The following is a 115,343-nucleotide window of genomic DNA, read 5'->3' as shown; positions in this document are numbered from 1 at the left end:
GCCCGGACATCTGCCCGACCACCCTCGCGCAACTGCGGCAGATCAAGAGTGAATTGCCGAAAGAGGCTGTGGATAAACTGCAGATCGTACTGGTCAGCGTCGACCCCAACCGCGATACGCCCAAGCAGTTGAAGCAGTACCTGGGCTACTTCGATCCACAGTTCATCGGCCTGACGCCAACGTCGATCGAGGAGCTGCAGAAGGTCGCGAACGCGGTGAGCATTCCGTTCATTCCAGCCGATACCAGCAAGCCGAACTACACCGTGGATCACAGCGGCAATCTGGCCGTGATCGGCCCGGACGGCACGCAGCGCGGGTTTATCCGCGCGCCGTTGAACAATGCCAAGCTGGTTGCGCAATTGCCGACGATGCTTGAGCGCCAGTAGGAACACCACTGAACCATTGTGGGAGCGGGCTTGCTCGCGAATGCGGTGGGTCAGATAAAGACATGTTGGCTGACACACCGCATTCGCGAGCAAGCCCGCTCCTACACGGACGATATTCCAGGCACAAAAAAGGGGACGCTCATGGCGTCCCCTTTTTTCATTGCAGCAACCGGAATCAGAACGCCGGCAACACCGCGCCTTTGTACTTCTCGGTAATGAACTGCTTCACTTGCGGGCTGTGCAGCGCAGCCGCCAGTTTCTTCATCGCGTCGCTGTCCTTGTTGTCCGCGCGGGACACGAGGATGTTCACGTACGGCGAGTCGTTGCCTTCGATCACCAGCGCATCCTTGGACGGATCGAGTTTGGCTTCCAGCGCGTAGTTGGTGTTGATCAGCGCCAGATCGACCTGGGTCAGCACGCGCGGGATGGTCGCGGCTTCCAGTTCACGGAATTTCAGGTCTTTCGGGTTTTGCTCGATGTCTTTGAGGGTCGACAGAATGTTGGTCGGGTCCTTCAGCGTGATCACTCCGGCCTTGGCCAGCAGCAACAGCGCACGACCGCCGTTGGTGGCGTCGTTCGGGATCACCACGTTGGCGCCGCCGGGCAGGTCTTTCAGATCCTTGAGCTTGCTCGAGTAAGCGCCCAGCGGCTCCAGGTGCACGCCGGTCACGGCAACGAGGCTGGTGCCCTTGGCCTTGTTGAACTCATCGAGATACGGCTGGTGCTGGAAAAAGTTGGCGTCGAGGCGCTTTTCCGCAACCTGAACGTTCGGCTGAATGTAGTCAGTGAAGACCTTGACCTTCAGATCAACACCTTCTTTAGCCAGGGCCGGTTTGACGAACTCGAGGATTTCCGCGTGCGGCACCGGAGTGGCGGCGACGGTCAGGGTTTCGGCGTGAGCCGAAAATGCCGCAACGGCAGCGAAAGCAGCGATCAGTTTTTTCATTCAGCTAACTCCTTTTCCGGGCGCCCGCCAGCGTGTGGCCAGCGCCTCTTTTGATGACCAGAACCGATTATTTGCGCGAGAAATGCACGACCAGGCGGTCGCCCACCATTTGCAGCACTTGCACCAGAATCAACAGTAGCACCACGGTGACGATCATCACGTCAGTCTGGAAACGCTGGTAGCCGAAACGGATCGCCAGGTCGCCCAGACCACCGGCGCCGACCACACCGGCCATCGCCGTGTAGGACACCAGTGTAATCGCTGTCACCGTAATCGCTGCGAAGATGCCCGGACGGGCTTCCGGCAGCAAGGCGTTCATGATGATCTGCCGGGTGGTCGCGCCCATCGACTGGGTCGCTTCGATGATGCCGCGATCGACTTCACGCAGCGCAGTTTCCACCAGACGCGCGAAGAACGGCGTAGCACCCACCACCAGCGGCGGGATCGCCCCGGCCACGCCCAGCGAGGTGCCGGTGATCAGCACGGTGAACGGGATCATCACGATCAGCAGAATGATGAACGGCAGCGAACGCAAGATGTTCACCATAACCGACAGGACTGCATAGAGACCCCGGTTCTCCAGCAACTGACGCGGGCTGCAGAGAAACAGCAGCACGCCCAGCGGCAGGCCGAGCAGCACGGTGAACAGCAGCGAACCGCCGAGCATCAGCATGGTGTCGTTGGTGGCGAGGCCGATTTCAAGCCAGTCGATGTTCTGAAAGAACAGTTTGATGGCTTCTATCGCGGCGTCGTATTGCTTGATTGCAGCGTCAAACATTTCCATTAGCGCAACACCTCCATGTGAACGTCAGCGGCGGTGAAGCGGGCAAACGCCGCCTCCATGTCGCCACCGGTGACAGCGAGGGTCAGTTGCCCGTACGGAATGTCTTTGATGCGGTCGATGCGACCGGCGAGGATGCTGTAGTCGACGCCGGTTTCCCGGGCGACGGTGCCGAGCAACGGCGCGTAGGTCGCCTCGCCCTGGAAGGTCAGACGCACGATGCGCCCCGGCACGTGGGCGAAATCGTCACGCTGCTCGCTCTCGTCGATCTGCTCGCTTTCCTGGACGAAACGCTTGGTGGTCGGGTGCTGCGGATGCAGAAACACATCGGCCACCGGACCTTGCTCGACAATTACCCCGGCGTCCATCACCGCGACCTGATCGCAGACGCGACGGATCACATCCATCTCGTGGGTAATCAGGACGATGGTCAGTTTCAGTTCGCGGTTGATTTCCGCCAGCAGTTGCAGGACCGACGCCGTGGTCTGCGGGTCGAGAGCGCTGGTGGCCTCGTCGCACAGCAGAATCTTCGGCTTGGTCGCCAGCGCACGGGCGATGCCGACGCGTTGCTTCTGACCGCCGGACAGTTGCGCCGGGTACTTTTTCGCATGGTCGGACAGACCGACCCGCGCCAGCAACTCGGCCACCCGTTGATTGATTTCGCTGCTCGACAACTCACCGGCCAGGGTCAGCGGCAAGGCCACGTTATCGGCCACGGTCTTGGAGGCGAGCAGGTTGAAGTGCTGGAAGATCATCCCGACCTGCTGGCGGAAACGGCGCAGGCCGTTGGCATCCAGTGCGGTGACTTCTTCGCCGTCGACGATGATCTTGCCGCCACTGGAATCTTCCAGGCGATTGATCAGACGCAGCAGGGTACTTTTGCCCGCACCGGAATGGCCAATCAGGCCGAACACCTGGCCGTTCTCGATGGCGAGACTGGTCGGGTGCAGCGCGGGAATATCCTTACCGGCGACGCGGTAAGTCTTGTGGACGTTTTGAAACTCGATCACGTAGCGAACCTTGTGGGGCGCGTTGGAAAAGGATCAGCGGTTAGCCGGGCGCGCATTTTAGCCTGTCCGTATAGAGGTTCTTAGCATTTATTTCGCAATTAACCTTCGATTTGGCAATAACAAGATCAAAGGTCATAAAAAAGGAACGCTCCGCGCGCCTCATCAGTCACTAGTTAAGCGACTTGAAAACCCTGGGTGCCGTGCCCGGGAATCACTCAAGGGTCTGCGGAAGGCATCCGGGGCCAAACGAGGAGTTTACGTCTGATGAGCATCAAAAAGCCTGCACCTGATAAAAGCGAGATGGCCGGAACCGATACCCCGGATCGCGCCAACACCAATGCCAAGCTCGACAGCCTGGAAGAATTCCGTTCCGACGCCACCGGTCAGGCGCTACGCACCAACCAGGGCGTGAAGATCGCCGACAACCAGAACACCCTCAAAGCCGGGCCGCGCGGGCCTTCGCTGCTGGAAGACTTCATCATGCGTGAAAAGATCACGCATTTTGACCATGAGCGTATTCCAGAGCGCATCGTCCATGCGCGCGGTACCGGCGCGCACGGTTTCTTTCAGACCTACGAGAACCATGCAGCGCTGACCAAGGCCGGTTTCCTACAGGACCCGGGCAAGAAAACCCCGGTCTTCGTGCGCTTTTCCACGGTGCAGGGGCCACGGGGTTCCGGCGATACCGTGCGTGACGTGCGCGGCTTTGCGGTGAAATTTTTCACCGACGAGGGCAACTTCGACCTGGTCGGCAATAACATGCCGGTGTTCTTTATCCAGGACGCGATCAAATTCCCCGATTTCGTGCACGCGGTGAAACCCGAGCCGCACAACGAAATCCCGACCGGTGGCTCGGCTCACGACACGTTCTGGGACTTCGTCTCGCTGGTGCCGGAATCGGCGCACATGGTGATCTGGGCGATGTCCGACCGGGCCATCCCGAAAAGCCTGCGCAGCATGCAGGGCTTCGGCGTGCACACCTTCCGCCTGATCAACGCCGAGGGCAAATCACGCTTCGTCAAATTCCACTGGCGCCCTACCGCCGGCACCTGCTCGCTGGTGTGGGACGAGGCACAGAAGCTCGCCGGTAAGGACACCGACTACCATCGTCGCGACCTGTGGGAAGCGATCGAAATGGGCGACTACCCGGAGTGGGAACTGGGCGTACAGATCGTCGAAGAAGAGAACGAACACGACTTCGACTTCGACATCCTCGATCCGACCAAGATCATCCCCGAAGAGATCGTCCCGATCACACCGCTGGGCAAGATGACCCTCAACCGTAACCCGGACAACTTCTTCGCGGAAACCGAGCAGGTCGCTTTCTGCCCGGGCCACATCGTACCGGGCATCGATTTCTCCAATGACCCGCTGCTGCAAGGTCGGCTGTTTTCCTACACCGACACGCAGATCAGCCGACTCGGCGGGCCGAACTTCCATGAGCTGCCGATCAACCGTCCGGTGGCGCCGTTCCACAACGGCCAGCGCGATGCGCAACACCGCACCACCATCGATAAGGGCCGCGCTTCTTACGAGCCGAACTCGATCGACGGCGGCTGGCCGAAAGAAACCCCGCCGGCGGCACAGGACGGTGGTTTCGAGAGCTATCCGGAGCGCATCGACGCGGCGAAGATCCGTCAGCGCAGCGAGTCGTTCAGCGACCACTTCTCCCAGGCCCGCTTGTTCTTCAACAGCATGAGCGAGCATGAGAAAGAGCACATCATCGCTGCCTACAGCTTCGAGCTGGGCAAGGTCGAGCGTGAGTTCATCCGTGCCCGTGAAGTGAACGAGATCCTCGCCAATATCGACCTGACCCTGGCCAAACGCGTAGCGGAAAACCTCGGTTTGCCGGCACCAGCCAAAGGCACGGTCGAAGTGCGCAAGACCTCGCTGGAGCAATCGCCAGCGCTGAGCCAGGCCAACCTGCTGCCGGGCGATATCAAGACGCGCAAAGTGGCGATTCTCGCGGCCAACGGCGTTGATGCTGCGGCCATCGATGCGATGAAGAAAGCGCTGGGGGCCGAAGGTGCTCACGCGAAACTGCTCGGCCCGACCTCGGCGCCAGTGAAGACCGCTGACGGCAAGGCATTGCCGGTGGATGCGTCGATGGAAGGCATGCCGTCGATCGCTTTCGACGCGGTCTTCGTACCGGGTGGCGCGGCGTCGATTACCGCGTTGAGCGGCGACGGCGTGGCGCTGCATTACCTGCTCGAGGCCTACAAGCACCTGAAGGCGATCGCGCTGCACGGCGAGGCCAAGCAGTTGCAGGACTTGTTGAAGCTGGATGCGGATGCGGGCCTGTTGCAGGGCGCGGATGTGGGTGCGTTGACCAAGCCGTTCTTTGCCGCGATCGGCGAGCATCGGGTCTGGGCGCGGGAGCCTAAGGCCAAGGCTATTCCAGCGTAAAAGCAAAAGATCGCAGCCTTCGGCAGCTCCTACAGGATGTACTCAATCCCATGTAGGAGCTGCCGGAGGCTGCGATCTTTTTAGGGTTTACGCGGGCTTAAAACCATCTGCGCCGGCACCGTGCGCAGGATCTGCTTCTCAAGCTGCAACTCAAAATCAGGATCGAGCTTCTTCACCCGCTTGGTCAGCAAGGTCGCCAGCCACGGATAATCCGCGGTACGTGGGGCCTGGATGCTGACAGCGCACTCATAATTCACCACATCGGCGGCGATCGCATCGAGTTGTCGTTGCAGCTTGTGAATATCACCGATGTTCAACGCAACCGTGGTGCTTTCAGCCGTCGGGTCGATGACCTTGGCTTTCGGCCGGGCTTCTGCAGCCAGCAGCGCCGCTTCAGCCTTTTCCAGCTCGGCCTTGCGCGCTTCGGTGATCGCGCCGTTGACGCCGCCGGTCAACGCGGGCGCTTTGGGCATCAAAGCACGGGCGCGGCTCAGCGCGGTGGCGGCGGCGTTGACATCGCCTTTCTGCAGGACGATCTGGCTGCGGCGCAGATACGCCTCGGCCAGTTGCCGCTGATATTGCTCAAGGGATTGATCGTTGGGGGTGTCGGCCTGTAATGCGGCCAACTGGTCTTCGGCGGTGGCCAGTTCGCTGCTGGCCAGGCTTTGCTCCAGCTGTGCGATGGCCGTAGCCCGCGCATCCGGGACTTCGGCCACCGGCGGCGTGCTTTGGCAGGCGCCCAGCAGCACGGAAAATGCGACAAGGAGCAGATAACGGGAGGCGAACGGCTTCATTCCTGCGACTCTCTAATTGCGCAAAAAGCGGCCAAGTCTACACCCCACGACGGGGCAGAACAAAACTCAACAGAAACAGCGCGGCTGCCGCCACCACGATCGAGGGCCCCGCCGGGGTGTCCTTGAACCACGACAACGCCAGCCCGCCGCACACTGCGAGCATGCCCAACAGGCTCGCGCCCAACGCCATCTGCTCCGGCGAACGGGCGTGACGCTGTGCCGCAGCCGCCGGGATGATCAGCAGTGACGTGATCAGCAATACGCCGACGATTTTCATCGCCACGGCGATCACCACCGCGATCAACAGCATCAGCGCCAGTCGCAGACCGGCCACCGGCAGACCTTCAACCCGGGCCAGTTCTTCATGCACGGTGACCGCCAGCAGTGGCCGCCACAACGTCACCAGCAACACCAGCACCGCCGCGGTGCCGCCGAGAATCCACGCCAGGTCGCTCGGACTGATTGCCAGCAAGTCGCCGAACAGATACGCCATCAGGTCGATCCGCACTTCATGCATGAAGCTTAGTACCACCAGGCCGAGAGAGAGCGTGCTCGGTGCAAGAATTCCCAATAGCGTGTCGGACGCCAGTGGCTGGCGCTGTTGCAGCGTCACCAAAAGCACCGCCAGCAGCAGACAACCGACCGTCACCGCCACCGTCGGGCTGACATCCAGCAAAAAGCCGAGCGCCACGCCGAGCAGCGCGGCGTGGGACAGGGTGTCGCCGAAATAGGCCATGCGCCGCCACACCACAAACGAGCCGAGCGGTCCGGCCACCAACGCCAGGGCCAGACCTGCAAGCAGGGCATACAAGAGAAAATCAGCCATGCTTGCAGCCGTCTCCATGAACATGAGGTTGCCCGCCGAGCGGGCCTTTGACCACCGAACCGTGCAGGTCGTGGGCGTGGTCGTGATGGTGGTGATAGATCGCCAGGCTCGGCGCGTTCTTGCCGAACAGCTCGACGAATGCCGGGTCGCCGCTGACCTGCTCGGGATGCCCGGAGCAGCAGACGTGACGGTTGAGACAGACCACCTGATCGGTGGTGCTCATCACCAGATGCAAATCGTGGGACACCATCAGCACGCCGCAACCGTGGCGGTCGCGCAGACGGGTGATCAGGCTGTACAGCTCGGCCTGCCCGGCCACGTCGACACCCTGCACCGGCTCGTCGAGCACCAGCAACTCTGGCTCACGCAGCAGTGCCCGAGCCAGCAGCACACGCTGCATTTCGCCGCCGGAAACGCTCTGCACCGGGCTGTCGATCACATGTTCGGCACCGACTTCCTTCAACGCGGCCAGCGCACGCGGTCGATCGACGCCGGGCACCAGGCGCAAGAAGCGCAGCACTGACAGCGGCAGCGTCGGATCGACATGCAGTTTCTGTGGCATGTAGCCGACGCGCAGCTTCGGCTTGCGCCAGACGCTGCCGCTGTTCGGCTTCAGCAACCCAAGCACGGCGCGTACCAGCGTGGTCTTGCCGGCGCCGTTGGGGCCGATCAGGGTGACGATCTGCCCCGGCTCGACGCTCAGCTCGATATTGTCCAGCACGGTCTGTCCGGCAAACGTGACGGCGACCTGTTCCAGACGGATCAGCGCGTTGCTCATCAGGCCCCCCTGGCAACCGGCGCACAGGCCGACCACTTCGACCGTCTGCGCTTCGACGATGAAACCGACGTCCTTGGCGCTGTTGATGATCGCGTCGCTGATCACTTTTTGTTCAAGTTCGATGGCGGCGTGGCAATCGCGGCAAATCAGAAACTGGCCCTGATGCGCGTGCTCGGGGTGCACGCAGCCGACGAAGGCGTTGAGCGAGGAGATGCGATGCACTAGGCCGTTTTCCAAAAGAAAATCCAGCGCACGGTATACCGTTGGAGGCGCGGCGCGGCGGCCGTCCTGCTCGCTGAGCACGGCGAGAATGTCGTAGGCACCCAGTGGCTTGTGGCTCTGCCAGACCAGTTCCAGCACGCGGCGGCGCAGGGCGGTCAGACGCAAACCTTTTTGCGCGCACAAGGTATCGGCCTCGGACAAAGCGCTGTGCACGCAATGGGAGTGGTCGTGGGGACGGCTGGCAATCGGAGTAATAGGCATGAGCGGCGACGAGATTTGCTGGAGACGTTATTATGTTACCCGTTCTCGCTTCCTTGAGTGGTCATCGTGTCCCGACTTTTTTCTGTTTTTGTGGCTTTCGTTGCCAGTTTTCTGCTGATCGGTACGGCTCAGGCCGAAGTCAAAGTGCTCACCAGCATCAAACCGTTGCAGTTGATTGCCGCTGCGGTGCAGGACGGCGTGGCGGTTCCCGAGGTGCTGCTGCCGCCGGGTGCCTCGCCGCACAATTACGCCCTGCGCCCATCCGACGTACGGAAGGTGCAGTCGGTCGATCTGCTCTACTGGATCGGCCCGGACATGGAAGGTTTCCTGCCGCGCGTGCTCAGCGGTCGCAGTCAGCCAAGTGTTGCCGTGCAAGATCTGCCGGGCCTGAAGCTGAGGCATTTCGGCGCTGACAATCACTCCCACGCCGAAGAGGCCGACGAGCATGATCACGATCATCGCCCCGGCTCGCTGGATGCACATTTGTGGTTGTCACCGGTCAATGCGCGGGTGATCGCCGACAAAATGGCCGCCGACCTCAGCGCCGCCGACCCGACCAATGCCCAGCGTTATCAGAGCAATGCCAAAGCCTTCGATGAACGTTTGGATGCGCTGGATCAGCGCTTGAAGAAGCGTCTGGCCAATGTCGAAGGCAAGCCGTACTTCGTCTTCCACGAGGCCTTTGATTATTTCGAAGACGCTTACGGCCTCAAGCACGCCGGGGTGTTCGCGGTGGCCGCCGAAGTACAGCCCGGCGCCCAGCATGTCGCGGCGATGCGCAAGCGTTTGCAGGAAGTGGGCAAGACCTGTGTGTTCAGCGAGCCGCCATTGCGTCCGCGTTTGGCCGAAACATTGGTGGCTGGCCTGCCGGTGAAACTGGCTGAGCTGGATGCGTTGGGCGGGTACACCCCGGCGACGGCTCAGGGCTATGAGCAGGTGTTGGAAAAGTTGGGCAATGATTTGGCGGGATGCCTGGAATCGCTGTAACAACACAAACCCTGTGGGAGCGAGCCTGCTCGCGAAAGCGGTGGGTCAGTCAGCAAAAATGCTGAACGGGCCGCCGCCTTCGCGAGCAGGCTCGCTCCCACAGGTTCATGTTTGCTTGGCGAATCTACTCAGAGGGCGAAGGGCAACGGTGTATTGACCTTCTGCCGCTGCGCCAAGCGCTGCTCAAACTCCTTGGGATCGTGAATCAACACGTCCTGCCCGGCAAACTGCTCCGCCGCGATCAACCGTGACAGCCAGAACCGCACACAGGCCACGCGCAACATCGTCGGCCACAACTCAGCCTCCGCCGCCGTGAACGGGCGCAACGCTGCATAAGCGCCAAGGAATGCGCGAGCACGCGGGCCATCGATCACGCCCTCCTCGTCCGAACACCAGTCATTCAAGGCAATCGCCACGTCGTAGAGCATCGGCCCCGAGCAGGCGTTGTAAAAATCGATCAGCCCGGTCAGGTGCGTGCCTTCAAACATCGCGTTGTCGCGAAACAGGTCGGCGTGAATGTTCGCCCGAGGCAGTGCGAGGATCTTGTCCTTGCGCTCAGAGATTTCATCCAGCGCGCTTTGTAGCAGCGCACGCGGCTCATCGCTCAGGTGCGAGAGAAATTCAGTGCCCTCCTCCTGCATCCAGTCCAGACCGCGATCGGTCTTGCGCTTGATCATGCGCTCGCCCTGGGTCGCCAGGTGCAGATGCGCCTGCAGTTCGCCCACTTGCGCGCAATGCTGGGCGTTGGCGACCTTGATGTGCTTGCCCGATAGGCGCGGTTGCAACAATGCCGGTTTGCCTTTGAGTTCACGCAAGGCCACGCCGTCCGTGGTGCGCAGGGCGTAGGGCACCGGCAGATCAGCTTCGTGCAGCACGTCGAGCAGGTCGATGAAAAACGGCATCTCCTGCACCGGGCCGCGTTCGACCAGGGTCAGGACAAACTCGCCCTGCTCCAGGCTGATGAAGAAATTGGTGTTTTCGCTGCCGGCGGCGATCCCCTGGAAATCAAGCAGGCGGCCGAGCCCGTAAGGGGCGAGAAAGGTTTCCAGCTCGGGCCGAGCCAGGGGAGTGAACACAGACATTGAGAACTGCTCAGTTCTGGCGCCGCTATCGCGCGGCGCCTGTTGGAAAAATCAGGAAACTTACTTCCAGGTAAAAATTTCCCACGACGGAATCAGCATATCCGGCTGGTCGGATCTGATGTAATTGGCGTCCGATCCATCGGCGCGCACCAGGAAATACGGTTTGCCCTTCTTGGGCGTGACCTTGATCGCATAGACGAAGCCATTCCGGCTGTACTCCTGAATGGTCTTGTCGCCCTCCGTGCGGATGGTGACCTCGGGGTCGCCGCCCGGCGCATCATCCGCCGCCATCGCGGCCAGTGGTGAGACAGCGATCAACCCGACCAGCAGCAAGCGATTTAACGTACGCATGATAACCTTGTCCCTTTGTCGTCAACGGTCCCGCTATTCTAGCCCCGGACCCGCCGAAAAGGTTGATCCTGCTCATGAGCCAAGCCCCCCTCGTCCTGGTGGACGGTTCGTCTTACCTGTACCGCGCCTTTCATGCCCTGCCACCACTGACCACGTCCAAAGGCCTGCCGACCGGCGCGGTCAAAGGCGTGCTGAACATGCTCAAGAGTCTGCGCAAGCAGTACCCGGACAGCCCCTTCGCCGTGGTCTTCGACGCCAAGGGCGGGACATTTCGCGATGAGATGTACGCCGAATACAAGGCCAATCGCCCGAGCATGCCCGATGACATGCGCGTGCAGATCGAGCCGCTGCACCAGAGCGTGATCGCCCTCGGCTTCCCGCTGCTGTGCGTGGACGGCGTCGAGGCCGACGACGTGATCGGCACCCTCGCCCGCAGCAGCGCGGCGGCAGATCGCCCGGTGATCATCTCCACCGGTGACAAGGACATGGCGCAACTGGTCGATGGCCACATTACCTTGGTCAACACCATGTCAGGTAGTTCGATGGATGTGGAGGGCGTTAAGGAGAAATTTGGCGTCGCACCGGAGCAGATCATCGATTATCTGGCGCTGATGGGCGATTCCTCCGACAACATCCCGGGCGTGCCGGGCATCGGCCCGAAGACCGCGTCCGGCCTGCTGGTCGGCGTCAACGGCGGTCTGACCGAGCTGTACGCCAACCTCGACATCGTGCCGACCCTGCCGATTCGCGGGGCGAAAACCCTGGTGGCCAAGCTTGAAGAGCACAAGGAAATGGCTTTCCTGTCCTATCAACTGGCGACCATCAAGATCGACGTGCCACTGGATATCGGCCTCGATGATCTGCAGATGGGCGCGGAAGATCCGGCCAAACTCTATGAGCTGTACACCCTGCTGGAATTCAAGAGCTGGCTCAATGATCTGGATCGCGATGCCAAGCGCCTGGAACTGAGCGCGGCGGCCGAGCCGGCGCCGGCGGGCGATCTGTTCAGCGCCCCGCAAGCCGAGGCAGCCGCCGCCCCTGCCGAAGCCGCCTACGAAACCATCCTCGATCAGGCTCGCTTCGACGTCTGGCTGGAAAAACTGCGCAACGCCAAGCTGATCGCCTTCGACACCGAAACCACCGGCATCGACGCGCAGCAGGCGCAACTGGTCGGTCTGTCGTTCGCCGTGCAGGCCAACGAAGCCGCGTACATTCCGCTGACCCATTCCTACATCGGCGTGCCGGAGCAGCTGGATCGCGACACCGTGCTGCGCGCACTCAAGCCGATTCTGGAAGACCCGAACAAACTCAAGGTCGGCCAGCACGCCAAGTTCGACATGAACATCCTGGCCAACTGCGCCATCGGCGGCGATCAGAGTGAAGGCATCAGCGTGCGCGGCATCGCCTTCGACACCATGCTTGAGTCCTACGTGCTCAACTCCACCGCGACCCGCCACGACATGGACAGCCTCGCGCAGAAGTACCTCGACCACACCACGGTGAGCTTCCAGGACATCGCCGGCAAAGGCGCCAAGCAACTGACCTTCGACCAGATCGCCCTGGAACAGGCCGGGCCCTACGCCGCCGAAGACGCCGACATCACCCTGCGCCTGCACCAGACTCTGTTCGACAAGCTCAGCGCGATTCCGAGCCTGGCCAGCGTGCTGACTGACATCGAAATCCCGCTGGTACCGGTATTGGCGCGCATCGAGCGCCAAGGCGCGTTCGTCGATGCCGAACTGCTCGGCATCCAGAGCATCGAACTGGGCAACAAAATGGTCGCGCTGGAGCGTGAGGCCTTCGAAATCGCCGGGGAGGAATTCAATCTCGGCTCGCCGAAGCAGTTGGGCGTGATTCTTTATGAAAAGCTCGGCCTGCCGGTGCTGAAGAAAACCGCCAAGGGCCAGCCGTCCACCGCTGAAGAAGTGCTGGCGAAACTTGCCGAAGACGATCACCGCTTGCCGAAGGTGCTGATGGAGCACCGTTCGATGAGCAAGCTGAAAAGCACTTACACTGATCGCCTGCCGGAGCAGATCAACCCGCGCACCGGGCGCATCCACACTTCGTATCATCAGGCCGTCGCTTCGACCGGTCGCTTGTCTTCGAGTGATCCGAACCTGCAGAACATCCCGGTGCGCACCGCCGAAGGCCGGCGCATTCGTCAGGCGTTCGTCGCGCCAAAAGGTTACAAACTGCTGGCGGCGGACTACTCGCAAATCGAATTGCGGATCATGGCGCACCTGTCCCGCGACGAAGGCCTGATGAACGCCTTCCGCAACAACCTCGACGTGCACACCGCAACCGCTGCCGAAGTATTCAAAGTCGAGCTTGATCAAGTGAGCTCGGACCAGCGCCGCAGCGCCAAGGCGATCAACTTCGGTCTGATCTACGGCATGGGCGCGCAGAAGCTCGGCAAGGACATCGGCGTCGACACCAAGACCGCCAAAGCCTACATCGATACTTACTTCGCTCGTTATCCTGGCGTTCGCGAATACATGGAGCGTACCCGCGCGCAGGCAGCCGATCAGGGTTATGTCGAAACTTTCTTCGGTCGTCGCCTGTACCTGCCGGAGATCAACTCGAACAAGCCACAGGAGCGCGCCGCCGCCGAACGCACGGCAATCAACGCGCCGATGCAGGGCACGGCAGCGGATATCATCAAGAAAGCCATGGTCGCAGTGGACAACTGGCTGGCGACGTCGGGGCTGGATGCGCGGGTCATCCTGCAGGTGCACGATGAACTGGTGCTGGAGGTTCGCGAGGATCTGGTCGAGCAGGTCAGTGCCGAGATTCGCCTGCACATGAGCGAAGCGGCGAAGCTCGATGTGCCGCTATTGGTCGAAGTCGGGGTCGGCAACAATTGGGATGAGGCGCACTGAGTATTGCGCTGCGTTGCCGCGACTCGCTGTCGCGGCAAGCCCGGGAAACGGGCTTAGAACGATAAATGCCTGAGGCTATTCCAAAGCTTTTTGAAAAAAATCTGAACTAATCTGTTGATCGAACACTCAGAGGTACTGAATGGCTGGTGAAGCCCTTCGATGCTCCTATGTTGTGTTAAGTGTTGGCAGATATCTGAACCCCGCCCTAGCGGTTCGGAACTTGAACCCCGGAATTTCTCCCTCCCCAATGAAATCCGGGGCTTTTTTTGCCAAAAAATCGGCTGTAGCGCGGCCATGCTGCGTTAAAAGCATCGCTAAAAATGCTCATTTAGGTCCCCTAAAGTCGAGCGCGACCCCGGCCGTTTTAGCGCTGCTTTTGCCTTGCCTGGCCACACTACAACCAATTTTTCCCCATTCCGAATTTACTCGGCGGCGGCCTCGGTGTTTTTGTCTGCCAGTTCCATCCAGTCGGCCAGCACAGTGTAGGCCTCTTCCAGACCCATGCGTTTTGGTGCGGAGAACAACTGGATGGTGATCGAGTCGCCCCAGCCTTTGCGGATTTCCGACTGCACTTTCAGCAGGGTGTTCTTGGCTGCCCCGTAGGTGAGCTTGTCGGCTTTGGTCAGCAGGATGTGCATCGGCATGCCGGCGGCGACGGCCCAGTCGAGCATCAGCAGGTCGAAGTCGGTCATCGGATGGCGGATGTCCATCATCAGAATCAGACCTTTCAAACTCTCCCGACCACCGAGGTAAGCCTCGAGGTGGCGCTGCCAGTGTTGCTTGAGCGGGATCGGTACTTTTGCATAACCGTAGCCCGGCAGGTCGACCAGACGGCGATCTTCGTCTAGCTTGAAGAAGTTCAACAGCTGTGTGCGACCCGGAGTTTTCGAGGTGCGCGCCAGGCTGGCGTGGGTCAGGGTGTTCAGCGCGCTGGATTTGCCGGCGTTGGAACGACCGGCAAACGCCACTTCGAAGCCTTCGTCGTCTGGGCATTGATCGACTTTGGCGGCACTGAGCATGAACGTGGACTGTTGGCACAGGCCGAGGATGGGATTCTTGAGTTGCATGGGATTTCCGATGTGGGCGGCGCCGGGATTGGGCGCGGAACGCGGTGTCGCTTCCGTTTCAGTGACGCCAGTATATAATGCCGCAGATTTTGTGTGTGCTTTGTCCCAGCGAAGGATGAAGTTCACGAGAGCGACAGACTTTGATTGCGCATTAGAACGCAGAACGCTCTCAACCCTGAAAAGGTCGTTTTATGACGAAATGGCTGCTGGCTGCCGGAGTCTTGATGCCGCTTTACAGCGCACAGGCTACACAGGATCCGGAAGCTGTGTACAACCGTGTTTGTGGTGCCTGTCATTCCGGCCAACTACCCATGGCGCCCGCAAGAGGCGATCAGGAAGCTTGGACGCCGAGGTTGGCGAAAGGTATGGGGACGCTGGTGCAACACGTGACCCAGGGTTTCAAGGCGATGCCGCCGCGTGGTTTGTGCATGGACTGCAGTGCCGAGGATTACCAGGCCATCATCCTGTGGATGAGCGAGAGTAAGCCCGGTCCATAACTTAACCCTTAGCCGTAGTTGGATTAGCTGATGAACAAATTGATCGTGAGTCTGCTGTTGACCGTGGGAATTTCAGGTCTCGCCCATGCTGCCGGCGATGCCGCAGCAGGCCAGGCCAAAGCTGCCGTTTGCGGAGCCTGCCATGGCCCGGACGGCAACAGCATGGCGCCAAACTTTCCGAAACTGGCCGGTCAAGGTGAACGCTACCTCGACAAGCAATTGCACGACATCAAATCGGGCAAGCGCGTGGTGCTGGAAATGACCGGGCTGCTGACCAACCTGAATGATCAGGATCTGGCCGACATCGCCGCGTACTTCGCCAGCCAGAAAGGCAGCGTCGGCGCCGCCGATCCGAAGATCGTCGCTCGCGGTGAAGCGCTGTTCCGGGGCGGCAACCTGGAAAAAGGCCTGCCAGCCTGCACCGGCTGCCACTCGCCGAACGGCGCCGGCAATGCTGCAGCAGGCTTCCCGCACCTGGGTGGACAGCATGCGCAATACATCGCCAAGCAACTGACCGATTTCCGCAAGGAAGAAGGCGGTCGCGCCAACGACGGCGACGCGATGACCATGCGCACCATCGCGCGCAAGCTGAGCGACGAAGACATCGCCGCTGTTTCCAGCTACATCCAGGGCCTGCATTGAGACCCTGCTTCGAGGGTTGAACGAGGCGCTTGACGCCTGCCACGTTAACGCTCGATTAATCCTTCGCAGCAAGTATAAAAAGGGTGGCTTTGGCCGCCCTTTTTTGTGGCCGCTGCCGTTACACTACAGCACTCATGCCCGCCAGGATCTGTGTCGCAACAGGTCGAGCGAGGCGACCCAAATTGTTCAGGAGTAAAGCATGCGTAATCTGATCATCAGCGCCGCCCTCGTCGCTGCCAGCCTGTTCGGCGTCACCGCCCAGGCCGCTGAAGCCCCTGCCGCCCCTTACGTTGAACTGGCCAACCCGGTGCCGGTGGCAAAGCCTGGCAAGATCGAAGTGGTCGAGCTGTTCTGGTACGGCTGCCCGCATTGCTACGCTTTTGAGCCGGTGATCAATCCATGGGTTGAAAAACTGCCGTCCGACGTCAACTTCGTGCGCATTCCCGCCATGTTCGGCGGCCCATGGGACGCTCACGGCCAGATGTTCCTGACCCTCGAAGCCATGGGTGTCGAGCACCAGGTGCACAACGCCGTGTTCAACGCAATCCAGAAAGAACACAAGAAGCTCACCGACAAGAACGACATGGCTGACTTCCTCGCCACTCAAGGCGTGGACAAGGACAAGTTCCTCGCCACCTTCGACTCGTTCGCCATCAAAGGCCAGATCATCAAGGCCCGAGAGCTGGCCAAGAAGTACGAAATCACTGGCGTGCCAACCATGATCGTCAATGGTAAATACCGCTTCGACATCGGCTCTGCCGGTGGTGCCGAGCAAGCGTTGAAACTGGCTGACGATCTGGTCGCCAAAGAGCGAGCGGCCAACAAGGCGGCTGCCAACTAAGCGCGGCATTCGCCATGCGCCGCTGGAAGTCCGAACGCATCGTTGGCCTGCATGATCCGCAGGTCAACGAGCATCACCTGGCGTCTACGGGCCTGCCTGCAGACCAGCGTCTGCGCTTGCTCAGCTTCAACATTCAGGTCGGCATCAGCACCGAGCGCTATCGGCATTACCTGACCCGCAGCTGGCAGCATCTGCTGCCCCACACCGGACGTTCCGGCAATCTGCAGAAGATCGGCGACCTGCTCGGCGACTTCGATCTGGTCGCCCTGCAGGAAGCCGATGGCGGCAGCCTGCGCTCAGGCTACGTCAATCAGGTCGAACATCTGGCCCACCTCGGCGCCTTTCCCTACTGGTATCAACAACTCAATCGCAACCTCGGTCGACTGGCCCAGCACAGCAATGGCGTGCTCAGTCGCCTGAAGCCGTGGGCGATCGAGGACCACCCCCTGCCCGGCCCGAAAGGTCGCGGCGCGATCCTGCTGCGCTTCGGCGAAGGTCCGGAAGCGCTGGTAGTAGTGATGATGCACCTGGCCCTCGGCGCGCGGACGCGCAGCCTGCAACTGGCCTACATTCGCGATTTGATCAGCGGCTACAAGCATCAGGTGCTGATGGGCGACATGAATACCCATGCCAGCGACCTGCTCGAACACTCGCCGTTACGCGATCTCGGCCTGCTGGCCCCGCAGGTGGAAGCGACCTTCCCCAGCTGGCGCCCACAGCGTTGCCTTGATCATATTCTGCTCAGCCCGACCCTGACTCTGGAAAAGGTCGAGGTGCTGGCCCAGCCCATTTCCGATCACCTGCCGGTCGCGGTGGAAATTCGTCTGCCGGGTTCGCTCACGGCCGACGCATTGCCCGCGTTGAGCCCTGCCCCTCGCGGAACCTGTGAATGAGCGACGACGCCCAGCGCTGGAAAGAGAAGTACCTCAAGAGCATCGAACAGCAGGACAAGCTTGAGCGCCGTTGGGCCGCGCGACTCGATCTGCTGCGACGCGGTCTGGTGCGCAGCACGCTGGCGGCCGAGGGCACCGACAAGGTCGTCGATCAATGCATGAAAGAAATGCGCGAAGTCGTACGTACCGATGACATGGACGCCGGCCTCGCCGCCCTGCTGCCGCGCCTGGAAAAAGCTGTGCTCGATTCCGAGCAGCGCCGTGAAACGCGCATCGATCAGGTCAGCACCGCGCTGACGGCGCTGGTCACCCAGTTGCAGGCCCTGCCATTGCCGCGCGAAGTGGCGCAACCACTGAAGAAATTCGCCAAGCAACTGGACAGCCGCGTCGGTCAGGCACGGGAAATGCCGCTGCTGCTGAGTGAACTCAGTGGCTTGCAAGGCAAGGCCTTGAGTCAGTTGGAGACGCCGGCCGAGCCGGGCCGGCCGGGGCTGTTGCAGCGTCTGTTTGGCAGCCGTGACGGCGAGGAAGCCGCTGCACCGGCTGCAGACATACCAGCAACACCAGTGCCGCAGCCGGTCGAAGCCCGGCCACCTGAACCGGAGCCTGTGCAATCAGCACCGGTGGCCAACGCTGAGCCAGCGATGGCAGCACCCGAGACCATCATCGAGATACCTGCCCAGACGCCGCCTGATGAGTCGGAAGTCGTGGCGTTCGCTGCGCCTTTGGTCGTCGTTGAAGCCGCGCCAGCGCAGGTTGAACCAGCCGCTGACGCCGAGATAACCGTCGCTGCGCATGCAACCGAGGCATTCAACCCCGATGAACTGAGCCACCCCGGCGCTCCGTCGCCGCTGATTCTCGATAGCCTGCCGCTCCCGGAGCCGATCGCTCAAGCCTTGGCCGCTGTCGACCCGGAGCAGTCGGAACACGACATCCTCTTCGCTCTGCCGGATTCTCCGGAGCCGTCCTACAGTTCCGTGGCCCGACATATCGAAGACACGCTGATCGGCCTGCTCGACGACCTGACCCTGCCCGAGCGTCACCGGCCGCAAGCCGAAGCCATGCGCGAACGACTCAAACACGGGCTGAACTGGTACGAGCTGCTGCCGATCCTCGACGATCTCGCGACCTTGATGCTGGCGATTACCGACAGCGGTCAGCACGAATTCGAAGCTTATCTGCAACAGCTCAACGAACGCCTCGAAGCGTTTCAGAGCAACCTGCAAGCGGCCAGCGAAGGGCATGCCGACAACAGCTCGGCGGCGCGGGCCATGGACACTCAAATCCGTGAACAGGTCGACGGCTTGCAGAGCAGCGTCCAGCAAGCAGCCGACCTCGATGACCTCAAGCATGTGCTGGAGAATCACCTGGAAGGCTTACTCGGAACGATGGACCAGCACCAGAAGCAGCGCGACGCCCGCGAGCAGGAAGTCGCCGGCAGGTTGAAGAGCCTGTCGGAGCGCGTGGCGCATATGGAACAGGAAGCCTTGGGTTTCCGTGAACACCTTGAAGAACAGCGGCAGAAAGCCCTGATCGATCCGCTGACCGGTCTGCCCAACCGCGCGGCGTGGAGCGAACGCCTCGAGCATGAAATCCAGCAATGGCAGCAGCACGGCAACACCCTCAGCCTGGCCATGCTCGACCTCGATCATTTCAAGCGGATCAACGACAGCTACGGCCATTTGGCCGGCGATAAAGTGTTGAAAATCATCGCGACGGTCTTGCGCAAGCGTCTGCGCGGCACGGATTTCATCGCCCGCTTCGGCGGCGAAGAGTTTGTGCTGTTGCTACCGGCAACGCCGCCTGCGGTTGGCGCGAAGCTGCTGGAAACCCTGCGCGCGGCGATCGAAGCCTGCCCTTTTCACTTCAAGGGCGAGCGCGTGACCATCACGATTTCCATGGGACTCGCATCATTCAGGACAGGAGAACACAGCGATCTGGTGCTGAAAAGAGCCGATCAGGCGTTGTACCGGGCAAAAAACGCCGGACGCAATCGAGTCGAGCTGGGCTGAGGCAATTGTTCCAATTTGTTTAAATCCGCCCGCTGGCGGACTCTGAGCAAATCCGTACGTTACACTGTTGCATTATCATCTTCAGCGTATCGTCCTCTGCCATGAAATTCCTTGCCCTTGTTGCTTCGTTGCTCGTTCTCGCCGGTTGCGCCAGCGGCCCGAGTTACGACACCAGCCACCCTTCGGCCAATTACGACAGCCGCATCCAATTCGTCGTGGTGCACTACACCTCGGCATCGCTGGAGCGTTCGCTGCAACTGCTGACCCACGGCGACGTCAGCAGCCACTACCTGATCGGCGATGATAAAAGCGCCACCATCTACAAGTTGATGGACGAAAACCAGCGCGCCTGGCATGCCGGCGAAAGTCAGTGGCAGGGCCGTACCTGGCTGAATTCCAGTTCCATCGGTATCGAAATCGTCAATCCCGGCTACAAGGACACCCCAACCGGGCGCCTTTGGTATCCGTACAGCGAAGCGCAGATCCAGTCGCTGATCACCCTGCTCAAGGACATCAGCCAACGCAACGGCATCAGCCCGCGACACATCATCGGTCACAGCGACATCGCCCCGCTGCGCAAGCTCGATCCGGGGCCATTGTTCCCGTGGAAACGTCTCGCTGATGAAGGCCTCGGCCTGTGGCCGAACGAGCAAGCGGTGGCGCGTCAGCAGGCGGTTTTCAACACCAACCCGTTGCCGGAGGTCGGCTGGTTCCAGGCGCAACTCGCGCGCCTGGGTTACGACACGCCGCAGACCGGCGAGCTGGACGTCGCCACGCGCCATGTCCTCGCCGCGTTCCAGATGCATTACCGCCCTGCCCGGTTTGACGGCACGCCGGATGCACAAACCGCAGCACTTCTGCTGGTCCTCAATCAGACAAAATAATGACGCCCGCCCGACGGTCAGGGCGAAATCGCAATCAGCAGCTATAACTCATGGTAATTCTTCGGAAAATCCCTGATGGCTGCGACCCGAGAGACGCTGCGTAGCTGGTTTTATCGCCCTGTTTTTTTGGCGATGATCGCGGCTGTCCTCAGCGCCAGTCTGCTGATCGCCGGCGGTATGTTCGCGGCGATGCGCCAGATGGAAATGCGCGAGAGCCAGGAAATGAACGCCCAGGGCGAGCGTTTCCTCGCGCGCCTCGAACAATTGTTCGGCCAGTTGCGCGAAAGCCTCGACGACCTGGAAGCCCAGCCCTTGCGCGGCTGCGACGAGGAAATGATTGCGACGTTGCAGCAAGTCACCTTCAACTACCGCTTCGTCTATGAAGCCGCCTACATGGACGCGTCGCGGTTCTGCTCCAACCGTCCGCGCCAGGAAGGTCTGTCCCTGGTGCGTGCGCCGGACATTCAGGGCCCGACCTACAGCTATTGGCTGAACACCACCACCGAACCCGATGAAAACCGCGCGGCACTGATGCTCGGCCGCGGCAACTTTCGGGTCGCCACCTCGCGCGGACATTTGACCGACATGGTCGATCTGTCGCCCGGCAGCAGCCTGCTGGTAGTGCTCGATCACGGCAGCCGGGCGATCCCGGTGCTCGGTACCGCACAGACCTGGCCACCGACCGAACCCTGGCCACCGAAGAGCCTTGATGCGCTGCAAGTCACGCAAACGCGATTGATCTACCGCATGCCCACCAATAACCCGGAATATCAGTTGGTACTGATCACGCCGCGCACGGGCATGCACGTCCCGGCGGTGTGGTGGTGGCTGTTGCCGGTGTGCCTGATCGCCGGGGCTGTTGTCGGCTTTCTGACGTTGCTGCTGGTGCGTCAGCGCCAGTCACTGGATGCCGAGCTGCACGGGGCGATTCGTCGGGGTGAGTTGCAGGTGCTGTATCAGCCGATCTTCGATCTCGACAGCCGCAACTGCGTCGGCGCCGAAGCCCTGCTGCGCTGGCGGCGTCCCGACGGCACACTGACCAGTCCCGACCTGTTCATTCCGATGGCGGAGAACACCGGACAGATCCGGCAGATGACCGACTTCGTCTTGCAGCGTCTGCTCGAACAGCTGGGTCAGTTACTGCGCGCCAACCCGCAACTGTACATCTCGGTGAACCTCGCAGCCTGCGATGTCATGGTGCCGCGCATCGGCCAGGTCATGGCGCGCCTGCTGGCGTTGCACCGTGTCGCCGCGCGACAGATTGCCTTCGAAGTCACCGAACGCGGCCTGATCGATGTGGTGGTGGCGCGGGAGAACCTGCAAGCCTTGCGCGACGTTGGCCATCAGGTACTGATCGATGATTTCGGCACCGGCTATTGCAGCCTCGCCTATCTGCAGACCTTGCCGGTGGACTGTTTGAAAATCGACAAGGCGTTTATCGATGCGCTGGGCCATGACGCGGCGAGCAGCGGCGTCGCTCCGCACATCATCCACATGGCGCAGGCGCTGGATCTGAAAGTGATTGCCGAAGGCATCGAGCTGGAATCCCAGGCAGCGCTGCTCAGCAGTGAGGGGGTCAAGTTCGGTCAGGGCTGGCTGTTCGCCCACGCACTGAGCGCCGTGCAGTTCATCGAACTGATCACCCGTGGACGACGCCTGGCCGGACGGCGTATGGATGATGAAGCCTAAACCGCCAGCGCCATGTAGAACTGGGTGCCCTGCCCCGGCCGCGAATAAACGCCCATGCGCCCGCCGTGCAGCTGGACGATTTCCTTGCACAGCGCCAGGCCAAGGCCGGCGCCGCCCTTCTTGCGCCCGACCTGCACGAACGGCTCGAAAATCCGCCCCTGCTGGCCATAGGCAATGCCTTCGCCATTGTCTTCGACGCTGATGATGACCCGCTCGCCATGGCGGCGCGCCTGCAGACGGATCTGCCCGTCGCGGGCGGTGTGGCGCAAAGCGTTGTCGATCAGATTGTCGAGGACTCGATCGAGTTGTGCCTGATCAGCCTGCAACCTAGGCAGCGGGCCTTGAATCTCGACGTTCAGCGCAACACCTTTGGCCGCAGCCACGTCGGCAAAGCGCAGTTGCGCCTGCTCCAGCAGGTCCTCGATGGAACATGGCGCCAGGGTGAGTTTCTGCAGACCGTTCTGGTAGCGCGAGAAATTCAGCAAGTCGTTGATCAACTGCATCAGACGCTGCATTTCTTCGTTGACGGTATCCAGCAGGTCAGCTTCACGCGACTCCGCCGGGAATTTCGCCCGCTCGCGAAACAGCCCAAAGGCCATGTGCATGCCCGTCACCGGCGTGCGCAGTTCATGGGAAGCGCGCAAGACAAACTCGCTACGAACCCGCTCAAACGCCCGTTGCTCGGTAACGTCGTGCAGGACCATGACCGCACCGAGAATATGCCCCTGGGTATGGCTGACCGGCGTCAGGCTATAAGTCAGCAGGCGCGATTCGCCATCGACTTCGATGCTCAGATCTTCCGGAGCCCGCTCCAGCGTGCCGCCGCGCAGCACCAGTTGCAGTTGTGCATCCAGCTCCGGGCGGCCGAGTGCGGTGCCCAGGCCTTGGCCGAGTCGATCGTCTTCCCAGCCCAATTGGCGCTGAGCCACCGGGTTGAGGTGTTCGAGCTGGCCTTGGCGATCAATCATCAACAAACCGTCGTCGATACTGTCGAGCACCGCTTGCAAACGCTGCTGACCGGCCAACAGTTCGTCGACATTCATCGCCTGGTGTTCACGCAACGCCTCGGCCATCAAGCCGAAGCGGCGCGACAGCAGATTGACTTCCATCGCCGTGGAAATCGGCAGGGTCACGTCATAATTGCCCTGGCCGATGTTGTCGGCGGCCTTGGCCAGCGCTTCGATCGGCGCGCCGAAGCGTCGGGCAATGCCCTGGGCGGTGACGAAGCCGATGATCAGCACCGCCAGCCCGACCAGGCCAAGCAGCCCGGCAATCAGCAAGGCACGCTCGCGAGCGGCGTGTTGCACCTCATTGATACTGTCCAGCGCGTGTTTGTGCTCAGCGATCAAACCGTTACGGAGGATATTGAAGCGCTCGCGGAAATCCGCGCTGGTGCTGGCGTTCTTCGCCGCTTCGGCGGTCACGTCGAATGAAGCGAGGAAGTTCAGGTAGTCGGCCTTGGCCTGGCGGAAACCGTAAGGCTGGTCATCGCCCTCCGGCTGCTGGGCGATGCCTTGGTCGAGCAACTCGAAGTAGTGTTGCTTGGACGCTTCGAACGCAACGGGATCAGGCTTTTCGGCGAGCATGATGATCAATTGATCACCGAGGGTCTGGCGCAGCTTGAGCCCCAGATCCAAGGTGACGAAGTTGCTGCGCACCAGCGCTTCCTGCGACCCGGCCATCTGCATCACGCTGACCAGCCCGAGCAAGAGCCCGAGCAAGGCCACAGTGATCAACGCAGAAATGCTCAGGAACAGGCGCGTGCGCAGCTTGATCGCCAGTTTCATCGCGCAGTGCTCACAGGTTGTACTGCTTGCGTTTGCGATACAGGGTCGAGGCATCGATGCCGAGGGTTTTCGCCGCTTGGTCCAGGGTGCCGGCGGTGGCCAGAACCGCGCCGATGTGCGCTTTCTCCAGCTCGTCGAGGCTCAGCGCCGCGCCGACCCGTGGCGCATTGTTAGCCGGTTGTTCGGCCATGCCCAGGTGGCTGATTTCCACGCGTTCCTGCGGGCAGATGATGCTGGCCCGCTCGACCACGTTGCGCAGCTCGCGAATGTTGCCCGGCCAGCGATAACCGAGCAGCGCCTCCCGCGCTTCATCGCTGAAGCCGCGCGCTGGGCGTGCGTACTCTTTGACGAAACGTGCAAGGAAACGATCGGCGAGGGTCAGGATGTCTTCGGCGCGCTCGCGCAGGGGCGGCAGATGCAGGGTAATGACGTTGAGGCGATAGAGCAGATCTTCGCGGAAGCGGCCGTCGCGGACCATGTCTTCGAGGTTGAGGTTGGTCGCGGCGAGAATGCGCACATCGGCGCGGCGAGTGACCGGATCGCCGACCCGCTCGTATTCCTTGTCCTGAATGAAGCGCAGCAACTTTGGCTGCAACGTCAGGGGAAAGTCGCCGATCTCGTCGAGAAACAGCGTACCGCCGTCCGCCTGGTTGACCCGACCCAAAGTACTCTCGCTGGCGCCGGTGAACGCGCCACGGCTATGGCCGAACAGCTCGCTTTCCATCAGCTCGGCAGTCAGCGACGGGCAGTTGATGGTCACGCAGGACTTCTTCTCGCGCTTGCTCCATCCGTGGATCGCACGGGCCAGCTCACCTTTACCCGTGCCGGACTCGCCAAGGATAAGAATGTTGGCGTCGGTGCTTGCGACCTGACGGGCCGTCTCCAGCACGACTTTCATCGCCGGGCTGTGGGAATCAAGGCCGTCTTTCGGTTTGCGGATCTCGCCTTCCAGCGCTTCAAGGCGCGCGGAGAGCTGGCGCACTTCCAGTTGCTTGGCGGTGGCCAGACGCAGTTGATCAGGGCTGCACGGCTTGACCAGGTAATCGGCGGCGCCGGCCTGAATTGCGTCAACGGCGGTGTCGACCGCCGAATGGGCGGTGACAATGACCACGCGCATCCACGGCGCCTGAATGCGCATCTGCGCAAGGACATCGAGACCGTTGTCCTCGCCCAGACGCAAATCGAGGAAGCACAGGTCGAAAACCTGGCGTTGCAGCAATGCCTCGGCCTGAGTTGCACTGTTGGCCGTGGCTACCGTATAGCCCTCGTCTTCGAGGCAATAACGAAACGTACGCAGGATGGCGGATTCATCATCCACCAGCAGAATGCGGCCTTGTTGCTCAGTGGCAGATTCCATTTTTCCTACGCTCCATAGTGATTAGTCTTGGGTTAGTCCCGGAAAAATCGGGCAAGTTGCATGGTTGATTGTGAACGATACCAGCCATAGGAGGGTAGCTCTCTACTGCCATAACGGCCAATTCATTGATTTCGTTAAGTTTTAAGACATTCTGCATTTTGCAGGGCAGATCCTGCGTCCTCTTCTGACATCTGCGTACCGGTAGCAATTCCATATCATCGAAATTTCCCACGAAATAATCGTGCATTGCGCACGACTGCAGAAGAGCCATCGTGCAGGATGCGTCGCAGGAAATTTCTCATCCGCATATAAGTCATTGTTTTTATTGATTTTTCTGTACATCAAAAAACTGGCATGCAGGCTGCAATACCTCACTCAGCCCGGGCAGAACAGCACTGCCCCAACCGAACAAGCGTGAGGAACACAGGATGACTCGCCCAACCGCCGCCCAAGTACGTATTTCGCCACTGCAGATCCAGCAAGGTCTGTTCGGTGTACTGGCGTTGTTGATCACCCTGATCGTCTGCCAGCAATACATGAGCTGGGAAAACAGCCGTAAACCCGAGCCACTGATTTCGATGCAGCACAGCACGCAGAAGCACTTCAGTGCCGTGAGCAGCAGCCAGGCCGAAAACGCTTCGATGCACATGATTGATGTCGACCAGGCACAGCCGCTGGACCAACTGCCACGGGAAGAGCGCTGGGTCTTCTAAGTCGTTGAATACATTCGGACGCCTGAGCGTCGGAAACCGGAAACCCCCCTAAATAGAGAAGTAAGGAGAATCACCATGTTGAGCTGGGCAATTACATTCTTGATCATTGCCATCATCGCCGCCGTTCTGGGCTTCGGTGGTATCGCGGGCACCGCCACGGGTATCGCCAAGATTCTCTTTGTCGTGTTCCTGGTGATGTTCATCGCTTCCTTCTTCTTTGGCCGTCGCGGCCGAGGTTAACGATGATCGGTCTCAAGACATTGGCCGCCGCCCTGCTTCTGGGCGGCAGTGCCATGGCCATGGCGGCCAATGACGGCCAGACCCGGGTCAACGAACTGCTCGCCTCCGACGAGCAGTACCGTGAAACCTGGGAAGGCGTGATCAAAAAGGAAGAGCGCGTACCGGAATGGGTGATCAACCTGTCCGGCACCTCCGAACAACAGATGCATGCCGTTACGGAAGATGGCGACCAGTATCTGGTCGGCCCGCTCTGCGAGAATCAGGACAAGTGCCTGAATCACCGTTTGATCGTCGCCTTCAGCTTCGACAAGGATGACGCCTACGCCATGCTGGTCGATGTGCCGGAAGGTCTGCCGCAGGACAAGTCGCCTACGCGCCACGCGACTTATCGCTTCTTCGGCAAGCCTGATCAGGGCATGCAGGATCTGCTGATGGAAACCCTGAAGAAAGATCCGAAGTGGTACTGATGCAGGACGCACAAGGTTTTCGAACACGAAAGCAGCGCCCCGCTGCTTTCCATTGCGCCGCCCGATGAGGGTCGGTGCATGACCAGGGGGCCGGGACGTTCTGACTGATACAGGGTCGGAGTGACCTACGGGTACAGGGAGTACCTGCGCAAGGGCCGGGTCAGGGTAAAAGCTGCGCCGCAGGTTCGTCGACCCGATGGTCTGACGAATCTGCGCTGGGCTTTGAATGTGCTAAAGCATTGATCCAGTACGCCAATCCCCTTCTATTGATCGTCGACACTGCGCAAGAAAACATTTCGCGGTGTTTCCTCGCGACCGTATATCGACAAAGATCGCGCTCGTTCGGAGTGGCCTCTAGTCTTGCGAATCAGACTTTTTCAGGAAATTTCCGCCGATTTTGCCTGTACAAAATTTAAGCGGCCTACGCTGTAATGGCCGGTTCACGGCACTTATGTCGGCACAAATGTCACAATCGAACCGCTTGGGACGCCAGTTTCAATTGAAAAAGCTCATGCCGATTCGGCATAGGGTAGGCGTTTACGGCATTAGACGGCGCCACCTTGCATCGGAATAGTTGCGCCTTTTTTCGCCTGCCGAAGAGCCGTAAACACGCGCTTCGGGGCACCTTATACGGAGGCAGATGCACAGACTTTTCCGCTGATGAGCGTTCCAGTTCCTGCATGTGCCTGAGTCAAACGCAAGTAAGGGTAAAGATAATGAAGAAGGCAAAAATCAGCCTCGCCTGGCAGATCCTCATCGGTCTGGTTCTGGGGATTGCACTGGGTGCGTTGCTCAACCACTTCAGCGCCGAAAAGGCCTGGTGGATCAGCAACGTCCTGCAACCGGCAGGCGATATCTTTATCCGTCTGATCAAAATGATCGTGATCCCGATCGTCATTTCTTCGCTGATCGTCGGCATCGCTGGCGTCGGCGACGCCAAGAAGCTCGGGCGTATCGGCCTGAAGACCATCATCTATTTCGAGATCGTCACCACCATCGCCATCGTTGTCGGTCTGGTGCTGGCCAACGTGTTCCATCCGGGCACCGGCATCGACATGAGCACCCTGGGCACGGTCGACATTTCGAAGTACCAGGCGACTGCCGCCGAAGTGCAGCATGAACATGCGTTCATCGAGACCATCCTCAACCTGATTCCGTCGAACATCTTCGCGGCCATGGCCCGTGGTGAAATGTTGCCGATCATCTTCTTCTCCGTATTGTTCGGTCTGGGCCTGTCGAGCCTGCAGTCGGACCTGCGCGAGCCGCTGGTGAAGATGTTCCAGGGCGTCTCGGAAAGCATGTTCAAAGTCACCCACATGATCATGAACTACGCCCCGATCGGCGTATTCGCACTGATCGCGGTGACCGTGGCCAACTTCGGCTTCGCCTCGCTGCTGCCGCTGGCGAAACTGGTGATTCTGGTTTACGTCGCCATCGCCTTCTTTGCCTTCGTGGTGCTGGGCCTGATCGCCAAGCTGTTCGGCTTTTCGGTGCTCAAGCTGATGCGCATCTTCAAGGATGAGCTGGTGCTGGCCTACTCCACCGCCTCCTCGGAGACCGTACTGCCACGTGTCATCGAGAAGATGGAAGCCTACGGCGCGCCGAAAGCCATCTGCAGCTTCGTGGTGCCGACCGGTTACTCGTTCAACCTCGATGGCTCGACCCTGTACCAGTCGATCGCGGCGATCTTCATTGCCCAGCTGTACGGCATCGACCTGTCGATCAGCCAGCAACTGCTGCTGGTGTTGACGCTGATGGTCACCTCCAAAGGCATTGCCGGCGTACCGGGTGTGTCCTTCGTAGTGCTGCTGGCGACACTGGGCAGCGTCGGCATTCCGCTGGAAGGTCTGGCGTTCATCGCCGGTGTCGACCGCATCATGGACATGGCGCGTACTGCACTGAACGTCATCGGTAATGCTCTGGCCGTGCTGGTTATCGCGCGCTGGGAAGGCATGTACGACGATGCCAAGGGCGAGCGCTACTGGAACTCCCTGCCGCACTGGCGCAGCAAGGAAAAACTGCCGGCTGGCGAAATCTCCAAGAACTGATTGCTGAACCCTGTGGAGATTGGCTTTTCTGTGGGAGCGAGCCTGCTCGCGAAGGCGGAGGGTCATTAAGCATCGAAGTGACTGGCAGGACGCTTTCGCGAGCAGGCTCGCTCCCACAGGGGATGTGAGCCAAGCCACAAATGAGGCACACACAAACCCCGGAGCAATCCGGGGTTTGTCGTTTCTGGCGACCCCGCTATCATTCGCCGCATTCTTCGGGGGATTTGACTGATGCTTAATGGCCTGTGGCTTGGCTTCTTCATCGTGGCAGCCGTGTCGGCGCTGGCGCAGTGGCTGATCGGCGGCAACGCCGGGATCTTCGCGGCGATGGTGGAAAGCATTTTCGCCATGGCCAAGCTGTCGGTCGAAGTCATGGTGCTGCTGTTCGGCACCCTCACCCTGTGGCTGGGCTTTCTGCGCATCGCCGAGAAAGCCGGGATCGTCGAGTGGCTGGCCAAGGTCCTCGGCCCGCTGTTTCTACGGCTGATGCCGGAAGTCCCGGCCGGCCACCCTGCCCTTGGCCTGATCACGCTGAACTTTGCCGCCAACGGTCTGGGCCTGGACAACGCCGCCACACCCATCGGCCTGAAAGCCATGAAAGCGCTGCAGGAGCTCAACCCCAGCGCCACCATCGCCAGCAACGCGCAGATCCTCTTTCTGGTGCTCAACGCCTCGTCGCTGACCCTGCTGCCCGTGACCATTTTCATGTACCGCGCTCAGCAAGGCGCGCCGGATCCGACGCTGGTGTTCCTGCCGATTCTGCTGGCGACCAGTTGCTCGACCATCGTCGGTTTCCTTTCCGTAGCTTTCATGCAGCGCCTGCGCATCTGGGACCCGGTAGTGCTCGCCTATCTGCTGCCCGGCGCGCTGATCCTTGGCGGTTTCATGGCCCTGCTTGGTACGCTTTCTGCAACGGCACTGGCGGGATTGTCGTCGATCCTCGGCAATCTCACGCTGTTCGGCTTGATCATGCTGTTTTTGCTGATCGGCGCGCTGCGCAAGGTCAAGGTGTATGAAGCGTTCGTCGAAGGCGCAAAAGAAGGCTTCGATGTGGCGAAAAACCTGCTGCCGTATCTGGTGGCGATGCTCTGTGCAGTCGGGGTGTTGCGCGCGTCTGGTGCGCTGGATTTCGGCCTGGACGGCATTCGCCATCTGGTCGAGTGGGCCGGTTGGGACACGCGCTTCGTTGACGCGCTACCGACGGCGATGGTCAAACCGTTCTCCGGCAGCGCCGCGCGGGCGATGCTGATCGAGACCATGCAGACTTCCGGCGTCGACAGCTTCCCGGCGCTTGTTGCAGCGACGGTGCAGGGCAGTACCGAGACCACGTTCTATGTGCTGGCGGTGTATTTCGGCGCGGTGGGCATTCAGCGCGCACGGCACGCGGTGGGGTGTGCGTTGCTGGCTGAGTTTGCCGGAGTGGTCGGCGCCATCGGGGTCTGCTACTGGTTCTTCGGCTGAGCAAAATTCCCATGTGGGAGCGAGCCTGCTCGCGAAGACGGAGTGTCAGTCAACGCTTAAGTGACTGATACACCGCTTTCGCGAGCAGGCTCGCTCCCACAGGAGTTGTGGTGTGTCAGCGGGGTTGCGGGGCAAGTTTCTGGCCTTGCTCGACGGCCCAGGCCACAACCTTGGCCGTAAGGCGATCACTGGCCTGGCCAAACCCGGCGACCACCGCCGGCACCTGCACATCGTTCAACGGCTGGCGCTCTTCGAAGCGACGGCTGGCGAGGATGCGCTGGTCATAGCCACGCACCAGCAACGCATCGACCCGCACCACAACGCCGGCCTGGGTGCCCTGATATTCGGTCTGAAACGCCTGCAAACTGCCGCCCAGTTCCAGATCCGCCTGGAAGTTGCTGTCGTCAGTGCTGAGCAACGTCACTCTGCCGTCACGCTGGAATCCATCGAGCAGGCGATTGCGCAGCAGCACCGGCGCCGGATCGCTCCAGCGCGAGCCTTTGTAGCTGCTGATCACATCGCCCTGCGGAATCACAGCAATGCTCGGCCGGTTCAGCGCCTCGCTGGCCTGCAATTTATTCAAGCGCAGCGACCACGACTGCGTCGCCGCCGGGTTGGCCGAGGCGGGCGCCGGTGCGGCGGGCAGGCGGTAGACATCCGACGGTTCCGACTCGGGCAAGATCGAGCACGCGCCAATCAGGATCAGGCCGGCGCCGAGGAGGGCGATTCGAGTCAACTTCATGGGGTGAATTCCTTGTTCTTGTCGCTGCCCAGCAGGTAGCCGCTGGGGTTGGCCTCAAGGCGTTGGGAGATGGCGCGCAGCGAGGTCAGCGTCTCGCGCAGTTCGCGAATCGCCGGGGCCAGACCGTTGAGGCCCTGCATGCCGTTATCCAGCGAGTTCTGGTTTTTGCTGAGCAAGCCGTTGATGGTCACGCTGCTTTGTTCCAGCGACTTCATCGCCTGCTCGGCGCTGCCCAAGGCCTGTTTGCCCTGATCGTTAAGCAGACCGTTGGCGTTGCGCATCAGCAGCGAGGTCTGTTCGAGCATGCTGCCGGCCTGTTTACCAACGGTCGCCAGTTGCTGCATCGCTTGTTTGATATCACCGCGCTGGTCGTTGATGGTGCCGGTGGTCTGTTCCAGATGGGCGAGGGTCTTGCTCACGCGGTCGACGTTTTCAGCGGAGAACATGTGGTTGGCGTTTTGCAGCAGGGCGCTGATGCCGGTCATCAAGTCGCTGCTGTCGTTGAGCAGACGTGAGATAGGCGAGGGCGAAGCGATCAGCGTCGGCAACTGGCCGTCATGCCCGCGCAATTTAGGGCTCTCTGGCGTACCGCCGCTGAGCTGGATGATCGAGGTGCCAGTGATGCCGGTCAGTGCCAGTTTGGCCTGGGTGTCTTCCTTGACCGGCGTGTCGCCCGCCAGACGAATCCGCGCCAGTACCCTGCGCGGGTCCTGCGGGTCGAGGCGCAGGCTGACCACATCGCCGACCTTGATCCCGCTGTACTGCACCGAACTGCCCTTGGACAGGCCGCTGACTGCCTCATTGAACACCACTTCGTAGTCCTTGAACTCGGTGTCGACGCTGGACTTGGCCAGAAACAGGCCGAAGAGCAGGGCGCCGGCCACGACGATCACCGTGAACAGGCCGATCAACACATGATGGGCTCGGGTTTCCATATCAGACCTCGTTGAGCAGTTTGGCGGCGTCCAGCGCCGAGCGGCCGCGCGGGCCGTGGAAGTATTCGTGAATCCACGCGTCGTCGGTTTCCGAGACGTCGTCGATAGGGCCGGCGACGAGTACTTTCTTCTGCGCCAGCACCGCCACGCGATCGGTGATGGTGTACAGCGTGTCGAGGTCGTGGGTGACCAGAAACACACTCAGACCCAACGCATCACGCAGGGTCAGGATCAATTGATCGAACTGCGCCGCGCCAATCGGATCAAGGCCGGCGGTGGGTTCGTCGAGAAACAGAATGTCCGGATCCAGCGCCAGGGCCCGCGCCAGCGCCGCACGCTTGATCATGCCGCCGGACAGCGACGCCGGGTACTTGTCCGCCGCCGACAGCGGCAGCCCGGCCAGTGCCAGTTTCACCGCCGCCAGGTGCTCGGCGTCGTGACGGCTGAGGCCGGCGTGTTCGATCAGGGGCAGGGCGACGTTCTCGGTCACGGTCAGCGAGGAAAACAGTGCGCCTTTCTGAAACAACACACCGAAGCGCCTTTCGATCAGCGAGCGTTCATGCTCGGCCAGGTTCGGCAGGTTCTGGCCGAAGACTTTGACCATGCCTTCGCTGGGCCGATTCAACCCGACGATGCTGCGCAGCAGCACCGATTTGCCGGTACCGGAGCCGCCGACCACGGCGAGGATTTCGCCTTTGTAGACGTCCAGATCAAGGTTCTCGTGCACGCTCTGCGGGCCGAAGCGATTGCACAGGCCACGGACTTCGATCACCGCCTCCGAGGGCGCGCGGGGTAGACGACTCACCAGCCCATCTCCATGAAAAACAGCGCAGCCACCGCATCGAGCACGATCACCACGAAAATCGACTGGACCACGCTGGAGGTGGTGTGCGCGCCGACCGATTCGGCGCTGCCGCTGACCTTGAAGCCTTCCAGACAACCAATCGCCGCGATCAGGAAGGCGAAGATCGGCGCCTTCACCAGGCCGACCAGAAAATGCTGAATGCCGATGTCCGATTGCAGCAGCGAGAGGAACATCGCCGGCGAGATGTCCAGCGACACTGCGCAGACCACGCCGCCGCCGACGATCCCCGAAAGCATCGCCAGAAACGTCAGCATCGGCAGCGCCACCAGCAGCGCCAGCACGCGCGGCACCACCAGCAATTCGATCGGGTCGAGACCGAGAGTACGGATCGCGTCGATTTCTTCGTTGGCCTTCATCGAGCCGATCTGTGCGGTAAAAGCACTGGCGGTGCGCCCGGCCATCAGGATCGCCGTGAGCAGCACGCCGAATTCGCGCAGGAACGAGAAGCCGACCAGGTCCACGGTAAAAATCGTCGCGCCGAAACTGGCCAGCACTGTGGCGCCGAGAAACGCCACCACCGCGCCGACCAGGAACGTCAGCAGGGCCACGATCGGCGCGGCGTCGAGGCCGGTCTGCTCGATGTGCGCGATCATCGGCGTGATGCGCCAGCGCTTGGGCCGCAACAGACCACGGGCAATGACTTCGAGGATCAGGCCGACGAAGCCGAGCAGCTGCAGCGTGTCAGTCCAGACCTTGTCCACCGCGCGGCCAATGCGCGTCAGCAGTTGCACACTGACGCTGACTTCCGGCTCCTTGATCGGCACGCAGAAATCGCTCAGCGAGCAATACACGGTTTGCAGCAAGGCGCGGTCGGCAGTTGAAAGGGTGCAATCGGGGTGTTCGGCGGTTTTGCCCAAGCGCTCGGAACCGAGCAGTTCCACCAGCAACGAGGCGCCCGCGGTGTCGAGGGCGCCGAGGCCGTTCAGATCGATGGAAGTATTGGCATCGTACTGGCCGCGGAGCTTTTCGTTCAGGTGCTTGAGCGCCGTGTAGTGGGCGAGCGTCCAGTCGCCGCTGACCCGCAGGCGGGCAGGGCTGAGCGCGGTGTCCAGGTAGGCACTGCCGGGGGTTGGGCTGCTGGTCATAAGCTCCGTGCTTGTACGGCCGTTACGAGATCCTACGTAATAGCACGAACCGGATCAGTTTTCTTTGGCCGGTGTGCTGTCGGTAATTGCGAAACGCAGCACGCCGATCAACTGACCGTCCTCGGTCAACACCCGCACCTGCCACTTGCCCGCCGGGTTGCCGGGGAAATTCTGTTTGTGCGTCCACGCCCGGTAGCCTTCCTTACGCCCGCCATGGATATCGAGGGCGATGCGGTCGACCTCTTTGCCGTTGAAGGTCCAGACGTGATAAATCCGCTCGTCGAGACCGCGCGGCGCGTTGATCGCAGTGTAGGCGTAGAGCCCGCCGCTGCGGATCTGCTCGGCGCTGACGGTATCGAGGCTGGCGCCGGGCGTGCGGTCCTGCAGCTGCGTGCTGATCGCCACGTCGGTCATCCACAGCGTTGCCGGCGGCACCCACGAACGCAGCGCCCAACCGACGCCGCCGATGCCGACTGTGATGAACAGAATCGCCAGGGCATTGCGCACCGTGCGGATCGGGAAGATCGACGCCAGGCTCGGGAACGACAGCAGCACGGCAATCCCCAGCGCCCATTTGAAACTCTGCGCAGTGGTCAGGTGCATGATCACCGGCAACGCAGTGAGCAGGGCGGCAAACAGGGTCAGGGTGTGCAGCGCGAGAAACGCCCAGCGCCGTGGCGCCAGCCATTTGTAATACAGCGGATCGACGATGGAGATCAGGGCGGCAATGCCGAGCAGCCCGGTGAATATCAACTGGCCGCTGTTCCAGGTCGTGGTGATGAAGAAGAACGGCAGAACGAAGAACAGGCTTTCCTGATGGATCATCTGCGTCGCGTAGCGCAGCAGCGGCTGGGGAATCTCGCGCTTGAAGATCCGCGTGAACAGTCCGGTCAGGGTGTTTTCCAGCATCAGCCAGATCCAGCTGAGCAGCATGATCACCGTGATCCAGCTCGCCAGTCCCTGCTGGCGATCGACAAGGATGAAACTGCCGACCCCGGAAATGAAACCACCCGCCGCAATGACTCCGGGGTAGCGCTTCATCAGCTCGAGAAGGCGCTGGACCAGGAGGGTTAATTTCGACATGTGGGCGATTCACTGCAGGCTAAGGAAATACCCCGACAGAGTAGCGTCCGTCGGGCGTTGTGGCGAGGTGGTGCGCGGAGCAATTTTCCCTGTGGGAGCGAGCCTGCTCGCGAAGGCGTAGTAACAGCCGCCATCACCGTTGAGGAAGCCACCGCATTCGCGAGCAGGCTCGCTCCCACAGTGTTGTGTGTCAGGGCTGCGGCGAATGTTTGCGGTGGCGATGCAGGCGCCAGCCGATCACGATCAGCAGCAATACGCCGACACCACCGGCGACCAGCCACAACACCTGATCATCACTGATCAACGGCTTCTCGATCCGGATATACCCCGGCTGCAACAGCAGCTCGCGCATGGCCTTGTTCGCCGCTTCCAGCGTCACCCCTTGCAGCTCGCGCGCGGGATTGGCAAAGCGGCCATCCTGATAATCGGCCAGCGCACTCCAGTAATAGTCCGCCAGTGCGCTGTTGCCTTGTACGGCCCAGGCTTGATGGGCGATCGCGGCTTGTTTGATGCGGGCGAAGGTACTCGGGTCGAGGCCGTTTTTCAGCAGGTCGGCCTTGAGGTCTTCCAGCACTTGAATGGCTTCTTCGACGTCATCGCGATCCAGATCAGCGTTGAGGCTCATGAAGCCGACACCGCCGAACACTTCACGCTCGGCCCACGGCCCATACGACAAACCATGGTTGAGGCGAATTTGCCGGTACAGCGCCCAGTCGAGGTAATCCTTGAGAATGTCGAACGTCTGATCGTACTGATCGTCGAGCACCGGTTCCGGCACCAGCCAGTGCAGCTTGGCGCTGTCGCCAATGAAGCCACGGGTGAGGGTGCGCTCATGGGCGGCGCTGGTGCGGATGTCCGGCAGCGCCCGGTGTTCGCTCGGCTCGACCGGCTCCAGCTCGCCCCAGGTGCGCTCCAGATAGGCCGGCAGCAGTTTGTCGAGTTCGCCGACGACGATCAGGGTCATGTTGTTCGGCGCGTACCAGGCCTTGCGCACCTTCTCCAATTGCTCTTGGGTCAGATGGCCGACGTCGGCGCGCTGCGGGCATTTCAGACCCAACTCGACAGCCAGCTGATTGCTCGCAGTGTGGCCGAGGTCCTGCCGGTCGAGGAAACGTTGCAGCTTGGTGTAATGCCCGCCGTCCTCACGCTCGACCACCCGTTTCGCCGCGTTGATTGCGTTGTCGTCAATGCGTGTCTGAGTCAGCAGCGCCAGCAGCAGGTCGAGCACCTTGCGCTGGTTTTTCGCCGGGGCTTCGATGACAAACGTGGTGTCGGCGTTGCTGGTGAATGCATTCCAGTCACCGCCCAGCGCCTGCATACGCTCTTCCAAGCCGCCTTCGCCGGTAGCGTCGATACCGCTGAACAGCAGGTGTTCGAGCAAATGCGGCAGCTCTTTTTCGTCGCAATCGAAGTCATCGAGGCCAACGCCGACCACCAGCCGGATCGCCACATGGCCGCGTTCGGTGCCGGGCTTGAGCATCAGTTGCAAACCGTTGGGCAGCGCATAGCCTTCGACCTGAAACCGATCCAGGGCGAAGGCGGGCAGGGAACCGAGCAACAGACAGGCGAACAACAGGCAACGCATAACAGGCTTCCATACGGCTGATTTGGAGATCCGTGTCGTCAGTCAGGGCCCCATCGCTGGCAAGCCAGCTCCCACAAGGATCTGCGGCGCTCACAAAACCCTGTGGGAGCTGGCTTGCCAGCGATGCGGTCTCAAGGCTGAACCACTGTAACTGACTGACCCCAGCCCCAGACGTTCAAGGCGAATGCGTAATGTCGGCCATGTCATCCACCGCCAGCGCGCCGGTGTCCGCTGTTTCCAGCACCACATAGGCGCTACTGCAGAACAGCGAATTGAGCCGTTTCATATCGGCGATCAACTCCAGGTGCAGCGAACTGGTCTCCAGACTCTGCACGATCTTGCGTTGCAAACGGCTGACATGCGCGTGGGCCAGACGCCGTTCCTGCGCACGAAAGCGGCGTTTCTCCCGCAGCAGCCGCCGCGCGCTTTCGCGGTCGCCGCTGAGAAACACCGACAGGCCCAGGCGCAGGTTGGCAATCAGTTGCTGCTGCAGCCCGGCGAGGTCTTCCAGGCCTTCTTCGGAGAACGAGCGGCGCTGCGAAGTCTTCTGCTGCTGGATCTTGCGCAGCATGCGCTCGATCAGGTCGGCAGCGAGTTTCAGGTTGATCGCCAGTTCGATGATCTCGGCCCAGCGCCGACTGTCCTGCTCGCCGAGGTCCTCGCGGGGCATCTGCGCCAGATACAGCTTGATCGCGCTGTACAGCGCCTCGACGTCGTCGGTCAGGCGGCGCATCTCCTGAGTGATTGCGGTCTGCTTGCCGCGCAGCACATCCAGGGAGGCGTCGAGCATGTTGTCGAGCAGATCGCCCATGCGCAGGGTTTCCCGCGCGGCATTGGCCAGCGCCAGGCTCGGCGTGACCAGCGCGGTCGGGTCGAGATGGCGCGGTTTGGCGGTGCCGTTGACCTCCGGCCGCTCCGGCAGCAGCCACGCACAGAGCCGCGCCATCGGCCCGACGCTGGGCAGCAGGATCAGACAGCGCGCGGTGTTGTAGAGCAGGTGAAAGCCGATGACCATTTCCTGCGGGCTGAAGTCGAGGCTGTCGATCCAGTGCACCAGCGGGTCGAGCACCGGGATGATCAGCAGCAGGCCGATCAGTTTGTACAACAGACTGCCCAGCGCAACCTGACGGCCGGCGGCGTTCTGCATGCTGGTGCTCATGAACGCGAGAATGCCGCTGCCGATGTTGGCGCCGATCACCAGACCGATCGCCACCGGCAGGCTGATCACCGCAGCGCCGGCCAGCGTAGCGGTGAGCAGCACGGCGGCGAGGCTGGAGTAGGAAATCATTGCGAACAACGCGCCGACCAGAGCGTCGAGGAGGATGTCGCCGGTCAGCGAGGCAAAAATCACCTTCACCCCCTGCGCGTGAGTAATCGGTGCGGCGGCTTCGACGATCAATTGCAGGGCGAGAATGATCAGCCCCAGGCCGATCGACACCCGGCCCATCTGCCCGAGCCGCGTCTGTTTGCGCGACAGAAAGAAAATCACCCCGAGGAAAATCAGCAACGGCGACAGCCACGACAAATCAAACGTCAGCACCCGCGCCATCAACGCGGTGCCGACGTCGGCGCCAAGCATGGTCGCCAGCGCTGGCGTCAGCGCCATCAAACCCTGGCCGACAAACGAGGTAACCAGCATCGCCGTGGCGTTGCTGCTCTGGACCATGGCGGTGACGAGAATGCCGGCGATGAACGCCAACCATTTCTTCGACATGTTCTGGCCGATGACATGTCGCAGATTGGTGCCATAAACCCGCAGGATGCCGGTTCGGACGATGTGCGTGCCCCAGATCAGCAGGGCGACGGCGGACAGCAGATTGAGCAGGGTGAGCATGCAGACCCCCTGTAGTAGCAGCGCCCCAGAGGGGCAAGTGGACGGCACCGCGCGGTTTCTACGTTTTTGATACTTAAGCTGTAGTTGGCTAACGGTCTCGGCGCCAGCATTGCACAGCTAAAGCGTGGATTGAAACAAAAGTGTCATCAAAACAAATGCATCCACTCACCGAATCCGACACCTTTCCCCTCTGTTGCCCAAAACAACTGTGGGAGCGAGCCTGCTCGCGAAAGCGGTGAGCCAGCCAACATTGTTGTCGACTGGCACTCCGTCTTCGCGAGCAGGCGCGCTCCCACAGGGGTGTAGCGTGCCGCTGGACTACCGGGTTACTGGCCCGGAACATCCTTGCGCAGTTTCACCGGATCCTGCTGCTTCTTCTTGCGGGCCATCGCGCCGCGCAGTTTGATGTTGATCGCTTCCACCGCCAGCGAGAACGCCATGGCGAAGTAGACGTAGCCTTTAGGCACATGCACGTCGAACGATTCGGCGATCAGCACGGTACCGACCACCAGCAGGAACGACAGGGCAAGCATTTTCAGCGACGGGTGCTTGTCGATGAATTCGCTGATCTTGCCCGAGGCCAGCATCATCACCAGCACTGCCACGACGATCGCCGCGACCATGACTGGAACGTGGGAGACCATGCCGACGGCGGTGATCACCGAGTCCAGCGAGAAGACGATGTCGATGATCGCGATCTGGATGATGGTGTAGAGGAAGTTCCCGCCCTTGCCCGATGGCGCGTCGTCGCTTTCGTCTTCGCCTTCCAGCGCGTGGTACATCTCCTGCGAGCTTTTCCACAACAGGAACAGGCCACCGAAGAACAGGATCAGGTCGCGACCGGAAATACCCTGGCCGAACACTTCGAAGAGGTCGGCGGTGAGGCGCATGACCCAGGTGATCGACAGCAGCAACAGGATCCGCGTGATCATGGCCAGGCCAAGACCAAAGATCCGCGTGCGCGCCTGCATGTGTTTGGGCATGCGGCTGACCAGGATCGAAATCATGATGATGTTATCGATACCGAGGACGATTTCCAGGGCGGTCAGGGTAAAGAAAGCAACCCAGATTTCGGGGTTGGTCAGCCAATCCATGTGTATTCCTTTGAGCAATTGTTGAACCGAAAAAGGTCCGGGCTTCAAACCGCGAAGCCAGGACCCGTTACGGTGAGTCTTGGGCTTATAGAGTGCTGAACACCGGGAAAGTCCCCAACAGCAGTGCAGCAATCAGAATGCAGATGCACACCAGAATCGCCCATTTCAGGGTGAAACGCTGATGATCACCGAAATCGATGCCGGCCAGCGCCACCAACAGATAGGTCGACGGCACCAACGGGCTCAGCAAGTGGACGGGCTGGCCGACGATCGAGGCACGGGCCATTTCCACCGCAGTGATCCCATAGTGGCTGGCCGCGTCGGCCAACACCGGCAACACACCGTAATAAAACGCGTCGTTGGACATGAAGAAGGTGAACGGCATGCTCACCAGCGCCGTGATCACCGCCAGGTAAGGGCCGAGGAAATCCGGAATCACCGCCAACAGGCTTTTCGACATCGCATCGACCATGCCGGTGCCCGACAGGATACCGGTGAAGATACCGGCCGCAAAGATCAGCCCGACCACTGCCAGCACGCTGCCGGAATGCGCGGCGACGCGATCCTTCTGCATTTGCAGGCATGGGTAGTTGACGATCATGGCAATACTGAACGCCACCATGAACAGCACCGGCAGCGGCAACAGGCCGCCGATCAGCGTGCACATCAGGCCGAAAGTCAGTGCGGCGTTGAACCAGATCAGCTTCGGACGGCGTGCGTCGGGGAATTGCGAGACGCTGATTTCGCTGTGATCGATTTCGTCGCCGACCAGGTGCAGCTCGCCGAGGCGGGCGCGTTCACGTTTACCGTAGAAGTAGGCAATCAGCAGGATCGCTACGACACCGGCGGCCATCGCCGGGATCATCGGCACGAAAATGTCCGACGGATCCACATGCAGGGCACTCGCTGCGCGGGCGGTCGGGCCGCCCCACGGGGTCATGTTCATCACGCCACCGGCGAGGATGATCAGACCGGCCATGATTCGTGGGCTCATGCCGATGCGACTGTACAGCGGCAGCATCGCGGCCACGCAGATCATGTAAGTGGTCGCGCCGTCACCATCGAGGGAAACGACGAGCGCCAGAACGGCGGTGCCGACCGAAACTTTCAACGGGTCGCCCTTGACCAGTTTGAGGATCTTGCGCACGGCCGGGTCGAACAGGCCGGAGTCGATCATCAGGGCGAAATACAGAATGGCGAACATCAGCATCACGCCGGTCGGCGCCAGTTTGGTGATGCCTTCGAGCATCATCGGGCCGATCTTCGGCGCAAAACCACCGAACAGAGCGAACAAAATCGGGATGATGATCAGGGCGATCAGCGCGGACAGGCGCTTGTTCATGATCAGGAACATGAACGTGATGACCATGGCGAAGCCAAGGAAAGTCAGCATGGGAATACTCCAGGCGTAGCGCGGCTAATGGAATGAGCGGATCGGGCGGGATCAGCGCAGAACGGGAGGCGCGAGGCGTACGGGCGGAGTGACCAGCAGGAAGCGGGAGAAACGGCGGGTTGCAGAGGACATCAGAATCACCATTGTTGTTGTTAATTGGGCCGGGCCTATGGAGCAAATACAGGTCTTGGGCCAACCGGTCTGTTGCCGGGAGTGAGGCGATCCTAATCGGGGAAGCTTTCAGCTACCTTTCGCTATTGAAAGCGGTGAATGAACGGCCAACCGGCGGTCGGATGCGACCAGGGCCAATAAAGACGGGGTTGGTAGCGATGTGGGTAAACGCACTGACAGCGCCGGCTGGCAGTCTGGACATATCCGTTTTCAGTTCGGCGTCAGCATCTGGTTAAAAAATCGACAGATCCAGCGGCCGCACCGCGCCCATCCAGATCGCATGTTCGGTGTGGTCGAGCAAGTCGTCGCCCGTGTCCGGATGCAGGAACACCACCAGGCCCTTGCGGTTGAGCGCCAGCCACGGCAGCACCTCGCCGATCAGCTCGGGGCCGAAAGCCAGTTGGCAGCTCCAGTCGGGGTGCGGCCCTACCGGGCGTTCGTGCACGCGGCCCATTTTCAGCGCAAACAACTGCGCGGCCTGTTCGCACAGGGCCCGCGCCTGGTCGATGGTTTGCGCGTCGAAATAGACATGGGCGTGGTAGCCCTTGATCCCTTGCATCGTGTCGCCTCTCAATCGGTTCGAACCCTTGGCTGTTTCCACCGTCACAGGCCATATAGGACAACAATAAGGAAAACAGCCATGAAAAATGCCGAAACCCCAGTGGTGAAAGTGGTGCTCTATGGTGCCATGGCCAGCCTGGGCGGTGCGTTGATGGCTGAATTACTGCGCCGCCAACACGAAGTCATCGCTATTCTCGATGATCTCACTGCGCTTGCGCCACGTCCGGGCTTGCGCAGTAAAACCGGCGATCTGTTCGATGCCGAGCGAGTCAATCAGAGCGTCGCCGGCAGTTCTGCGGTGATCTGTCTGCTGGACGCGCCGGGTCTGCCATTCAGCAGCGACCACGTCGAGCGCTCAGTGACGCTCGGGCCGGTTGAACAGGTGCTGGCAGTCGACGCGCTGGTCGAAGGTTTGCAACTGGCCAGCGTGCCGCGACTGTTTCTGGTCGGCAATTTCGGCGTGCTCGACGAGCCTGACAGCGACGAGCGCCTGCAACGTCACGCCGCCGAAGAAATCCTCGAAGCGGTGCAAAGCAGCTCGCTGCGCTGGACCTTGGTCAACGCGCCCCATGGCGTTGCCGGGTTGACCATCGAGCACTTCAGTCAGGTCGGCGGCAATCTCGAACCGGGACTTGCCGAACCCTTGGAACGCTTGAACCGCGTCGCGGTGGGTATCGCCGATGAGCTGCGGTTGAATCTGCATGTCGGTGAGCATGTGAATTTTGTGGCGGCTTCAGATTCGTAAAAGATCACAGCCTTCGGCAGCTCCTACATGGGATCGCATTCCATTTGCAGGAGCTGCCGAAGCTGCGATCTTTTACTCTTCACACCGCAATCGAGGGCAGGGCCAGACCGTTAAGCGATTCGGCGCTGCTGGCCTGTTCCGCCATTAACCAATCAACAAACTCTTGAATCAACGCCCCCCGACGTTTGCGTTGCGGCAACACCACGTAATACCCAAGCCGCGACAGCGTGGTTTGCGCCAGCGGCCGGCACAGCAAACCCTGCACCAGCAAGTTATCCACAAGGTGGCGCCAGCCGATCGCCACACCTTGCCCGCCAATCGCCGCCTGGATCAGCAAGGTGTAATTGTCGAAGCGCAACTGTCCCGGTGCTGGCGGCGTAGTCAGGCCCAATTGACGAAACAAGCCACTCCAGTCGAACCAGTTGCTGCTGTTTTCACCGCGCAGGTGCAGCAGCGGAAATTCCAGCAGGGCCTGCGCGGGCAGCGGCAATGAACGCTCCTTGAGCAGCAGCGGGCTGCACACCGGAAACACCTCTTCGCTGAACAGCCAGTGGCTCTCGCCCTGCTTGAATCGACCGTCGCCAAACAGGATCGCCACGTCGATGTCGGTGCGCAGCATGTTGTGGTTGCGCTCGCTGGTGACCAGGCTGACATCGATATGCGGATTGGCCTCATGGAAGCGATGCAGGCGCGGCATCAACCAATAAGCGGCGAAAGCAAAATCCGTGGCCACTTGCAGCACTTCATGTTGCTGCTGAGCGCTGATTGCGCCTAATCCTGCGTCGATATTCTGCAAACCGAGGGTAACTTGCTCGAAAAGCAGGGTACCCACCTCAGTCAACTCGATGCCCCTGTAAATCCGATCGAACAGGCGCGTACCGAGCTGCTCTTCCAAGCGTTTTATCTGCTGGCTGATGGCCGGTTGCGTGGTGCCCAGCTCAACCGCAGCAGCGGTAAAGCTGCGATGACGGGCCGCCGCTTCAAAGGCGCGCAATAGATCAAGGGAGAGATCACCGAGGGCTTCATACATAAGCTGGGCTTATCCTAGTCATTGTCCGGCGCGGGCTTTACCGGAAGAGGCATGGAATCCATGCTCGATCGCAGCACTCTCGCATAAATATTCAACATGGAATGCCGCGATCACATGAAGCGCAAGAACATTCTTTTCATCATGGCCGATCAAATGGCCGCGCCAATGTTGCCGTTCTACGGCCCATCGCCGATCAAACTGCCGAATCTGTCCCGCCTCGCCGCCCAAGGCGTGGTGTTCGATGCTGCCTATTGCAACAGCCCGCTGTGCGCACCGTCGCGTTTCACCTTGGTCAGCGGCCAGTTGCCGAGCAAGATCGGCGCCTACGACAACGCGGCCGATTTCCCCGCCGACATTCCAACTTACGCGCATTACCTGCGGCGTCTCGGCTACCGCACCGCGCTGTCGGGCAAGATGCATTTCTGCGGGCCGGACCAACTGCACGGTTATGAAGAACGCCTGACCAGCGACATCTACCCGGCCGATTACGGTTGGGCGGTGAACTGGGACAAGCCGGACGTACGGCCGAGCTGGTATCACAACATGTCGTCGGTACTGCAGGCCGGACCGTGCGTGCGCACCAATCAGCTGGATTTCGATGAAGAGGTGGTGTTCAAGGCGCAGCAATACCTGTTCGATCACATTCGCGAAGACGGCGATCAGCCGTTCTGCCTGACCGTGTCGATGACCCACCCGCACGATCCGTACACGATTCCCAAGGCATTCTGGGATCTGTATGACGATGCTGATATCCCGTTGCCTACAGCCTTGAACCAGGAAGAACTCGATCCGCACTCGCAACGCCTGCTCAAGGTTTACGACCTGTGGGACAAACCGCTGCCTGTGGATAAAATCCGCGATGCCCGCCGCGCCTACTTCGGTGCGTGCAGCTATATCGATGCCAATGTCGGCAAACTGCTGCAAACACTCGAGGAAACCGGGCTGATCGATGACACCGTCATCGTCTTCTCCGGCGACCACGGCGACATGCTCGGCGAGAAGGGCCTCTGGTACAAAATGCACTGGTACGAGATGGCGGCGCGAGTACCGCTGTTGATCAGCGCGCCGGGGCAGTTCGATGCGGGCCGGGTCAGCGCCGCCGTTTCCACCGCTGACCTGCTGCCGACGTTCGTTGATCTGGCCGGTGGCACGCTCGAGCCGGACTTGCCGCTGGACGGTCGTTCCTTGCTGCCACATCTGCAAGGGCAGGGCGGGCATGACGAGGTGTTCGGCGAATACATGGCCGAAGGTACCGTCAGCCCGCTGATGATGATTCGCCGGGGCGCCTACAAATTTATCTACAGCGAAAGCGACCCGTGCCTACTCTTCGATGTGGATAACGATCCGCGCGAAGAAGAGGAGCTGAGCCAGTCGCCGCACCATCGTCAACTGTTCGAAGATTTTCTCGCTGAAGCGCGGGCCAAGTGGGACATCCCGGCAATCCATCGGGAGGTGCTCGCCAGCCAGCGCCGACGCCGTTTCGTCGCCGACGCGTTAACCATCGGCAAGCTGAAGAGCTGGGATCACCAGCCGCTGGTCGATGCCAGCCAGCAGTACATGCGCAACCATATCGACCTCGATGATCTGGAGCGCAAGGCCCGTTATCCACAACCCTGCCAAAACCAATAACGTTAAGGGGAAGTCCATGCGCAAGTTATCCACAGCTGTGACCGTTGGCCTGATCGCATTGAGCAGCGCTTCGGCCTTCGCCGAGCAGGGCTGCGAAACCGTGAAAATGGCCGATCCAGGCTGGAGCGACATCGCCGCAACCAATGCCATCACCGGGTTTCTGCTCGACGGCATGGGCTACAAGGCCAAGGTCGACACCCTCGCGGTGCCGATCACCTTCGGCGGCTTGAAGGATGGCCAGGTGGACGTGTTCCTCGGCAACTGGATGCCGGCGCAGCAGGGCTTCTACGACAAGTTCGTCGCCACCGGCGATGTGACGCAACTGGCCAAGAACCTCGAGGGCACTGAATTCACCCTCGCCGTCCCCGAGTATGTCTGGGAGGCGGGTGTGCATGATTTTGCCGACCTGAACAAATTCGCCGACAAATTCGACAAGAAAATCTACGGCATCGGTTCGGGGGCACCGGCGAATATTTCGCTGCAGGAAATCATCAAGAAGAACGACTTCAACATGGGTCAGTGGAAGCTGATCGAATCCAGCGAGCAGGCGATGCTGGCCGAAGTGTCGCGGGCGGTGAAGAAACAGAAATTCGTCACCTTCCTCGGCTGGACCCCGCACCCGATGAACGTGCAACTGAAAATGCGCTATCTGAAGGGCGGCGAAAAATATTTTGGTGACACCGGCAACGTGTTCACCCTGACCCGCAAGGGCTACGCCGAGGCCTGCCCGAATGTGGGCAAGTTGCTGACCAATCTGGCGTTCACCCAGGACATGGAAAACAGCATCATGGCCGAGGTGGTGAACAAGAAAATCAGCAATGCCGAAGCGGCGAAAGCTTGGATCAAAGCGAATCCGGCGGTGCTGGATAAATGGCTCGAGGGTGTGAAAACGGCGGATGGCAAGGATGCGTTGGCGGCGGTGAAAGCCAAACTGTAATGCTATCTGACTGTCGACCACTTACCTGTGGCGAGGGAATTTACCCCCGATCGGCTGCGAAGCAGTCGCAAGATCCATGAACTCGATAGACCTGACTCACCGAGAACTCCGGGTTTGGGGCCGCTTCGCGGCCCATCGGGGATAAATCCCCTCGCCACAATGATTGCGGTGTCCTGATAGGCTTGCCTGAAAAACCCCAACCGCGAGGACCCATGGCCTTCCCCAGCCGTCATTCACTTTTTCCTTTCCTGACCTGGCTGCCACGGCAAACCCGCGCCAGCGTCGGGCGGGACCTGATCGTCGGCCTCAGCGGTGCGATTCTCGCCTTACCCCAGTCGATCGCCTACGCACTGATCGCCGGTCTGCCGCCGGAATACGGCCTGTATGCGGCGATCGTTCCAGTATTGATCGCCTGCCTGTGGGGTTCGTCATGGCATCTGATCTGTGGCCCGACGGCGGCGATTTCCATTGTGCTGTACGCCAGCGTCAGCCCGCTCGCGGTGCCGGCGTCCGAGGACTACATCACCCTGATCCTGCTGCTGACATTCCTCGCCGGGATTTTCCAGTGGCTGCTCGGCTTGCTGCGCTTCGGCGCGCTGGTGAATTTCGTTTCGCATTCGGTGGTGCTCGGCTTCACCCTCGGTGCCGCCGTGGTGATCGCCATCGGGCAACTGCCCAATCTGCTCGGCCTGGAATTGCCGGCTAACACCACGGCGCTCGCCAGCCTGATGGATCTGCTGCGACATCTGGGGGCTGTGGATAAGTCTTCTCTTATCCTCGGCGTCGCCACGGTAATCGTCGGCGCGACCCTGAAAAAACTTCTGCCGCGCTGGCCGACGCTGTTGCTCACGCTGGTGCTGGCCAGCCTGCTGGTATGGATTTGGCCGGGGATGTTCGGCCATGTGCATCTGGTCAGCGCTTTCGTCGGGCGCTTGCCGCCGTTCAGCCCTTTGCCGCTGGATTTGGAGCTGATCCTGCGCCTGCTGCCGAGCGCCGTGGCGGTGGGCATGCTCGGGCTGGTCACTAGTCTGTCGATCGCCCGTTCGATTTCGGCGCGCTCGCAGCAGTTGCTCGACGCCAATCAGGAAGTCCGCGCACAGGGTCTGTCGAACATCGTCGGTGCGTTCTTTTCCGGGTCGCTCTCAGCCGGATCGTTTACCCGCTCAGGTCTGAGTTATGAGGCCGGTGCCTGCTCGCCACTGGCCGGAGTGTTTTCGGCGATCTGGGTGGCGCTGTTTGCGGTGTTCGGCGCCGGCCTGATCGCGCACATTCCGATCCCCGCCATGGCCGGCAGCATCCTGTTGATCGCCTGGGGCTTGGTCGATCATCGCGGCATTCGCGCCTTGCTGCGGGTCAGCCGCGCCGAGTTCGTGGTGATGGCGCTGACCTGCCTCGCGACTTTGCTGCTGGAATTGCAGACGGCAATCTACGCCGGGGTGCTCGCGTCGTTGTTCTTTTACCTCAAGCGCACCTCGCAACCACGGGTGCAGCATTGGCGCGACGGTGACGACGATGTGCTGCGGGTGGGCGGTTCGATCTTTTTCGGTGCCAGCCATTACCTGCAAGTGCGCCTGCAACGCCTGCATGGCGCACGAGTGGTGATCGAGGCACAGCAGATCAACTTCATCGATTATTCAGGGGTGGAGATGCTGCATCAGGAAGCGCGGCGCCTGTTGGGCCAGGGTCGCAGCCTGACTTTGCGCCGGGCGCGGCCGCCAGTGGTGGAGGAACTGAGGAAGCTGGAGGGGGCGGAGAAATGCCCGATCCGGTTTGAGGATTGATCTGATCTCGCGGTGGTGATGCGATTCGCGAGCAGGCTCGCTCCCACATTGAGCGTATTTCAATGTGGGAGCAACGCTTAAAGGGCCAACTGGCGGCGCAGCTCGGCGAGTACCGGCGCGGTATCCGGGCGTACGCCACGCCACAGCCAGAACGCCTCGGCTGCCTGTTCGGCGAGCATGCCCAGACCATCCATCGCCAGCGCTGCGCCGTGCTCAGTGGCCCAGCGGCAGAACGCGGTCGGTTCCTTGCCGTACATCATGTCGTAGCACAGCGTCTGGCCTGGCTCAATCAGGCTTGGCGCAATCGGCGGCACGTCACCGGTCAGGCTGGCGGAGGTGGCGTTGATGATCACGTCCACCGGCTCGCGCAGCCAGTCGAAACCACTGGCCGACACCGGCCCCAGATCGCCGAACAATTCCGCCAGCAGCTCAGCCTTGTCCACCGTGCGATTGGCGATGATCACCGAGGCCGGTTTCTCCGCCAGCAAAGGCTCCAGTGCCCCGCGCACCGCGCCTCCAGCACCGAGCAAAAGGATGCGCTTGCCGGTCAGGCTGAAACCGGCATTCACCGTCAGATCGCGGACCAGGCCCGCGCCATCGGTGTTGTCGCCGAGCAGTGAACCATCGTCCAGTTTGCTCAAGGTGTTCACCGCACCGGCGCGCTGCGCGCGGGCGGTCAGGCTGTTGGCCAGACGGTACGCGTCTTCCTTGAACGGCACTGTCACGTTGGCGCCGCGCCCTTCGCGAAAGAACGCCGTGGCGCAGCCGGCAAATTCCTCCAGCGGCGCCAGCAGCGTGCTGTAATCGAGGCGCTGGCCGGTCTGTTCGGCGAACAACTGGTGAATCATCGGCGACTTGCTGTGGCCGATCGGGTTACCAAAAACGACATAACGATCCATCACCCGTCCTCAGGCCTCGGCCAGCCAGTCGCGATCCTGCAGGAAGTACTCGGTCAGGCGCGCTTCTGCGCTGCCCGGCTCGGCCTTCCAGTCATAACCCCAGCGCACTTGCGGCGGCAGCGACATCAGAATCGATTCGGTACGGCCACCCGACTGCAGGCCGAACAGCGTGCCACGGTCGTAAACCAGGTTGAATTCGACGTAGCGGCCACGGCGAAATTCCTGGAATTCGCGCTGCTGAGCGGTGAAGGCGTCGTTCTTGCGCCGCTGCACGATCGGCAGGTAGGCCTCGATGTAGGCATCGCCGATGGCGCGCATGAAGGCGAAACTGGTGTCGAAATCCCACTCGTTCAGATCGTCGAAGAACAAACCGCCAATGCCGCGCGGCTCATGACGATGCTTGATGTGGAAGTAGGTGTCGCACCAGGCCTTGTAGCGCGGATAGACGTCCGCACCGAACGGCGCACAGGCTCGCTCGGCGACGCGGTGCCAGTGGATGCAGTCTTCTTCAACGCCGTAGTACGGAGTCAGATCGAAGCCGCCGCCGAACCACCAGACCGGTTCTTCGCCTTCTTTTTCAGCGATGAAAAAGCGTACGTTGGCGTGGGAGGTCGGCACATGCGGGTTGTGTGGGTGGATCACCAGCGACACGCCGAGTGCCTCAAAACCGCGCCCGGCCAGCTCCGGCCGATGGGCGCTGGCCGACGGCGGCAAGCCGCTGCCGAAAACATGGGAAAAGTTGACCCCGCCCTTTTCGATCAGTGTGCCGTTTTCCAGCACGCGGGTGCGCCCGCCACCGCCCGCCGGCCGGGTCCAGGCGTCTTCGGCGAAGCTTTTGCCGCCGTCTTCGGTTTCCAGTGCAGCGCAGATGCGGTCTTGCAGATCGAGCAGATAGGCCTTTACGGCGTCGGTGCGGGTCGTCATGGCTTCACCTTGAATCGGGCGGCGCCCCGGCAGGCGGGCGGCGCAAATGGGCGCGTAGCATACCATCGCGGACCGGCGCGCCGCAGTTGACGAAGATCAAGCAGGGGAGTTGGATAGGGGGCTTACCGATGAATCAAGGAGAGCAGGCAGATGGCAAAGCGTATCCAGTTCCGCGCCCACGGCGGTCCCGAAGTGCTCGAATATGTTGACTACGAACCCGCTGCACCCGGGCCGAACCAAGTGCGCGTGGCCAACCAGGCGATCGGCCTGAACTTCATCGACACCTATTACCGCAGCGGCCTCTATGCGCCACCCGCGTTGCCGTCCGGCCTGGGTTCGGAAGGCGCCGGCACCGTCGAGGCAGTGGGCAGCGATGTTACCCGCTTCAAGGTCGGCGATCGCGTTGCGTACGGCAGCGGCCCGCTCGGCGCCTACAGCCAGGTGCATGTTCTGCCGCAGGACAATCTGGTGCATCTGCCCGATGAAATCAGTTTCGAAACCGCCGCCGGGGTCATGCTCAAGGGCCTGACCGTGCAATACCTGCTGCGCCAGACCTACGAGCTGCAGGGCGGCGAAACCATTCTGTTCCACGCCGCAGCCGGTGGCGTCGGCTCTCTGGCCTGCCAATGGGCCAAAGCGCTGGGCGTGAAACTGATCGGCACCGTCAGCTCGAAGGAGAAAGCCGACCTGGCCAAAGCCAACGGCGCCTGGGCCACCATCGACTACAGCCATGAAAACGTTGCCGAGCGCGTGCTGGCACTGACTGACGGCAAGAAAGTCCCGGTGGTATATGACGGCGTCGGCAAGGACACCTGGCTCACGTCCCTGGACAGCGTGGCACCACGTGGCCTGGTCGTGAGCTTCGGCAATGCTTCGGGCGCGGTCGACGGCGTCAATCTGGGCATTCTCGCCGCCAAGGGCTCGTTGTACGTCACCCGGCCGACGCTGGCGACTTACGCCAACAACGCCGAGAACCTGCAACGCATGGCCGACGAGCTGTTCGAGATGATCATCAGCGGCAAACTGAAGGTCGACATCAGCCAGCGCCATGCACTGGCGGATGCAGCGAAAGCACAAACCGAACTGTCGGCACGGCGCACGACCGGTTCCACAATTCTGCTGCCATAACGCCTCAAGTTGATACTCGGCGAACTCTTCCATGAATTCGCCGAGTATCTTGGGGCTATATCAAGTACATCTTGCGGTGGAGTTTCTTCGCTGCCGGCCTACGGCCGGCAAACTTCCGGCGCAACTTCTTCGATTCATAGACAAGCCATTTCTCAGCCCACTCTTCAATCACTGGCGGATCAATACTGGCGGTTGTATTCATCACGATACTCCGGCTGATGCGCGTTCATGTTCACAGGCTGATCCAGGGCCATCAGGATTTGTCGCCACTCGGCCGACAACAGCCAATAATCGCCACGGGCACGTTGCTCGATATGCATTGCCTGCGAAGCGATCGGTGTCAGGCCGAAGCGCTGATACAGTTGCCGCTGTGGCGATCTGCACAAGGCCGTCACGCCCTGATAGCCGCGATCAATCGCCCATTCGGCGGCGGTGGCGAGCAAGCCATTGACCGACACCGGCCTGTGCTGCTGGGAGTGGGTGATCAGGCGGCTGAACTCCACGTGTCGCGCCAGTATCCCGGTTGGAGAAACATGATGCTGGGCCAGTGAAGCCCACTCGAACGGCGCCGGAGTTGCCCGCAGCACCGCAATGAGCTGGTCACGCTGATAGAGCAGAAAGTGCGTGCTGCGCGAGGTGATCGCCAGTCGGGTTTCCAGCGCCCGGGCTCTGGAGGTGAGCATGTAATGCTGCAATCGCAGGCGAAACTGCCGATTGATGAAGCGTTCAAATTCCCCGGCATCCGACCCCGCCTCAAGAATGGCCACACGATAATCGGCCTGTTGATTCTTGAGTGTTTCCTGAAAGCCCTGCAGATAATCCTTGAGGTGTAAATCCGTAATATCCATTACTTCTCCGCAGCCATTAACATTTCGAAGTTGCTTCAAGCACATTGAAAGAATGGTTGCTTTTGAGAATCTCGCCACTGCACGCGTTCTGATAATCACGTGGGAAAACTTACATATATTGCAGACTCAAAGATTCGTCTGACGCATGAAAGAACAATGGCATCGGATAACTTTTAAACAGACACGGGAATAAACCGCTGGCATCCGCAAAACTCCTCGGCGCTGGCACCGAGGAGTCCGCAGAAAATACAAAAAGACTGGCGTCAGTCAGGGCGAATGACGTTACCGGTGGCCAGGTCGCGGATCACGCTGGGGTTCTTGCGCCCGCCAAGGCTACCGCCCAGGATCAGGTCGACCTGACCACGAAAATACTGCTCGACCCGTAAGCGCGTGCGCGCTGGCGGCCGTCCCTGTGGGTTGGCTGATGTTGAAATCAGCGGTCCGACCAGCGAGCACAAATCGCGCACCTGCGGATGATCACTGACCCGCAGCGCCACCGTGTCATGCACGCCGGTGACCCATTCCGGCAACAGGTTCTGGTGCGGCACCAGCCAGGTGTTCGGCCCCGGCCAAGTGCTGGCCATGCGATCGATCCAGTCCTGCGGGAAATCTTCGAACAGAAAATCGAACTGGCGGATGTTGTCGGCGACCAGGATCAGCCCTTTGCTCACCGAGCGATTCTTGATCGCCAGCAAGCGGTCCACCGCGTCTTCATTCCACGGGTCGCAACCCAGCCCCCAGACGGCTTCGGTTGGATAGGCAATCACCGCGCCGGCGCGAACTTCACGCGCGGCTTGTTGCACACGCCAACTGTTGACCATGAAAAACTCTCCACAAACAGGTTTCGCGCAGTTTACCGATCTTCCTCGTAAAACCTAGCTTGTCCGCGCCAGCCAGCGCCCGTTTTCGCATACCGCACGGCCTTCGATTTCCAGCTCGGTCAACGTTGCCAGCACTTTCGGCAGTGCCCAGCCGCAGCTCGCGGCCAGAGCCTCGCTGGTGTGCGGCGCCGCGTGCAGCAGCGCCAGCAACGGGTGATCGGCCTGCCCCGCCGCTGTGAATAACAGTGGCTGCTGCCAGCCGCGCAGGGCTTCGAGGATGTGTTCGATAGTCTCCACCAACACCGCCCCGTCGCGAATCAACTGGTGACAACCGCGCGCGCCGGGGTGATGGATCGAGCCCGGAATGGCATAAACCTCGCGGCCTTGTTCGGCTGCCAGCCGCGCGGTGATCAACGAGCCGCTGGCAACACTGGCCTCGACCACCAGCACGCCAAGGGATAACCCGCTGATGATGCGGTTGCGCCGGGGGAAGTTGCTCGGGCTCGGCCCGGCATCCAGCGGAAACTCGGAAAGCACCGCGCTGCCCGAGGCAATCATTGCCTCAGCCAGGCGTTTATTGCGTTGTGGATAAAAATTTTCCAGCCCCGTGCCGAGCACCCCCACGGTCAAGCCGCCAACATCCAGAGCAGCCTGGTGTGCAGCGGCATCGATGCCCAGCGCCAGACCACTGTTGATGACAAAACCGGCCCCGGCCAGACTGCGGGAAAACGCCGCTGCCGTATCCATCCCGGGACGCGAAGCGCGGCGGCTACCGACCATTGCCAACTGCGGTTTCTCCAGAATCGACGGATCGCCGGCAACGAATAACAGCGGCGGCGGATCGGCAATTTGCGCGAGCAACGCTGGATAATCCGCTTGATCCCACATCAGCACATGTTGATCGGGACGCTCTAGCCAGCGCATTGCGTGGCTGGCGCCGTCGCGCACCGTCGGACAGCGCCTTGCCTCGGCACAGGTCGCCGGCAACCCCAGCGAGCGCCAGGCACTGGCCGGCGCGCTGATGGCTTTCGACGCCGAGCCGAAGGCTTCGAGCAGTTTGGCAAACCGCTTGGGGCCGATATCCGGCATGCGGTGCAGGCGCAGACGCGCTTCCAGTTCCGCCGGGGAAATGGCCGTACTGACAGACAACATGAATGGATCATCCTTGATCGTTCTATGCTCCGAACCATTCGGAACAACCTGTGGATAACTCTGTTGGTAACTTGTGAAGCAAGCTTACGGATTTCGCACCTTGTCGAGCACCGCCAGCGAGCGCGACGCGTTGAGCACCAGGCCATAGCTGAGCTTGTCGTAGGTGCGGAACACCATCAGCAGGCCGGCGCGTTCATCGGGGATCTTCAGCGGCTGGCCGGTGATCCGGTCGCGCACGGTTTCGCCGGTTTTCATCACCGCCAGGACATTGCCTTCGGCCAGACCGTCACGTTTGCCCTTGTTCAGGGTCACCACATCCATCACACCGATCTGCGTGACGCCGCGTGGCACGTCGATGATCAGCCCGTCGATGGAACGCTTCGGCGCGCTGGGCATGAAAGTCGAATTGATCGAACGTTCTTCACCGCCGAACAAGCGGTCACCGAGGCGGACTTCCTGGGTGGTGCGTTGCAGGGCGAGGGTGGCGACGTCGCCTTCGGTGGCAACAATCTCGCCGCCACCGATATCGTCGGCGTTGATGCCGAGAAACTCCTTGGTCTGCGGATCGGTGTAGACCTTGCCCTGGCGGAAGATGCCGTACACCGGTTGCTCCGGATCGAAATGGCCACGGGCGAAAATGCGGTCACCGGTACCACTGAGCACGCGTTCGGCATCGCCGGCGACGATGTACGGCGCCTTGTCGAAGTCTTCGGCCTTGTCGACGATGCGGTTGCTCAGCAGAAAGCTGTTGATCGATTTCAGCGGAATGCTCGGAATCGCCTCGGCCACCGGGCTGGTGCGAATTCGTGGCGAGAGTTTGATGGTGCCGCGCGACTCGCCACGATGGACGGTCAGTTGCGGCTGACCGTTGACGTAGCTGAGGGTCAGCGTGTCGCCCGGATAGATCAGGTTGGGGTTTTCGACCTGCGGGTTGGCCCGCCACAGTTGTGGCCACTGCCAGGGCTCGCGCAGGTATTTGCCGGAAATGTCCCAGAGGGTGTCTCCGGAAACCACTGTGTATTGCTTTGGAAAACCATCCCTGAGTTGCACTTGCCCTTGCGCGGCGCCGGCCGAAGCCAGAAGCAGCAGGGCGAGTAGTGTTTTCCTCATGCAGTGAATCCCTTTATCATGTGCATTCGCGTGAATCGTCAGAGCCCCCGTGGCTCGCTTCTGTTTTTCAGAAGCTACGCTTCACAACGGTAGCCTGCATCTTCGGACCCGCCAGGCCATCGACCCGACTTTACTCAACGTGTGCAGCAATCGAAGCCTATGGCCATTTTAAACATCCTCGAATTTCCGGACCCGCGTCTGCGCACTATCGCCAAACCAGTGGCTGTAGTGGACGACGAAGTGCGTCAGTTGGTCGACGACATGTTTGAAACAATGTATGAAGCGCCGGGCATCGGCCTCGCCGCGACCCAGGTCAACGTGCACAAACGTATCGTCGTGATGGACCTGTCCGAAGACCGTACCGAGCCACGGGTGTTCATCAACCCCGAGTTCGAACCGCTGACCGACGAGATGGATCAGTATCAGGAAGGCTGCCTCTCGGTACCGGGCTTCTACGAAAACGTCGACCGCCCGCAGAAGGTCAAGATCAAGGCGCTGGACCGCGACGGCAAGCCCTATGAGCTGATCGCCGAAGGCCTGCTCGCGGTGTGCATCCAGCACGAATGCGACCACCTCAACGGCAAATTGTTCGTCGATTACCTGTCCACGCTCAAACGCGACCGGATCAAGAAGAAGCTGGAAAAGCTGCACCGCCAGAACGCTTGATGCCCCTCTTCAAAGGCTTGCTGCGGCAAGCCTTTTTCTTTTATGAGACGCCTTTCATGATTGAGCCACTGCGCATTGTTTTTGCCGGTACCCCGGAATTCGCCGCCGAACACCTCAAGGCCCTGCTGAGCAGCCCGTACGAGGTCGTCGCGGTCTACACCCAGCCGGATCGTCCGGCCGGCCGTGGGCAAAAACTGATGCCAGGCCCGGTCAAACAGCTGGCCCTGGAAAATAATATCCAGGTGTTGCAGCCGCCGACCTTGCGCAATGCCGACGCCCAGGCCGAACTGGCTGCGCTGAAGCCGGATTTGCTGGTAGTGGTCGCCTACGGTTTGATCCTGCCGCAAGCGGTGCTGGATATTCCACGTCTGGGTTGCATCAACAGCCATGCTTCGCTGCTGCCACGCTGGCGCGGTGCGGCGCCGATCCAGCGCGCGGTTGAACACGGCGATGCCGAAAGCGGCGTGACCGTGATGCGCATGGAAGCCGGGCTGGATACCGGGCCGATGCTGCTCAAGGTCGCCACGCCGATCAGTGCTGAAGATACCGGCGGCAGCCTGCATGATCGCCTCGCCGAAATGGGTCCGCCCGCTGTGGTTCAGGCGATTGCCGGTCTGGCTGCCGGCACTCTGCAAGGTGAAGTGCAGAACGACGAACTCGCCACCTATGCGCACAAGCTGAACAAAGACGAGGCGCGAATCGACTGGAGGCGTCCGGCGGTGGAGCTGGAACGCCTGGTCCGCGCCTTCAACCCCTGGCCGATCACTCACAGCACGCTCAATGGCGAAGCGTTGAAAGTGCTGGCGGCGACTGTGGCCGAAGGCACTGGCGCCCCGGGTGAAATCCTCAGCGCCAGCAAGGACGGCCTGATCGTCGCCTGCGGTGCCCAAGCGCTGTGCCTGACCCGCCTGCAACTGCCCGGCGGCAAAGCATTGAATTTCAGCGATCTGTTCAACAGCCGTCGTGAGAAATTCGCCGTCGGCAGCGTGCTCGGCGCTGCGGTGGACGCGCAATGAATCCGCGTCTGGCCGCCGCCAAGGCACTCGCTGCCGTGCTCAGCGGCAAGGCTTCACTGAACAGCTCTCTGCCGACGCAACTGGACAAGGTCGAGGATCGCGATCGCGGTTTCACTCAGGATCTGGCCTTCGGCACCGCACGCTGGCAGCCACGCCTGTCGGCACTGGCGGAAAAACTTCTGCAGAAACCGTTCAAAGCCGCCGACGCCGATGTCGAGGCGTTGCTGCTGGTTGGCCTGTACCAATTGCTCTACACCCGCGTGCCGGCGCACGCCGCCATCGGTGAAACCGTCGGGTGTGCCGACAAGCTGAAAAAGCCTTGGGCCAAAGGCCTGCTCAACGCCGTGCTGCGCAATGCCCAGCGCGAAAGCGAGACGATCTTCGCCGAACTTGAACGCGACCCGGTGGTGCGCACAGCTCACCCGCGCTGGCTGCAAAAATCCCTGAAGGCCTTCTGGCCGCAACAGTGGGAAGCCATCTGCGCAGCGAATAACGCGCATCCGCCGATGATCCTGCGGGTCAACCGCCGCCATCACAGCCGCGATGCTTATCTCGCGTTGCTGGGCGAAGCCGGGATCGCCGCAGCGCCCTGCGTTTACAGCCGCGACGGCATCGTCCTCGAAGCCGCCGCCGATGTGCGCAGCCTGCCGGGTTTCGCCGAAGGCTGGATCAGCGTGCAGGACGAAGCCGCGCAACTGGCCGCCGACCTGCTCGATCTGGCGCCGGGGCAACGCGTCCTCGACGCCTGCTGCGCCCCTGGCGGCAAGACCTGCCACATCCTCGAAGCCGAGCCGGCGCTGGCCGGGGTGGTGGCGGTGGATCTGGAAGCCAAGCGTCTGGTGCGAGTGAAGGAAAACCTTGAGCGCCTAGGCCTCAACGCTGAGTTGATCGCCGCCGACGGTCGCGATATCGATAAATGGTGGGACGGCAAACCGTTCCAGCGCATCCTGCTCGACGCGCCATGTTCGGCCACGGGGGTGATCCGCCGCCATCCGGATATCAAGCTGACCCGCCAGCCCGACGACATCGCAGCCCTGGCGCAACTGCAAGGCGAGCTGCTCGAAGCCATGTGGAAAACCCTCGAGGTCGGCGGCATCCTGCTCTACGCCACGTGCTCGACGCTGCCGACCGAGAACACCGAAGTCATCGCTGCCTTCCTCGAACGCACGCCGGGTGCGCGGGAACTGGATCTGGCCACGGCGGCCGGGATCAAGCAGCCCCATGGTCGCCAATTGCTGGCCCAGCAGGGCGGGCATGACGGGTTCTATTACGCCAAGCTGATCAAGATCGCTGCCGCGCGCGGCTAAACGGATTCATGGAGTGACTGGATGAAAATCATCATCCTCGGTGCGGGACAGGTCGGCGGTTCGCTGGCCGAACATCTGGCCAGCGAGGCCAACGACATCACCGTGGTCGACACCGATGGCGAGCGCTTGCGCGACCTCGGCGACCGCCTCGACATCCGCACCGTGCAGGGCCGGGGCTCACTGCCGTCGGTGCTGCGTCAGGCCGGTGCCGACGACGCCGACATGCTGGTCGCGGTGACCAACAGCGACGAGACCAACATGGTTGCCTGTCAGGTCGCGCACACGCTGTTCCACACGCCAACGAAGATCGCCCGGGTGCGCGAAGCGTCGTACCTCAATCGCGAGGAACAGCTGTTCCAGAACGAAGCGATTCCGGTCGACGTGCTGATCAGCCCCGAGCAGGTCGTGACCAATTACATCAAGCGCCTGATCCAGCATCCCGGCGCCTTGCAGGTGATCGACTTCGCCGAAGGCGCGGCGCAACTGGTGGCGGTGCGCGCCTATTACGGCGGGCCGCTGGTAGGCCAGCAATTGCGCCAGTTGCGTGAGCACATGCCGAACGTCGAAACCCGCGTGGCGGCGATCTTCCGCCGTGACCGGCCGATCCTGCCCCAGGGCGACACGGTGATCGAGGCGGATGACGAAGTCTTCTTCATCGCTGCCCGTGAGGACATTCGCGCGGTGATGAGCGAAATGCGCCGCCTCGATGAAACCTACAAACGCATTGTCATTGCCGGTGGCGGGCAGATCGGCGAGCGTCTGGCCGAGGCCATCGAAAGTCGTTATCAGGTGAAGATCATCGAGATGAGCCCGGCGCGCTGCCGCTACCTCTCCGACACCCTCGACAGCACCGTGGTGTTGCAGGGCAGCGCCTCGGATCGCGATCTGCTGCTGGAAGAGAACATCGCCGACGCCGATATCTTCCTCGCCCTGACCAACGATGACGAAGCCAACATCATGTCATCGCTGCTGGCCAAACGGCTGGGGGCGAAGAAGGTCATGACGATCATCAACAACCCGGCCTACGTCGACCTGATCCAGGGCGGCGACATCGACATCGCCATCAGCCCGCAACTGGCGACCATCGGCACCTTGCTCGCCCACGTGCGCCGAGGCGACATCGTCAGCGTGCACTCACTGCGACGCGGCGCGGCGGAAGCGATCGAGGCGATTGCCCACGGTGATGCCAAGTCGAGCAAGGTCATCGGCAAGCCGATCGAGAAGATCGGCCTGCCACCAGGCACCACTATCGGCGCGGTGATCCGCAACGAGAAAGTGATCATCGCTCACGACGACACGGTGATCGAAGCGGGTGACCACGTGATTCTGTTCCTTGTGGATAAAAAGCATATTCGCGATGTGGAGAAGCTGTTTCATGTGGGGTTGAGCTTTTTCTGACCTGAAGACAACGTTGCCCGTGATGGCCCCTTCGCGAGCAGGCTCGCTCCCACAAGGGGAATGCATTCCAAATGTGGGAGCGAGCCTGCTCGCGAAAGCGGTCTGAAAGACTCGCAGATTTTCTGACGAACAATAGAAAGGACTCCGCCAATGCTCGAATCCCTGGAAAAAATGCTCGCCAAGGGTGTGGATAACGCTCTGTTGCGCTTCGGCCTGGGCAAGGGATATCTGGACCTGGGCGAAAACGCCAAGGCTGCCGAGCATTTTCAGCGTTGTGTCGCGTTCGACCCGAAATACTCGGCGGCGTGGAAGTTGCTGGGCAAGGCGCAGCTGGCGCTAGGCGATCACGCCGCTGCGCGTCAGGCCTGGGAGCAGGGCCTGGAGGCGGCCCGCGCTCACGGTGACAAACAGGCCGAGAGGGAGATGACGGTGTTCCTGAAGAAGCTCGAGCGACAGGCACCTTGAGCTACCGATAGCGCAAGGCGAGGCCGTCTGCATTAACCGTCCCCAAGCGAAGTTGCTCAGTACCAGCGCGCTTCGCCCGGCGGACGTTTCTTGAAGCGTTTCATGCTCCACATGTACTGGCTCGGATACGCCGCGACGTAACGCTCGACCACTTTGCTCATGGCCGCGCAGGACTCGGCGGTATCGGTGCTGTACATGGCTTCTGGCGCGGCTTCGAGAATGACTTTGTAGCCCGAGCCGTCAGGCAGGCGCAGGGCATGCAGGAACACACCGACCGCTTTACCACCGGCCAACATGTTCGGTACGAATTTGCTGGTCAGCGCCTGAGTGGCGAAGAACGGCACGAAAATCCCGGCCGATTCGGCCGGTTCCGGGTCGGCGGGGATGCCCACGGCACCACCCTTACGCACTTCCTTGATGACGCTGAGAATGCCTTCCTTGGTCGACGCCGCGACCTTGTTGCCCAGCTGCACGCGCTGTTTGCGCAGCAATTCATCCACTGCCTTGAGCTTCGGCGGACGGTAGAAAATGATCGGTTTGCACTGGCTGCAATAGAAGTGGTTGAGCACTTCCCAGTTGCCGAGGTGGCTGGTGATGCCGACCACGCCTTTGCCCGAAGCGAGCGCATCCTTGAGCACATCGAGGCCTTCGACTTCGCGAACCAGATCGATCGAGCGCTGCGCCGGCCAGATCCACGCGCAGGCGCTTTCGGTCAGCGACTTGCCGATGTCTTTCAGACTCTGCCCGACCAGACGCTCACGTTCGGCCGCATCCATCTGTGGAAAACACTTGGCGAGGTTGATCCGCACCACTTCGCGGGAACGGTTGGGGGTTTTCCACATGATCCAGCCGATCGCCGAACCCACGGCCTGCACGGCCCGCCATGGCAGCAGGGCAAACAGCCGCAGAGCGCCTACCAGCAAGGCGCCTTTAAACTTTTCCACAGGTCACTCCTGATCTTTGTGCTGTGCGAGGCGGGCATTCTAACCGGCGTTGGCGAGCTGCGCGTAGCGGTCGCAATCCTGGGTGTGGTCCATGACCATGCCCGAGGCCTGCATCAGCGCGTAGCAAATGGTCGGACCGACGAAGGTGAAGCCGGCTTTTTTCAGAGCCTTGCTCATCGCCAGCGCTTCCGGGGTGATCGCCGGGACCTCGCTGCGGTCCTTGAAATGATTGATGATCGGTTGCTCGCCAACAAACGACCACAGAAATGCCACCGGATCCTCCAGCGCCAGCCACGCCTGGGCATTGCGCCGGGCGGCGTTGAGTTTCAGGCGGTTGCGGATGATGCCCGGGTCGAGCATCAGTTCGTCGATTTCGGCGTCGCTCATCTGTGCCACGCGCTGCACGTCGAAGCCGAACAACACCTCGCGATAGCGCTCACGTTTGCGCAACACAGTGATCCACGACAGCCCGGCCTGGAACCCTTCGAGCAAAAGCAACTCGAACAAACCCTGCGCATCGCGTAGCGGCGTGCCCCACTCCTGATCGTGATAAGCCATGTACAGCGGATCTTCGGTACACCAAAAGCAGCGTGGCATAAGGCTCCAGGGGGCGTGCGCAGCAACGAATCGGGTATACTCCCGCTCTTTAAATCGCAGCCCAAGAAACAGGTGAATTTCGTGAGCCAGCCTACGCCAGCCGTGCGTACCTTCCAAGACTTGATCCTCGCGCTCCAGCAATACTGGGCCGAGCAAGGTTGTGTGGTACTTCAGCCCTACGATATGGAAGTAGGCGCCGGCACTTTCCACACCGCGACCTTCCTGCGCGCCATCGGCCCGGAAACCTGGAACGCCGCTTACGTACAGCCAAGCCGCCGTCCGACTGATGGCCGTTACGGCGAAAACCCGAACCGTCTGCAGCACTACTATCAGTTCCAGGTAGTCCTGAAGCCGAACCCGGACAATTTCCAGGAACTGTATCTGGGCTCGCTCAAGCATGTCGGTCTCGACCCGCTGGTGCACGACATCCGTTTCGTCGAAGACAACTGGGAATCGCCGACCCTCGGCGCCTGGGGTCTGGGCTGGGAAGTCTGGCTCAACGGCATGGAAGTCACTCAGTTCACCTACTTCCAGCAAGCGGGCGGCATCGAGTGCTACCCGGTGACCGGCGAGATCACCTACGGTCTCGAGCGGCTGGCGATGTACCTGCAAGGCGTGGATTCGGTCTACGACCTGGTCTGGGCTGACGGCCCGTTCGGCAAAGTCACCTATGGCGATGTGTTCCACCAGAACGAAGTGGAGCAGTCCACCTACAACTTCGAACACGCCAACGTCGACAAACTGTTCGAGCTGTTCGACTTCTATGAAAGCGAAGCCAAGCGCCTGATCGAACTCGACCAGCCGCTGCCGTTGCCGAGCTACGAAATGGTGTTGAAGGCGTCGCACACCTTCAACCTGCTGGATGCGCGCCGGGCGATCTCGGTGACTGCACGTCAGCAATACATTCTGCGCGTGCGCACCCTGGCGCGTTCCGTTGCGCAAGCCTACCTGCTGGCCCGCGCCAAGCTGGGCTTCCCGATGGCGACCCCGGACCTGCGTGACGAAGTACTGGCCAAGCTGGAGGCTGCACAATGAGTGCGCAAGATTTTCTGGTTGAACTGGGCACCGAAGAACTGCCACCCAAAGCTCTGAACACCTTGGCTGATGCGTTCCTCGCCGGTATCGACAAGGGCCTGCAAGCCGCTGGCCTGAGCTACGAAAGCAAAACCGTTTATGCCGCGCCACGGCGTCTGGCGGTGCTGATCACTGCGCTGGCCACTCAGCAGCCGGATCGCAGCATCAACCTCGATGGCCCGCCACGTCAGGCCGCGTTCGACGCTGACGGCAACCCGACTCAGGCCGCCCTGGGCTTCGCCAAGAAGTGTGGCGTCGAGCTGAGCGAAATCGATCAAAGCGGTCCGAAACTGCGCTACAGCCAAAACATCGCCGGCAAGCCGACCGCGAGCCTGTTGCCGACCATCGTCGAAGATTCGCTGAACGACCTGCCGATCCCGAAACGCATGCGTTGGGGTGCGCGCAAGGAAGAGTTCGTGCGTCCGACCCAGTGGCTGGTGATGCTGCTCGGTGATCAGGTCATCGATTGCACGATCCTCGCGCAGAAGGCTGGCCGTGATTCACGTGGACACCGTTTCCACCATCCGGAAGTCGTACGCATCGGTTCGCCGTCGAGCTACCTCGCCGACTTGCGTGCCGCTTACGTATTGGCCGATGCCAACGAGCGTCGCGAGATCATCAGCAAGCGCACCGAAGAGCTGGCCACCCGTCAGGAAGGCACGGCGATCGTTCCGCCGGCATTGCTTGACGAAGTGACGGCGCTGGTCGAATGGCCGGTGCCGCTGGTGTGTTCGTTCGAGGAACGCTTCCTCGACGTGCCGCAGGAAGCACTGATCACCACCATGCAGGACAACCAGAAGTACTTCTGCCTGCTGGATGCCGACGGCAAGTTGCTGCCACGTTTCATCACCGTGGCCAACATCGAAAGCAAAGACCCGCAGCAGATCATCGCCGGTAACGAGAAAGTGGTTCGCCCACGTCTGACCGACGCCGAGTTCTTCTTCAAGCAGGACAAGAAGCAGAAGCTCGAAGACTTCAACCTGCGCCTGCAGAACGTGGTGTTCCAGGAAAAACTCGGCAGTGTCTACGACAAGGCCGAGCGCGTATCGAAACTGGCCGCGTACATCGCCGCACGCATCGGCGGCAACGCTTCGTGGGCTGCCCGCGCAGGCCTGCTGTCGAAGTGCGACCTGGCCACCGAAATGGTTGGCGAGTTCCCGGAGATGCAAGGTGTCGCCGGTTACTACTACGCCCTCAATGACGGCGAGCCGCAGGACGTCGCGCTGGCGTTGAACGAGCAGTACATGCCACGCGGTGCCGGCGCTGAATTGCCGGCGACCCTGACCGGTGCAGCCGTGGCGATCGCCGACAAGCTCGATACTCTGGTCGGCATCTTCGGTATCGGCATGCTGCCAACCGGCAGCAAAGATCCGTATGCCTTGCGCCGTGCGGCGCTGGGTGTGCTGCGGATCCTGATCGAGAAGCAACTGGATCTGGATCTGAACGACGCCGTGGCTTTCGCGGTGAATGCGTTCGGCGGCAAGGTCAAGGCGGCCGGCCTCAACGAAGCCGTGCTGGAATTCATCTTCGACCGTCTGCGGGCGCGTTATGAAGACGAAGGCGTCGACGTCGCCACTTACCTGTCGGTACGTGCGCTCAAGCCAGGCTCGGCGCTGGACTTCGACCAGCGTGTGCAGGCGGTGCAGGCCTTCCGCAAACTGCCGGAAGCAGCAGCGCTGGCGGCGGTGAACAAGCGTGTGTCGAACCTGTTGAGCAAAGTCGAAGGCTCGGTACCGACCGTGGTCGAGGCCAAGTACTTCGACAACGCCAACGAGTTCTCGCTGTACTCGGCGATCCAACAGGCGGATCAAGCGGTACAGCCGATGGCCGCCGCACGTCAGTACAACGAATCGCTGGCACGCCTGGCCGCCCTGCGCGAGCCGGTGGATGCGTTCTTCGACGCGGTGATGGTCAATGCCGACGATGCCAATGTGCGGGCCAACCGTTATGCGCTGCTGGCGCGTCTGCGTGGCCTGTTCCTCGGTGTTGCCGACATTTCGCTGCTGGGTTGAGGGATTGCTGTTGAAACTGCTGATTCTCGATCGTGACGGCGTGATCAATTACGACTCCGATGCCTACATCAAGTCGGTGGAGGAGTGGATTCCGCTGCCCGGCTCGATCGAAGCGATTGCGCAGTTGAGCAAGGCCGGCTGGACGGTGGCGGTGGCCACCAACCAGTCGGGCATTGCTCGCGGCTACTACGATCTCGCCACCCTGGAGGCCATGCACGCGCGCCTGCGCGAGCTGGTCGCGGAGCAGGGCGGCGAAGTCGGCTTGATCGTGTATTGCCCGCATGGCCCGGACGAAGGCTGCGATTGTCGCAAACCGAAACCGGGAATGTTGAAAACCATTGCCGAGCATTACACGGTGCCGTTGACCAACGTCTGGTTCGTCGGCGACAGCCTTGGTGACCTGGAGGCCGCCAAAGCCGTCGATTCACAGCCAGTTTTGGTGAAGACCGGGAAAGGCGAAAAGACTCAGGGCAAAACCCTGCCGGTTGGCACTCTGATTTTTGACGATCTGGCGGCGATTGCCGCAGAACTTATCCACAACTAGAGTACTTCTGAATTTCCTGGCCAGGGATTGCTCGGGAGTGCGCTTGAACAGTCGGGCATTGCCCCGTAACGGTAACCGTCGCCATGTCGATACTGCGGGCCTTCAGAATCTTTCTTTTCTATCTGCTGCTGGGCACAACAGCGTTGCTGTGGTGCAGCCTGAGCTTTTTCATCGCGCCGTTTCTGTCCTTCAAGGCGCGCTATCGTTTCATCAACGTGTACTGGTGCCGTTGCGCCCTGTGGCTGACCAAGGTGTTCCTTGGCATCCGCTACGAAATCAAAGGCGCGGAAAACGTGCCAGACCGGCCCTGCGTGATTCAATCGAACCACCAGAGCACTTGGGAGACGTTCTTTCTCTCCGCTTATTTCTCGCCATTGAGCCAGGTGCTCAAGCGCGAATTGCTTTACGTGCCGTTCTTCGGCTGGGCCATGGCCATGCTGCGCCCGATCGCCATCGACCGCGACAACCCAAAAGCGGCGCTCAAACAAGTCGCGGCCAAAGGCGACGAGCTGCTCAAGGACAACGTCTGGGTGCTGATCTTTCCGGAAGGGACACGAGTCCCGTACGGCACCGTCGGAAAATTCTCCCGCAGTGGCAGCGCTTTGGCGGTGAATGCGGCGCTTCCAGTACTGCCGATTGCACACAATGCCGGCAAGTTCTGGCCGAAAATCGGCTGGGGTAAACAGGCCGGAGTGATCACCGTGGTCATCGGCGAACCGATGTATGCCGAAGGTAGCGGGCCGCGCGCCATCGCTGAGCTCAATGACCGCGTGCAGGCGTGGAACGAGAAAACCCAGCGCGATATGGGCTCGCTGCCACCGGCGCCACAGGCACCGACCGCGAGTGACCAACTGGCTGTCTGATTTTTGTGGATAACCTGTGTACGCTTTTGCTTCAAAAGTCCGTAATCGTTTTTTAACTTATTGATTTTAGTCGATATTTCCAAATCGATAAGTTGAACGAAATCCGTGCATAAGTTTTATTCGGATGTAAAAAAACCGGCTGTTATAGCCGGTTTTTTTGTGTCCGTTCATTCGGCAATCAGCGGCAACTCGATGCGGAATGTGGTTCCCGCATCGACAACGCTGTGACACTCGATCTTGCCGCCATGATGATCAATCACCGCTTTCACCATCGACAGACCCAAGCCCACGCCGTCGATGCCTTGAGCCGAGGAAAAACGCCGATACTGGCTGAACAGGTCAGGCAATTCATCGGCAGCAATTCCTTTGCCCTGATCGTTCAACACGCAGCGCAGCCACTGTCCATTACAGCTGACCTTCAATTGCACCGTGCTGTTTGCCGGACTGTACTTGATCGCGTTTTCCAGCAGATTGAACAGGGCGCGCGTCAGCAATCCCTGATCGGCCAGAATCAGCCGCTCCTGACATTGCTCATCGACCTCGTTGAGCAGCTCGATGCGTTTCTGCTGGGCGATGGGCAAGGCCTGATCCAGCACGTCCAAAACCAGCATCGCGAATAACGTCGGGCGGAACTGGTAGGTCTCGGACTCAGCTCGCGCCAACAAGACGAAACCATCGGTCAGATCCAGCGCCCGGCGGACCTGACGCTCAATCTGCTCGAACAACGGCGTATCAGCGCCGGCCTGATGACGATGCACATCAAGCAGGGCGAGGATCGCCGAATGGGGCGCGCGCAGGTCATGGGACAGAAAACGCAGCAGGACGCCGCGTTGCTCCTCGGCCGCACGCTCGGCACTCAAATCCGTCAGGCTGAGCAACCAGCCGATCGGCGTATCGCCATCGACCGGCAGTAGCGCCGCTCTCTCCAGGCGCAGGCTGCGCTCCTTGTGATCGCGAAATTCCAGCAGCGGCAGAGTGGCCAGCGGCGGTCGCGGCGCTGTGGATAATTCCGGATAGCCGAGCCGTGCCAGTTGATCGAGCACGTCATCGTCCACCAGCGCATCTTCAAACAGCTCGCGCGCCTTACGATTGCCCAGCAGGATCTTGCCCTGCGGATCACTGATCAGCGTCGCTACCGGCAGGTATTCCAGGCCATCGGCAATGAAGCGCCGGGTATCACGGGTGCGACTCATGGCTTGTTCGAGCGCCATGATCTGGCCTTGCAACTGGTCAGCACCGGTGAAACGAGTCCGGCGTCGTTCAGGGAAGACTTTCGGTTCACTGTCCAGACGCGCCAGCTCCCAGCCGAAATAGGTCAGCACCACACTCAGGCGCCGCCAGTTCCAGATCAGGTAACCGAACAACATGCCCAGCGCAGCAGATGTGGGCGACCACCAGTAGCGTACTTCGGCGAGCAGGGCACTGCTGATCAGCGCACCGGCCATGCCGATCAAAGTTACCCACAGCGCCCAACGCGGTCGCCACAGCAACAATCCCAGCACACACGCGACCATCGCCATCGACAGCAACGCGCCGAGCGCTGGCGACGAATTGTGCAGGTTGAACTGGGCGCGATAAGACAACAAGGCAGTCAGTGGCAATAGCACTAGACTTATCCACAACCACTCGCGCACCAGCCGCCGGAACAGACGCTGTACCTGACTCGGCTCCCGACTTTCACGTCGGCGTTGAGTGTTATGCATGAGGCAAAGGGCAGGGCAGTGGGAATGGTTTCATAGGTCTCAGGTCTGAGGCGTAGACCCGAAGAATCATAGCGGACGTCGACCATCGACGGGCTGCTTCTTTCATCGTGGCCGGGGAGTCGTTATTGTCGACATCCCAGCCCCAGCGACAAGGAACACCGCCGATGCGCGTTGCCATTCTGGACGACGAACCCGCCGAACTGCGCCGGGTCGAGCAAACCCTGGAGCAAATGGCCGAAGCTGGGGAACAGCCGTGGTCACTGCACAGCTTCGAGCGTGGCGAAGACTTGTTGCGCCAGTTACGCCGGGAAACGTTCGACCTGCTGATCCTCGACTGGCAACTTCCCGACCTCACGGGTCTGGCACTGCTGCGCTGGACCCGTGAACACATGGACGCGCCACCGGCAGCCATCATGCTGACCAGTCGCGACGGCGAGAGCGATATCGTGCAAGCCTTGAATGCCGGGGCCGACGATTATGTCAGCAAGCCGTTTCGCCCGAATGAGTTGAAGGCGAGGGTGGCTGCGGTATTGCGTCGGCATAGCCAACCGCGCAGCGCGGCGGGGGAGGTGCAGACTTTCCACGATCTGACCTTCGATGACGCGGAATTGACCGTTACCCGTGAAGGTAAACCGATCCTCATGACCGAGCGCGAGTACCGACTGGCGCGGTGTCTGTTCAGCAACCTGGGCCGGCCGCTGTCACGAGATTATCTGTACGAGCGCTTCTGGCCGAACGAGGAGACAACGTCTTCGCGGCCGCTGGACACGCACATCTACCGATTGCGCAACAAGCTCGGGCTCACGGCTGATCGGGGTTGGCAGTTATTGACGATCTATGGGTATGGGTATCGTCTGGAAAGTGTCGCATCTGCGGTCGAGTAGCCCATCCCGAACAAAATGCCCGGAATAGCTTAGAAGGGCAGACCCTGAAATAAAAAAGGCCAACGCAATGCGTTGGCCTTTTTCGTTGCCGCCAATCTGGATGTAGGTGGGCAAAGTTAACCGACTTTGACAGATTGAAATATCAGAGGTATACGGCACGTTTGGGCAAAGTTAATCTTCCTATTGGAAGAAGTTAAAGTGCGGAAACCTATTTTCGGCCAAAGTTAGACGCCATGGAAATGAACAACGATTTTAAAATTCGGTTAATTGACAATTTGTCAAAAGAGAATATAAATTAAACTATATAACTCACTTATTCAAGTACGTCTTAGTAAGTTAATACCAGTCTATTTTGGCAACTTTTAACTGCCAGCCCTGACACCCACCTCCAACCTATGACTGTACATAAATACAGCCATGTCAACTGATCCATGATCCTCTAAGCTCGCCGAAAGCATAGAAGAGGAGCCGCTGCTCAGTCTGGGTAGATACTCCTGCTCCGTCACCATCACGTAATAAAGCATCGCTAGGCTGAATCGAATGGGCCAGCCTTCTCTGGTCTAGAGGAGGCCTATTGCCCTCTCCATCCATACGGACAAACTCAACAGACCGCTCTGATAGCTTGATACCAGCTGCAGAGTACGTTCGCATGTCCACTGATCACCAACGGTACTCCACCGAAAACCAATCAGCAGCCATCCATGCATACGCAATGAGCCATGGCATGGAAATCATTACAACTTACCGAGACGAAGGGAAAAGCGGCCTGGACATCGGCGGTCGTGATGCTCTGCGCAGGCTGCTAGACGACGTCCAGACCGGACATACCCAATTCCAGGTCATTCTTGTCTATGACGTCAGTCGCTGGGGACGCTTTCAGAACACGGACGAAAGCGCCCACTATGAGTATCTTTGCACTAGCTCAGGCATCAAGGTTGTGTATTGCGCAGAGCCATTCGAAAACGACGGTTCGCCTTTGGCAACAATTTACAAAGGCATCAAACGATCCATGGCAGGGGAGTACAGCCGAGAGCTATCCCAAAAAGTTTTCGCTGGTCAGTGCCGCCTGGTCGAAAAGGGTTTTCACCAAGGTGGGCCAGCAGGATATGGATTACGTCGTGCATTGATCGACGAGAAAAACGAATTCAAGGCAGAACTATCAAGAGGCCAGCAGAAGAGCATCCAGACCGACAGGGTCATTTTGATTCCTGGGCCCGAGGCGGAAATTGAGGTGGTTCAGCGCATCTACCATCAATTCGTCCACGACAAAATGAACGAACGTGAGATCGCCAACGCACTGAACGCTGAAGGACTGATCACCGACTTTAACCGTCCTTGGAGCCGGGGTAGCGTCCACCAAGTGCTGACCAACGAAAAATACATCGGTAACAATGTCTACAACAAAACGTCCTCCAAGCTACGTAAACGCATCAGTCGCAACCCACCCGACAGGTGGGTTCGCTGTGATGGAGCATTCCAGGGAATTGTCTCACTAGAGGTGTTTGCGGTCGTTCGCGAAATAATCTTGCAGCGCTCACATCGCCTGGACGATGCGCAAATGTTGGAACTGCTTCGTACTCTATTGAACCGAGCGGGTTTACTGTCCGGAATGCTCATCGATGAGCAGGACAACATGCCGTCTAGCACTACCTATGTAAGCAGATTCGGCGGGCTTTTACGTGCCTACACACTCATCGGTTATACACCCGACAGAGACTATCGATATTTGGAGATCAATCGCTCCATAAGACAGCTGCATCCGAAGGTTCTTGAAGATGTTGTCAAACACCTGAAGCAAGTCGGAGCCCAAGTCGAGCCCAATGCTGACAATGACCTACTGACCGTTAACGGTGAGTGGACGGCGTCCGTGGTCATAGCGCGCTGCCAGGCGACACCTACAGGGACTCTTCGCTGGAAGCTCAGATTCGACAACAGCCTGGCGCCTGACATCACGATTGCTGTCCGCATGGAGCACGCAAATCTGCAGGTGCGGGACTATTACCTGGTTCCCAGTATAGATATGGGGGCATGGCCACAAAAAATGGCCGAGGAAAATAGCCCTTTAATCGACAGCTACCGCTTCACAACGCTGGATGTTCTTGAGGGGCTTGCTGCCCGTTGCTCCCTGAAGGAGGCTTGCCGATGACCGTCCCATCAACTTCACGCGAACGTGTCGCACTAATTCCTATAGCACAAATTCATATCCTGAACCCTCGAACGAGGAATAAGAAGGTTCACCGCGAGCTCATCGAAAATATCAAAACGGTGGGCCTCAAACGCCCCATCACATTAAGTCGAAAAGCCTCGCCGCAAGGCGCGCTCAACTATGACCTTGTGTGCGGACAAGGCCGTCTAGAGGCGTTCCTAGCACTGGAGGCCACAGAGATTCCAGCGTTTGTGATTGATGCTGTCGAAGAAGATTGCCTTGTAATGAGTTTGGTAGAGAACGTAGCTCGAAGGCAGCATCGCCCGATAGATCTCATGAACGAGGTTGGACGCTTGAAGGAAAGGGGCAAGACAGACGCAGAGATCGCAATAGTAATTGGCAGCACCGCATCATGGGTCAGCATGATTGTTGGGCTGCTGGAGCGCGGTGAAGAAAAACTCCTGTCAGCTGTCGAAACCGGTTTAATCCCTTTAAGCATGGCAACCGACATCGCCCGAAGCAGTGAAAGCGACATCCAAAATTTGCTCACTGATGCCTACGAGCGTGGAATAAGAGGAAAGAAAATAACAAAGCTGCGACACCTTTTAGAGCTCCGAGCCAAGAAAGACAAATTTGTGCGGGGGAGCTCATTAGGTGTCAGCCAGAATAAAAAGAAAAGACTGACGCCCGCAGACTTGAGACGACTATTCGAACGGGAGGCCGAACGACAGCGCTTAATGGTAAAAAAGGCAGCCTTTACCCACGACCGGGTTGTTTTCGCCATTCAAGCGATTAAAGAGCTCTTATCCATCAGTGACTTCGAAAAGCTACTCTCTGCAGAGCATCTGAATTTGATGCCAAAGCTGATACAGACTCGGCTTCAGAATGGAGGGCAGTTGTGATGTCTGACCAAAGACTTGAGCCTACTCACGCTCAGCCGACCCACCTTCCGAAAAATGCCTTTTTGGATGAGTGCGTTCGAGTCGAAGTGGCCAATATTCTGCCCCTGAAAATCTCAAGGCCTGCGGTAAAAGAAAGCCTCAAATACCAGCAAATTTTAGCATCAATCCAGGACGTCGGCCTGGTCGAACCACCCGCTGTAACACCAGTACCTGGACGTGGTGGACATTACTTTCTGCTAGATGGCCATCTACGCATTGAGGCGCTGAAAGACCTAGGAGAGTTGGAAGTCGACTGCCTCGTGGCAACCGACGACGACACCTACTCTTATAACAAACGTACCAACAGAATATCTGCCGTTCAAAGCAACAAAATGATAGTGCGGGCAATGGAGCGTGGAGTCTCTGCGGAGCGGCTTGGCAAAGCGCTTGGATTATCACCGCAGACCATCAAGCAAAAATTTCGGCTGCTGAATGGCATTTGCGCTGAGGCGATTTCGCTTCTGGGTGATACGGACTGCCCAGCGAATGTTTTCAACCTCCTGCGGCAGATGAAACCACTGAGGCAAATTGAAGCGGCTGAATTGATGATTGGGAATAGAAATCTTTCTGTACTGCTCGCTAAAGCACTTTTGGCTGCCACACCTTCAGACCAGTTGGCAGTACCGAGAAAAAAACCAACCTGATCAACAGATCTCTGCCGAATCAATCGCTCGCCTTGAGCGCGAGCTTGCCGCACTGCAGATGCAGATCAAAACAGTGGAAGAAGACTACGGGCCTGATGTCCTACATCTCACTGTCATTAAAGGCTACCTGGCCAAGCTTCTTGCCAACGCTGCTGTCGTTCGGTGGCTGGCTAGGCACCAACCTGAGTTCCTGAAAGAGTTCCAATCCATCGCCGAGTTGACCGAGCTACCTTGGGGAATTCACGAATCAGATGCTGCCCAACTGGAGCCGGCTGTCGAGGCACAAGAATAATTTCACGTGATCAAGCGACGGTGGGAATTTATATGTCGAGGTTGAACCGCTGATCTGGCGCGACAAACCTGACCACTCAAGCTTGAAACAGATCCATTGAACTCGAACGGTCTTCAAGACGATAACCCATCGCTCGATACCCGCTTTGGCGCTTTTCCCACATCCGCATCAACGCTGGATGCCCGGCATCGATAAACTCGATTATGCGCACATTGGATTTACTCGCATGCTCTCGATGCAAACGCCCTGCGTACTGCTGCAGTGTGCCTTTCCAAGAAATGGGCATTGCAAGCACCAAAGTATCCAATGGCGGATGGTCAAATCCCTCACCTATGAGCTTGCCAGTGGCCAATAGCACTCGAGGAACATCCGGTGGTAGGGCGGCCAACTCATCTGTCAGGGCTATGCGCTGCTTTTTCGACATACGTCCATGCAAGGTAAATAGATTCTGCACACGACCAACGAGTGCCGCCTCGATGACGCTCAGGTGATCAGTGCGCTCTGTCAGCACCAGCACTTTACGTCCTTGATTGAACGCCTTTTCGACTTCAAGCGTGACCCGCTCTGTGCGTTCAATATTCTCAGCAAGGTGCCGGAATACATCTTGAATACCAGCTCCCTCGGGTAGGTTGATCGGAGCTGCTAACAGCAGAGTTTCCACCATCAAATCATCAGGAGCACTGGTTGGCCTGCTCGCCGTATGTCGAATCGGCCCACACTGCATAAATATGATGGGGTGCTGACCATCACGGCGTACCGGTGTAGCTGTTAGCCCAAGTACATACTTTGCCCGAACATTTTTCAGGATTGCTTCAAACGAAAATGCCGATAAATGATGGCATTCATCAACTATGACCTGCCCGTAGTTTTTCACCTGTTCGCTAACTTGACCCTGCCTCGATAGGGACTGCATTACGGCTATATCAATAATCCCCGTAGGCTTGGCTTTTCCGCCGCCGATGGTGCCGACTACACCTTTACCGAGACTAAGGAACGCCTGCAGTCGCTCTTGCCACTGGCGAAGCAGATCCGTTCGATGCACAAGCACGAGCGTATTCACACCGCGACGCGCGATCAATGCAGCAGCGGCCACGGTTTTACCGAAAGCTGTCGGGGCACAAAGGATACCAGCATCATGTTGTAGCATCGCCGTTACAGCAGCCTCCTGATCCTCCCGCAATGCACCGACGAAGTTCAGGTTGATGGGCTCGCCACCAAAACGCTCATCCTCAATGATCGGAGCAATGCCGTTTTCCTTCAAAAGCTCTAACACGACATCTAGGCAGCCACGGGGTAGGGCGATGTGCTTGGGGAAGTTATCTGCACAACCGATGATGCGGGGCTTGTTCCAAACCGACAGACGCATCGCCTGTGCCTTGTAGAATTCTGGATTCTGAAACGCAGCCAGCCTGACCAACCGATTAGCCAACGCCTGGGGCAATCCTTCTTTTTCAAAGTAAATCAGGTTTGCCAATGTAACCGTTAAAGATGCTGGCATTGGGCAAGATAGTCTTTGTTCACTTGGGTTCTTCCAAGGCTCTTGCTCGTCCTCCTCAGCAACGAACGTTACATCCAAAGGATGAGCGTGGCCCGTCGCACATACGATGGCCGGATCAATATCCTCCACGGCCATAGGCTGGATGCTGGCCAGGAATGCCCATTGATCAACATACGGTTTAAGTTCGTCGTCAACAAAGACACTGCATCCGTACTCGCGAGCTTTCTTCTGCAAAGGCAGCGCAATCAAGTTGCCAAAACCACCTTTCGGCATCCTGTCCTGGTTCGGGAAAAGTCGGTCATACGAACTCAGCTTCAGCTGTCGAGTTCGAGCGCAGGTATGACTAATGATCGCCGTGCCCAGTCGCCGGGCGTCCTGAGCTGTGACAGCCCTCGCAAAGAATACCCAAGCATGAGCTCCATTACCGGAGCGCGAGATTTCCAAAGCCACGGGTACATCCAGCTCTCGACAGGACTGGGCGAAACCTAGCAAGTCATCGCGCCAGTCGGCCTCGTCGAAATCAACAGCAAGGAAGTTACATGTGTCGTCGGTGAGTAAGGGGTAAACGCCTGCGACTATCTCACCCGCCAGGTGCCGATACAGCACCTGTTCATCCAACGGCACTAATTGACGGTGGCTGCACTCTCCACACTTGATTTTGGGCTTCTGACAAACACCCGGACGCCATTCATTCGCACAAGCTGGCGAATACCCTGCCTTTCCGGCTTTACTCTCCCAGCGCTGGGGGAATACATCAGTACGTCCTAGAAACAAGCGCTGAAACAGCTTCAGTTTCGCCTTGGTTCCAAGACTCTGTGTGGGTAGCTCGACTACAGAAACAGGTGTGGCAGGCACCGCTGCTGGCAGTCGCCATTCAATAGCGTTGGCCTCCAGCAATGCAATCAATCGAGCATTTTCTGCCTGGAGCTCTACCAGGAGATCAGAGTCAGTCATGGAGTCGATTTTCATACCTGTACAAACCACAATGTCTCAGTGTCAGGACTACAACGTGTATCAAAAGCTTCAGTAGCCCTCGGCCCATTCTCGACAGGGTATGACAAGCCAGTCGCAACGAGCTATCTCTGCCAGCCAAATCGCTCCGCTAAATAGCGCCCCTAGAAAAGTAATCTACCACGTGCGCAGCATCCATAACGCAGGGCACGCGTCGACGAAAATTTGGGGACGACTCACAGGGTTACGCTGGATAAAGCAGGATTTAACCTCTGGTATACGCACTGCACAATGCTGTTCGAGTCCGCTGTCGACAAACGAACTTGGGCCAAATGCTCCCGCTTCGGGCGAGAAAGATTACTCCACTCTTGTCTGCACATGCTGGTGCAAGGTGGTGAGTGCTAATGATCGCCTGTTTTCGCCAGCGAGGTTCCTATTGTAAGTGCCTGGGGGTGGGGTAAAAGCCACCGGTCAGTACCTTCAAAAAGTCGTTAAGTGACTGCCGACCATTGTTACCTTTGAACGTGACGATTACATAGCAACTGCCGCTGGCGGTAAGGAGTATCCAGTAAGGGCTCCTGTGCGCCATCAGGTGGATATCAGAGGTGCGAATGCGATGCCCGTCTTCAAACCGTCCTGCACCTGCACGAGTATGCTTATGCACCACACCGACCGCAGAACACGCCACAATCTCGACTTCTGTCAGGAAGGCGGTCACTGCCATACCGCTGAAATGCCGCTCTGCCGCCGCGAGCCGGAGCTCACCGAAACCTGTTGAGGTTGTCATGTCAGATTCCCTGCCAATGAGGTGGGTAGGCCAGGCAAGGCCCGGTCTAGAACACCTTTACCACTGTCGCCAACTCTGCTGATTTACGAGTGCCAGGGCCCAGCAGAAAATACGCGGTGTTGCGGGTCTGAAAGCAGAAACCATCCGAGAACGACACCATTGGAGTAGTACGCACCCAGTCTCCCGGCTTCAGCCGTCCTTGGCTGTCCATGACCACCTCGTGCGCATAGATCATGACTGGGAGACGAGCATCACGCTCCAGCGCTTCCAATAGTGATGGCGGCATCACCAGATCAATCCAGATCCATTGCCTAACTAGACAATACGGCGCATGACCGAAACGCCGCTGGGCGAGTGCTATGGCCTCTTCATCGGAAGCATTGTGGCCGAGCATAGAAATGCCCTCGCCATACAACAGCTCTGTGATCGCATCCAAGTTTTTCATGACAGCTAACCTCCGCTGAGCATGTGCATCGTCGACGCCTTGCCCGGCGCATACGTTAAGCACTCGATCTGATAGCACGACTACCTTAGCCGGGCCGATTCTCCGCCCCGAACAACCCGTCCGCGAGATCCGCCATAGTCAAACACCGAGTTGTCGCCCCCATACTCGCGTCGCTAGCTTTTCGAGGACTTTCGCCAGCAGCACGCCCCAACGCTAATTTGATCAGGGCATCTGTTGATATCAAGGCACCGCGCTGAGTACCTTCAGACGTCACGTGGCCGCCTCTCACCATGGCGCCTTTACTTGCCAAAGAGTTGGTTAGGTGTACTGACTTACTGCCCAAGCGCTCGGCAACTTCTGCGACCACAATGTGCGTGGAGAGAAACATCAGCAGATCCACTACCGAAATAAACACCCTGCGGCTTCTGCCCAAGGACTCAACACGGGCCCCCAAATGACCTTGTTCCACCCAGGCTTTGATGTTCTCGTGCTTCCAGCGAGTCATCTTGGTGAGATCCGTAATGGTCAGCTCAAACAAGGCAGAGTCTTGTCGCAGATGCCCCAGGATTTCTTCCTGATCGAATCCAAAGGCTGCTAACCCCTGTACTTCAGGAGTTCTTGATACTGGCTTGATCTGACCAGTGAAAATCAGCCGATAGACTTCACAGGCTTGGTGGTAGGAGAAGCGCTTAGCGCTGATGTCTTCAATCCCGAGGGTTGTGTGGCAAACCACAGGCACCGGCGCTTCGGCGAGCACGTCGATCAGGCGTTGGACATCCTTCTTTAGAAATTCCCCTTTAGCGAACAGGGGTCTGTCGCTTTCCGGCACTCGATTTAAGGTTCCCGATTCCAGTAGGCGCGCGCGCACCCGACGAGTGATGTTGAGGATACGGAGCAAATCTTTGCTGGTGACGAGACCTTCTGCAGCCTGCTGGAGCGCCTCAACTGCTGCGCGGTCGATTAGGCAGAAGTCGACCAACGCCCCCTGTATGACCTTCCCAGGCAACTGGCCAGTCTTCACGTACGACATGATTCGGTCGGGCGAAGAACCAAGCAAACGGGCAGCTTCATTAGCGGTAAACGTAGCCTTTAAGCCCAATAGCTCTGCGCCGATATACTTCATTTTTCGGTTGATCGGAGTATGGGCATGGCCGAGGATGATATCGGTAACGATGGCCCGTAAGGGTGCGTAAGCTGCGGAGTTGAACGAGGCGTTCAGCTCTCTGTACCAAGCCCCCAAATGACGAATGAATTGCCTGGAGTCTGCCTGGTTCGCGGCCTGTACCTTTGCTAGCACAAATGTCCGAAATCCAGTCAATAAATCCTGAGCCATCACATAACAAGCCTGATTGATCTCAACGGCACGTTTAAAATCAATGGCCACATTTTTCCTGTGTGGCACCTTCAAGGTCAGATTGGCGAGAAACAGCAGGAATTTGTCGATGTCCTGCGGGACACCCGGCGCATGGTTCAAACCTGAAAGCACCTGCTGATTCTCACCGGTGCGCAGGAGGATCGATGAAATCAGGAGGTTGGCGGCATCGGCTGGCAGCGCGGTCGCTAGTGACAGATCGCATCCGCAACCGCATTGAGACACGGCCCCCCGATTTAATTCCAACGACGATTCACATTCCGGGCACTCGGCGATGAGCAGTACCTGATGCAGCGGACAGGCCGTAAATAGCTGATGATGCCACGCCTGGCGGATATGACCTGATAGCTGCAGGCACTCCGGACAGACGGGGACAAGCTTTCTCAGGAATAACCCAGCAGCCATCGATCCTTCTACAGCAGGAAACGCTGCCAAACGATCAAGCCGTTGCGCATCTAGCCCATGGTACTGCGCTATGGCAGACCGCTCCCCATCGGTGTAACGGCTTTTTAGCCGGACACCGGGCGGTCGCAAAAGGGCATGGGTAGACCCAAGAAAGTTCTCCTCTGTCAGTCTCAACAGATAGCCGTTGAGGCTTTCGTCAGATATGTCATCGTTTGGTATGAACGCCAGCATGGTTTTTTCCCCTTAGATGCGCACGCCGGCTTCTTGCATGACCTTCGCATAAACCAAGGCCATGTGTTCAACCAATACAGGCTGCTGAATGTCGAAGGGATTGAAGTCGATCAGCCGCCCCATCACGGCGCGTTGATAGGCCAAAGTAAACGCTTCATAGCCTGCTACCTTGTCGGCTTGCCCAACCAGTTGCACCTCGCCGAAAAGCTTGTGGATCAGCCCATACCGACCTGCAGAGGCCAAGTACATGCGGCGAGCAAACTCCGCATCATTAAACGCAAACGTGTCCCAGCCATTCTCAGACAGGTGCTCCAGTGCGCTGCCCAGCGCGCTGCGGAAATGCTTGTAATCTGTGCCCTGCCATTGATATGGGTAGTATTCGATGGGGCTCAGGGCTCGATCAGCCAATTGTTCATTTTCCTTGAACAGCCCGAGCAGGGTCGGTAGTCCCGCCAGCACGATGCTGGCTCGCGTCTGATCAAAAATCAGCTTGATGAAGTCAGCAGCCGCACGCACTGTCGTGCGTCCACTGCGCTCCAGCATGTGTTGCGTCTCGTCGAAAATGAGCAGCAGCGTCGACTGCTTGTTGACCGCTTTGATGAAGGCATCGGTCGCCAACACATGATTCCTGAACAGCGCGGTACTCATGCCGATGCTGACCAAACAGGCATCCGGCAAAGCCCGCCCGGTGAGATGTTTGGGACTTACCACATAGATAATTTTGCGGTGTCCCAAAGGTTCACTGGTTGTATGGCTAGCGATGATACTTGCCAACAACTTCGACTTGCCGACGCGGGTGGGCCCGACGATGGGCAGGATCTGTGGATCACCGCTCTCCGTGCGCGCCAAGGCTGATTCAATTTCAGTCTGTACGACGTTAAAACGGTGATGACAGACTAAAGGGTTCATCACTTGGTTCATGGTTGTGCCCTGCGCGGCGCGGGTTCAAAATCATCCTCACTGGAGTCGTCCGCCTTTGGCGATACGAAAGCATCTAGTGGTTGGGACGTGTACTTTTCGAGCTGGCCTGCTATTTCGGCCTTCTCCGAGACTTTTTCGCGCTCACGCAATGCCTTGTTGTTAGCCTTGATTTTTGGACGCCGCTGGCTGTCAGCCGTGAACTGGGCGAGCATTCGGGCATACACGCGCTGATAGTCGTGTCCATTCATCTCAGCGTTGCCACCCGAATAAGCCTTCTTCAACATCTTGGCCACCACGAATGACACCTCTGGGATACCGACGGTTTTATTGTGAAGTCGGATCAGGCTGCCATCGTCAGGATGCACAGCAAAGATCGCGGTGCAATCTTCGGGGTTGTACAAGATGTCGATAGTGCTGATGGCGCGCTCGCGCGCCAATGCGGCCATAGCTTGGCTATGGAATTGAAAGCCTTCAAAGTCGACGCCGTAGTGTTGAAGCTGGCGAGTATCCCTGTTCACCTCAAGAAGCAACTTCTTCAGTTGATCGAGGGAGGGTGGCGGCACTGGCAGGAAATTAGACAAGGCCTCATCCATCGCCATTTTGGGGGTCATGGGCTTGCCATATCGAAAGCCAAGCTTCTGATTTGGACGGTGGATGTAGACGTCGGCAACGAATGTCACGATGTGCCGGTAGATCTCTTCGATTGAGTAACAGGCCTCAGCCTCGGCCTTGGCATGACGATTTTTGATTCGTTTGTCCTGGCTCTGCTTAGCACCCGGCATTTTGGTGAAAACACCGTCGTCGGATGCCTTGAAGAATGACTCCACGTGCGGCTTGTCGTCGCCTCGGGCAATCCGGGCGTACTCGATCTGAATCCCCAAGCGCCGTACGATGCCCAAAGATAGGTCGGAGAAATTCTCTGACGCATTGTCGAGAACCACTGTGGAGATGCCGCAAGGCTGCACCCAGTCCGTTTCGATGCCGAAACGGTCTTTGAACGCCTGGTCTTTCGGCGCCAGAAAGAACTCGAACACTTTCAACAAGGTGTATTCGCTGGGCTTACCGCCGCTTACATATACGGCGACAGGGTATGAAGCGTGTGCACAAACCATGGCGTACATGGTCAGCTCGGTATAGCGGTTACCGAATTCGTCGCGGCAATACACATCCAATGTCTTAGCGTCGATTTCAACGCGCTCAAAGGGCTGCTTCACGTCATAACGCCGGACAGCCTGACGATTCCAAAGATTGAACGTGCGAGGATCAAGGCGCCCTTCTTTCACCAAAGAGCTGGGCAATTTCTGGAGAAGACGACTGATCGTCTTTCGATCAATCTGTTCTTCAGCCCCTGATTCTTGGCAGAGGTCTTTCAACTCTTGATTGATCATCGTCGTCACGGACGACAGATTCACCTTATCGTCTTTCATGAACGTCTGAATCAGGACACGTTCTGCGACCTCCTTTGCTCCGGATTTTTTCGCCCACCCGGAACCGCCCCTGCGACTGAAATTTGGGATAAGTCCTTCGAACCCATGACATTTGAATTTGCGCCGGTAATTCTGGATGCTTTTGTTCGAAGGCCTTTTGTGCTGGTGGAGTAAACAAAATGCATCCACACGCTCATTGCACGCTTGATCATCCAGAGATTGGGCATCAAGTGATACCAGGAGCTCGATCAGTTTCTGACGAAAGTCGGCTTCCTCTTGCTCGGTTTTAGACCAAGAGCGCTTTGTAGCCTCGACTTTCCGACCAGGCAATGCAATGTCACCAGAGGCGACCTGATTATAAAAGGCTCGAATATCGACAGCGCGCTCAACACCACCCTTCGCCTCGAGAACGATGTCCCCCAACAGTGGCTTGATGGCCTTGATAACGTAGCAGGTGTCTTGCCATACGACAGCTTGCCCTGCCTCTAAATTAGAGTTCATAACGAATCACCTCAAAGGCTTCCAACGAGCCAAATGCAGGCGCAATTTCAAAATCCATCAGCTCGAACTGGTGTATCTCAAGGTCAAATTTGACAACCCCGAGTAGCACCCCCGCTGCGAGCTGGTAGTTCGCCGGTAAGCCTGTATCCAGGATTTGGCGGACAGGGCCTTTGAGGCGGTCGGGAGTAAGTGTTTGCAAAGGAGCGGCCCACTGCGAGAGAGCAGCCGATGCTTGTGTTAAATAGGGTATGAACAGCTGAACATTTCTGAGGTAGTGACCCTTAAAGTCATCTTCAGAAATAACGATGAAGCGCATGCCTTTACTCAGCAGGGCACTTCTCACCAACCTCAGGAACTCAGTTTGCTCCTCCACAAAAAGACGAGGTTTTACTTCCACGACAACCTGTAGCTCGTCAAGGAGGACAGAAAAATCAGGCGTGTAATACATCGTGCCCTGAGGTTTGATCAGGTGCTTCTCTGGTAACAGATCACCCGTTGATAAATCGAGTGTGAACGGTTGTGCCCGGTAGGAGCGAACTCGGGGATCCAGCTCGAACACCTGAGCAACGGATTGCTCAAGCCGAGACTCCACTCGGATTTCGACATTGCCATTTTTTGCCGAGCACATGACATATGCCCTGCGCGAACGCCTGACCCGTTTTGCAACGTCTCGGCTGAAAGCATGGCTTTTACTGTCAGACTTCATTGGTACACTTCACCAAATAATTGAGCTGTTAGGTATAGCCCGAGGTCGATAGACTGTCAAGATTTGGTGATGTGTACTCAAAGGACACATCTGGACTACACGGCTAGCTTGGGGATTGGAATGGGTAGGCAGGCACGCCAACACTGGTACACGCTATACAAAAATGTGCAGGCGCAATTGGATGCCTACCAGGGAAACGACAGCATCAACCTGCTGATCCGAAAACTCGCAGACGAGCAGGGGTACGATGCCAAGGTCGTTTCGCGAATGCTGAAAGCCGGCAATTTCCTGGATCGTATTGCAGGGCCATGTTCCTCTGAACAGGTGGGCTGCGGTTACGCTCACATTGAGCAGCTTGAACGACTAAACCAGCTCAACAGTGAAGTAGCTTTGTCACTTGTGCAAAGCACGCTCGCTAACCAGCAGACTTTGCTCGACCTGCGCAATATTACAGAAGGTCATGCGAAAAGCGTGGGCACTGCCACCACTACCAGTCGCGCCCGCGCTCGCTCCCGAGTCGCCGAGCACGAACGTCGGTGCGGCGAGGTGCTGGAGATATCGAGGCCAGACTTTTTCGGTTATCCCGAAGGCGAAATGATAAAGGTCGGTCACTCTGATTTATTCAATCAGTTCTTCATGATCCAAGTGAATGGGCACCCCAAGGCTGCCATATTTATACGGGTGGGAGACACTTCGCGAAAAGAGGAGAGAGCTGCGGCAGACTTGCTTAAGTTGGCTAGTTTCGCTCGGACTTACTTTGAAAAAGTGTGGTACATCTTTCCAAATGGCTCATCGCTTGCCCATGAACTGGCGTTCTATGCTCATAGTGTTAAAGCACTGGGAAAGTGGTTGTACCTAGGTACTTTAAGCCAGGATAGCCAATCAATCGTTCCCTTTCAGAATCGCGGAAGGGCTCTGGAAAGAGAGCTGATTGATGGCGTCGATCCTCTCAGGTGGGACGGAGTCAAGGTGAGCACTCGACGCAAGGCTCATGGTTCGTTTCGTCCAGTCATTGATGAAATCGCAGAGGAAATTTGATTACCAGGTTATCCGCATGAGTTCATCAGAACCGCAACCAGAATGAACAAACGCTGGCATGTTATGAACCGGTGACGACCTCAACACCGGAATAAACGATTTTCCGCCGACAAACACAAGTTTAGATGCTGGATTGATACCTGGGCTCGTCTGATGAGTGAAGTCACAAGTAGATTTACGACGCACCTGAAGCCGTCAAAGTTTGACCCTGCGAAGAACTCAACAGCTCGACATAGCAATGGCAATCTGTGTACTAGCCATAAGGTTAAGAGGGAGGGTGTAGAGCTAGTAAGCAGCCGCTCACCTATTCGCCTACTTAACGACGAATTGCTTTAATTGTTCTCGAGAAGCAATGATTTGCTCGCGAATCTCTTCTGGATCGATGTACATCGCCCCTTCAGGGGTAACGTGCAAGGTTTTTAGCTTGTTCACGGCATCAATGAACGCTTGTTCACGGCGCTCCCAGTAGGTGAGTTGTCGAGGTTTTCTGAACCAGCCCATACTGAGCCCCTCCGTACGATTTCATTCAACGTAGCATTGCCAGCCCCCGGCGACACACCGGTCGTCAGTTACTAGGACTCCACCAGAACGGTCGAGTGCTATACAAGCAGCCTACGCCCCTTGAATAGGAGCCGATTGAAAAGCTGAGCGTGACTAGAAAAATACCGCCATTCGCGACCACAAGGAGGTGCTGATGTGTAATGCCTGGAATCATCCTAAAAACTGCAGTTGTGGTTGGGGCGGTGATGGACATATGGGGCGATCCATCAATACCTTTAGCGCGCCATTGGCCCCCAGCGGCTGGTTCATTTCACTTACCAATACCTACCACAGCTACGTCAATCCGAACGCCAGCTGCCCAGTGTGCGGGGCGGCGGTGTTCTTTTATCAATCGGCCAGGGGGGGCCGAGTTTTCTTCGACGAGCTGGGCCCGCCTTGGCCTAAACATCCCTGCACCGACACTAGCAGCCGACCAGGTAAAGCTCCAGCCACAGGTGAGCCAATCACCTATGCTTGGCAGCGCGCCGGCTGGCAACCGTTCATTATCGAAGCGGTCACAGGCATCGACAAAAGCTACCTCAAGCTGACCGGAACTCGTCAGGGACAGCACCTGTCCCTCTACCTGCGGCGGGTCGTGGCGCACCATCAACATCATCAGGTGCTGTCCGAGCACAACCTGGCGCAGATTAAAGCCGTAAGCGACGGCCACTTTCAGCTGTCGATCCTGCTCCCGCAGGGCTCGCCGGTCACCCTCGACGTCTACAGTCTGCTTGCTCAAGCGAGAGATGGGCGAAGTACACCGGCTGAGTCGGCGAAACCCACCCCTGCAGATAAGCGAACCGCCTCGTTGATTAAGCCGTCCAGTCCACGCCGGCCCAACGTCCAGCGTGAGCCGAAGAAACCGACTGAGCGCGCGCCAGCGACCACGACCATGGCCTTAGCCTTTCGCAAGGCTCAGGAACGGCAGGGCCCTTCCTAACCTCCCTACGATTCGAGCTGCGCGTAATTGGCGATTATGGTCAATCAGAGCTCATTCCTGGCCAACTGCTGGCAACCACTTAACCAATGGCGGTTACCAGCATCGTCCCCTGCGCTATACCAGCAACCTAGGTTCTGGTTTCACGTGCCAGCGAGAAAGTCATAGTCAGTTCCCTGAGATCGCCGATGCTACCGAAACGGGGGCGGCACAGCCGTCTACAGGTTTCGGCCACACAAGTAATGCTGCTTTCAGTAGGGACTCAGAACGCCTGGCAACGGCATCGTCATCCCAAGCTACGAGCGCTGTCTGATGAAAATAGGTATTCAGCAGCAGGGCGCTTTGACCCAGTCGAGATCGTTTACCCAGAACCGGCTCACAGCAAGCATTATGAGTGTCGGCAAAGGGGCCATTGCTGATTGAGCTGTTCAGCGGCTGGGTAAGCAACGTTAGGTTCCCAAAACCATGAACTACTGCCTCTCTAAGCTGACGCTGTGGCTCGGTCATCTCTGCTATTTGGTATATAGGTAACTTTTCCCAGCTCTGCGGCATCACATGTTCGACAGTCAAGTCAGACTGGACTGGCACATGATTACTGCCCTGCTGAGTGCCACGAGCGGCGTATTCCAGCGCCCGCAGGACACCGCACGTTTTAACGGGCCGAAGTTCCTTGTAAACCGGACGATGACACCACTTGTCGCTAAACAGGGTGTCATCCGGCCAGACCTCGCTCGGGGCCGTCGCCGCTAAAAGTATTTTGCGCAGGGCTGTATGAGGGGCCTCGACACCCCCCGTCACCGCTTGCAGCACACGCATGAAAAAGCGGTTGTAGCCCTTGGTGGTCAATCCACATACCGCGCGTCGCGTCAGATAGGAGGCCAAGTCGCCGAGGGCCTGTTTCAGCTCAACGCTGTCGGTTCCCAGTTGCTCACGCAGTGCGAGGTAAACCGGGGTGACCGTACCCACGTCCAGTGATTTAACCAAGCGTGCAAACTCAGCCAAGTACCCAGTGCCCTCCGGTGATACCAACTCCTGAAAGTGATGGCTGGACGCAACAAGTCGCGCCAGCTCTACTTCAAGATCGCGTGGCTGCTTTTGCCACCATGCTTTGTATGACTGAAATACATGACTGGCGAGGGTAATTTCCTGGCTACGCAAGGTAGCGTAGTTGTAGAAGAACAAATCAATGCGCGGATAGGTCAAGCGGCCCTGACGCTCCTTTTCTCGCCAGTAGGCATTTGCCGAAACGCCCTTGCCGGTGGTCGCAACAAGATCAAAAGGGCTCCAGTACCGTTCATATAGTTGCGGTACAGGCTTCCCCTGGCGGGCAGCTTCAAGAAAAACGAAATTACGTACCAGGTCAGACGCCAGCAGTGGTTCACCACGCGCATTGAGCGTTTCGAAGATGACCTGAGGGTCATCCTCCACTTCCAGCGTCAGGGTCATGATCTGCACATGATCGGCTAACGCCATATAAAGTGCCTGAGCGCGCTCCGGCCCTAGGGGCGTGTGGGCTTGCAAAGGCGAAACTTCATTACTGCGACGTATATCCGCGATCAGCGTATCGCCGAACGTGGGTTCGGTAGCAGGGTCGACAACATCTGTGAGGTCAATTCCCCGCATGTAGGCAAGACAAGCGTGGTAGAGGTATAAGTAGGTCTGCACCATCAAGGGCCGCTCAATTCGAGTGCGTCCATTACGTACCGGGTATGCCGCTCCGACGTCCTGAATGGAAGTGGTGGTATCACTCAGACGGCGCATTTCGTCTTGTCCAGCTTGGGTTGGCCAGACCTTGTAATGATCTTCTGTCCTCTGGTATGGGCCTGGATTACGTACCAAGCCATCGAGCATTTGTGGAATGGGGCTTTCTATCAGTTCACATGCTGCCTGGCGAAAGGCCAGTAACAGGAGTTGTAAGGTGGTGGAACGCTGCTGACCATCAATCACCTCGAAGGCTGGCGCTCTGCCGAAACTGTTCGGCACCGGTGTCATCACAATCGACCCTAGAAAGTGCTTCTGTAATGGCCTCAGTGCCGCCGTGATGCCAGTTGATGTCAGCGATTGTTGCTCCAGTACAGCATCAGCCCGGTCTTGGATGTCAGTCCACAGCGGGCCAACCTGCTTCTCCAAAGTCCATACATAACCCCGTTGAAAAATGGGAATCTGGTACTGATGGGGGGTACTAAATAGGCCGGTAACCGTGGTTTTATTGGGTTGCATCCTAAATCCTTGTCTGTACTGAAAATCGGCATTTCAGTAGTCTTTGGGCTGCTCTGAAGATCAAACCGCATCCCCAAACACCGCCCGCTCCAACACCTGATGATGCCTCTGCCAATCAGGCATATGACTAGCCACCAGCCCCCAGAATGCCTTGGTATGGTTCTTTTCCACTGTATGGCACAGCTCATGGACGATAACGTAGTCCTGCACACTGGCTGGTAGCTCCATCACGCGAGGATGAAACTCCAGAGCGTTGTTCGCATCGCAGCTGGCCCAGCGGCTTTGGAAGTGACGGATACGAGCACCAGTGGCTTGAAGACCAGTTTCTCGCTGCCAGTGACGGACACGTATCAACAGCTTCTCATGAGCACGTTCCCGGTAGAACCGCTCCAGTAACGGCATCAGCTCTTCGGGCTGGATGCTCGTATCATCTGGGTTTTCAACAATGAAACGCGATGCTGTGAAGGTTAGTCGGGGCTTGAGGATATCCAGCACATGCCGTACCTCGGTGAAGTAAGTACGCCCGCCATAGCGCAGACGGCTACCCGTCACGATGGGCTCGGTGGCCAAGGGCTGATTCACCTGAGCCAGCTTTTCGCGAATCCAGCGTGCACGACGGAGCACCAAAGCCTCTTGTTCAAGCTCATCCACCAGCGGCCCGCGCAACAGAACAGGTCGCCCCCGTTCCACTGTCACGTAATGGCGCTTGAGTTTGGTATCGAGCTGGAAGTACCACTCGATAGCTGTTTGGCCGTAATTCAATACTGGCATGGGCAACGCCGCGTTAGTTTTTCAGCAAAATATCGAAGATTCGCTTGGCGTGATCACGCGCTACTGAGCGCTCCCAGCCCGCCAGAGGCATCAATACTCCCCGCAGGTGATCTCTAAAATCAGGGTGCGTATCCGGCATTTTTTTCCAGTTTCCAGTCGCCAGAGCACGACTCAGCATTTCATCCTCGAACAGCTTGGTCGTTGCCACCCTTGCCGAGTTCTCAGCCAGTAACGCGGCAAGGTAGTGGTACACCGCTGAATGCGCGGGCTTATTAAAACCGGTGTTGTCCTTGTCCTGAACCCGCTGGCTGAACAGCTCCAGTTGCTCCAGGAACCTCGCCTGGGTAATGCGACCCGCTTTTTCCTCTTCAAGCAACTTGTCCAACTCCTCAGCTATCTTGTCGAAGAATGCTGGATCCTTATCCTTGCCGGTGACGATGGTTTGTTTCAGTTGGTTTTTCATCACCAAGGCGCGGCTACCGGGGCTCGCCAGCTTCTTTAAACGCTCCATATCGCTGGCATCCAGAATCGATACCTCATGACCCAGCAGACTCTTGGCCGGGCTGGCGGCGATGTACTCATCCAGCAGCTGTTGAAGCAGCTTGGATTCCAGCTTGGTGATGCGTTCCTTGTAGGTATCACCCGGCAGTTTATCCCGCAGCATCAACCGAATCTCAGCTAACAGGGTGAAGTAGGACTTGAAGGGTACGCCGCGTACATCCGGCAGGATGATGTCCACAGAGCGATTGAACTGCTTCACCAATTCTAGGAACTCTTCGACCATGTCTAGCCTGGCGGCAGGATCAAGGAAGCGCTCGGCGTCATCTTTATATGCCTCGCGCTGCGCTACCGGGTCATGCTTATTTGGAAGCATTTTGAGTATGCGGTCGAGCGTGGCTTGAAGCTTGGGCAGTTCGGTTTCAACACCTTCCCAGACCTGCGAAGCCTTCACTTCACCGCCGTAAATCTTCAGCGCATGATCAAGGTGCTCGACTACTCCGTAGTAATCCACGATGTAACCAGCATTTTTGCCGAACAAGGTGCGGTTCACCCGTGCAATAGCCTGCAACAGGGTGTGTTCCTTAAGCGGCTTGTCGAGGTACATGGTGCCGACAATCGGAGCATCCCACCCGGTCAGCAGCATGTCGGAGACGATGATTAGCCCGACGTTGTTCGCCTGCGGCTTACCATCAAGCCCTTTAGTTACTTCCCCGTAGGGCAGGGGGAACAGCTTGCTGACAAAGTTGCCGATCTGCTCGGACGGCATGGCCACGGGTGTCTTTCCGGCTTTAACCTCAGCCTTGACTCGCTCCTCGATGCTTCGGATCTTGTCGGCGTCTATTTCGTACGCTGCCGCCTCTTCTATGGTAGAAGCACCCGTCCGGGAAGAGGTAATACTGGCCAGGGAAATCACCACCTTGCTGTCAAAGGTTAGCAACCCCTTGCTCGCCCGCTCGACCATGATTACATCGAGCAGATCCTTGTAACGCACCGCCATATCGCGGCCATCGCATACCAGCATGGCTTTCAAGCCCTTGGCCTTTACGTTACTGAGGAAGTGCTCGACCAGATGCTCAGCGACCTGCTCAATGCGGTCACCGGCCTGACGCCAGCCGCGCAGCAGCTCACGCTTTAACTCATGCTGGCGAACTTCACTCTGGTCGGTGAACTGCTCTTTGAAAGCGGCATCCAGTTCAGCATTGGCCGACAACGCCACCCAGGCATCCTGGTATTTGATCGGCAGGGTTGCGCCATCCGCCACCGCTTCATGCAGGCGGTATTCGTCGATGTATTCACCTCCACCAAACTCGCCCAGCGTGTGTTTGTCCTCTTGCAGCAATGGCGTACCGGTAAAGGCGATGAACTTGGCGTTGGGCAAACTGGCGCGCATGAAAGCTGCGAGGAAGTCGTACTGGCTACGATGAGCTTCATCGACCAGCACATAGAAATTAGCCTTGGTGCTCAGCACCCGGAAATGCACCTTCTCCCGGCTGATTTCCTCCCACTTAGCCTTCAGCAGCACACCATTTTCGTCCAGCTGCCGGTGGCGGACATTGCGCTCATGCACAATGAAGAAGTCCTTCTCCTCACGAATCCGACGGTGGCGGGTCGCTTGCAATGCATCATCTTCTTCGTCAGGCCTATCGGCGGCCTGCTCACTGGGCTGGTCGTTCTCCTGAAACTTCTGCACCGTGCTGGTAAATACGCTGCCGTAGTCGTTGGATAACATCTTCAACAATCCATCAACCGACACGGCCTGTATGGCATTGATGCCCACCGCGTGGAAGGTGTCGAATATCTGCTTATCGAGGTCTTTGCGGTCGGTCAGCACCAAAACAGTAGGGTTATTCAACCCCGTGCTATCGGCACGCAGCATCCGAGCGAGCAGGGCCATGGTCAGGGATTTCCCGCTGCCCTGGGTATGCCAAACGACGCCACCCGAGGGTCTCGATGCGCACAGGCGATCCACCGTTTTGCGCACGGCTCGCCATTGTTGATAACGCGGCAGCTTCTTAACCGTCTTGCCGTCGCGGGTTTCGAACAGCACAAAATGGGTGATCAGTTGCAGGAAGCGACTCGGCTCGAACAATGCCCACAGCACGTTCTCCTGCTCACTCGGAGCCTCGCCTAATAGGGCAACAACAGCTGCAGTCTCCTGCGCGTGCAACCGATAGCGGGCGTAATAGGCAGGCTTAGTCAGGATCGCGCCATACCGCCCTTCACGTCGATTAAGCCCCACACATACCTGGTTGAATACAAACTGGGTTGGAAAGGTGCTTTGGTAGCCATCCAATTGACCCAGGGCTTCATCTTGGCGGTGATGGCTTGCTTTGCATTCGATGATCGCCAGCGGCAAGCCATTCACAAACAGCAACAGATCAGGCCGGAAAACATCCCCATCCGCATTGCGCCCCACGTACTGATCGACCACATGGAAGTCGTTGTTGCTGGCATCGCTGGCGTCGAAGAAGCGCACGCTGCGCGGCTTGCCCTCGACATCCTTCACTTGGATATCGGAACGATGCACCACCTGTTCCCAGAACGCCTTGTTGGCGGGCAACAGCTCATCGTTAACTCGTTTGCGTAGCTCGATCAGTGCGGCACTGATGCCACCAGGTGCGCTCGCCAGCCATGGGTTGAGAATAAGCAGCCTAGCCTGTAATACATCGTCCAGCACCGGAGCTAGGTGACGATGTTCAACCTCCACCTGGCTACCGGGCAGATGGGTGTAGCCCAGCTTGATCAGCCAATTGATGGCGGGAAGCTCGACACCGACCTTCTCCGGTGACTGGCTCATTGCTTACTCCTGTTCCTTGGAGGTTTCCCTCGGACGACTGCGATACCAAACCGCCGTAGGGCCATTATTGGCTTGGCTTTGCTTATGATTTTCAAACTGCTGCGAATCATGGATTACACGTCGCCAACTGCCGCAACTGCAACATACAACGTCCTAGCTTACGCTGCACGGTGCGCTGAAGCTCAGGCATAGATCCAAGGGCAGGGGAGTGATTTCGTCCATGAATAAAAACTTAGGCTGAACCGGTTGATCTATCGAGCTTGACCCGCCATTTGCCGGTTAGAAGCTTTTGCATCAGGCCGCGCTTGAGGTCTTGATACTCAGACTGCTTTCTTTGTAGGGCATGAGCTTTCTCTTCGATAGCTGCCAATATTTCAGCTATTCGTTGCTGCTCCGCGAGCGGAGGCACAGGAATCCACTTTTTCAGCCAGTCCTTGGGTTTGAAGAGAAACTTCTCGATGTCCACACCCTGACTACAAACAAGAAACAGCTTTGCATATTTCAGTAACTGAACCAGATAGTTCAAAAAGGTTACGTCAAAGCCTTCTCTTGCTTGGAGCACAAGGTACTCGTTTGAAACCAAGGCACCTGCAAGGTGCTCAGGAACAATGCCACACGCGCCATGGACAATCTGTCGCTCAGATATAAGAAAATCACCCGCCTCAAGAAGATACTGATTCTTGACCTTAATGTCCGCGCCAGGCAACTCGTCCCTAAGATCAACCCCACCGTGACGCCGCCTCACCGTCACTCGCCGGTAGAGCTGATCGTCAGCCATTTTGATAGGGCGTTCTACAACGCTTAACACGTCACCAATTTTCTTTACAGACCAAGGCGCAGGGATCGCCCCTAGCTCACTGTCCTTAAAATCGGTATGCGACACCCAGCGGCCATTGACGTCTTGAATGCCCACGCCCCTACTTAATAGGCTTTGCATCAGGCCCTGTTTGAGTGCCTGAGTGACTTCAATCTGGCGGGAAATCACATCCAGTTTGTCGCCCACGGCTGTGAGGATGGCGGCGATTTTTTGCTGTTCGGAAAGCGGGGGAATTGCTGCGGTTAGGTTCTGTAAGTCCTTGGTGGACAGGTGCTTAACCGTTGTCGCCGAAATACCGTCCTGAATCTTTCTTATCACACTGGCAACAAGGAAAAAAAGGAAGCCTTCATCTGAATGCCCTGGCTTCTCTGAAATCTTTAAAACTCGCTGATTCAAGAGTGCTTGAGAGCCTTCCCACCGTACAACATGGAATTCGCCGTCCATGCCGACCAAGACATCCCCAGCATTTACGAGGTAGCGGTCGTCGTATTCACCTAGATAACCTGTTTCGCTGAAGCCCCGCAGTAAATCACGAATACGAATTAGCGGAATTCCCCCATCCGATGAGAAAAGCTCAGACTTGAATGGAGCGCCGGTCAGCAGGGTTAAGAAGCCTCCCAGTTGCTCACATCTCCAGTTTTCTGGCACCCAACCGACAGCTGTTTCTTTGTATCCCTGCTTACCGACTAAACTCATACCTCGGCCTCCAACAGCCCCAGCTCAGCCAGATAGCCATTCAATCGGGCATCAATCTGCGTATCTTCCTCAGCCAGAGCTGCTAGTTGCGTCAAGGTTGCAACCAGGTCAACCGTCTGTTCGGTTTCACCATTGTCGATATAGCGAACGATGTTGAGGTTTCCATCGTTGCTGCGAATCTCCTCCAACGGCACCACTCGACAATAGTTTTCTATCTCAGCCAAGCTCTCAAAGGCTGCCTTGTGTGTGCTGACGATGCGCATTATGTCTTGAACGCGCAGGGTGTTTTGCGCCTTGCCTTCGAGGTAGTCACGACTGGCATCGATGATGATGACATTACCCTTGAGAGCAGAGGGTTTTTGCTTGTTGAGAATCAGCACGCAAGCCGGAATTCCGGTGTTGTAGAACAAGGCAGACGGTAGGCCTACGATGGCTTCAATCAAATCGCCCGGCTGATTGCCGTTGGCCGCATCCGTGCCAAACAACAGCCCATGGCGAATCTTGCCTTCCTCACCACTGCGAAAAAGCACACCGTGCGGCAGGATAATGCCCATGCGACCATCAGCCTTAAGGCTGGCCAGCATATGTTGAGCGAAAGCCAGGTCGGCGTAACCCCGTGGCGGGATGCCATAGACCAGCCGACCATAAGGGTCGCTAACTTGCTTGTAGTTGGGGGCTTTGGGCTTCTTGCCGCTGTCTTGCTCGTTCTCGTTGCTTAGCTCCAAAGGTGCCCACCAGGACTTGGCAGAAAACGGCGGGTTGGCAATTACCCGGTCAAAGGTCTTCAGATAATCGCCGTCGAGGTGCTTGGGCTCGACCAGCGTATCTCCACGCTCAATGGCTGCATGCATGTTATGCAGGTAAAGATTGAGCTTGGCGATAGCCCAAGTGCCCAAGTTCTTTTCCTGTCCGAACAGCAGCACATTAGGCTTGCCCATCAGGGTGCCATGGGGCAAACCGGATACATGGTGAGCACTCTCCACCAGCATGCCGCCACTGCCACAGGTCGGGTCATACACACTGTGCCCAGGTTGCGGATCAATCAGCTCAACCACCAATTGCACCACGGCCTTTGGCGTATAGAACTCGCCGCCTTTCTTACCTGCGTCGTCGGCAAACTGCTTGATCAGATACTCGTAGGCATCGCCCAGCATGTCGGCCTTATACAGGTCATCATTACCCAGCTTGTACTGGTTAAAATGACGCAGCAGACGTTGCAAGGTGGCATCAGCCAACACCCGCTTGTCACCGTATTGCGTAGCGGTCAGTACGTGTTGCAGCTCAGGGTTATTGGCTTCGATAGTCGCGAATGCCTTGTCCAAGGCTTCGCCGATATTCTCGGTACGTGAGATCAAATCGAACCAGCGGGCACTGATAGGAAACTTGCCCCATTTGTCCTCGATTTCCTCCTGAGCTTCGCCATAGCTCAGGTTTTCCTCTTCCCTCAGCTTGGTGACACGCTCGTCGAACACGTCGTTGTAACGCTTGAGGAAGAGCAAGCCGAAGATGTAGTTCTTGAAGTCAGAGGAGTCGATGGAACCGCGCAGAATGTTGGCGGATTCCCAAAGCCAGGACTCCAGCGTTTCGAGTGACAGCTTGTCAGCCATGGGTAAATCAATCCTTATAAAACGCACAACGCACCAGCACCTGGCGATTGCTGCCATGACGCATGGGCAAATCAGAAAAAGTGGGCTCGATTGTACAGGTCGACGCCATTTGGAGCCCGAAGAATCAACCTCCATTGAATGACAAAACCCCAGCAGACCTTTCGGTCAACCGGGGTTTCTTGGCAGGGCAGTGAGCTATTAACTTTGGTCAGAACGCTTAACTTTGGCCGAAGTGGCAAACAACTTTGCCCACCTACACTGGATCAGAAATCCAGGTTGGAAACCGCCAACGCGTTGCTCTCGATGAAGTCCCGGCGAGGTTCGACCGCATCACCCATCAGGGTGTTGAAGATCTGGTCTGCGCCGATGGCATCTTCGATGGTGACTTTCAGCATGCGCCGCACGCTTGGGTCCATGGTGGTTTCCCACAGCTGATCCGGGTTCATTTCGCCCAGACCTTTGTATCGCTGGATTGTGTGGCGCTTGGTGCTTTCAGCCATCAGCCAGTCCAGTGCTTCCTTGAACTCGGTAACGGCTTTCTTGCGCTCGCCGCGCTGGATGTACGCGCCTTCGTCGAGCAGGGTGCTCAGTTGCGCGCCCAGGGTGACCACGGTTTTGTAGTCGTTGCTGCCGAAGAAGTCGCGGTTGAAGGTGACGTAGTTCGACAGGCCGTGAGAGATCAGTTCGACCTCTGGCAGCCAGACGCCACGTTCACGGTCTTCGCGCAGGCTGGCCTTGTAGACCAGGCCAGACTTCTCGTTGGTACGCAGACGGACTTCGTACTGGGCCAGCCACTCTTGCATTGCTGCATGGTCGCCCAGGGTTTCCAGGCTGACGGCTGGCAGGTAGATGAAGTGCTCGGTCAGTTCCTGTGGGTACAGGCGCGACAGACGCTTGAGGGTCTTCATGACCATGCGGAAGTCATTCACCAGACGTTCCAGCGCTTCACCGGAAATGCCCGGGGCTTCTTCGTTCAGGTGCAAGCTTGCATCTTCCAGAGCCGACTGCGTCATGTACTCTTCCATGGCGTCGTCGTCTTTGATGTACTGCTCTTGCTTGCCTTTCTTGACCTTGTACAGCGGTGGCTGGGCGATGTAGATATAGCCGCGCTCGATTAGCTCTGGCAACTGACGGAAGAAGAACGTCAACAGCAGGGTACGGATGTGCGAACCGTCGACGTCAGCATCGGTCATGATGATGATGTTGTGATAGCGCAACTTGTCGATGTTGTACTCTTCGCGACCGATGCCGCAGCCCAGCGCGGTGATCAGCGTGCCCACTTCCTGGGACGAGATCATCTTGTCGAAGCGTGCCTTCTCGACGTTGAGAATCTTGCCCTTCAACGGCAGGATCGCCTGGGTCTTGCGGTTACGTCCCTGCTTGGCAGAGCCGCCCGCGGAGTCACCCTCCACAAGGTACAGTTCGGACAACGCCGGGTCTTTTTCCTGGCAGTCAGCGAGCTTGCCCGGCAGGCCGGCAATGTCCAGCGCGCCTTTGCGGCGGGTCATCTCACGGGCCTTGCGCGCAGCTTCACGGGCACGGGCGGCGTCGATCATCTTGCCGACCACCAGCTTGGCTTCGTTCGGGTTTTCCAGGAGGAAGTCGGAGAAGTACTTGCCCATTTCCTGTTCGACCGCGGTCTTCACTTCGGAAGAGACCAGCTTGTCTTTGGTCTGCGAGCTGAACTTCGGATCCGGTACTTTCACCGAAATGATCGCGGTCAGGCCTTCACGGGCATCGTCACCGGTGGTGGCGACTTTGTGCTTCTTCGCCAGACCTTCCTGCTCGATATAGTTGTTCAGGTTACGCGTCAGTGCCGAACGGAAGCCCACCAGGTGGGTGCCGCCGTCGCGCTGCGGAATGTTGTTGGTGAAGCACAACAGGTTCTCGTTGAAGCTGTCGTTCCACTGCAGGGCGATTTCCACGCCGATGCCGTCTTCACGCTGGATGTTGAAGTGGAACACCTGGTTGACCGCAGTCTTGTTGGTGTTCAGGTATTCAACGAACGCACGCAGGCCACCTTCATACTTGAACAGCTCTTCCTTACCGCTGCGCTCGTCCTTGAGAACAATGCCGACACCGGAGTTGAGGAAGGACAATTCACGAATGCGCTTGGCGAGGATGTCCCAGCTGAAGTGAATGTTCTTGAAGGTTTCGCTGGAAGCCTTGAAGTGGATCTGGGTACCGGTGGTTTCGCTGTCGCCAACGATGGCCATCGGTGCCTGAGGTACGCCGTGGACGTAGGTCTGTTCCCAGATCTTGCCGCTGCGGCGCACAGTCAGGACCAGCTCTTCGGACAGTGCGTTCACTACCGACACACCTACGCCGTGCAGACCGCCGGATACCTTGTACGAGTTGTCGTCGAACTTACCGCCAGCGTGGAGGACGGTCATGATGACCTCGGCGGCGGAGACGCCTTCCTCTTTATGCACGTCTACCGGGATGCCACGACCGTTGTCTTTAACGGTGATGGATTCGTCCGGGTGGATGATGATGCTGATGTCGTCGCAATGGCCGGCGAGGGCTTCGTCGATCGAGTTGTCGACCACCTCGAACACCATGTGGTGCAGACCGCTGCCATCGTCGGTGTCACCAATGTACATACCGGGACGTTTGCGTACGGCATCCAGGCCTTTCAGCACTTTAATGCTCGTTGAGTCGTACGTATTTTCTTCGCTCAATGCCTTCACTCCCGATGGTCGTGGGTCTGGGTGATACGGCCCTGTTCCACGTGGAACAAAGCGACTGGCGTTTCCGTCTGCCAGCCTTCCCTCAGTAATTCGTGATCTACACAAGTGATGAACACCTGGCAGCGTAAGTCTTCCAGCAAGCGGCATAGCGCGCGACGGTGGCTCTCGTCCAGCTCGGACGGCAAGTCATCCACCAGATAAATACATTGTCCGCGACGGGCCTGGCTGACCAGGTGCCCCTGGGCAATCCGCAGCGCACAGACCACCAGCTTTTGCTGACCCCGGGACAAGATGTCCGCGGCATTGTGTGCGCCCAATCTGAGACGCAAATCAGCGCGTTGCGGGCCGGCTTGGGTGTGCCCCATCTGCTGATCCCGTTGCACGGAAGCGGCAAGTACGGCGCTCAATTCGCGGTCCTTGTCCCAGCCTCGGTAATAGCTGAGCGTCAAACCCTCGAGCTCAACCAGTTCGCTCAAGGTCTGCTCGAAGACCGGTTTCAAGGCTGTGATGTAAGCGCGGCGGTATTCATCGATTTCAGCGCTGGCCTGACACAGTTCCCTGTCCCAGACCGCTTGCGAAACGGCGTCAAGTGTACCATGCCGCAGCCAGGAGTTTCTCTGGCGCAAGGCCTTCTGCAAACGCTGCCAGGTGGCCATGAAACGCGGTTCAACGTGGAACACGCCCCAGTCGAGAAACTGCCGGCGAATCTTCGGCGCGCCTTCCAGCAGACGGAAGCTGTCCGGGTTGATCAACTGCAACGGCAGGATCTCCGCCAACTGCGCAGCGCTTCGGGCGTTCTGGCCATCGATGCGAATCTGGAACTCTCCCTGACGGTCGCGAGAAATCCCCAGCGCACTGTGTCCGCCTTCAGCCAGTTCAACCTGACCGAACACGGTACAGGCGAGCTGTTCGTACTGAATCACCGGCAAAAGCCGCGTGCTGCGAAACGAACGGGCGAGCCCCAGCAGATGAATGGCTTCCAGAACACTGGTTTTGCCGCTGCCGTTGGCGCCGTAAAGAATGTTGATGCGGGGGGAGGGGGAGAAGGTCACCGGGTGCAGATTGCGCACCGCGGTGACCGAAACACGACTTAACGACATTCAGGATCAGCTGATTACAGACGCATCGGCATGACAACATAAGCCGAATCGTCATTGTCGGACTCTTGCACCAGCGCACTGCTGTTGGAGTCGGACAGGATCAGGCGAACCTGCTCGGTGGTCATCACGCCCAGCACGTCGAGCAGGTAGCTGACGTTGAATCCGATTTCCAGCGAGCCGCCGTTGTATTCAACGCCCACTTCTTCTTCCGCTTCTTCCTGCTCCGGGTTGTTGGCCTGGATCTTCAACTGACCGCTGGCCAGTTGCAGACGGATACCACGGTATTTCTCGTTGGACAGAATCGCGGTACGGCTGAACGCTTCGCGCAGTGCCTGACGATCACCGAGTACGAGTTTGTCACCACCTTTCGGCAGTACGCGCTCGTAATCCGGGAATTTACCGTCGACCAGTTTCGAGGTGAAGGTGAACTCGCCAGTGGTGGCGCGGATGTGGTGCTGGCCGAGGACGATGCTGACATTGCCATCCGGCTCGGTGAGCAGACGCGCCAGTTCGAGGATGCCTTTGCGCGGCACGATCACCTGATGGCGATCCGGCTGACCGATATCGGCCTGCATCGAGCACATCGCCAGACGGTGGCCGTCGGTAGCCACGGCGCGGATCACACCAGCGGAAACTTCCAGCAGCATGCCGTTGAGGTAGTAACGCACGTCCTGCTGGGCCATGGCGAAGCTGGTGCGTTCGATCAAGCGACGCAGCTTGCTCTGCTCCAGGCTGCAGGTCAGCGAGCCCGGGCCTTCTTCGACGGTCGGGAAGTCATTGGCCGGCAGGGTCGACAGGGTGAACCGGCTACGACCGGCCTTTACCACCAGTTTCTGCTCGTCGACCTTGATGTCGATCAGCGCATCGTTGGGCAGGCTTTTGCAGATGTCCATCAACTTGCGCGCCGGCACGGTGATGGAGCCAGTTTCGGCCGGCTCTTCGAGTTGCACACGACCGACCAGCTCGACTTCCAGGTCGGTACCGGTCAGCGACAGTTGCTGGCCTTCGACGACCAACAGCACGTTGGACAGTACCGGCAAGGTCTGTCGGCGCTCGACGACGCCTGCGACCAGTTGCAGGGGTTTCAACAGGGCTTCGCGTTGAATGGTGAAATGCATGGTCTAGTCCCTTGCCTTAATAAGCTGCGCTGGTGTTCATCAAGTGGTCAGTGTACGCAGCAGGTTCTTGTAGTCCTCGCGGATGTCCGCGTCGGATTCCTTAAGTTCGTTGATCTTGCGGCAGGCGTGCAACACGGTGGTGTGGTCGCGGCCGCCAAACACATCGCCGATTTCCGGCAGGCTGTGGTTGGTCAGTTCCTTGGACAACGCCATGGCGACCTGACGCGGACGAGCCACCGAGCGCGAACGGCGCTTGGACAGCAGGTCGGAAATCTTGATCTTGTAATACTCGGCGACTGTGCGCTGAATGTTATCCACAGAGACCAGTTTGTCCTGCAACGCCAGCAAGTCTTTCAGGGATTCGCGGATCAGCTCGATGGTGATGTCGCGACCCATGAAGTGCGAGTGGGCGATTACGCGCTTCAGCGCACCTTCCAGCTCACGGACGTTGGAGCGAATGCGCTGGGCAATGAAGAATGCGGCGTCGTGTGGCAGATCGACTTTGGCCTGATCGGCCTTCTTCATCAGGATCGCCACGCGGGTTTCCAGCTCCGGCGGCTCGACCGCAACGGTCAGGCCCCAGCCGAAGCGGGATTTAAGGCGTTCTTCAAGGCCTTCGATTTCTTTAGGGTAGCGGTCACTGGTGAGAATGACCTGCTGACCACCTTCAAGCAGCGCGTTGAAGGTGTGGAAAAACTCTTCCTGGGAACGCTCCTTACGGGCGAAGAACTGAATATCGTCGATCAACAAAGCGTCCACTGAACGGTAGAAACGTTTGAATTCGTTGATGGCGTTCAACTGCAGCGCCTTGACCATGTCGGCCACGAAGCGCTCGGAATGGAGGTACACGACCTTGGCATTCGGATTCTTCTTTAATAGATGGTTGCCCACCGCGTGCATCAAGTGGGTTTTACCCAGGCCGACGCCACCATAAAGGAACAGCGGGTTATAGCCGTGCTTGGGATTGTCCGCCACCTGCCAGGCCGCCGCACGGGCGAGCTGGTTGGATTTACCTTCGACGAAATTCTCGAAGGTGAACGTGCGGTTCAGGTAACTGGTGTGCTTGAGCGCACCTTCTACCTGCACGGTGCGCTGTTCAGCGCGAACCGGCGCCTGCTGCGAGGCGGCACCGGCCATCGGGTCGAAGCTGTCGCGGGACGGCTCTTCGCTGACTTCGGCGGCCTTCTGTGTGGAACGCTTGGCCGGAGCAGGCGTTGGCGCGGGTGCCGGATTGCTTGCTGGCACATTATTGGCCTGCGCCTGAGGAACCTGCGCGGCCGCCAGTGGTGCGTTGGGTGCGGCACGAGGTGCCGAGCTGCGTTTGCTGCCTATTAATAAGGACAGCGCAGGCGTCGAGCCATTGCCGTGCTCATCCAGCAGTTCAAGGACGCGGCCCAGGTACTTTTCGTTGACCCAGTCCAACACGAAACGATTAGGTGCGTATACGCGCAACTCGTCGCCTTCAGCTTCGACCTGTAGTGGACGGATCCAGGTGTTGAATTGTTGGGCAGGCAGCTCTTCGCGCAAAAGCTCCACGCACTGCTGCCAAAGTTCCACTGACACGGATATCCCCTAAGTTGAAAGCCGGTGAGGCAAAAACAAGCGGCCATTGTAGCGGCGAGCGGTTCACTTATCCACATGCAGCTAGGTCCATCACCATCATTTATCAATGCTTTAAAGCATTAAAAGGCGACCAACGGCATGTGAATAAGCCCTGTGGATAAACACCACTGAGGGCACTGGACAAGTGGGGGCTAAACTCGGTGGATAACCGGCCTGTGGATAACAGACCATTCCACGCACAGCTTATCCGATAGCGCAGCACAGGCTGAACACGGTTTTCCACTGTAGTTGTCATTCTCTGTACGCCGCGTGGAATAAGGCCCAAAGATAGTTATCCACAGAAGATGGCGTACCTAGCTTTTATAAGCTTTACAGAAAAGCTTTAAATAATTCCCTTCTTTATTTCTATATCTGGCTGAGAGGCTTTCGAGCGAAAACCCTGCGTGGATCTATTTATAAGGAAACGCTGGTTGGAAATTGACCTGAAGGCTTGCTTTCTCTAGAATCCCCGGTCTCTTAAAACGGGGGCCATTCCGGCCCGTTGTGGACGAACCAGGTAACACGACATGAAACGTACTTTCCAACCAAGCACTATCAAACGCGCTCGTACCCACGGTTTCCGTGCTCGCATGGCTACCAAGAACGGCCGCGCAGTCCTGTCGCGTCGTCGCGCCAAAGGTCGTGCGCGTCTGGCAGTTTGATAATCCGGTACTGGAGGTGAGTCAGGACTTCAGTCGGGAAAAGCGTCTGCTTACCCCCCGGCATTTCAAGGCAGTCTTTGACTCCCCTACCGGCAAGGTTCCGGGGAAAAACCTCCTGCTCCTTGCACGCAACAACGATCTTGATCACCCCCGTCTCGGGCTGGTTATCGGGAAAAAGAGCGTAAAGCTCTCCGTTGAGCGCAATCGCCTCAAACGTCTGATGCGCGAATCGTTCCGTCTGCACCAGGATTCACTGGTCGGCTGGGACATCGTAATCGTCGCGCGCAAAGGTTTGGGTGATGTAGAAAACCCCGAATTGATTCAGCATTTCGGCAAACTCTGGAAGCGTCTGGCACGCAACAAGCCCGTTCCGGCAGTCAAAACCGAAACTGTAGGGGTAGACAGTACCGATGCGTAAACTGGCCCTCGTTCCGATCCAGTTTTATCGCTATGCCATTAGTCCTTTAATGGCCAGCCACTGTCGCTTCTACCCCAGTTGTTCCTGCTACGCGTATGAAGCCATTGAAAATCATGGCCTTCTGCGCGGTGGCTGGCTGACCTTTCGTCGTTTAGGTCGCTGTCATCCGTGGAATCCCGGTGGTTATGACCCGGTTCCACCTGTCCCTACCTCCCGTTCTTCTTCGATGGCCGAGTAATCATGGATATCAAACGCACGATCCTGATCGTCGCCCTGGCAATCGTGTCCTACGTCATGGTTCTTAAATGGAACCAGGATTATGGCCAGGCTGCCCTGCCGACTCAGAATGTTGCTTCCAGTACGACTACATCCGGTTTGCCGGACACCGCCACTGGCACAAATACTGCCGCCAGTGACGATATTCCGCGCGCCGCCAGCGATACCAGTGCACCAGCGGAAACGCCGGTTGCTGCCAGCAAAGACCTGATTCAGGTCAAGACCGATGTGCTCGATCTGGCGATCGATCCACAGGGTGGCGATGTTGCGCAACTGACTCTGCCTCTGTATCCACGTCGTCAGGACCGTCCTGACGTGCCGTTCCAGTTATTCGATAACGGCGGCGAACGTGTATATCTGGCGCAAAGCGGTCTGATCGGCACCAACGGCCCGGATGCAAACCCGGCCGGTCGTCCGGTTTATTCGTCGGAGAAGAAGGTTTACCAACTGGCTGACGGTCAGGATCAACTCGTCGTTGACCTGAAATTCAGCAAGGACGGCGTCAACTACATCAAGCGTTTCACCATGAAACGTGGCCTGTACGACGTCGCTGTCTCCTACATTGTGGATAACCAGAGCGCTCAGCCCTGGAACGGCGCAATGTTTGCCCAGTTGAAGCGCGACGCCAGCGCTGATCCTTCATCGACCACTGCTACTGGCACCGCGACTTACCTGGGCGCTGCCCTGTGGACAAGTTCCGAGCCGTACAAGAAAGTGTCGATGAAGGACATGGACAAGGCGCAGCTCAAGGAAACCGTCACCGGTGGTTGGGTAGCCTGGCTGCAACACTACTTCGTGACCGCGTGGATTCCGGCGAAGGGCGAAAACAACATCGTCCAGACCCGTAAAGACAGCAAAGGCAACTACATCATTGGTTACACCGGTCCTACTTTGACCGCTGCTCCAGGTGCAAAAGTTGAAACCAGCGCTGTGCTGTACGCCGGTCCGAAAAGCCAGGCTGTGCTGAAAGAGTTGTCCCCAGGTCTGGAACTGACTGTCGACTACGGCATTCTGTGGTTCATTGCCCAGCCGATCTTCTGGTTGCTGCAACATATCCACGCCATCGTCGGTAACTGGGGCTGGTCGATCATCTTCCTGACCATGCTGATCAAAGGGATTTTCTTCCCGCTGTCGGCCGCCAGCTACAAGTCGATGGCGCGCATGCGTGCCGTGGCGCCGAAACTGGCTGCGCTGAAAGAGCAACATGGCGATGACCGGCAGAAAATGTCGCAGGCCATGATGGAGCTTTACAAGAAAGAGAAGATCAATCCACTGGGCGGCTGCTTGCCGATCCTCGTGCAGATGCCAGTCTTCCTTTCGCTGTACTGGGTTCTGCTGGAAAGCGTGGAAATGCGTCAGGCGCCGTTCATGCTGTGGATCACTGACTTGTCGATCAAGGATCCGTTCTTCATTCTGCCGATCATCATGGGCGCAACCATGTTCATCCAGCAGCAGCTGAACCCGACTCCTCCGGATCCGATGCAGGCGAAAGTGATGAAAATGATGCCAATCATCTTCACCTTCTTCTTCCTGTGGTTCCCGGCGGGTCTGGTGCTGTACTGGGTTGTGAACAACTGCCTGTCGATTGCACAACAGTGGTACATCACGCGTAAGATCGAAGCGGCGACGAAAAAAGCCGAGGCGTAACTTGCACTGTGGATAACACCACTCAAAACGCCCCCTAGTGGGGCGTTTTGCTATCTGCCACTTTTGTCTGGATGCCGCTTTATGAGCACACCCCGTGAAACCATCGCTGCCGTCGCCACCGCCCAAGGTCGCGGCGGTGTGGGCATCGTCCGTATTTCCGGGCCGTTGGCCAGCGTTGCGGCAAAAGCCATCAGCGGCCGCGAGCTGAAACCGCGTTACGCCCATTACGGGCCATTTTTCAGTGACGACCGGCAAGTGCTGGACGAAGGTCTGGCTCTGTATTTCCCGGGGCCAAACTCGTTCACCGGCGAAGACGTCCTGGAACTGCAGGGTCACGGCGGCCCGATCGTCCTGGACATGTTGCTCAAGCGCTGTCTGGAACTGGGCTGCCGTCTGGCCCGTCCAGGGGAATTCAGCGAGCGCGCCTTCCTCAATGACAAACTTGATCTGGCCCAGGCCGAAGCCATCGCCGATTTGATCGAAGCCAGTTCTGCACAGGCTGCGCGCAATGCGCTGCGTTCATTGCAGGGTGCGTTTTCCCAGCGCGTGCATAACTTGACCGAGCAACTGATCGGCTTGCGTATCTACGTCGAAGCCGCCATCGACTTCCCGGAAGAGGAAATCGACTTTCTCGCCGACGGCCATGTATTGAGCATGCTCGACAAAGTACGCGATGAGTTATCCACAGTGCTGCGCGAAGCGGGGCAGGGCGCGTTATTGCGTGATGGCATGACCGTCGTCATCGCTGGCCGGCCAAATGCCGGAAAATCCAGCCTGTTGAATGCATTGGCGGGTCGCGAGGCTGCCATCGTCACCGAGATTGCCGGCACCACGCGGGATATCCTGCGCGAACATATCCACATCGACGGCATGCCTTTGCACGTGGTCGATACCGCAGGCTTGCGCGACACCGATGATCATGTGGAAAAGATCGGCGTGGAACGGGCGTTGAAAGCCATCGGTGAAGCGGATCGGGTTTTGCTGGTGGTCGATGCGACCGCACCCGAGGCACTGGATCCTTTTGCCTTGTGGCCAGAATTCCTTGAAACCCGACCGGATCCAGCAAAAGTCACCCTGATCCGGAACAAAGCCGATCTGACCGGTGAAGCGGTTGCACTGGAAACCAGTGACGACGGCCACGTGACCATCAGTCTCAGCGCCAAGTCTGCCGAAGGCCTCGACCTGCTGCGTGATCACCTCAAGGCGTGCATGGGTTACGAGCAGACTTCGGAAAGCAGCTTCAGCGCACGTCGCCGCCATCTGGAAGCACTGCGCCAGGCCAGCGCGGCACTGGAACACGGCCGCGCGCAACTGACGCTGGCGGGCGCTGGCGAATTGCTCGCCGAGGATTTGCGTCAGGCTCAACATTCCTTGGGTGAAATTACCGGCGCATTCAGCTCAGATGATTTGCTGGGAAGGATTTTTTCCAGCTTCTGCATCGGCAAGTAAAGAAAAGGGCTGTGGATAATTCATCCACAGCCCTTTTTTGTTCACCAATTATAGGAAACCGTACCGAGCAAAGTACGATCCTCGCCCCAGTAACAGCGGCCTGCGTCGTTGCATCCCGAAACGTATTCCTTATCGAACAGGTTCTTCGCGTTCAGATCGACACTCCAGTGTGTATCGATCTGATATCCAACAGCCGCGTCGACCAATGTGACGTCGCCGGCATCCAGCTTTCCGTATAGAGAAGGCGAAGTGTAGGCAAACGCACTGTCGAAATAGCGCACGCCACCGGCCACATACAAGCCTTTCAGATCACTGTCGAGGAAGCGATATTTCGCCCAGACCGAGGCCTGGTTGCGCGGCACGCCGGTCATTTGATGACCTTTGACCAGCGACGTCGCTGCATCCTTGGTGATCTTCGCATCGGTGTAGGTATAAGCCGCCGTGACATTGAGGTTCTGCGTCAGGTTACTGTTGAGTTCCAGCTCCACCCCTTTGGCGCGGCTTTCGCCCACCTGGCGATAGGTCGACGTCGTTGCGTCGAAATAGGTGTCGTCCTTCTTGCGCAGGTCATACACCGAAGCGGTGAAAGTGGTGTCCCAGCCGATCGGTTCGTACTTCAAACCCACTTCGTACTGGCTGCTGATGATCGGATCAAGCGGTGCGCCGGCATTTGATATCTGCTGCACCGGCACGAACGCTGTTGAATAGCTGACATACGGCGTCATGCCGTTGTCGAACTGATACATCACGCCGCCCTGATAGGTGAATTTCTTGTCCTCGGAACTGATGTTGCTGCCTTGGGCCACCTTGTCGCGGAAATCGCTGTCGACCCAGTCTTGACGTCCGCCAAGCAAGAACAGCCAGTGGTCGTACTTGCTCTGGATCTGTGCATAAACACCCTTCATCTGCTGCTCGAGCAAAGTGTTCTGCACGGCAATCGGCGTGGTCGGATCACGCCGGTAAACCGGGTTGTAGACGTCGATCGGCCCAACAATGCCGGCATTCCAGTCCTGGTTGAACGAGGTGCGATCGTAGCTGGCGCCAAACAATACGGTGTTTTCCAGATCGCCCGCCTGGAATTTGCCTTCCAGCTGGTTATCCAGCGAATACACCATGGATTTGTTGAAGCGATCGTAAGCGGTCATGTTCAGCCGCGTGCCGAAGCCGGCGTTGTTCAGATTGCCCGGCCAGGTTTCGTGGCGGGTGATGCGCGACTGCATGTAGCGCGAGTTCTGGCGGAACTGCCAGTCATCGTTGAACGAATGGCTGAACTCGTAACCGGTGCTCCAGGTTTCCCGTTCGAAGGTATTCCAGTCCGGGTCACCGAGCATGGTGTCTTTGGATAACTGGCCGTTGGGATTGCTCAGCAACGTGCCGGCGGCCGGCAGGCCAAGCTCCATGTTTGTGTGATCTTTCTGGTAATTGGCCAGCAGAGTCAGCGTGTTGAAATCGTCAAAATTCAGGGTCAGCGAAGGGGCGATGTAAATGCGGTCGTCAGGAACGTGGTCGGTCTGGGTATCGGATTTGCGCCCCAGCATCACCACACGGCCGAGAACATTACCGCTGTCATTGAGCGGGCCGGAGACGTCGACGCCGATCTGCCGGCGATTGTTCGAGCCATAACCCAATTGCACTTCACCTTGCGGCGCGGCAGTCGGGCGCTTGCTGACCAGATTGACCAGACCGCCCGGCGCATTTTCGCCATACAACAGCGACGAAGGGCCACGGAATACCTCGACTCGTTCAAGTCCGTACGGCTCGGTGCTGGTGTCATAGCGATTGCCCTGCACGCGCAGTCCATCTCGGAGCAGACCGTAGCCGTAATCGGTGGCGTTGAAGCCGCGTATGTAAAACAGATCGCCGGCCAGACTGTCGCCGGCAGCGAACGGCGGGGCGAAGATTCCCGGCACGTAGCCGAGGACGTCGGTGAGTGTCTGGGATTTCTGATCCTTGATGCGTTGTCCGGTCACCACTGACACCGAACGAGGCGTTTCCGACAACGGTGTGCTGGTTTTCGTACCGATCCGGCTGTTTTGCGCCTTGTAGCCAACGTCGGCGGCGTAATCCAGATTCATTGGATTACCCAACTGCGCGTTGATGTTGGTCGGCGCCAGTTCCAGAGAATCTCCGTTGGGCAAGGTCTGCAGAATGTAACTGCCAGGTGCTTGCGGCACAGCCTGTAAACCAGAGCCTTGCAACAATTGAGCGAAACCCTGTTCGACGCTGAAGTCGCCGTTCAACCCGGCGCTGCGCAAGCGATTTGTCTGCTGCGGTGAGAACGACAGAATCACATTGGCGGCAGAGGCGAACTGACTCAACGCATTGTCCAGCGGGCCGGCGGCAATGGCGTAGCGCTGCGATGCGGTCGCCGCGCAGGCGCTATGGCTGGTGACCAGACAGGACGCAGCGCCGGCCATCAATAAGCTGTACGCAATGCAGTGAGGAGAAAAGCGCTGACGGAACGTAGGAAGACGCATAGGTGGATTAGCCCTGAAGGTGGCGAAGAGCCGCGTTTATCGCGATTACCTGTAGGGCCGGGTCAGGGTGGAAAAAGATAACCCTCGTTGAAATTATTTTTCCCCAACCGTTTTCTGATCAGGCGCGGTGGCTGATCGAGACCCAGTAACGGCTGAAATAGCGGACATCGATCGGCAACGAAGCCTGAAGATTGGCCAGCACTGCGTCGGTCGAATCGAGCCGGAAAGTCCCGGAGACCCGCAGATCTGCGGCCCGACGATCGCAATGCAGTACACCCCTGCGATAGCGGCCCAATTCTGCGATGACATCGCCCAAGGGCGCATCAAGAACGATTAATTGACCGTTGATCCAGGCGATTTCTGCTGGACGGAAGGGATGAATGCGCCCGACATGTCGACTATCGAAATCTGCGCCTTCACCTGCTTTGAGTACGAGTGGAGCGGCAGATGACTGCGCAGGCTGAATGCTGATTCGGTCTTCAAGAACGCCGACCCGGGTTGAGTTCGACAACTCGTGCACCGAGAACCGAGTCCCCAATGCTTGAATCCGCCCGTCACGGGTTTGCACATAAAACGGCCGCCGATCACCGAGCTTGCCGGTTTGGACGAGGATCTCACCCGAGCGCACGCGAATCAGGCGTTGCGCTGCGTCGAAAGAAACATCGATGGCCGAATCGGTGTTGAGCTGGATCTGGCTGCCATCGGCCAGGCTGACGGTCCGACGCTGGCCCACACCGGTTTTATAGTCCGCCCAGACGTTGCCCATGGAAGTGTGAGTTTGAACATTCCAGCCAACGAAGCCTGTTCCCGCTGCAAGCAGCAGTAGCTTGAGTACCTGACGCCTTTGTAGGCTGCCATTGAGCGCACGTCGTTTCAGATCATGCGGCAGCGTACCGAGGTGGCGCTGCAACTGCTCCATCTGGGTCCACGCCGCCAAGTGCGCCGGATCGCTGTCTATCCACAACTGCCAGGCTTTTTGTTCGGCAAGGCTTGGTGGCTGGGATTGAAATTGGACGTACCAGCCGGCGGCAGCTTCGAATACCTGGCGGTCGGGAGCGATGGCCATCATTGCTGCGCCATGATCAGGGCGCATTCCGTCAGGGCGCGAATCATGTGTTTCTTTACTGTGGTCAGCGAAACCTTCAGGTGTACGGCAATCTGTTGATAAGTCAGTCCATCGACTTGCGAAAGCATGAAGATCTGCCTTGTACGCCTGCCCAGTCCGGCCAGAGCCTTATCCACAGCGATCAGAATCTCAATAATCAATGCCCGGTCTTCTTCGCTGATGACCGTTGCTTCCGGGCGGGCTGCAAGCGTCTGCAGATAAGCGGTTTCGATGGCGCACCGTCGATAACGGTCGATCACTAAACCGCGCGCAATTGTCGCCAGATAGTCCCTCGGCTCACGAATATGTACTGCATTGCGCGCCGCCAGAATTCGCAAAAACGTGTCATGCGCTACATCGGCCGCATCGCAGGCGTTGTGCAGTTTTCCCTTGAGCCAGCCATATAGCCACGAATGGTGTTGCTCGTAGATTTGCTCGATGGCGGCGGTATGGGCGGGTAGGGGCATGGCAGAAACTGGAGAGTTAATGATAATGGCTATTATTAGCCTCTGTTACGTCCTCTCACAATAGCCTTTTCATTTCCTGCCCTTGGCTTGCCAAACGTCACCGATCCTTCGCTGGCGTTTTATTGCGTCCCTAAAAAGCCATGTTGGCGATTTTCTGTGGGTTAAGCCCTGTGAATAACTGCCACTGAGGTCAGTTGATAACAGGGGTTGAAAACTGGATATAACCCGCCCTGTGGATAACCACACCTTTAATCCACAGGCTTATACGGGTTATCCAACGGCCTCATTGCCACTTTGACACAGAGTTTTGAACCTCTGTACACATTGAAAAATATGGCCTGTAGCAATCTATCCACAGAAATGTTGCTCAGTAAGAATAAACATAAAAACAAAGGTTTTATAAATTTCTCTCTTTTTTATTCTTTTAACCTCGAGTTCTCCACAGCTGGTTAAATTTTGTGCAAAGGGTTCTTTAGAAAGGGCGAAGTCCCTATACTTGCCGACCAGGTCCAGAAACCTGAGCTCAAATTTTTCCTGAATGACCTACTTAAGCAGGCACGAGGTGCGTGGTGGATTTCCCTTCCCGTTTTGAAGTGATCGTCATCGGCGGCGGTCATGCCGGTACCGAGGCAGCACTTGCGTCAGCACGCATGGGCGCAAAAACCCTGTTGCTGACGCATAACGTGGAAACCCTCGGCGCCATGAGTTGCAACCCGGCCATCGGTGGCATCGGCAAAAGTCACCTGGTCAAGGAAATCGATGCCCTAGGCGGCGCGATGGCCATAGCTACCGATAAGGGCGGCATCCAGTTTCGCGTGTTGAACAGCCGCAAAGGTCCGGCCGTACGGGCGACCCGTGCGCAAGCCGACCGGATTCTGTACAAAGCTGCTGTCCGCGAAATTCTTGAAAACCAGCCGAACCTGTGGATATTTCAACAGGCTGCTGACGACCTGATCGTTGAGCAGGAGCAAGTCCGTGGTGTTGTCACACAGATGGGTCTGCGTTTCTTCGCCGATTCCGTGGTGTTGACTACCGGTACCTTCCTCGGCGGACTTATCCACATTGGTTTGCAGAATTTCTCCGGCGGTCGTGCTGGTGATCCCCCTTCGATTGCTCTGGCCCACCGTCTGCGTGAGCTGCCACTGCGTGTCGGGCGCTTGAAAACCGGTACGCCGCCGCGCATTGATGGCAAGTCTGTGGATTTTTCGGTAATGACCGAGCAACCGGGCGATACGCCGATTCCGGTGATGTCGTTCATGGGCAACAAGGAACAGCATCCACGCCAGGTCAGTTGCTGGATCACTCACACCAATGCGCGTACCCACGAAATCATCGCAGCGAACCTCGATCGTTCGCCGATGTATTCCGCAGCCGGTGAAATCGAAGGCGTCGGCCCGCGTTATTGCCCGTCGATCGAAGACAAGATCCATCGCTTTGCCGACAAGGAAAGCCATCAGGTTTTCATCGAACCGGAAGGTCTGACCACCCATGAGCTCTACCCGAACGGGATATCCACAAGCCTGCCGTTCGATGTGCAATTGCAGATCGTGCAATCGATCCGCGGTATGGAAAACGCACATATCGTGCGTCCAGGTTATGCGATCGAGTACGACTACTTCGATCCGCGTGATTTGAAGTACAGCCTGGAAACCAAAGTCATCGGCGGTCTGTTCTTCGCCGGGCAGATCAACGGCACCACCGGTTACGAAGAAGCTGGCGCCCAGGGTCTGCTCGCCGGGGCCAACGCCGCACTGCGTGCCAAGGGCAAAGAAGCCTGGTGTCCGCGCCGCGATGAAGCGTATATCGGCGTGCTGGTCGACGACCTGATCACACTCGGCACCCAAGAGCCGTACCGCATGTTCACTTCCCGTGCCGAGTACCGGCTGATTCTGCGCGAAGACAACGCCGACCTGCGTTTGACCGAAAAAGGTCGCGAGCTCGGTCTGGTCGATGACGCGCGTTGGGCGGCCTTCTGCAAGAAGCGCGAAAGCATCGAACTTGAAGAACAGCGTCTGAAAAGCACTTGGGTACGGCCAAATACCCCGCAGGGCGATGCGATTGCCGAGAAATTCGGCACGCCGCTAACCCACGAATACAATTTGCTCAACCTGTTGAGCCGTCCGGAAATCGACTATGTCGGTCTGGTCGAAGTGACCGGGCAGGGCGCTGAAGATCCACAGGTCGCCGAGCAGGTTGAGATCAAGACCAAGTACGCCGGTTATATCGACCGTCAACAGGACGAAATCGCCCGTCTGCGCGCCAGTGAAGACACGAAATTGCCTGTGGATATCGATTACACCAACATTTCCGGCCTGTCCAAGGAGATCCAGAGCAAGCTCGGCGCCACACGTCCCGAGACTCTGGGCCAGGCTTCGCGGATTCCGGGTGTAACCCCGGCAGCGATTTCGCTGTTGATGATTCATTTGAAAAAACGCGGCGCGGGCCGTCAGTTGGAGCAAAGCGCTTGAGTTCTAAGGTCACTTCGCAACATGCCGAAGAGTTATCCACAGGAGCCCGCGAGCTCGGTGTCCATCTCACTGAAACCCAGCACGAATTGCTGCTGGGTTATCTGGCCCTGTTGATCAAATGGAACCAGGCCTACAACCTGACCGCTGTGCGCGATCCAGACGAAATGGTTTCGCGGCACTTGCTCGATAGTCTCAGCGTGATGTCGTTTATCGAAAACGGTCGCTGGCTCGATGTCGGCAGTGGCGGTGGCATGCCCGGTATTCCGCTCGCGATCCTGTATCCGGAGTCGCAAGTGACCTGCCTGGACAGCAACGGCAAGAAAACCCGCTTCCTGACTCAGGTCAAACTCGAACTCAAACTGGATAACCTGCAAGTTATCCACAGTCGCGTCGAAGCCTTCCAGCCTGCGCAGCCATTCAACGGGATCATTTCCCGGGCCTTCAGCAGCATGGAAAACTTCACTAACTGGACTCGCCACCTGGGCGATGCCGATACACGCTGGCTGGCAATGAAGGGCGTTCATCCGGCCGATGAGCTGGTAGCATTGCCGGCAGATTTCAAACTCGATAGCGAACACGCCCTGGCCGTACCCGGTTGCCAAGGCCAACGCCATCTGCTGATACTGCGCCGCACGGCATGATTGGGAACACAAGCAAGAATGGCTAAGGTATTCGCGATAGCGAACCAAAAGGGTGGTGTGGGCAAGACCACCACCTGCATCAACCTCGCAGCATCCCTGGTCGCGACCAAGCGCCGGGTGCTGTTGATCGATCTCGATCCACAGGGCAACGCCACCATGGGTAGCGGTGTGGATAAACATGGCCTGGAAAACTCGGTCTACGATCTGCTGATCGGTGAATGCGACCTGGGCCAGGCCATGCACTTCTCCGAGCACGGCGGTTATCAACTGCTGCCGGCCAACCGCGATCTGACCGCCGCCGAAGTGGTGCTGCTGGAAATGCAGATGAAGGAAAGCCGTCTGCGCAGTGCGCTGGCGCCAATCCGTGACAACTACGACTACATTCTGATCGACTGCCCGCCGTCACTGTCGATGCTCACCCTCAACGCACTGGTCGCCGCTGACGGGGTGATTATCCCCATGCAGTGCGAATACTTTGCGCTGGAGGGTTTGAGTGACCTTGTGGATAACATCAAGCGCATTGCCGAGCTGCTCAATCCCAACCTGAAAGTCGAAGGCCTGTTGCGGACCATGTACGACCCGCGGCTGAGCCTGATGAATGATGTCTCGGCACAGCTCAAGGAGCATTTCGGCGATCAGCTCTACGACACGGTAATCCCGCGCAACATCCGCCTGGCCGAAGCACCGAGCTACGGCATGCCGGCGCTGGCCTACGACAAGCAATCGCGTGGTGCCCTGGCCTATCTGGCTCTGGCGGGCGAGATGGTTCGTCGTCAGCGCACAAATTCACGCATTGCTGCCGCTCAGCCAACTTAAGGAATCCCCATGGCCGTCAAGAAACGAGGTCTCGGACGTGGACTGGATGCACTGCTGAGTGGTCCGACGGTCAGCGCGCTGGAAGAACAAGCCGCGCAGGCTGACACCCGCGAACTGCAACACCTGCCGCTGGACCTGCTGCAGCGCGGCAAATATCAGCCGCGCCGCGACATGGACCCGCAGGCCCTGGAAGAGCTGGCACAGTCGATCAAGGCTCAAGGCGTGATGCAGCCGATCGTGGTGCGCCCGATTGGCGGCGGTCGCTTTGAGATCATTGCCGGTGAACGCCGCTGGCGCGCCAGTCAGCAGGCCGGGCAGGAAACCATCCCGGCGATGGTTCGCGATGTGCCGGATGAAACCGCGATTGCCATTGCGCTGATCGAGAACATTCAGCGTGAAGACCTTAATCCGATCGAAGAAGCAGTGGCTTTGCAGCGCTTGCAGCAGGAATTCCAGCTGACTCAGCAGCAGGTTGCCGAGGCTGTGGGTAAGTCGCGGGTGACTGTGGCTAACCTGTTGCGACTTATTGCACTGCCCGAAGTGATCAAGACCATGCTTTCGCACGGCGACCTGGAAATGGGTCACGCGCGTGCTTTGCTTGGTCTGCCGGACAATCAGCAGGTCGAAGGGGCGCGACATGTTGTCGCACGAGGACTGACTGTGCGCCAAACCGAGGCACTGGTTCGTCAGTGGTTGAGTGGTAAACCGGAGCCTGTGGAAGCTGCAAAACCCGACCCGGACATCGCTCGCCTCGAGCAGCGCCTGGCCGAGCGCCTAGGCTCTGCGGTGCAGATTCGCCATGGCAAGAAGGGCAAAGGCCAATTGGTGATCGGATATAACTCCCTCGATGAGCTTCAAGGTGTGCTCGCACACATCCGCTGAAACATTTCCTCATGTAGCGCGCAGTCGGAAATCACTACCTGACAGTTGAATAGGGGCAGAACCGCCCCTATACTCTGCGCGCATTTTGTCGGCACAAATTATGCCAAGTTATTGAATTTCGGCAGCCGACCATTGGAGAGCAACTGTGATGGAAACCCGCACGCCAAACCGCTTGCCTTTCCATCGCCTGGCGGTTTTTCCGGTGTTGATGGCTCAATTTGTCATTCTGCTCATTGCCGCTTTGGCGCTCTGGCAATGGCATGGAGTCGTTGCCGGATACTCGGGACTTTGCGGAGGCCTGATAGCCTTGCTGCCCAATGTTTATTTCGCTCACAGGGCATTTCGGTTTTCCGGCGCCCGAGCAGCCCAGTCCATCGTCCGGTCTTTTTATGCCGGCGAGGCAGGCAAACTTATTTTGACGGCAGTGCTGTTTGCACTGGTGTTCGCAGGTGTGAAGCCACTGGCGCCGATCGCAGTATTCGGCGTGTTCGTGCTGACTCAGTCGGTCAGCTGGTTCGCTCCCCTGCTGATGAGAACAAGACTTTCGAGACCTTAGGGCGTTTGAGGCAACCATGGCAGAGACAACCGCTTCGGGCTATATCCAGCACCACTTGCAGAACCTGACTTTCGGTCAGCTACCCAACGGCGGCTGGGGCTTTGCCCACACCGCAGCAGAGGCCAAGGAAATGGGCTTCTGGGCTTTCCACGTCGATACCCTCGGCTGGTCGGTCGCGCTGGGTCTGATCTTCGTTCTTCTTTTCCGCATGGCGGCAAAGAAAGCGACGTCGGGCCAGCCGGGTGCCTTGCAGAACTTCGTTGAAGTATTGGTCGAATTCGTCGATGGCAGCGTGAAAGACAGCTTCCATGGCCGTAGCCCGGTGATCGCACCGCTGGCACTGACCATCTTCGTCTGGGTGTTCCTGATGAACGCCGTCGACCTGGTACCGGTCGACTGGATTCCTCAGCTGGCCATCCTGATCTCCGGTGACCACCACATCCCGTTCCGCGCCGTGTCGACTACCGACCCGAACGCGACTCTGGGCATGGCGTTCTCGGTGTTCGCACTGATCATTTTCTACAGCATCAAGGTCAAGGGCATCGGCGGCTTCATCGGCGAACTGACCCTGCACCCGTTCGGCAGCAAGAACATCTTCGTTCAGGCCCTGCTGATCCCGGTGAACTTCCTGCTGGAATTCGTCACCCTGATCGCCAAACCGATCTCTCTGGCTCTGCGTCTGTTCGGCAACATGTATGCCGGCGAGCTGGTGTTCATTCTGATCGCTGTGATGTTCGGCAGCGGCCTGCTCTGGCTCAGCGGCCTGGGCGTAGTTCTGCAGTGGGCGTGGGCTGTATTCCACATCCTGATCATCACGCTGCAGGCGTTCATCTTCATGATGCTGACCATCGTCTACCTGTCGATGGCGCACGAAGAAAACCATTAAGACCAGTCTCGACTAGTCTGATGTCCTTCCCGGTAAAACGGGAAGGGGCTCCTTGCGGGGCATCTGAAACGATTTGTTTTACCGCTTTAATCTAAAAAACCTAAACCATACGACGTAAAAGTCGGGAGGAAAGATGGAAACTGTAGTTGGTCTAACCGCTATCGCTGTTGCACTGTTGATCGGCCTGGGCGCACTGGGTACCGCAATTGGTTTCGGCCTGCTGGGCGGCAAGTTCCTGGAAGGCGCAGCGCGTCAGCCAGAAATGGTTCCAATGCTGCAAGTGAAAATGTTCATCGTTGCCGGTCTGCTCGACGCCGTAACCATGATCGGTGTTGGTATCGCTCTGTTCTTCACCTTTGCGAACCCGTTCGTTGGTCAGATCGCTGGCTGATTACTCGGATCTTCCGGGTAATTTGGTGTGATGGACAACGTAACTGCGAGGTGTTGGCGTGAACATTAATGCGACCCTGATTGGCCAGTCCGTTGCGTTCCTGATTTTTGTACTGTTCTGCATGAAGTATGTATGGCCTCCGGTCATCGCTGCTCTGCACGAACGTCAAAAGAAGATCGCTGATGGTCTGGACGCTGCCAGCCGTGCAGCTCGCGACCTGGAGTTGGCCCAAGAGAAAGCGGGTCAGCAACTGCGCGAAGCGAAAGCTCAGGCAGCTGAAATCATCGAGCAAGCCAAGAAACGCGGTAACCAGATCGTCGAAGAGGCTGTTGAAAAAGCCCGTATCGACGCTGACCGTGTGAAGGTTCA

At 58.5% G+C, this 115,343-nt stretch carries 101 protein-coding genes and 1 pseudogene (2 of these 102 running past the window's edge); 50 read left to right on the top strand and 52 right to left on the bottom strand.

Going from position 1 to position 115,343, the window contains the following annotated elements:
* Window positions 1-386 carry the 3' portion of an SCO family protein gene (locus tag AB4N53_RS20310; protein ID WP_460122631.1) on the top strand. It extends 250 nt beyond the left edge of the window, so the window shows 386 of its 636 coding nt (coding positions 251-636); the start codon falls outside the window, past its left edge; the stop codon is at window positions 384-386.
* Window positions 387-561: 175 nt separating this feature from the next.
* Here AB4N53_RS20310 and AB4N53_RS20305 read toward each other — a convergent pair whose 3' ends face one another.
* From AB4N53_RS20305 to AB4N53_RS20295, 3 genes are all read right to left on the bottom strand, one after another.
* A complete protein-coding gene (locus AB4N53_RS20305) occupies window positions 562-1,332 on the bottom strand; it encodes a MetQ/NlpA family ABC transporter substrate-binding protein (protein ID WP_122506343.1) in 771 nt (256 codons plus the stop codon).
* Window positions 1,333-1,399: 67 nt separating this feature from the next.
* On the bottom strand, window positions 1,400-2,110 hold the full coding sequence (locus tag AB4N53_RS20300; protein WP_172834041.1) for a methionine ABC transporter permease: 711 nt from the start codon (window positions 2,108-2,110) through the stop codon (window positions 1,400-1,402).
* 5 nt (window positions 2,111-2,115) lie between these two features.
* Window positions 2,116-3,123 (bottom strand): methionine ABC transporter ATP-binding protein, encoded by a 1,008-nt coding sequence (locus tag AB4N53_RS20295; protein WP_016772338.1) that lies wholly within the window; start codon window positions 3,121-3,123, stop codon window positions 2,116-2,118.
* Window positions 3,124-3,387: 264 nt separating this feature from the next.
* Here AB4N53_RS20295 and katE point away from each other — a divergent pair, with 264 nt between their 5' ends.
* Window positions 3,388-5,529, top strand: a complete 2,142-nt coding sequence (gene katE / locus AB4N53_RS20290) for a catalase HPII (RefSeq protein ID WP_460122628.1) — start codon at window positions 3,388-3,390, stop codon at window positions 5,527-5,529.
* A gap of 80 nt (window positions 5,530-5,609) precedes the next feature.
* Here the strand turns inward: katE and AB4N53_RS20285 are convergent, their stop codons facing one another.
* From AB4N53_RS20285 to AB4N53_RS20270, 4 genes and pseudogenes are all read right to left on the bottom strand, one after another.
* Complete coding sequence (locus AB4N53_RS20285) at window positions 5,610-6,323, bottom strand: PA5502 family lipoprotein (RefSeq protein WP_460122626.1); 714 nt, start codon at window positions 6,321-6,323, stop codon at window positions 5,610-5,612.
* A 37-nt stretch (window positions 6,324-6,360) separates the two neighbouring features.
* Window positions 6,361-7,149, bottom strand: a complete 789-nt coding sequence (gene znuB, locus AB4N53_RS20280) for a zinc ABC transporter permease subunit ZnuB (protein ID WP_400502107.1) — start codon at window positions 7,147-7,149, stop codon at window positions 6,361-6,363.
* Window positions 7,142-7,927 carry a zinc ABC transporter ATP-binding protein ZnuC gene (znuC, locus tag AB4N53_RS20275; protein ID WP_101159662.1) on the bottom strand — a complete coding sequence of 262 codons (786 nt, stop codon included), beginning with the start codon at window positions 7,925-7,927 and terminating at the stop codon, window positions 7,142-7,144. Before znuC ends, znuB begins: the two co-directional genes overlap by 8 nt.
* A 9-nt stretch (window positions 7,928-7,936) precedes the next feature.
* Window positions 7,937-8,410 (bottom strand): annotated as a pseudogene (locus tag AB4N53_RS20270) (Fur family transcriptional regulator); the annotation flags it as partial.
* Window positions 8,411-8,467: 57 nt separating this feature from the next.
* Between AB4N53_RS20270 and znuA the strand changes: the two are divergent.
* Entirely contained in the window at window positions 8,468-9,397 is a 930-nt protein-coding gene (znuA, locus tag AB4N53_RS20265) for a zinc ABC transporter substrate-binding protein ZnuA (RefSeq protein WP_460122622.1), read from the top strand.
* 128 nt (window positions 9,398-9,525) lie between these two features.
* Here the strand turns inward: znuA and AB4N53_RS20260 are convergent, their stop codons facing one another.
* Both AB4N53_RS20260 and AB4N53_RS20255 read right to left on the bottom strand, forming a co-directional pair.
* Window positions 9,526-10,479, bottom strand: a complete 954-nt coding sequence (locus AB4N53_RS20260; protein WP_460122620.1) for a homoserine kinase — start codon at window positions 10,477-10,479, stop codon at window positions 9,526-9,528.
* Window positions 10,480-10,539: 60 nt separating this feature from the next.
* Window positions 10,540-10,830, bottom strand: coding sequence for a DUF2782 domain-containing protein (locus AB4N53_RS20255; RefSeq protein ID WP_024014988.1), 291 nt, complete (start codon window positions 10,828-10,830; stop codon window positions 10,540-10,542).
* Between the two features lie 74 nt (window positions 10,831-10,904).
* Here AB4N53_RS20255 and polA point away from each other — a divergent pair, with 74 nt between their 5' ends.
* A complete protein-coding gene (gene polA / locus AB4N53_RS20250; RefSeq protein ID WP_460122618.1) occupies window positions 10,905-13,709 on the top strand; it encodes a DNA polymerase I in 2,805 nt (934 codons plus the stop codon).
* A gap of 422 nt (window positions 13,710-14,131) precedes the next feature.
* On the opposite strand, the gene yihA is transcribed toward polA, so the two are convergent.
* Window positions 14,132-14,776, bottom strand: a complete 645-nt coding sequence (yihA, locus tag AB4N53_RS20245) for a ribosome biogenesis GTP-binding protein YihA/YsxC (protein WP_150637305.1) — start codon at window positions 14,774-14,776, stop codon at window positions 14,132-14,134.
* 191 nt (window positions 14,777-14,967) lie between these two features.
* Here yihA and AB4N53_RS20240 point away from each other — a divergent pair, with 191 nt between their 5' ends.
* From AB4N53_RS20240 to AB4N53_RS20210, 7 genes are all read left to right on the top strand, one after another.
* On the top strand, window positions 14,968-15,273 hold the full coding sequence (locus AB4N53_RS20240; protein ID WP_016772347.1) for a c-type cytochrome: 306 nt from the start codon (window positions 14,968-14,970) through the stop codon (window positions 15,271-15,273).
* A gap of 30 nt (window positions 15,274-15,303) precedes the next feature.
* Window positions 15,304-15,915, top strand: a complete 612-nt coding sequence (locus tag AB4N53_RS20235) for a c-type cytochrome (protein WP_460122615.1) — start codon at window positions 15,304-15,306, stop codon at window positions 15,913-15,915.
* A gap of 199 nt (window positions 15,916-16,114) precedes the next feature.
* A complete protein-coding gene (locus AB4N53_RS20230) occupies window positions 16,115-16,756 on the top strand; it encodes a thiol:disulfide interchange protein DsbA/DsbL (protein WP_460122613.1) in 642 nt (213 codons plus the stop codon).
* Window positions 16,757-16,770: 14 nt separating this feature from the next.
* Window positions 16,771-17,649 carry an endonuclease/exonuclease/phosphatase family protein gene (locus AB4N53_RS20225; protein WP_024014985.1) on the top strand — a complete coding sequence of 293 codons (879 nt, stop codon included), beginning with the start codon at window positions 16,771-16,773 and terminating at the stop codon, window positions 17,647-17,649.
* Complete coding sequence (locus AB4N53_RS20220; protein ID WP_460122610.1) at window positions 17,646-19,661, top strand: GGDEF domain-containing protein; 2,016 nt, start codon at window positions 17,646-17,648, stop codon at window positions 19,659-19,661. Before AB4N53_RS20225 ends, AB4N53_RS20220 begins: the two co-directional genes overlap by 4 nt.
* A 101-nt stretch (window positions 19,662-19,762) precedes the next feature.
* Complete coding sequence (locus tag AB4N53_RS20215; protein ID WP_460122608.1) at window positions 19,763-20,545, top strand: N-acetylmuramoyl-L-alanine amidase; 783 nt, start codon at window positions 19,763-19,765, stop codon at window positions 20,543-20,545.
* A gap of 75 nt (window positions 20,546-20,620) precedes the next feature.
* Entirely contained in the window at window positions 20,621-22,234 is a 1,614-nt protein-coding gene (locus AB4N53_RS20210; protein WP_460122606.1) for an EAL domain-containing protein, read from the top strand.
* On the opposite strand, the gene AB4N53_RS20205 is transcribed toward AB4N53_RS20210, so the two are convergent.
* Window positions 22,231-24,021 carry an ATP-binding protein gene (locus tag AB4N53_RS20205; RefSeq protein WP_460122604.1) on the bottom strand — a complete coding sequence of 597 codons (1,791 nt, stop codon included), beginning with the start codon at window positions 24,019-24,021 and terminating at the stop codon, window positions 22,231-22,233. The two genes, AB4N53_RS20210 and AB4N53_RS20205, sit on opposite strands and share 4 nt — an antisense overlap.
* 10 nt (window positions 24,022-24,031) lie before the next feature.
* Window positions 24,032-25,378 carry a sigma-54-dependent response regulator transcription factor AlgB gene (algB, locus tag AB4N53_RS20200; RefSeq protein ID WP_460122602.1) on the bottom strand — a complete coding sequence of 449 codons (1,347 nt, stop codon included), beginning with the start codon at window positions 25,376-25,378 and terminating at the stop codon, window positions 24,032-24,034.
* Window positions 25,379-25,806: 428 nt separating this feature from the next.
* On the opposite strand from algB, the gene AB4N53_RS20195 reads away from it, so the two are divergent.
* The 5 genes from AB4N53_RS20195 (at window position 25,807) to AB4N53_RS20175 (ending at window position 30,307) form a co-directional block, all read left to right on the top strand.
* Complete coding sequence (locus tag AB4N53_RS20195) at window positions 25,807-26,091, top strand: hypothetical protein (protein ID WP_039757148.1); 285 nt, start codon at window positions 25,807-25,809, stop codon at window positions 26,089-26,091.
* Between the two features lie 75 nt (window positions 26,092-26,166).
* Window positions 26,167-26,331: a DUF1328 domain-containing protein gene (locus tag AB4N53_RS20190; RefSeq protein WP_003177151.1), complete on the top strand. Its 165-nt coding sequence runs from the start codon at window positions 26,167-26,169 to the stop codon at window positions 26,329-26,331.
* A gap of 2 nt (window positions 26,332-26,333) precedes the next feature.
* The gene (locus tag AB4N53_RS20185; RefSeq protein ID WP_460122599.1) at window positions 26,334-26,798 is read left to right on the top strand and encodes an inhibitor of vertebrate lysozyme family protein; all 465 of its coding nucleotides are present in this window, start codon (window positions 26,334-26,336) and stop codon (window positions 26,796-26,798) included.
* A 716-nt stretch (window positions 26,799-27,514) separates the two neighbouring features.
* A complete protein-coding gene (gene gltP, locus AB4N53_RS20180) occupies window positions 27,515-28,846 on the top strand; it encodes a glutamate/aspartate:proton symporter GltP (RefSeq protein ID WP_039757150.1) in 1,332 nt (443 codons plus the stop codon).
* Window positions 28,847-29,077: 231 nt separating this feature from the next.
* Window positions 29,078-30,307, top strand: coding sequence for a nucleoside recognition domain-containing protein (locus AB4N53_RS20175; RefSeq protein WP_071173947.1), 1,230 nt, complete (start codon window positions 29,078-29,080; stop codon window positions 30,305-30,307).
* 115 nt (window positions 30,308-30,422) lie between these two features.
* On the opposite strand, the gene AB4N53_RS20170 is transcribed toward AB4N53_RS20175, so the two are convergent.
* From AB4N53_RS20170 to AB4N53_RS20125, 10 genes are all read right to left on the bottom strand, one after another.
* Window positions 30,423-31,049 carry an ABC-type transport auxiliary lipoprotein family protein gene (locus AB4N53_RS20170; protein ID WP_460122597.1) on the bottom strand — a complete coding sequence of 209 codons (627 nt, stop codon included), beginning with the start codon at window positions 31,047-31,049 and terminating at the stop codon, window positions 30,423-30,425.
* A complete protein-coding gene (locus AB4N53_RS20165; RefSeq protein WP_129998050.1) occupies window positions 31,046-31,984 on the bottom strand; it encodes an MlaD family protein in 939 nt (312 codons plus the stop codon). The genes AB4N53_RS20170 and AB4N53_RS20165 overlap by 4 nt, the downstream gene beginning before the upstream one ends.
* Window position 31,985: 1 nt before the next feature.
* Complete coding sequence (locus tag AB4N53_RS20160) at window positions 31,986-32,789, bottom strand: ABC transporter ATP-binding protein (RefSeq protein ID WP_460122594.1); 804 nt, start codon at window positions 32,787-32,789, stop codon at window positions 31,986-31,988.
* On the bottom strand, window positions 32,786-33,934 hold the full coding sequence (locus AB4N53_RS20155) for an ABC transporter permease (protein ID WP_460122592.1): 1,149 nt from the start codon (window positions 33,932-33,934) through the stop codon (window positions 32,786-32,788). The genes AB4N53_RS20160 and AB4N53_RS20155 overlap by 4 nt, the downstream gene beginning before the upstream one ends.
* A 54-nt stretch (window positions 33,935-33,988) precedes the next feature.
* The gene (locus AB4N53_RS20150; RefSeq protein WP_460122590.1) at window positions 33,989-35,017 is read right to left on the bottom strand and encodes a DUF5924 family protein; all 1,029 of its coding nucleotides are present in this window, start codon (window positions 35,015-35,017) and stop codon (window positions 33,989-33,991) included.
* Between the two features lie 190 nt (window positions 35,018-35,207).
* On the bottom strand, window positions 35,208-36,602 hold the full coding sequence (locus AB4N53_RS20145; protein WP_460122588.1) for a M16 family metallopeptidase: 1,395 nt from the start codon (window positions 36,600-36,602) through the stop codon (window positions 35,208-35,210).
* Window positions 36,603-36,777: 175 nt separating this feature from the next.
* Entirely contained in the window at window positions 36,778-38,436 is a 1,659-nt protein-coding gene (locus tag AB4N53_RS20140) for a Na/Pi cotransporter family protein (protein ID WP_460122586.1), read from the bottom strand.
* A 326-nt stretch (window positions 38,437-38,762) separates the two neighbouring features.
* Entirely contained in the window at window positions 38,763-39,530 is a 768-nt protein-coding gene (locus AB4N53_RS20135) for a TerC family protein (protein WP_460122584.1), read from the bottom strand.
* Between the two features lie 85 nt (window positions 39,531-39,615).
* Window positions 39,616-40,923 (bottom strand): CitMHS family transporter, encoded by a 1,308-nt coding sequence (locus AB4N53_RS20130; protein WP_460122582.1) that lies wholly within the window; start codon window positions 40,921-40,923, stop codon window positions 39,616-39,618.
* 403 nt (window positions 40,924-41,326) lie between these two features.
* Window positions 41,327-41,653: a DOPA 4,5-dioxygenase family protein gene (locus AB4N53_RS20125; protein WP_056791177.1), complete on the bottom strand. Its 327-nt coding sequence runs from the start codon at window positions 41,651-41,653 to the stop codon at window positions 41,327-41,329.
* Window positions 41,654-41,734: 81 nt separating this feature from the next.
* Between AB4N53_RS20125 and AB4N53_RS20120 the strand changes: the two genes are divergently transcribed.
* A complete protein-coding gene (locus AB4N53_RS20120) occupies window positions 41,735-42,400 on the top strand; it encodes an NAD(P)-dependent oxidoreductase (RefSeq protein ID WP_460122580.1) in 666 nt (221 codons plus the stop codon).
* Window positions 42,401-42,479: 79 nt separating this feature from the next.
* On the opposite strand, the gene AB4N53_RS20115 is transcribed toward AB4N53_RS20120, so the two are convergent.
* The gene (locus AB4N53_RS20115) at window positions 42,480-43,430 is read right to left on the bottom strand and encodes a choline sulfate utilization transcriptional regulator (RefSeq protein WP_460122578.1); all 951 of its coding nucleotides are present in this window, start codon (window positions 43,428-43,430) and stop codon (window positions 42,480-42,482) included.
* A 114-nt stretch (window positions 43,431-43,544) separates the two neighbouring features.
* Between AB4N53_RS20115 and betC the strand changes: the two genes are divergently transcribed.
* The 3 genes from betC (at window position 43,545) to AB4N53_RS20100 (ending at window position 47,777) form a co-directional block, all read left to right on the top strand.
* Window positions 43,545-45,059, top strand: coding sequence for a choline-sulfatase (gene betC, locus AB4N53_RS20110; protein WP_460122576.1), 1,515 nt, complete (start codon window positions 43,545-43,547; stop codon window positions 45,057-45,059).
* 16 nt (window positions 45,060-45,075) lie between these two features.
* Window positions 45,076-45,996, top strand: coding sequence for a choline ABC transporter substrate-binding protein (gene choX, locus AB4N53_RS20105; protein WP_460122574.1), 921 nt, complete (start codon window positions 45,076-45,078; stop codon window positions 45,994-45,996).
* 212 nt (window positions 45,997-46,208) lie between these two features.
* The gene (locus tag AB4N53_RS20100) at window positions 46,209-47,777 is read left to right on the top strand and encodes a SulP family inorganic anion transporter (protein WP_460122572.1); all 1,569 of its coding nucleotides are present in this window, start codon (window positions 46,209-46,211) and stop codon (window positions 47,775-47,777) included.
* Between the two features lie 77 nt (window positions 47,778-47,854).
* On the opposite strand, the gene aroE is transcribed toward AB4N53_RS20100, so the two are convergent.
* Window positions 47,855-48,676, bottom strand: coding sequence for a shikimate dehydrogenase (gene aroE, locus AB4N53_RS20095; RefSeq protein WP_460122570.1), 822 nt, complete (start codon window positions 48,674-48,676; stop codon window positions 47,855-47,857).
* A 9-nt stretch (window positions 48,677-48,685) separates the two neighbouring features.
* Window positions 48,686-49,600: an oxygen-dependent coproporphyrinogen oxidase gene (gene hemF / locus AB4N53_RS20090; RefSeq protein WP_460122568.1), complete on the bottom strand. Its 915-nt coding sequence runs from the start codon at window positions 49,598-49,600 to the stop codon at window positions 48,686-48,688.
* Window positions 49,601-49,750: 150 nt separating this feature from the next.
* On the opposite strand from hemF, the gene AB4N53_RS20085 reads away from it, so the two are divergent.
* Window positions 49,751-50,728, top strand: coding sequence for a quinone oxidoreductase family protein (locus tag AB4N53_RS20085; protein ID WP_460122566.1), 978 nt, complete (start codon window positions 49,751-49,753; stop codon window positions 50,726-50,728).
* Between the two features lie 179 nt (window positions 50,729-50,907).
* On the opposite strand, the gene AB4N53_RS20080 is transcribed toward AB4N53_RS20085, so the two are convergent.
* From AB4N53_RS20080 to AB4N53_RS20065, 4 genes are all read right to left on the bottom strand, one after another.
* Complete coding sequence (locus AB4N53_RS20080; RefSeq protein WP_460122564.1) at window positions 50,908-51,576, bottom strand: hypothetical protein; 669 nt, start codon at window positions 51,574-51,576, stop codon at window positions 50,908-50,910.
* A 263-nt stretch (window positions 51,577-51,839) separates the two neighbouring features.
* Window positions 51,840-52,397, bottom strand: a complete 558-nt coding sequence (locus tag AB4N53_RS20075) for an L-threonylcarbamoyladenylate synthase (RefSeq protein WP_460122562.1) — start codon at window positions 52,395-52,397, stop codon at window positions 51,840-51,842.
* A gap of 54 nt (window positions 52,398-52,451) precedes the next feature.
* Entirely contained in the window at window positions 52,452-53,549 is a 1,098-nt protein-coding gene (gene dprA / locus AB4N53_RS20070; RefSeq protein ID WP_460122560.1) for a DNA-processing protein DprA, read from the bottom strand.
* Between the two features lie 84 nt (window positions 53,550-53,633).
* On the bottom strand, window positions 53,634-54,659 hold the full coding sequence (locus AB4N53_RS20065; protein ID WP_460122558.1) for a LysM peptidoglycan-binding domain-containing protein: 1,026 nt from the start codon (window positions 54,657-54,659) through the stop codon (window positions 53,634-53,636).
* A 159-nt stretch (window positions 54,660-54,818) separates the two neighbouring features.
* Between AB4N53_RS20065 and def the strand changes: the two genes are divergently transcribed.
* The 5 genes from def to AB4N53_RS20040 all read left to right on the top strand — a co-directional run bounded on the left by def (window position 54,819) and on the right by AB4N53_RS20040 (window position 59,511).
* A complete protein-coding gene (gene def / locus AB4N53_RS20060) occupies window positions 54,819-55,325 on the top strand; it encodes a peptide deformylase (protein ID WP_016772378.1) in 507 nt (168 codons plus the stop codon).
* Between the two features lie 56 nt (window positions 55,326-55,381).
* Window positions 55,382-56,341, top strand: a complete 960-nt coding sequence (gene fmt, locus AB4N53_RS20055) for a methionyl-tRNA formyltransferase (protein ID WP_460122556.1) — start codon at window positions 55,382-55,384, stop codon at window positions 56,339-56,341.
* Window positions 56,338-57,648, top strand: coding sequence for a 16S rRNA (cytosine(967)-C(5))-methyltransferase RsmB (gene rsmB, locus AB4N53_RS20050; protein WP_460122554.1), 1,311 nt, complete (start codon window positions 56,338-56,340; stop codon window positions 57,646-57,648). The genes fmt and rsmB overlap by 4 nt, the downstream gene beginning before the upstream one ends.
* Before the next feature lie 21 nt (window positions 57,649-57,669).
* Window positions 57,670-59,046, top strand: coding sequence for a Trk system potassium transporter TrkA (trkA, locus tag AB4N53_RS20045; RefSeq protein WP_016772381.1), 1,377 nt, complete (start codon window positions 57,670-57,672; stop codon window positions 59,044-59,046).
* 150 nt (window positions 59,047-59,196) lie between these two features.
* Complete coding sequence (locus AB4N53_RS20040) at window positions 59,197-59,511, top strand: tetratricopeptide repeat protein (protein WP_400557817.1); 315 nt, start codon at window positions 59,197-59,199, stop codon at window positions 59,509-59,511.
* Between the two features lie 56 nt (window positions 59,512-59,567).
* On the opposite strand, the gene AB4N53_RS20035 is transcribed toward AB4N53_RS20040, so the two are convergent.
* The gene (locus tag AB4N53_RS20035; RefSeq protein WP_460122551.1) at window positions 59,568-60,455 is read right to left on the bottom strand and encodes a lysophospholipid acyltransferase; all 888 of its coding nucleotides are present in this window, start codon (window positions 60,453-60,455) and stop codon (window positions 59,568-59,570) included.
* A gap of 39 nt (window positions 60,456-60,494) precedes the next feature.
* On the bottom strand, window positions 60,495-61,052 hold the full coding sequence (locus AB4N53_RS20030) for a DNA-3-methyladenine glycosylase I (protein ID WP_217864775.1): 558 nt from the start codon (window positions 61,050-61,052) through the stop codon (window positions 60,495-60,497).
* 81 nt (window positions 61,053-61,133) lie between these two features.
* On the opposite strand from AB4N53_RS20030, the gene glyQ reads away from it, so the two are divergent.
* The 4 genes from glyQ to AB4N53_RS20010 all read left to right on the top strand — a co-directional run bounded on the left by glyQ (window position 61,134) and on the right by AB4N53_RS20010 (window position 65,545).
* Entirely contained in the window at window positions 61,134-62,087 is a 954-nt protein-coding gene (gene glyQ, locus AB4N53_RS20025; RefSeq protein ID WP_003187265.1) for a glycine--tRNA ligase subunit alpha, read from the top strand.
* A complete protein-coding gene (glyS, locus tag AB4N53_RS20020) occupies window positions 62,084-64,138 on the top strand; it encodes a glycine--tRNA ligase subunit beta (RefSeq protein ID WP_460122549.1) in 2,055 nt (684 codons plus the stop codon). The genes glyQ and glyS overlap by 4 nt, the downstream gene beginning before the upstream one ends.
* A gap of 4 nt (window positions 64,139-64,142) precedes the next feature.
* A complete protein-coding gene (gene gmhB / locus AB4N53_RS20015; protein ID WP_164488352.1) occupies window positions 64,143-64,682 on the top strand; it encodes a D-glycero-beta-D-manno-heptose 1,7-bisphosphate 7-phosphatase in 540 nt (179 codons plus the stop codon).
* An 83-nt stretch (window positions 64,683-64,765) separates the two neighbouring features.
* Window positions 64,766-65,545 carry a lysophospholipid acyltransferase family protein gene (locus tag AB4N53_RS20010; RefSeq protein WP_460122547.1) on the top strand — a complete coding sequence of 260 codons (780 nt, stop codon included), beginning with the start codon at window positions 64,766-64,768 and terminating at the stop codon, window positions 65,543-65,545.
* Window positions 65,546-65,712: 167 nt separating this feature from the next.
* Here AB4N53_RS20010 and AB4N53_RS20005 read toward each other — a convergent pair whose 3' ends face one another.
* A complete protein-coding gene (locus AB4N53_RS20005; RefSeq protein ID WP_460122545.1) occupies window positions 65,713-67,248 on the bottom strand; it encodes a sensor histidine kinase in 1,536 nt (511 codons plus the stop codon).
* 164 nt (window positions 67,249-67,412) lie between these two features.
* Between AB4N53_RS20005 and AB4N53_RS20000 the strand changes: the two genes are divergently transcribed.
* From AB4N53_RS20000 to AB4N53_RS19980, 5 genes are all read left to right on the top strand, one after another.
* Window positions 67,413-68,132 carry a response regulator transcription factor gene (locus AB4N53_RS20000; protein WP_460122543.1) on the top strand — a complete coding sequence of 240 codons (720 nt, stop codon included), beginning with the start codon at window positions 67,413-67,415 and terminating at the stop codon, window positions 68,130-68,132.
* 649 nt (window positions 68,133-68,781) lie between these two features.
* Window positions 68,782-70,278, top strand: coding sequence for a recombinase family protein (locus AB4N53_RS19995; protein ID WP_460145065.1), 1,497 nt, complete (start codon window positions 68,782-68,784; stop codon window positions 70,276-70,278).
* The gene (locus AB4N53_RS19990) at window positions 70,275-71,180 is read left to right on the top strand and encodes a plasmid partitioning protein RepB C-terminal domain-containing protein (protein WP_205490006.1); all 906 of its coding nucleotides are present in this window, start codon (window positions 70,275-70,277) and stop codon (window positions 71,178-71,180) included. The genes AB4N53_RS19995 and AB4N53_RS19990 overlap by 4 nt, the downstream gene beginning before the upstream one ends.
* Window positions 71,180-71,863 (top strand): plasmid partitioning protein RepB C-terminal domain-containing protein, encoded by a 684-nt coding sequence (locus tag AB4N53_RS19985; protein WP_460145064.1) that lies wholly within the window; start codon window positions 71,180-71,182, stop codon window positions 71,861-71,863. The genes AB4N53_RS19990 and AB4N53_RS19985 overlap by 1 nt, the downstream gene beginning before the upstream one ends.
* The gene (locus AB4N53_RS19980) at window positions 71,769-72,155 is read left to right on the top strand and encodes a plasmid partitioning protein RepB C-terminal domain-containing protein (protein ID WP_460145062.1); all 387 of its coding nucleotides are present in this window, start codon (window positions 71,769-71,771) and stop codon (window positions 72,153-72,155) included. Before AB4N53_RS19985 ends, AB4N53_RS19980 begins: the two co-directional genes overlap by 95 nt.
* 76 nt (window positions 72,156-72,231) lie before the next feature.
* Here AB4N53_RS19980 and AB4N53_RS19975 read toward each other — a convergent pair whose 3' ends face one another.
* The 7 genes from AB4N53_RS19975 to AB4N53_RS19945 all read right to left on the bottom strand — a co-directional run bounded on the left by AB4N53_RS19975 (window position 72,232) and on the right by AB4N53_RS19945 (window position 81,399).
* Complete coding sequence (locus AB4N53_RS19975; RefSeq protein ID WP_205490028.1) at window positions 72,232-74,607, bottom strand: TOTE conflict system archaeo-eukaryotic primase domain-containing protein; 2,376 nt, start codon at window positions 74,605-74,607, stop codon at window positions 72,232-72,234.
* A gap of 430 nt (window positions 74,608-75,037) precedes the next feature.
* Window positions 75,038-75,391, bottom strand: a complete 354-nt coding sequence (locus AB4N53_RS19970; protein WP_198864756.1) for a hypothetical protein — start codon at window positions 75,389-75,391, stop codon at window positions 75,038-75,040.
* Between the two features lie 46 nt (window positions 75,392-75,437).
* On the bottom strand, window positions 75,438-75,836 hold the full coding sequence (locus tag AB4N53_RS19965; RefSeq protein ID WP_115581281.1) for a DUF6957 family protein: 399 nt from the start codon (window positions 75,834-75,836) through the stop codon (window positions 75,438-75,440).
* 85 nt (window positions 75,837-75,921) lie between these two features.
* On the bottom strand, window positions 75,922-77,844 hold the full coding sequence (locus AB4N53_RS19960) for a TniQ family protein (protein WP_169884412.1): 1,923 nt from the start codon (window positions 77,842-77,844) through the stop codon (window positions 75,922-75,924).
* Between the two features lie 12 nt (window positions 77,845-77,856).
* Window positions 77,857-78,765, bottom strand: a complete 909-nt coding sequence (locus AB4N53_RS19955) for a TniB family NTP-binding protein (RefSeq protein WP_460122537.1) — start codon at window positions 78,763-78,765, stop codon at window positions 77,857-77,859.
* Window positions 78,762-80,693, bottom strand: coding sequence for a Mu transposase C-terminal domain-containing protein (locus AB4N53_RS19950; RefSeq protein ID WP_169884411.1), 1,932 nt, complete (start codon window positions 80,691-80,693; stop codon window positions 78,762-78,764). Before AB4N53_RS19950 ends, AB4N53_RS19955 begins: the two co-directional genes overlap by 4 nt.
* The gene (locus AB4N53_RS19945; protein ID WP_041931546.1) at window positions 80,683-81,399 is read right to left on the bottom strand and encodes a TnsA endonuclease N-terminal domain-containing protein; all 717 of its coding nucleotides are present in this window, start codon (window positions 81,397-81,399) and stop codon (window positions 80,683-80,685) included. The genes AB4N53_RS19950 and AB4N53_RS19945 overlap by 11 nt, the downstream gene beginning before the upstream one ends.
* A 120-nt stretch (window positions 81,400-81,519) precedes the next feature.
* On the opposite strand from AB4N53_RS19945, the gene AB4N53_RS19940 reads away from it, so the two are divergent.
* The gene (locus AB4N53_RS19940; RefSeq protein WP_169884410.1) at window positions 81,520-82,437 is read left to right on the top strand and encodes a hypothetical protein; all 918 of its coding nucleotides are present in this window, start codon (window positions 81,520-81,522) and stop codon (window positions 82,435-82,437) included.
* A gap of 312 nt (window positions 82,438-82,749) precedes the next feature.
* Here the strand turns inward: AB4N53_RS19940 and AB4N53_RS19935 are convergent, their stop codons facing one another.
* Window positions 82,750-82,938, bottom strand: a complete 189-nt coding sequence (locus tag AB4N53_RS19935) for a hypothetical protein (protein WP_169884409.1) — start codon at window positions 82,936-82,938, stop codon at window positions 82,750-82,752.
* Window positions 82,939-83,131: 193 nt separating this feature from the next.
* Between AB4N53_RS19935 and AB4N53_RS19930 the strand changes: the two genes are divergently transcribed.
* Entirely contained in the window at window positions 83,132-83,917 is a 786-nt protein-coding gene (locus tag AB4N53_RS19930) for a hypothetical protein (protein WP_244159684.1), read from the top strand.
* Between the two features lie 165 nt (window positions 83,918-84,082).
* Here the strand turns inward: AB4N53_RS19930 and AB4N53_RS19925 are convergent, their stop codons facing one another.
* The 9 genes from AB4N53_RS19925 to dnaA all read right to left on the bottom strand — a co-directional run bounded on the left by AB4N53_RS19925 (window position 84,083) and on the right by dnaA (window position 99,794).
* Window positions 84,083-86,134, bottom strand: a complete 2,052-nt coding sequence (locus AB4N53_RS19925) for a DUF262 domain-containing protein (protein ID WP_460122533.1) — start codon at window positions 86,132-86,134, stop codon at window positions 84,083-84,085.
* Between the two features lie 60 nt (window positions 86,135-86,194).
* A complete protein-coding gene (locus AB4N53_RS19920; protein WP_460122531.1) occupies window positions 86,195-86,905 on the bottom strand; it encodes a YgjP family zinc-dependent metalloprotease in 711 nt (236 codons plus the stop codon).
* Between the two features lie 13 nt (window positions 86,906-86,918).
* Complete coding sequence (locus AB4N53_RS19915) at window positions 86,919-90,203, bottom strand: type I restriction endonuclease subunit R (protein ID WP_460122529.1); 3,285 nt, start codon at window positions 90,201-90,203, stop codon at window positions 86,919-86,921.
* A gap of 232 nt (window positions 90,204-90,435) precedes the next feature.
* Window positions 90,436-91,716: a restriction endonuclease subunit S gene (locus AB4N53_RS19910; RefSeq protein ID WP_460122527.1), complete on the bottom strand. Its 1,281-nt coding sequence runs from the start codon at window positions 91,714-91,716 to the stop codon at window positions 90,436-90,438.
* On the bottom strand, window positions 91,713-93,323 hold the full coding sequence (locus AB4N53_RS19905) for a type I restriction-modification system subunit M (RefSeq protein ID WP_460122525.1): 1,611 nt from the start codon (window positions 93,321-93,323) through the stop codon (window positions 91,713-91,715). Before AB4N53_RS19905 ends, AB4N53_RS19910 begins: the two co-directional genes overlap by 4 nt.
* A 263-nt stretch (window positions 93,324-93,586) precedes the next feature.
* Complete coding sequence (gene gyrB / locus AB4N53_RS19900) at window positions 93,587-96,004, bottom strand: DNA topoisomerase (ATP-hydrolyzing) subunit B (RefSeq protein WP_024014948.1); 2,418 nt, start codon at window positions 96,002-96,004, stop codon at window positions 93,587-93,589.
* A 5-nt stretch (window positions 96,005-96,009) separates the two neighbouring features.
* Window positions 96,010-97,113, bottom strand: coding sequence for a DNA replication/repair protein RecF (gene recF, locus AB4N53_RS19895; RefSeq protein ID WP_056791117.1), 1,104 nt, complete (start codon window positions 97,111-97,113; stop codon window positions 96,010-96,012).
* Window positions 97,114-97,127: 14 nt separating this feature from the next.
* Window positions 97,128-98,231, bottom strand: coding sequence for a DNA polymerase III subunit beta (gene dnaN, locus AB4N53_RS19890; protein WP_016772390.1), 1,104 nt, complete (start codon window positions 98,229-98,231; stop codon window positions 97,128-97,130).
* A 39-nt stretch (window positions 98,232-98,270) separates the two neighbouring features.
* Window positions 98,271-99,794 (bottom strand): chromosomal replication initiator protein DnaA, encoded by a 1,524-nt coding sequence (gene dnaA / locus AB4N53_RS19885; protein WP_460122523.1) that lies wholly within the window; start codon window positions 99,792-99,794, stop codon window positions 98,271-98,273.
* 566 nt (window positions 99,795-100,360) lie between these two features.
* On the opposite strand from dnaA, the gene rpmH reads away from it, so the two are divergent.
* The 5 genes from rpmH to mnmE all read left to right on the top strand — a co-directional run bounded on the left by rpmH (window position 100,361) and on the right by mnmE (window position 104,285).
* Window positions 100,361-100,495, top strand: coding sequence for a 50S ribosomal protein L34 (gene rpmH / locus AB4N53_RS19880; RefSeq protein ID WP_003213577.1), 135 nt, complete (start codon window positions 100,361-100,363; stop codon window positions 100,493-100,495).
* Between the two features lie 16 nt (window positions 100,496-100,511).
* The gene (gene rnpA, locus AB4N53_RS19875; protein ID WP_024014946.1) at window positions 100,512-100,913 is read left to right on the top strand and encodes a ribonuclease P protein component; all 402 of its coding nucleotides are present in this window, start codon (window positions 100,512-100,514) and stop codon (window positions 100,911-100,913) included.
* Window positions 100,906-101,151 carry a membrane protein insertion efficiency factor YidD gene (gene yidD, locus AB4N53_RS19870; protein ID WP_027901580.1) on the top strand — a complete coding sequence of 82 codons (246 nt, stop codon included), beginning with the start codon at window positions 100,906-100,908 and terminating at the stop codon, window positions 101,149-101,151. The genes rnpA and yidD overlap by 8 nt, the downstream gene beginning before the upstream one ends.
* A 2-nt stretch (window positions 101,152-101,153) precedes the next feature.
* Window positions 101,154-102,836 (top strand): membrane protein insertase YidC, encoded by a 1,683-nt coding sequence (yidC, locus tag AB4N53_RS19865; RefSeq protein ID WP_460122521.1) that lies wholly within the window; start codon window positions 101,154-101,156, stop codon window positions 102,834-102,836.
* Between the two features lie 81 nt (window positions 102,837-102,917).
* A complete protein-coding gene (gene mnmE / locus AB4N53_RS19860; protein ID WP_460122519.1) occupies window positions 102,918-104,285 on the top strand; it encodes a tRNA uridine-5-carboxymethylaminomethyl(34) synthesis GTPase MnmE in 1,368 nt (455 codons plus the stop codon).
* A gap of 41 nt (window positions 104,286-104,326) precedes the next feature.
* Here the strand turns inward: mnmE and AB4N53_RS19855 are convergent, their stop codons facing one another.
* From AB4N53_RS19855 to AB4N53_RS19845, 3 genes are all read right to left on the bottom strand, one after another.
* Window positions 104,327-106,762, bottom strand: coding sequence for a TonB-dependent siderophore receptor (locus AB4N53_RS19855; protein ID WP_460122517.1), 2,436 nt, complete (start codon window positions 106,760-106,762; stop codon window positions 104,327-104,329).
* A 118-nt stretch (window positions 106,763-106,880) separates the two neighbouring features.
* Entirely contained in the window at window positions 106,881-107,828 is a 948-nt protein-coding gene (locus AB4N53_RS19850; protein ID WP_460125193.1) for a FecR domain-containing protein, read from the bottom strand.
* Window positions 107,828-108,334 carry a sigma-70 family RNA polymerase sigma factor gene (locus AB4N53_RS19845; RefSeq protein WP_460122515.1) on the bottom strand — a complete coding sequence of 169 codons (507 nt, stop codon included), beginning with the start codon at window positions 108,332-108,334 and terminating at the stop codon, window positions 107,828-107,830. The genes AB4N53_RS19850 and AB4N53_RS19845 overlap by 1 nt, the downstream gene beginning before the upstream one ends.
* 569 nt (window positions 108,335-108,903) lie before the next feature.
* On the opposite strand from AB4N53_RS19845, the gene mnmG reads away from it, so the two are divergent.
* The 8 genes from mnmG to AB4N53_RS19805 all read left to right on the top strand — a co-directional run.
* Entirely contained in the window at window positions 108,904-110,802 is a 1,899-nt protein-coding gene (gene mnmG, locus AB4N53_RS19840) for a tRNA uridine-5-carboxymethylaminomethyl(34) synthesis enzyme MnmG (RefSeq protein ID WP_460122513.1), read from the top strand.
* Window positions 110,799-111,443, top strand: coding sequence for a 16S rRNA (guanine(527)-N(7))-methyltransferase RsmG (gene rsmG / locus AB4N53_RS19835; protein ID WP_460122511.1), 645 nt, complete (start codon window positions 110,799-110,801; stop codon window positions 111,441-111,443). The genes mnmG and rsmG overlap by 4 nt, the downstream gene beginning before the upstream one ends.
* Before the next feature lie 18 nt (window positions 111,444-111,461).
* Window positions 111,462-112,259, top strand: a complete 798-nt coding sequence (locus AB4N53_RS19830) for a ParA family protein (RefSeq protein ID WP_460122509.1) — start codon at window positions 111,462-111,464, stop codon at window positions 112,257-112,259.
* A 9-nt stretch (window positions 112,260-112,268) separates the two neighbouring features.
* Window positions 112,269-113,141, top strand: a complete 873-nt coding sequence (locus AB4N53_RS19825) for a ParB/RepB/Spo0J family partition protein (RefSeq protein ID WP_007960777.1) — start codon at window positions 112,269-112,271, stop codon at window positions 113,139-113,141.
* 148 nt (window positions 113,142-113,289) lie between these two features.
* Window positions 113,290-113,697, top strand: a complete 408-nt coding sequence (locus tag AB4N53_RS19820) for a F0F1 ATP synthase subunit I (RefSeq protein ID WP_016772401.1) — start codon at window positions 113,290-113,292, stop codon at window positions 113,695-113,697.
* Between the two features lie 16 nt (window positions 113,698-113,713).
* Window positions 113,714-114,583, top strand: coding sequence for a F0F1 ATP synthase subunit A (gene atpB / locus AB4N53_RS19815; RefSeq protein WP_042607991.1), 870 nt, complete (start codon window positions 113,714-113,716; stop codon window positions 114,581-114,583).
* Window positions 114,584-114,716: 133 nt separating this feature from the next.
* Window positions 114,717-114,974 carry a F0F1 ATP synthase subunit C gene (gene atpE, locus AB4N53_RS19810; RefSeq protein ID WP_003097235.1) on the top strand — a complete coding sequence of 86 codons (258 nt, stop codon included), beginning with the start codon at window positions 114,717-114,719 and terminating at the stop codon, window positions 114,972-114,974.
* A 58-nt stretch (window positions 114,975-115,032) separates the two neighbouring features.
* A protein-coding gene (locus AB4N53_RS19805) for a F0F1 ATP synthase subunit B (protein ID WP_016772403.1) crosses the window boundary here: on the top strand, window positions 115,033-115,343 show its 5' portion. 160 nt of this gene lie beyond the right edge of the window; the window shows 311 of its 471 coding nt (coding positions 1-311); the start codon lies at window positions 115,033-115,035; its stop codon lies off the right edge, out of view.

The organism is Pseudomonas sp. H3_E04, assembly GCF_054668915.1.
The sequence above is the reverse complement of the archived record's forward strand: the minus strand, read 5'-3'. Positions and strand labels throughout refer to the sequence as shown.

Coding starts and splice junctions, on each gene's coding strand:
- AB4N53_RS20305 (WP_122506343.1), bottom strand. CDS start 1,332: ATGAAAAAACTGATCGCTGCTTTCGCTGCCGTTGCGGCATTTTCGGCT.
- AB4N53_RS20300 (WP_172834041.1), bottom strand. CDS start 2,110: ATGTTTGACGCTGCAATCAAGCAATACGACGCCGCGATAGAAGCCATC.
- katE (WP_460122628.1), top strand. CDS start 3,388: ATGAGCATCAAAAAGCCTGCACCTGATAAAAGCGAGATGGCCGGAACC.
- AB4N53_RS20285 (WP_460122626.1), bottom strand. CDS start 6,323: ATGAAGCCGTTCGCCTCCCGTTATCTGCTCCTTGTCGCATTTTCCGTG.
- znuB (WP_400502107.1), bottom strand. CDS start 7,149: ATGGCTGATTTTCTCTTGTATGCCCTGCTTGCAGGTCTGGCCCTGGCG.
- znuC (WP_101159662.1), bottom strand. CDS start 7,927: ATGAGCAACGCGCTGATCCGTCTGGAACAGGTCGCCGTCACGTTTGCC.
- AB4N53_RS20260 (WP_460122620.1), bottom strand. CDS start 10,479: ATGTCTGTGTTCACTCCCCTGGCTCGGCCCGAGCTGGAAACCTTTCTC.
- AB4N53_RS20255 (WP_024014988.1), bottom strand. CDS start 10,830: ATGCGTACGTTAAATCGCTTGCTGCTGGTCGGGTTGATCGCTGTCTCA.
- polA (WP_460122618.1), top strand. CDS start 10,905: ATGAGCCAAGCCCCCCTCGTCCTGGTGGACGGTTCGTCTTACCTGTAC.
- yihA (WP_150637305.1), bottom strand. CDS start 14,776: ATGCAACTCAAGAATCCCATCCTCGGCCTGTGCCAACAGTCCACGTTC.
- AB4N53_RS20240 (WP_016772347.1), top strand. CDS start 14,968: ATGACGAAATGGCTGCTGGCTGCCGGAGTCTTGATGCCGCTTTACAGC.
- AB4N53_RS20235 (WP_460122615.1), top strand. CDS start 15,304: ATGAACAAATTGATCGTGAGTCTGCTGTTGACCGTGGGAATTTCAGGT.
- AB4N53_RS20230 (WP_460122613.1), top strand. CDS start 16,115: ATGCGTAATCTGATCATCAGCGCCGCCCTCGTCGCTGCCAGCCTGTTC.
- AB4N53_RS20225 (WP_024014985.1), top strand. CDS start 16,771: ATGCGCCGCTGGAAGTCCGAACGCATCGTTGGCCTGCATGATCCGCAG.
- AB4N53_RS20220 (WP_460122610.1), top strand. CDS start 17,646: ATGAGCGACGACGCCCAGCGCTGGAAAGAGAAGTACCTCAAGAGCATC.
- AB4N53_RS20215 (WP_460122608.1), top strand. CDS start 19,763: ATGAAATTCCTTGCCCTTGTTGCTTCGTTGCTCGTTCTCGCCGGTTGC.
- AB4N53_RS20210 (WP_460122606.1), top strand. CDS start 20,621: ATGGCTGCGACCCGAGAGACGCTGCGTAGCTGGTTTTATCGCCCTGTT.
- AB4N53_RS20205 (WP_460122604.1), bottom strand. CDS start 24,021: ATGAAACTGGCGATCAAGCTGCGCACGCGCCTGTTCCTGAGCATTTCT.
- algB (WP_460122602.1), bottom strand. CDS start 25,378: ATGGAATCTGCCACTGAGCAACAAGGCCGCATTCTGCTGGTGGATGAT.
- AB4N53_RS20195 (WP_039757148.1), top strand. CDS start 25,807: ATGACTCGCCCAACCGCCGCCCAAGTACGTATTTCGCCACTGCAGATC.
- AB4N53_RS20190 (WP_003177151.1), top strand. CDS start 26,167: ATGTTGAGCTGGGCAATTACATTCTTGATCATTGCCATCATCGCCGCC.
- AB4N53_RS20185 (WP_460122599.1), top strand. CDS start 26,334: ATGATCGGTCTCAAGACATTGGCCGCCGCCCTGCTTCTGGGCGGCAGT.
- gltP (WP_039757150.1), top strand. CDS start 27,515: ATGAAGAAGGCAAAAATCAGCCTCGCCTGGCAGATCCTCATCGGTCTG.
- AB4N53_RS20175 (WP_071173947.1), top strand. CDS start 29,078: ATGCTTAATGGCCTGTGGCTTGGCTTCTTCATCGTGGCAGCCGTGTCG.
- AB4N53_RS20170 (WP_460122597.1), bottom strand. CDS start 31,049: ATGAAGTTGACTCGAATCGCCCTCCTCGGCGCCGGCCTGATCCTGATT.
- AB4N53_RS20165 (WP_129998050.1), bottom strand. CDS start 31,984: ATGGAAACCCGAGCCCATCATGTGTTGATCGGCCTGTTCACGGTGATC.
- AB4N53_RS20155 (WP_460122592.1), bottom strand. CDS start 33,934: ATGACCAGCAGCCCAACCCCCGGCAGTGCCTACCTGGACACCGCGCTC.
- AB4N53_RS20150 (WP_460122590.1), bottom strand. CDS start 35,017: ATGTCGAAATTAACCCTCCTGGTCCAGCGCCTTCTCGAGCTGATGAAG.
- AB4N53_RS20145 (WP_460122588.1), bottom strand. CDS start 36,602: ATGCGTTGCCTGTTGTTCGCCTGTCTGTTGCTCGGTTCCCTGCCCGCC.
- AB4N53_RS20140 (WP_460122586.1), bottom strand. CDS start 38,436: ATGCTCACCCTGCTCAATCTGCTGTCCGCCGTCGCCCTGCTGATCTGG.
- AB4N53_RS20135 (WP_460122584.1), bottom strand. CDS start 39,530: ATGGATTGGCTGACCAACCCCGAAATCTGGGTTGCTTTCTTTACCCTG.
- AB4N53_RS20130 (WP_460122582.1), bottom strand. CDS start 40,923: ATGCTGACTTTCCTTGGCTTCGCCATGGTCATCACGTTCATGTTCCTG.
- AB4N53_RS20125 (WP_056791177.1), bottom strand. CDS start 41,653: ATGCAAGGGATCAAGGGCTACCACGCCCATGTCTATTTCGACGCGCAA.
- AB4N53_RS20120 (WP_460122580.1), top strand. CDS start 41,735: ATGAAAAATGCCGAAACCCCAGTGGTGAAAGTGGTGCTCTATGGTGCC.
- AB4N53_RS20115 (WP_460122578.1), bottom strand. CDS start 43,430: ATGTATGAAGCCCTCGGTGATCTCTCCCTTGATCTATTGCGCGCCTTT.
- betC (WP_460122576.1), top strand. CDS start 43,545: ATGAAGCGCAAGAACATTCTTTTCATCATGGCCGATCAAATGGCCGCG.
- choX (WP_460122574.1), top strand. CDS start 45,076: ATGCGCAAGTTATCCACAGCTGTGACCGTTGGCCTGATCGCATTGAGC.
- AB4N53_RS20100 (WP_460122572.1), top strand. CDS start 46,209: ATGGCCTTCCCCAGCCGTCATTCACTTTTTCCTTTCCTGACCTGGCTG.
- aroE (WP_460122570.1), bottom strand. CDS start 48,676: ATGGATCGTTATGTCGTTTTTGGTAACCCGATCGGCCACAGCAAGTCG.
- hemF (WP_460122568.1), bottom strand. CDS start 49,600: ATGACGACCCGCACCGACGCCGTAAAGGCCTATCTGCTCGATCTGCAA.
- AB4N53_RS20085 (WP_460122566.1), top strand. CDS start 49,751: ATGGCAAAGCGTATCCAGTTCCGCGCCCACGGCGGTCCCGAAGTGCTC.
- AB4N53_RS20080 (WP_460122564.1), bottom strand. CDS start 51,576: ATGGATATTACGGATTTACACCTCAAGGATTATCTGCAGGGCTTTCAG.
- AB4N53_RS20075 (WP_460122562.1), bottom strand. CDS start 52,397: ATGGTCAACAGTTGGCGTGTGCAACAAGCCGCGCGTGAAGTTCGCGCC.
- dprA (WP_460122560.1), bottom strand. CDS start 53,549: ATGTTGTCTGTCAGTACGGCCATTTCCCCGGCGGAACTGGAAGCGCGT.
- AB4N53_RS20065 (WP_460122558.1), bottom strand. CDS start 54,659: ATGAGGAAAACACTACTCGCCCTGCTGCTTCTGGCTTCGGCCGGCGCC.
- def (WP_016772378.1), top strand. CDS start 54,819: ATGGCCATTTTAAACATCCTCGAATTTCCGGACCCGCGTCTGCGCACT.
- fmt (WP_460122556.1), top strand. CDS start 55,382: ATGATTGAGCCACTGCGCATTGTTTTTGCCGGTACCCCGGAATTCGCC.
- rsmB (WP_460122554.1), top strand. CDS start 56,338: ATGAATCCGCGTCTGGCCGCCGCCAAGGCACTCGCTGCCGTGCTCAGC.
- trkA (WP_016772381.1), top strand. CDS start 57,670: ATGAAAATCATCATCCTCGGTGCGGGACAGGTCGGCGGTTCGCTGGCC.
- AB4N53_RS20040 (WP_400557817.1), top strand. CDS start 59,197: ATGCTCGAATCCCTGGAAAAAATGCTCGCCAAGGGTGTGGATAACGCT.
- AB4N53_RS20030 (WP_217864775.1), bottom strand. CDS start 61,052: ATGCCACGCTGCTTTTGGTGTACCGAAGATCCGCTGTACATGGCTTAT.
- glyS (WP_460122549.1), top strand. CDS start 62,084: ATGAGTGCGCAAGATTTTCTGGTTGAACTGGGCACCGAAGAACTGCCA.
- AB4N53_RS20010 (WP_460122547.1), top strand. CDS start 64,766: ATGTCGATACTGCGGGCCTTCAGAATCTTTCTTTTCTATCTGCTGCTG.
- AB4N53_RS20005 (WP_460122545.1), bottom strand. CDS start 67,248: ATGCATAACACTCAACGCCGACGTGAAAGTCGGGAGCCGAGTCAGGTA.
- AB4N53_RS20000 (WP_460122543.1), top strand. CDS start 67,413: ATGCGCGTTGCCATTCTGGACGACGAACCCGCCGAACTGCGCCGGGTC.
- AB4N53_RS19995 (WP_460145065.1), top strand. CDS start 68,782: ATGTCCACTGATCACCAACGGTACTCCACCGAAAACCAATCAGCAGCC.
- AB4N53_RS19990 (WP_205490006.1), top strand. CDS start 70,275: ATGACCGTCCCATCAACTTCACGCGAACGTGTCGCACTAATTCCTATA.
- AB4N53_RS19985 (WP_460145064.1), top strand. CDS start 71,180: ATGTCTGACCAAAGACTTGAGCCTACTCACGCTCAGCCGACCCACCTT.
- AB4N53_RS19975 (WP_205490028.1), bottom strand. CDS start 74,607: ATGACTGACTCTGATCTCCTGGTAGAGCTCCAGGCAGAAAATGCTCGA.
- AB4N53_RS19970 (WP_198864756.1), bottom strand. CDS start 75,391: ATGACAACCTCAACAGGTTTCGGTGAGCTCCGGCTCGCGGCGGCAGAG.
- AB4N53_RS19965 (WP_115581281.1), bottom strand. CDS start 75,836: ATGAAAAACTTGGATGCGATCACAGAGCTGTTGTATGGCGAGGGCATT.
- AB4N53_RS19960 (WP_169884412.1), bottom strand. CDS start 77,844: ATGCTGGCGTTCATACCAAACGATGACATATCTGACGAAAGCCTCAAC.
- AB4N53_RS19955 (WP_460122537.1), bottom strand. CDS start 78,765: ATGAACCAAGTGATGAACCCTTTAGTCTGTCATCACCGTTTTAACGTC.
- AB4N53_RS19950 (WP_169884411.1), bottom strand. CDS start 80,693: ATGAACTCTAATTTAGAGGCAGGGCAAGCTGTCGTATGGCAAGACACC.
- AB4N53_RS19945 (WP_041931546.1), bottom strand. CDS start 81,399: ATGAAGTCTGACAGTAAAAGCCATGCTTTCAGCCGAGACGTTGCAAAA.
- AB4N53_RS19940 (WP_169884410.1), top strand. CDS start 81,520: ATGGGTAGGCAGGCACGCCAACACTGGTACACGCTATACAAAAATGTG.
- AB4N53_RS19935 (WP_169884409.1), bottom strand. CDS start 82,938: ATGGGCTGGTTCAGAAAACCTCGACAACTCACCTACTGGGAGCGCCGT.
- AB4N53_RS19930 (WP_244159684.1), top strand. CDS start 83,132: ATGTGTAATGCCTGGAATCATCCTAAAAACTGCAGTTGTGGTTGGGGC.
- AB4N53_RS19925 (WP_460122533.1), bottom strand. CDS start 86,134: ATGCAACCCAATAAAACCACGGTTACCGGCCTATTTAGTACCCCCCAT.
- AB4N53_RS19920 (WP_460122531.1), bottom strand. CDS start 86,905: ATGCCAGTATTGAATTACGGCCAAACAGCTATCGAGTGGTACTTCCAG.
- AB4N53_RS19915 (WP_460122529.1), bottom strand. CDS start 90,203: ATGAGCCAGTCACCGGAGAAGGTCGGTGTCGAGCTTCCCGCCATCAAT.
- AB4N53_RS19910 (WP_460122527.1), bottom strand. CDS start 91,716: ATGAGTTTAGTCGGTAAGCAGGGATACAAAGAAACAGCTGTCGGTTGG.
- AB4N53_RS19905 (WP_460122525.1), bottom strand. CDS start 93,323: ATGGCTGACAAGCTGTCACTCGAAACGCTGGAGTCCTGGCTTTGGGAA.
- recF (WP_056791117.1), bottom strand. CDS start 97,113: ATGTCGTTAAGTCGTGTTTCGGTCACCGCGGTGCGCAATCTGCACCCG.
- dnaN (WP_016772390.1), bottom strand. CDS start 98,231: ATGCATTTCACCATTCAACGCGAAGCCCTGTTGAAACCCCTGCAACTG.
- rpmH (WP_003213577.1), top strand. CDS start 100,361: ATGAAACGTACTTTCCAACCAAGCACTATCAAACGCGCTCGTACCCAC.
- yidD (WP_027901580.1), top strand. CDS start 100,906: ATGCGTAAACTGGCCCTCGTTCCGATCCAGTTTTATCGCTATGCCATT.
- yidC (WP_460122521.1), top strand. CDS start 101,154: ATGGATATCAAACGCACGATCCTGATCGTCGCCCTGGCAATCGTGTCC.
- mnmE (WP_460122519.1), top strand. CDS start 102,918: ATGAGCACACCCCGTGAAACCATCGCTGCCGTCGCCACCGCCCAAGGT.
- AB4N53_RS19855 (WP_460122517.1), bottom strand. CDS start 106,762: ATGCGTCTTCCTACGTTCCGTCAGCGCTTTTCTCCTCACTGCATTGCG.
- AB4N53_RS19850 (WP_460125193.1), bottom strand. CDS start 107,828: ATGGCCATCGCTCCCGACCGCCAGGTATTCGAAGCTGCCGCCGGCTGG.
- AB4N53_RS19845 (WP_460122515.1), bottom strand. CDS start 108,334: ATGCCCCTACCCGCCCATACCGCCGCCATCGAGCAAATCTACGAGCAA.
- AB4N53_RS19830 (WP_460122509.1), top strand. CDS start 111,462: ATGGCTAAGGTATTCGCGATAGCGAACCAAAAGGGTGGTGTGGGCAAG.
- AB4N53_RS19825 (WP_007960777.1), top strand. CDS start 112,269: ATGGCCGTCAAGAAACGAGGTCTCGGACGTGGACTGGATGCACTGCTG.
- AB4N53_RS19820 (WP_016772401.1), top strand. CDS start 113,290: ATGGAAACCCGCACGCCAAACCGCTTGCCTTTCCATCGCCTGGCGGTT.
- atpB (WP_042607991.1), top strand. CDS start 113,714: ATGGCAGAGACAACCGCTTCGGGCTATATCCAGCACCACTTGCAGAAC.
- atpE (WP_003097235.1), top strand. CDS start 114,717: ATGGAAACTGTAGTTGGTCTAACCGCTATCGCTGTTGCACTGTTGATC.